This window comes from Bradyrhizobium zhengyangense (genome assembly GCF_022012555.1).
Lineage (GTDB): Bacteria > Pseudomonadota > Alphaproteobacteria > Rhizobiales > Xanthobacteraceae > Bradyrhizobium > Bradyrhizobium zhengyangense.
Genome location: NZ_JAKLTZ010000012.1, coordinates 56,359 through 166,894 on the forward strand (window position 1 = coordinate 56,359; position 110,536 = coordinate 166,894).

General features: G+C 64.1%; 117 protein-coding genes, 3 pseudogenes and 1 riboswitch (2 of these 121 running past the window's edge). Of the genes and pseudogenes, 56 read left to right on the top strand and 64 right to left on the bottom strand.

Features of this window, described 5'->3' with window-relative positions; genetic code table 11:
- The 5 genes from L6639_RS32235 to L6639_RS32255 all read right to left on the bottom strand — a co-directional run.
- On the bottom strand, positions 1-34 hold the start of the coding sequence (locus tag L6639_RS32235) for a hypothetical protein (RefSeq protein ID WP_237865643.1). 263 nt of this gene lie to the left of the window's left edge; 34 of the gene's 297 nt are visible here — the first part of the coding sequence; the start codon lies at positions 32-34; its stop codon lies off the left edge, out of view.
- A gap of 121 nt (positions 35-155) precedes the next feature.
- Positions 156-710 carry an inner membrane-spanning protein YciB gene (locus L6639_RS32240; RefSeq protein ID WP_237865644.1) on the bottom strand — a complete coding sequence of 185 codons (555 nt, stop codon included), beginning with the start codon at positions 708-710 and terminating at the stop codon, positions 156-158.
- A 13-nt stretch (positions 711-723) separates the two neighbouring features.
- The gene (locus L6639_RS32245; RefSeq protein WP_237865645.1) at positions 724-1,296 is read right to left on the bottom strand and encodes a hypothetical protein; all 573 of its coding nucleotides are present in this window, start codon (positions 1,294-1,296) and stop codon (positions 724-726) included.
- 75 nt (positions 1,297-1,371) lie between these two features.
- Positions 1,372-1,854: an MAPEG family protein gene (locus L6639_RS32250; protein WP_237865646.1), complete on the bottom strand. Its 483-nt coding sequence runs from the start codon at positions 1,852-1,854 to the stop codon at positions 1,372-1,374.
- Positions 1,855-1,896: 42 nt separating this feature from the next.
- Positions 1,897-3,294 (bottom strand): carotenoid oxygenase family protein, encoded by a 1,398-nt coding sequence (locus L6639_RS32255; RefSeq protein WP_237865647.1) that lies wholly within the window; start codon positions 3,292-3,294, stop codon positions 1,897-1,899.
- Between the two features lie 106 nt (positions 3,295-3,400).
- Between L6639_RS32255 and L6639_RS32260 the strand changes: the two genes are divergently transcribed.
- Positions 3,401-4,129, top strand: a complete 729-nt coding sequence (locus L6639_RS32260) for a TetR/AcrR family transcriptional regulator (RefSeq protein WP_237865648.1) — start codon at positions 3,401-3,403, stop codon at positions 4,127-4,129.
- A 167-nt stretch (positions 4,130-4,296) separates the two neighbouring features.
- Positions 4,297-4,863: an SET domain-containing protein gene (locus tag L6639_RS32265; protein ID WP_237865649.1), complete on the top strand. Its 567-nt coding sequence runs from the start codon at positions 4,297-4,299 to the stop codon at positions 4,861-4,863.
- A gap of 178 nt (positions 4,864-5,041) precedes the next feature.
- Here the strand turns inward: L6639_RS32265 and L6639_RS32270 are convergent, their stop codons facing one another.
- Positions 5,042-5,440 carry a hypothetical protein gene (locus L6639_RS32270; RefSeq protein ID WP_237865650.1) on the bottom strand — a complete coding sequence of 133 codons (399 nt, stop codon included), beginning with the start codon at positions 5,438-5,440 and terminating at the stop codon, positions 5,042-5,044.
- Positions 5,441-5,481: 41 nt separating this feature from the next.
- The gene (locus tag L6639_RS32275; RefSeq protein WP_237865791.1) at positions 5,482-5,712 is read right to left on the bottom strand and encodes a hypothetical protein; all 231 of its coding nucleotides are present in this window, start codon (positions 5,710-5,712) and stop codon (positions 5,482-5,484) included.
- A 101-nt stretch (positions 5,713-5,813) separates the two neighbouring features.
- Between L6639_RS32275 and L6639_RS32280 the strand changes: the two genes are divergently transcribed.
- Together L6639_RS32280 and L6639_RS32285 are read left to right on the top strand one after the other, a co-directional pair.
- Positions 5,814-6,635 (top strand): helix-turn-helix domain-containing protein, encoded by an 822-nt coding sequence (locus L6639_RS32280; protein ID WP_237865651.1) that lies wholly within the window; start codon positions 5,814-5,816, stop codon positions 6,633-6,635.
- A gap of 79 nt (positions 6,636-6,714) precedes the next feature.
- Complete coding sequence (locus L6639_RS32285; RefSeq protein WP_237865652.1) at positions 6,715-7,380, top strand: DsbA family oxidoreductase; 666 nt, start codon at positions 6,715-6,717, stop codon at positions 7,378-7,380.
- On the opposite strand, the gene L6639_RS32290 is transcribed toward L6639_RS32285, so the two are convergent.
- The 6 genes from L6639_RS32290 to L6639_RS32315 all read right to left on the bottom strand — a co-directional run bounded on the left by L6639_RS32290 (position 7,358) and on the right by L6639_RS32315 (position 12,585).
- A complete protein-coding gene (locus L6639_RS32290; protein ID WP_237865653.1) occupies positions 7,358-8,551 on the bottom strand; it encodes a GNAT family N-acetyltransferase in 1,194 nt (397 codons plus the stop codon). The two genes, L6639_RS32285 and L6639_RS32290, sit on opposite strands and share 23 nt — an antisense overlap.
- Positions 8,552-8,656: 105 nt before the next feature.
- A complete protein-coding gene (locus L6639_RS32295; RefSeq protein ID WP_237865654.1) occupies positions 8,657-9,145 on the bottom strand; it encodes a DUF6789 family protein in 489 nt (162 codons plus the stop codon).
- A 19-nt stretch (positions 9,146-9,164) separates the two neighbouring features.
- A complete protein-coding gene (gene ccoG / locus L6639_RS32300) occupies positions 9,165-10,604 on the bottom strand; it encodes a cytochrome c oxidase accessory protein CcoG (protein ID WP_237865655.1) in 1,440 nt (479 codons plus the stop codon).
- Between the two features lie 36 nt (positions 10,605-10,640).
- Complete coding sequence (locus L6639_RS32305; RefSeq protein ID WP_237865656.1) at positions 10,641-10,844, bottom strand: YgaP family membrane protein; 204 nt, start codon at positions 10,842-10,844, stop codon at positions 10,641-10,643.
- 17 nt (positions 10,845-10,861) lie between these two features.
- Positions 10,862-11,302, bottom strand: a complete 441-nt coding sequence (gene trxC / locus L6639_RS32310; RefSeq protein ID WP_237865657.1) for a thioredoxin TrxC — start codon at positions 11,300-11,302, stop codon at positions 10,862-10,864.
- The gene (locus tag L6639_RS32315) at positions 11,299-12,585 is read right to left on the bottom strand and encodes an NAD(P)/FAD-dependent oxidoreductase (RefSeq protein ID WP_237865658.1); all 1,287 of its coding nucleotides are present in this window, start codon (positions 12,583-12,585) and stop codon (positions 11,299-11,301) included. The genes trxC and L6639_RS32315 overlap by 4 nt, the downstream gene beginning before the upstream one ends.
- A gap of 94 nt (positions 12,586-12,679) precedes the next feature.
- On the opposite strand from L6639_RS32315, the gene L6639_RS32320 reads away from it, so the two are divergent.
- The 4 genes from L6639_RS32320 (at position 12,680) to L6639_RS32335 (ending at position 17,717) form a co-directional block, all read left to right on the top strand.
- On the top strand, positions 12,680-13,000 hold the full coding sequence (locus L6639_RS32320) for an ArsR/SmtB family transcription factor (RefSeq protein ID WP_237865659.1): 321 nt from the start codon (positions 12,680-12,682) through the stop codon (positions 12,998-13,000).
- 124 nt (positions 13,001-13,124) lie between these two features.
- Complete coding sequence (locus tag L6639_RS32325) at positions 13,125-14,129, top strand: efflux RND transporter periplasmic adaptor subunit (protein ID WP_237865792.1); 1,005 nt, start codon at positions 13,125-13,127, stop codon at positions 14,127-14,129.
- Positions 14,126-17,350: an efflux RND transporter permease subunit gene (locus tag L6639_RS32330; RefSeq protein ID WP_237865660.1), complete on the top strand. Its 3,225-nt coding sequence runs from the start codon at positions 14,126-14,128 to the stop codon at positions 17,348-17,350. Before L6639_RS32325 ends, L6639_RS32330 begins: the two co-directional genes overlap by 4 nt.
- 10 nt (positions 17,351-17,360) lie before the next feature.
- Positions 17,361-17,717, top strand: coding sequence for a carboxymuconolactone decarboxylase family protein (locus L6639_RS32335; RefSeq protein ID WP_237865661.1), 357 nt, complete (start codon positions 17,361-17,363; stop codon positions 17,715-17,717).
- A gap of 57 nt (positions 17,718-17,774) precedes the next feature.
- Here L6639_RS32335 and L6639_RS32340 read toward each other — a convergent pair whose 3' ends face one another.
- Entirely contained in the window at positions 17,775-18,107 is a 333-nt protein-coding gene (locus L6639_RS32340) for a hypothetical protein (RefSeq protein ID WP_237865662.1), read from the bottom strand.
- Between the two features lie 113 nt (positions 18,108-18,220).
- Complete coding sequence (locus L6639_RS32345; protein ID WP_237865663.1) at positions 18,221-18,625, bottom strand: hypothetical protein; 405 nt, start codon at positions 18,623-18,625, stop codon at positions 18,221-18,223.
- Between the two features lie 153 nt (positions 18,626-18,778).
- Between L6639_RS32345 and L6639_RS32350 the strand changes: the two are divergent.
- Both L6639_RS32350 and L6639_RS32355 read left to right on the top strand, forming a co-directional pair.
- Positions 18,779-19,010: pseudogene (locus tag L6639_RS32350) on the top strand (hypothetical protein).
- Positions 19,010-20,155: pseudogene (locus L6639_RS32355) on the top strand (outer membrane protein assembly factor BamB family protein). The pseudogenes L6639_RS32350 and L6639_RS32355 overlap by 1 nt, the downstream one beginning before the upstream one ends.
- Positions 20,156-20,199: 44 nt before the next feature.
- On the opposite strand, the gene L6639_RS32360 reads toward L6639_RS32355, so the two are convergent.
- Positions 20,200-20,442 (bottom strand): PilZ domain-containing protein, encoded by a 243-nt coding sequence (locus L6639_RS32360; RefSeq protein WP_237865664.1) that lies wholly within the window; start codon positions 20,440-20,442, stop codon positions 20,200-20,202.
- 184 nt (positions 20,443-20,626) lie between these two features.
- On the opposite strand from L6639_RS32360, the gene L6639_RS32365 reads away from it, so the two are divergent.
- On the top strand, positions 20,627-20,920 hold the full coding sequence (locus L6639_RS32365; protein ID WP_237865665.1) for an HdeA family protein: 294 nt from the start codon (positions 20,627-20,629) through the stop codon (positions 20,918-20,920).
- A gap of 137 nt (positions 20,921-21,057) precedes the next feature.
- Here L6639_RS32365 and L6639_RS32370 read toward each other — a convergent pair whose 3' ends face one another.
- A complete protein-coding gene (locus L6639_RS32370) occupies positions 21,058-21,522 on the bottom strand; it encodes a PaaI family thioesterase (RefSeq protein WP_237865666.1) in 465 nt (154 codons plus the stop codon).
- A gap of 348 nt (positions 21,523-21,870) precedes the next feature.
- Between L6639_RS32370 and L6639_RS32375 the strand changes: the two genes are divergently transcribed.
- On the top strand, positions 21,871-22,167 hold the full coding sequence (locus L6639_RS32375; protein ID WP_237865667.1) for a hypothetical protein: 297 nt from the start codon (positions 21,871-21,873) through the stop codon (positions 22,165-22,167).
- Between the two features lie 97 nt (positions 22,168-22,264).
- Positions 22,265-22,519, top strand: a complete 255-nt coding sequence (locus L6639_RS32380; RefSeq protein WP_237865668.1) for a hypothetical protein — start codon at positions 22,265-22,267, stop codon at positions 22,517-22,519.
- A 29-nt stretch (positions 22,520-22,548) separates the two neighbouring features.
- Here the strand turns inward: L6639_RS32380 and L6639_RS32385 are convergent, their stop codons facing one another.
- Entirely contained in the window at positions 22,549-22,737 is a 189-nt protein-coding gene (locus L6639_RS32385) for a hypothetical protein (protein ID WP_148751438.1), read from the bottom strand.
- Between the two features lie 499 nt (positions 22,738-23,236).
- Here L6639_RS32385 and L6639_RS32390 point away from each other — a divergent pair, with 499 nt between their 5' ends.
- Positions 23,237-23,497, top strand: coding sequence for a hypothetical protein (locus tag L6639_RS32390; protein ID WP_237865669.1), 261 nt, complete (start codon positions 23,237-23,239; stop codon positions 23,495-23,497).
- A gap of 663 nt (positions 23,498-24,160) precedes the next feature.
- On the opposite strand, the gene L6639_RS32395 is transcribed toward L6639_RS32390, so the two are convergent.
- Entirely contained in the window at positions 24,161-24,328 is a 168-nt protein-coding gene (locus L6639_RS32395; protein ID WP_237865670.1) for a hypothetical protein, read from the bottom strand.
- A gap of 236 nt (positions 24,329-24,564) precedes the next feature.
- Between L6639_RS32395 and L6639_RS32400 the strand changes: the two genes are divergently transcribed.
- The 4 genes from L6639_RS32400 to L6639_RS32415 all read left to right on the top strand — a co-directional run bounded on the left by L6639_RS32400 (position 24,565) and on the right by L6639_RS32415 (position 27,925).
- Positions 24,565-24,744 carry a hypothetical protein gene (locus tag L6639_RS32400; RefSeq protein WP_237865671.1) on the top strand — a complete coding sequence of 60 codons (180 nt, stop codon included), beginning with the start codon at positions 24,565-24,567 and terminating at the stop codon, positions 24,742-24,744.
- A gap of 715 nt (positions 24,745-25,459) precedes the next feature.
- Positions 25,460-26,548, top strand: coding sequence for a recombinase RecA (gene recA, locus L6639_RS32405; RefSeq protein WP_237865672.1), 1,089 nt, complete (start codon positions 25,460-25,462; stop codon positions 26,546-26,548).
- A gap of 362 nt (positions 26,549-26,910) precedes the next feature.
- Positions 26,911-27,210 (top strand): hypothetical protein, encoded by a 300-nt coding sequence (locus L6639_RS32410; protein ID WP_237865673.1) that lies wholly within the window; start codon positions 26,911-26,913, stop codon positions 27,208-27,210.
- Between the two features lie 82 nt (positions 27,211-27,292).
- Positions 27,293-27,925: a hypothetical protein gene (locus L6639_RS32415; protein WP_237865674.1), complete on the top strand. Its 633-nt coding sequence runs from the start codon at positions 27,293-27,295 to the stop codon at positions 27,923-27,925.
- Between the two features lie 107 nt (positions 27,926-28,032).
- Here L6639_RS32415 and gcvP read toward each other — a convergent pair whose 3' ends face one another.
- The 3 genes from gcvP to gcvT are packed head-to-tail and all read right to left on the bottom strand — an operon-like array spanning position 28,033 to position 32,444.
- Positions 28,033-30,900, bottom strand: a complete 2,868-nt coding sequence (gcvP, locus tag L6639_RS32420; protein WP_237865675.1) for an aminomethyl-transferring glycine dehydrogenase — start codon at positions 30,898-30,900, stop codon at positions 28,033-28,035.
- 17 nt (positions 30,901-30,917) lie between these two features.
- A complete protein-coding gene (gcvH, locus tag L6639_RS32425; protein WP_237865676.1) occupies positions 30,918-31,286 on the bottom strand; it encodes a glycine cleavage system protein GcvH in 369 nt (122 codons plus the stop codon).
- A 9-nt stretch (positions 31,287-31,295) separates the two neighbouring features.
- The gene (gcvT, locus tag L6639_RS32430) at positions 31,296-32,444 is read right to left on the bottom strand and encodes a glycine cleavage system aminomethyltransferase GcvT (protein ID WP_237865793.1); all 1,149 of its coding nucleotides are present in this window, start codon (positions 32,442-32,444) and stop codon (positions 31,296-31,298) included.
- A gap of 146 nt (positions 32,445-32,590) precedes the next feature.
- Positions 32,591-32,681: riboswitch (glycine riboswitch) on the bottom strand.
- A gap of 234 nt (positions 32,682-32,915) precedes the next feature.
- On the opposite strand from gcvT, the gene alaS reads away from it, so the two are divergent.
- Positions 32,916-35,594 carry an alanine--tRNA ligase gene (gene alaS, locus L6639_RS32435; protein WP_237865677.1) on the top strand — a complete coding sequence of 893 codons (2,679 nt, stop codon included), beginning with the start codon at positions 32,916-32,918 and terminating at the stop codon, positions 35,592-35,594.
- A 5-nt stretch (positions 35,595-35,599) separates the two neighbouring features.
- A complete protein-coding gene (locus L6639_RS32440; protein WP_237865678.1) occupies positions 35,600-36,826 on the top strand; it encodes a cyclic nucleotide-gated ion channel in 1,227 nt (408 codons plus the stop codon).
- Between the two features lie 4 nt (positions 36,827-36,830).
- Here L6639_RS32440 and L6639_RS32445 read toward each other — a convergent pair whose 3' ends face one another.
- The 3 genes from L6639_RS32445 to L6639_RS32455 all read right to left on the bottom strand — a co-directional run bounded on the left by L6639_RS32445 (position 36,831) and on the right by L6639_RS32455 (position 40,581).
- Positions 36,831-37,331: a DUF3455 domain-containing protein gene (locus L6639_RS32445; protein ID WP_237865679.1), complete on the bottom strand. Its 501-nt coding sequence runs from the start codon at positions 37,329-37,331 to the stop codon at positions 36,831-36,833.
- 103 nt (positions 37,332-37,434) lie between these two features.
- Complete coding sequence (locus tag L6639_RS32450; protein ID WP_237865680.1) at positions 37,435-38,649, bottom strand: NADP-dependent isocitrate dehydrogenase; 1,215 nt, start codon at positions 38,647-38,649, stop codon at positions 37,435-37,437.
- A 204-nt stretch (positions 38,650-38,853) separates the two neighbouring features.
- Positions 38,854-40,581, bottom strand: a complete 1,728-nt coding sequence (locus L6639_RS32455; protein ID WP_237865681.1) for an alpha/beta hydrolase family protein — start codon at positions 40,579-40,581, stop codon at positions 38,854-38,856.
- 300 nt (positions 40,582-40,881) lie between these two features.
- On the opposite strand from L6639_RS32455, the gene L6639_RS32460 reads away from it, so the two are divergent.
- Entirely contained in the window at positions 40,882-42,081 is a 1,200-nt protein-coding gene (locus L6639_RS32460; protein WP_237865682.1) for a TrmJ/YjtD family RNA methyltransferase, read from the top strand.
- A gap of 289 nt (positions 42,082-42,370) precedes the next feature.
- A complete protein-coding gene (locus L6639_RS32465) occupies positions 42,371-44,113 on the top strand; it encodes a serine hydrolase (RefSeq protein WP_237865683.1) in 1,743 nt (580 codons plus the stop codon).
- Between the two features lie 49 nt (positions 44,114-44,162).
- Here the strand turns inward: L6639_RS32465 and L6639_RS32470 are convergent, their stop codons facing one another.
- Positions 44,163-44,546: a nuclear transport factor 2 family protein gene (locus L6639_RS32470; RefSeq protein ID WP_237865684.1), complete on the bottom strand. Its 384-nt coding sequence runs from the start codon at positions 44,544-44,546 to the stop codon at positions 44,163-44,165.
- A 70-nt stretch (positions 44,547-44,616) separates the two neighbouring features.
- Positions 44,617-45,369, bottom strand: a complete 753-nt coding sequence (locus tag L6639_RS32475; protein WP_237865685.1) for an SDR family NAD(P)-dependent oxidoreductase — start codon at positions 45,367-45,369, stop codon at positions 44,617-44,619.
- Between the two features lie 114 nt (positions 45,370-45,483).
- Here L6639_RS32475 and L6639_RS32480 point away from each other — a divergent pair, with 114 nt between their 5' ends.
- Positions 45,484-46,377 carry a LysR family transcriptional regulator gene (locus L6639_RS32480; protein WP_237865686.1) on the top strand — a complete coding sequence of 298 codons (894 nt, stop codon included), beginning with the start codon at positions 45,484-45,486 and terminating at the stop codon, positions 46,375-46,377.
- A 2-nt stretch (positions 46,378-46,379) separates the two neighbouring features.
- Here L6639_RS32480 and L6639_RS32485 read toward each other — a convergent pair whose 3' ends face one another.
- Genes L6639_RS32485 through mddA form a run of 4 tightly spaced genes read right to left on the bottom strand, consistent with a single transcriptional unit; the run spans position 46,380 to position 49,554 of the window.
- Positions 46,380-47,132, bottom strand: coding sequence for a PaaI family thioesterase (locus L6639_RS32485; protein ID WP_237865687.1), 753 nt, complete (start codon positions 47,130-47,132; stop codon positions 46,380-46,382).
- 33 nt (positions 47,133-47,165) lie between these two features.
- Entirely contained in the window at positions 47,166-48,155 is a 990-nt protein-coding gene (locus tag L6639_RS32490; RefSeq protein WP_237865688.1) for an NADPH:quinone oxidoreductase family protein, read from the bottom strand.
- On the bottom strand, positions 48,152-48,790 hold the full coding sequence (locus tag L6639_RS32495; RefSeq protein WP_237865689.1) for a helix-turn-helix transcriptional regulator: 639 nt from the start codon (positions 48,788-48,790) through the stop codon (positions 48,152-48,154). The genes L6639_RS32490 and L6639_RS32495 overlap by 4 nt, the downstream gene beginning before the upstream one ends.
- A complete protein-coding gene (gene mddA, locus L6639_RS32500; protein WP_237865690.1) occupies positions 48,787-49,554 on the bottom strand; it encodes a methanethiol S-methyltransferase in 768 nt (255 codons plus the stop codon). The genes L6639_RS32495 and mddA overlap by 4 nt, the downstream gene beginning before the upstream one ends.
- 136 nt (positions 49,555-49,690) lie before the next feature.
- On the opposite strand from mddA, the gene L6639_RS32505 reads away from it, so the two are divergent.
- Both L6639_RS32505 and cynS read left to right on the top strand, forming a co-directional pair.
- A complete protein-coding gene (locus L6639_RS32505; RefSeq protein ID WP_237865691.1) occupies positions 49,691-51,235 on the top strand; it encodes a bifunctional AfsR/SARP family transcriptional regulator/alpha/beta hydrolase in 1,545 nt (514 codons plus the stop codon).
- A 73-nt stretch (positions 51,236-51,308) separates the two neighbouring features.
- Positions 51,309-51,791, top strand: coding sequence for a cyanase (gene cynS / locus L6639_RS32510; RefSeq protein WP_237865692.1), 483 nt, complete (start codon positions 51,309-51,311; stop codon positions 51,789-51,791).
- Between the two features lie 51 nt (positions 51,792-51,842).
- On the opposite strand, the gene purB is transcribed toward cynS, so the two are convergent.
- Together purB and L6639_RS32520 are read right to left on the bottom strand one after the other, a co-directional pair.
- Positions 51,843-53,273 (bottom strand): adenylosuccinate lyase, encoded by a 1,431-nt coding sequence (gene purB, locus L6639_RS32515; protein WP_237865693.1) that lies wholly within the window; start codon positions 53,271-53,273, stop codon positions 51,843-51,845.
- Between the two features lie 94 nt (positions 53,274-53,367).
- Complete coding sequence (locus L6639_RS32520) at positions 53,368-53,691, bottom strand: DUF1476 domain-containing protein (protein WP_237865694.1); 324 nt, start codon at positions 53,689-53,691, stop codon at positions 53,368-53,370.
- 320 nt (positions 53,692-54,011) lie between these two features.
- On the opposite strand from L6639_RS32520, the gene purC reads away from it, so the two are divergent.
- From purC to purQ, 3 genes are all read left to right on the top strand, one after another.
- On the top strand, positions 54,012-54,779 hold the full coding sequence (purC, locus tag L6639_RS32525; protein ID WP_172782948.1) for a phosphoribosylaminoimidazolesuccinocarboxamide synthase: 768 nt from the start codon (positions 54,012-54,014) through the stop codon (positions 54,777-54,779).
- A gap of 13 nt (positions 54,780-54,792) precedes the next feature.
- Positions 54,793-55,032 carry a phosphoribosylformylglycinamidine synthase subunit PurS gene (purS, locus tag L6639_RS32530; protein WP_015685059.1) on the top strand — a complete coding sequence of 80 codons (240 nt, stop codon included), beginning with the start codon at positions 54,793-54,795 and terminating at the stop codon, positions 55,030-55,032.
- 181 nt (positions 55,033-55,213) lie between these two features.
- Complete coding sequence (gene purQ, locus L6639_RS32535; protein ID WP_237865695.1) at positions 55,214-55,915, top strand: phosphoribosylformylglycinamidine synthase subunit PurQ; 702 nt, start codon at positions 55,214-55,216, stop codon at positions 55,913-55,915.
- Here purQ and L6639_RS32540 read toward each other — a convergent pair.
- Entirely contained in the window at positions 55,887-56,870 is a 984-nt protein-coding gene (locus L6639_RS32540) for a DMT family transporter (protein WP_237865696.1), read from the bottom strand. The genes purQ and L6639_RS32540 overlap by 29 nt on opposite strands.
- A 75-nt stretch (positions 56,871-56,945) precedes the next feature.
- Positions 56,946-57,425: a PaaI family thioesterase gene (locus L6639_RS32545; RefSeq protein ID WP_237865697.1), complete on the bottom strand. Its 480-nt coding sequence runs from the start codon at positions 57,423-57,425 to the stop codon at positions 56,946-56,948.
- A gap of 183 nt (positions 57,426-57,608) precedes the next feature.
- Here L6639_RS32545 and purL point away from each other — a divergent pair, with 183 nt between their 5' ends.
- On the top strand, positions 57,609-59,819 hold the full coding sequence (gene purL, locus L6639_RS32550) for a phosphoribosylformylglycinamidine synthase subunit PurL (RefSeq protein WP_237865698.1): 2,211 nt from the start codon (positions 57,609-57,611) through the stop codon (positions 59,817-59,819).
- A gap of 59 nt (positions 59,820-59,878) precedes the next feature.
- Here the strand turns inward: purL and L6639_RS32555 are convergent, their stop codons facing one another.
- Positions 59,879-61,069, bottom strand: a complete 1,191-nt coding sequence (locus L6639_RS32555) for an acyltransferase family protein (protein WP_237865699.1) — start codon at positions 61,067-61,069, stop codon at positions 59,879-59,881.
- 184 nt (positions 61,070-61,253) lie between these two features.
- Between L6639_RS32555 and L6639_RS32560 the strand changes: the two genes are divergently transcribed.
- On the top strand, positions 61,254-61,427 hold the full coding sequence (locus tag L6639_RS32560; RefSeq protein WP_083514194.1) for a DUF1328 domain-containing protein: 174 nt from the start codon (positions 61,254-61,256) through the stop codon (positions 61,425-61,427).
- A gap of 122 nt (positions 61,428-61,549) precedes the next feature.
- Here the strand turns inward: L6639_RS32560 and L6639_RS32565 are convergent, their stop codons facing one another.
- Entirely contained in the window at positions 61,550-61,909 is a 360-nt protein-coding gene (locus tag L6639_RS32565; protein ID WP_237865700.1) for a DUF427 domain-containing protein, read from the bottom strand.
- 210 nt (positions 61,910-62,119) lie between these two features.
- Here L6639_RS32565 and L6639_RS32570 point away from each other — a divergent pair, with 210 nt between their 5' ends.
- Together L6639_RS32570 and L6639_RS32575 are read left to right on the top strand one after the other, a co-directional pair.
- Positions 62,120-62,356: a BolA/IbaG family iron-sulfur metabolism protein gene (locus L6639_RS32570; RefSeq protein WP_057747323.1), complete on the top strand. Its 237-nt coding sequence runs from the start codon at positions 62,120-62,122 to the stop codon at positions 62,354-62,356.
- 39 nt (positions 62,357-62,395) lie between these two features.
- The gene (locus L6639_RS32575; protein WP_237865701.1) at positions 62,396-63,589 is read left to right on the top strand and encodes a low temperature requirement protein A; all 1,194 of its coding nucleotides are present in this window, start codon (positions 62,396-62,398) and stop codon (positions 63,587-63,589) included.
- 13 nt (positions 63,590-63,602) lie between these two features.
- Here L6639_RS32575 and egtD read toward each other — a convergent pair whose 3' ends face one another.
- Positions 63,603-64,574 carry an L-histidine N(alpha)-methyltransferase gene (egtD, locus tag L6639_RS32580; protein ID WP_237865702.1) on the bottom strand — a complete coding sequence of 324 codons (972 nt, stop codon included), beginning with the start codon at positions 64,572-64,574 and terminating at the stop codon, positions 63,603-63,605.
- A 48-nt stretch (positions 64,575-64,622) separates the two neighbouring features.
- Positions 64,623-65,921: an ergothioneine biosynthesis protein EgtB gene (egtB, locus tag L6639_RS32585; protein WP_237865794.1), complete on the bottom strand. Its 1,299-nt coding sequence runs from the start codon at positions 65,919-65,921 to the stop codon at positions 64,623-64,625.
- 240 nt (positions 65,922-66,161) lie between these two features.
- On the opposite strand from egtB, the gene grxD reads away from it, so the two are divergent.
- The 4 genes from grxD to L6639_RS32605 are packed head-to-tail and all read left to right on the top strand — an operon-like array spanning position 66,162 to position 69,639.
- Positions 66,162-66,488 (top strand): Grx4 family monothiol glutaredoxin, encoded by a 327-nt coding sequence (grxD, locus tag L6639_RS32590; RefSeq protein ID WP_128926634.1) that lies wholly within the window; start codon positions 66,162-66,164, stop codon positions 66,486-66,488.
- A 3-nt stretch (positions 66,489-66,491) separates the two neighbouring features.
- Positions 66,492-67,043, top strand: coding sequence for an O-acetyl-ADP-ribose deacetylase (locus tag L6639_RS32595; RefSeq protein WP_237865703.1), 552 nt, complete (start codon positions 66,492-66,494; stop codon positions 67,041-67,043).
- 45 nt (positions 67,044-67,088) lie between these two features.
- A complete protein-coding gene (locus L6639_RS32600) occupies positions 67,089-68,375 on the top strand; it encodes a serine hydrolase domain-containing protein (protein WP_237865704.1) in 1,287 nt (428 codons plus the stop codon).
- Between the two features lies 1 nt (position 68,376).
- Complete coding sequence (locus L6639_RS32605) at positions 68,377-69,639, top strand: serine hydrolase domain-containing protein (RefSeq protein WP_237865795.1); 1,263 nt, start codon at positions 68,377-68,379, stop codon at positions 69,637-69,639.
- Here L6639_RS32605 and L6639_RS32610 read toward each other — a convergent pair whose 3' ends face one another.
- The 5 genes from L6639_RS32610 to murI all read right to left on the bottom strand — a co-directional run bounded on the left by L6639_RS32610 (position 69,640) and on the right by murI (position 74,183).
- Positions 69,640-70,707, bottom strand: a complete 1,068-nt coding sequence (locus tag L6639_RS32610; protein ID WP_237865705.1) for a threonine aldolase family protein — start codon at positions 70,705-70,707, stop codon at positions 69,640-69,642.
- An 89-nt stretch (positions 70,708-70,796) separates the two neighbouring features.
- Positions 70,797-71,414 carry a 30S ribosomal protein S4 gene (gene rpsD / locus L6639_RS32615; RefSeq protein ID WP_237865706.1) on the bottom strand — a complete coding sequence of 206 codons (618 nt, stop codon included), beginning with the start codon at positions 71,412-71,414 and terminating at the stop codon, positions 70,797-70,799.
- Between the two features lie 199 nt (positions 71,415-71,613).
- Positions 71,614-72,381, bottom strand: coding sequence for an acyltransferase (locus tag L6639_RS32620; protein ID WP_237865707.1), 768 nt, complete (start codon positions 72,379-72,381; stop codon positions 71,614-71,616).
- A 168-nt stretch (positions 72,382-72,549) separates the two neighbouring features.
- Positions 72,550-73,323 (bottom strand): HpcH/HpaI aldolase family protein, encoded by a 774-nt coding sequence (locus tag L6639_RS32625; protein WP_237865708.1) that lies wholly within the window; start codon positions 73,321-73,323, stop codon positions 72,550-72,552.
- 62 nt (positions 73,324-73,385) lie between these two features.
- A complete protein-coding gene (gene murI / locus L6639_RS32630; RefSeq protein WP_237865709.1) occupies positions 73,386-74,183 on the bottom strand; it encodes a glutamate racemase in 798 nt (265 codons plus the stop codon).
- Between the two features lie 167 nt (positions 74,184-74,350).
- Between murI and L6639_RS32635 the strand changes: the two are divergent.
- Positions 74,351-74,900 (top strand): annotated as a pseudogene (locus L6639_RS32635) (cytochrome b).
- A gap of 150 nt (positions 74,901-75,050) precedes the next feature.
- Positions 75,051-75,692 (top strand): glutathione S-transferase family protein, encoded by a 642-nt coding sequence (locus L6639_RS32640; protein WP_237865710.1) that lies wholly within the window; start codon positions 75,051-75,053, stop codon positions 75,690-75,692.
- A gap of 8 nt (positions 75,693-75,700) precedes the next feature.
- Here the strand turns inward: L6639_RS32640 and L6639_RS32645 are convergent, their stop codons facing one another.
- Positions 75,701-76,507, bottom strand: coding sequence for a Crp/Fnr family transcriptional regulator (locus L6639_RS32645; protein WP_237865711.1), 807 nt, complete (start codon positions 76,505-76,507; stop codon positions 75,701-75,703).
- Positions 76,508-76,760: 253 nt separating this feature from the next.
- The gene (locus L6639_RS32650) at positions 76,761-77,855 is read right to left on the bottom strand and encodes a SecDF P1 head subdomain-containing protein (protein ID WP_237865712.1); all 1,095 of its coding nucleotides are present in this window, start codon (positions 77,853-77,855) and stop codon (positions 76,761-76,763) included.
- Positions 77,856-78,104: 249 nt separating this feature from the next.
- On the opposite strand from L6639_RS32650, the gene L6639_RS32655 reads away from it, so the two are divergent.
- Positions 78,105-80,012: an acyl-CoA synthetase gene (locus tag L6639_RS32655; RefSeq protein ID WP_237865713.1), complete on the top strand. Its 1,908-nt coding sequence runs from the start codon at positions 78,105-78,107 to the stop codon at positions 80,010-80,012.
- Between the two features lie 24 nt (positions 80,013-80,036).
- Here L6639_RS32655 and L6639_RS32660 read toward each other — a convergent pair whose 3' ends face one another.
- Complete coding sequence (locus tag L6639_RS32660) at positions 80,037-81,206, bottom strand: M20 aminoacylase family protein (protein WP_237865714.1); 1,170 nt, start codon at positions 81,204-81,206, stop codon at positions 80,037-80,039.
- Between the two features lie 660 nt (positions 81,207-81,866).
- On the opposite strand from L6639_RS32660, the gene L6639_RS32665 reads away from it, so the two are divergent.
- Entirely contained in the window at positions 81,867-82,451 is a 585-nt protein-coding gene (locus L6639_RS32665) for a TetR/AcrR family transcriptional regulator (RefSeq protein ID WP_237865715.1), read from the top strand.
- An 8-nt stretch (positions 82,452-82,459) separates the two neighbouring features.
- On the opposite strand, the gene L6639_RS32670 is transcribed toward L6639_RS32665, so the two are convergent.
- The 3 genes from L6639_RS32670 to L6639_RS32680 all read right to left on the bottom strand — a co-directional run bounded on the left by L6639_RS32670 (position 82,460) and on the right by L6639_RS32680 (position 84,900).
- Complete coding sequence (locus L6639_RS32670; protein WP_237865716.1) at positions 82,460-82,768, bottom strand: hypothetical protein; 309 nt, start codon at positions 82,766-82,768, stop codon at positions 82,460-82,462.
- A 106-nt stretch (positions 82,769-82,874) separates the two neighbouring features.
- On the bottom strand, positions 82,875-83,525 hold the full coding sequence (locus L6639_RS32675; RefSeq protein WP_237865717.1) for a response regulator: 651 nt from the start codon (positions 83,523-83,525) through the stop codon (positions 82,875-82,877).
- Positions 83,526-83,532: 7 nt separating this feature from the next.
- Complete coding sequence (locus L6639_RS32680) at positions 83,533-84,900, bottom strand: sensor histidine kinase (RefSeq protein WP_237865718.1); 1,368 nt, start codon at positions 84,898-84,900, stop codon at positions 83,533-83,535.
- A 198-nt stretch (positions 84,901-85,098) separates the two neighbouring features.
- Between L6639_RS32680 and L6639_RS32685 the strand changes: the two genes are divergently transcribed.
- The 5 genes from L6639_RS32685 to L6639_RS32705 all read left to right on the top strand — a co-directional run bounded on the left by L6639_RS32685 (position 85,099) and on the right by L6639_RS32705 (position 89,463).
- Positions 85,099-85,884 (top strand): MotA/TolQ/ExbB proton channel family protein, encoded by a 786-nt coding sequence (locus L6639_RS32685; RefSeq protein WP_237865719.1) that lies wholly within the window; start codon positions 85,099-85,101, stop codon positions 85,882-85,884.
- On the top strand, positions 85,881-86,567 hold the full coding sequence (locus L6639_RS32690; protein ID WP_237865720.1) for a hypothetical protein: 687 nt from the start codon (positions 85,881-85,883) through the stop codon (positions 86,565-86,567). The genes L6639_RS32685 and L6639_RS32690 overlap by 4 nt, the downstream gene beginning before the upstream one ends.
- Positions 86,560-87,165, top strand: a complete 606-nt coding sequence (locus L6639_RS32695) for a hypothetical protein (protein WP_237865721.1) — start codon at positions 86,560-86,562, stop codon at positions 87,163-87,165. The genes L6639_RS32690 and L6639_RS32695 overlap by 8 nt, the downstream gene beginning before the upstream one ends.
- A 117-nt stretch (positions 87,166-87,282) precedes the next feature.
- Positions 87,283-88,023: a metallophosphoesterase family protein gene (locus L6639_RS32700; RefSeq protein WP_237865722.1), complete on the top strand. Its 741-nt coding sequence runs from the start codon at positions 87,283-87,285 to the stop codon at positions 88,021-88,023.
- 6 nt (positions 88,024-88,029) lie between these two features.
- Positions 88,030-89,463, top strand: coding sequence for a bifunctional serine/threonine-protein kinase/universal stress protein (locus tag L6639_RS32705; protein WP_237865723.1), 1,434 nt, complete (start codon positions 88,030-88,032; stop codon positions 89,461-89,463).
- 6 nt (positions 89,464-89,469) lie between these two features.
- Here L6639_RS32705 and L6639_RS32710 read toward each other — a convergent pair whose 3' ends face one another.
- From L6639_RS32710 to rpe, 4 genes are all read right to left on the bottom strand, one after another.
- Complete coding sequence (locus tag L6639_RS32710) at positions 89,470-89,661, bottom strand: hypothetical protein (RefSeq protein WP_237865724.1); 192 nt, start codon at positions 89,659-89,661, stop codon at positions 89,470-89,472.
- Positions 89,662-89,683: 22 nt separating this feature from the next.
- On the bottom strand, positions 89,684-89,863 hold the full coding sequence (locus tag L6639_RS32715; protein ID WP_237865725.1) for a hypothetical protein: 180 nt from the start codon (positions 89,861-89,863) through the stop codon (positions 89,684-89,686).
- A gap of 4 nt (positions 89,864-89,867) precedes the next feature.
- The gene (locus tag L6639_RS32720; protein ID WP_237865726.1) at positions 89,868-90,008 is read right to left on the bottom strand and encodes a hypothetical protein; all 141 of its coding nucleotides are present in this window, start codon (positions 90,006-90,008) and stop codon (positions 89,868-89,870) included.
- Positions 90,009-90,167: 159 nt separating this feature from the next.
- Positions 90,168-90,869 (bottom strand): ribulose-phosphate 3-epimerase, encoded by a 702-nt coding sequence (rpe, locus tag L6639_RS32725; protein WP_237865727.1) that lies wholly within the window; start codon positions 90,867-90,869, stop codon positions 90,168-90,170.
- A gap of 251 nt (positions 90,870-91,120) precedes the next feature.
- On the opposite strand from rpe, the gene L6639_RS32730 reads away from it, so the two are divergent.
- On the top strand, positions 91,121-91,936 hold the full coding sequence (locus tag L6639_RS32730; RefSeq protein WP_237865728.1) for an EF-hand domain-containing protein: 816 nt from the start codon (positions 91,121-91,123) through the stop codon (positions 91,934-91,936).
- A 16-nt stretch (positions 91,937-91,952) separates the two neighbouring features.
- Here L6639_RS32730 and L6639_RS32735 read toward each other — a convergent pair whose 3' ends face one another.
- Together L6639_RS32735 and L6639_RS32740 are read right to left on the bottom strand one after the other, a co-directional pair.
- Positions 91,953-92,948 carry a P1 family peptidase gene (locus tag L6639_RS32735; protein WP_237865729.1) on the bottom strand — a complete coding sequence of 332 codons (996 nt, stop codon included), beginning with the start codon at positions 92,946-92,948 and terminating at the stop codon, positions 91,953-91,955.
- Between the two features lie 57 nt (positions 92,949-93,005).
- Positions 93,006-95,810, bottom strand: coding sequence for a PAS domain S-box protein (locus L6639_RS32740; RefSeq protein ID WP_237865730.1), 2,805 nt, complete (start codon positions 95,808-95,810; stop codon positions 93,006-93,008).
- 253 nt (positions 95,811-96,063) lie between these two features.
- On the opposite strand from L6639_RS32740, the gene L6639_RS32745 reads away from it, so the two are divergent.
- Positions 96,064-96,450, top strand: a complete 387-nt coding sequence (locus L6639_RS32745; RefSeq protein ID WP_237865731.1) for a response regulator — start codon at positions 96,064-96,066, stop codon at positions 96,448-96,450.
- Positions 96,451-96,524: 74 nt separating this feature from the next.
- Here the strand turns inward: L6639_RS32745 and L6639_RS32750 are convergent, their stop codons facing one another.
- The 5 genes from L6639_RS32750 to L6639_RS32770 form a co-directional block, all read right to left on the bottom strand.
- Complete coding sequence (locus L6639_RS32750) at positions 96,525-97,643, bottom strand: branched-chain amino acid ABC transporter substrate-binding protein (RefSeq protein WP_237865732.1); 1,119 nt, start codon at positions 97,641-97,643, stop codon at positions 96,525-96,527.
- A 150-nt stretch (positions 97,644-97,793) separates the two neighbouring features.
- Positions 97,794-98,534, bottom strand: a complete 741-nt coding sequence (locus L6639_RS32755; protein ID WP_237865733.1) for an ABC transporter ATP-binding protein — start codon at positions 98,532-98,534, stop codon at positions 97,794-97,796.
- The gene (locus L6639_RS32760; RefSeq protein WP_237865734.1) at positions 98,531-99,364 is read right to left on the bottom strand and encodes an ABC transporter ATP-binding protein; all 834 of its coding nucleotides are present in this window, start codon (positions 99,362-99,364) and stop codon (positions 98,531-98,533) included. Before L6639_RS32760 ends, L6639_RS32755 begins: the two co-directional genes overlap by 4 nt.
- Positions 99,361-100,686, bottom strand: coding sequence for a high-affinity branched-chain amino acid ABC transporter permease LivM (livM, locus tag L6639_RS32765; RefSeq protein ID WP_271604688.1), 1,326 nt, complete (start codon positions 100,684-100,686; stop codon positions 99,361-99,363). The genes L6639_RS32760 and livM overlap by 4 nt, the downstream gene beginning before the upstream one ends.
- 12 nt (positions 100,687-100,698) lie before the next feature.
- The gene (locus L6639_RS32770) at positions 100,699-101,616 is read right to left on the bottom strand and encodes an ABC transporter permease subunit (RefSeq protein ID WP_237865735.1); all 918 of its coding nucleotides are present in this window, start codon (positions 101,614-101,616) and stop codon (positions 100,699-100,701) included.
- 279 nt (positions 101,617-101,895) lie between these two features.
- On the opposite strand from L6639_RS32770, the gene L6639_RS32775 reads away from it, so the two are divergent.
- Positions 101,896-102,087 (top strand): hypothetical protein, encoded by a 192-nt coding sequence (locus tag L6639_RS32775; protein ID WP_237865736.1) that lies wholly within the window; start codon positions 101,896-101,898, stop codon positions 102,085-102,087.
- A gap of 264 nt (positions 102,088-102,351) precedes the next feature.
- Entirely contained in the window at positions 102,352-102,882 is a 531-nt protein-coding gene (locus tag L6639_RS32780; RefSeq protein WP_237865737.1) for a hypothetical protein, read from the top strand.
- Here L6639_RS32780 and L6639_RS32785 read toward each other — a convergent pair.
- From L6639_RS32785 to L6639_RS32795, 3 genes are all read right to left on the bottom strand, one after another.
- Entirely contained in the window at positions 102,844-103,236 is a 393-nt protein-coding gene (locus L6639_RS32785) for a carboxymuconolactone decarboxylase family protein (protein WP_237865738.1), read from the bottom strand. The two genes, L6639_RS32780 and L6639_RS32785, sit on opposite strands and share 39 nt — an antisense overlap.
- Before the next feature lie 108 nt (positions 103,237-103,344).
- Positions 103,345-104,127 carry a 3-oxoadipate enol-lactonase gene (pcaD, locus tag L6639_RS32790; RefSeq protein ID WP_237865739.1) on the bottom strand — a complete coding sequence of 261 codons (783 nt, stop codon included), beginning with the start codon at positions 104,125-104,127 and terminating at the stop codon, positions 103,345-103,347.
- Between the two features lie 20 nt (positions 104,128-104,147).
- The gene (locus L6639_RS32795) at positions 104,148-105,503 is read right to left on the bottom strand and encodes a 3-carboxy-cis,cis-muconate cycloisomerase (RefSeq protein ID WP_237865740.1); all 1,356 of its coding nucleotides are present in this window, start codon (positions 105,501-105,503) and stop codon (positions 104,148-104,150) included.
- Positions 105,504-105,674: 171 nt separating this feature from the next.
- On the opposite strand from L6639_RS32795, the gene L6639_RS32800 reads away from it, so the two are divergent.
- From L6639_RS32800 to L6639_RS32830, 7 genes are all read left to right on the top strand, one after another.
- Positions 105,675-106,121 carry an SRPBCC family protein gene (locus L6639_RS32800; RefSeq protein ID WP_237865741.1) on the top strand — a complete coding sequence of 149 codons (447 nt, stop codon included), beginning with the start codon at positions 105,675-105,677 and terminating at the stop codon, positions 106,119-106,121.
- Positions 106,122-106,260: 139 nt separating this feature from the next.
- A complete protein-coding gene (locus tag L6639_RS32805; protein ID WP_237865742.1) occupies positions 106,261-106,746 on the top strand; it encodes a (2Fe-2S)-binding protein in 486 nt (161 codons plus the stop codon).
- Positions 106,747-106,774: 28 nt separating this feature from the next.
- Complete coding sequence (locus tag L6639_RS32810; protein WP_237865743.1) at positions 106,775-107,581, top strand: FAD binding domain-containing protein; 807 nt, start codon at positions 106,775-106,777, stop codon at positions 107,579-107,581.
- Positions 107,582-107,641: 60 nt separating this feature from the next.
- Positions 107,642-108,550 (top strand): AAA family ATPase, encoded by a 909-nt coding sequence (locus tag L6639_RS32815; RefSeq protein ID WP_237865744.1) that lies wholly within the window; start codon positions 107,642-107,644, stop codon positions 108,548-108,550.
- Between the two features lie 146 nt (positions 108,551-108,696).
- The gene (locus L6639_RS32820) at positions 108,697-109,899 is read left to right on the top strand and encodes a vWA domain-containing protein (RefSeq protein ID WP_237865745.1); all 1,203 of its coding nucleotides are present in this window, start codon (positions 108,697-108,699) and stop codon (positions 109,897-109,899) included.
- Between the two features lie 13 nt (positions 109,900-109,912).
- Positions 109,913-110,236 carry an XdhC family protein gene (locus L6639_RS32825; protein ID WP_008564652.1) on the top strand — a complete coding sequence of 108 codons (324 nt, stop codon included), beginning with the start codon at positions 109,913-109,915 and terminating at the stop codon, positions 110,234-110,236.
- 2 nt (positions 110,237-110,238) lie between these two features.
- Positions 110,239-110,536, top strand: the 5' portion of a protein-coding gene (locus tag L6639_RS32830; RefSeq protein WP_237865746.1) for an XdhC family protein. It continues 404 nt past the right edge of the window; the window shows 298 of its 702 coding nt (coding positions 1-298); the start codon lies at positions 110,239-110,241; the stop codon falls past the right edge of the window.

Sequence of the window (110,536 nt, forward strand, 5' to 3'; positions counted from 1 at the left end):
TCATGGTCAAATTCCAATTGCCGTCAACGGCCATTCGCGTCTCCCGAACATTGTCCCGGCGGGTTGCGACGATCCGCAACCAGTCCTGGGGCGAGGCTATAGCGCAACTTGAGGCCGCTGCCTAACGCGGCCATTTAACGCGTCTTTGGCGGCAGTCAGGCGCGCGCGGCGGCGCGCCGGCGGCTGGTGACGACGAGTCTGAACACCACGTACTGCACGGCAAAAGCGAGGGCCTTGGCGCCGCCCGCGACGGCGGAGATGTAGAACGCCCACAGCTTCAGATCGCCGGTGGCGGCGACTGCGATCGTACCGGCACCGAGCACGAACATCAGTGCGGCCCAGGCATAGCCCGCAGCGGTGACATATTCCGGCGCCGTCTCGACCACCATCGGCGGCATGTAGCGCAGCATCCAGCCGCGCTTGAGCATGATCGCGCCGATCGCGAAATGCGCGATCGCAGGCTTGGCCAGCATGAAACGGGGATCGTTGGTCAGCAGCGTCACCGTCCCAAGCACGATGACGAGCGCGACGCTCGCATAGGTCATGTAGCCGAGCTTGTGCCCCTTGACGCGGGCATAGATCACCTGCGCGAGCGCACCCGCTATCGCCACCGACGTCGCGAGGATGACGTTGTCGGTCGCCAGATAGATCACCAGGAAGACGATGGCCGAGAGGAAGTCGGAGGCGAGGCGGGCGAATACGTCCTTCATTGTCGGTCCTGTCTCACTGTGCTTCCGGCAGCGCGCCATCAGGCGCACCATACTTGATCTGGCGATATTCGGGATACCATTTGGTGAAATAGATCGCGCTGTTGCGGGCGGCGAAGGCGACCGCGAGGCCCGACCAGACCGGCAGACCAGGGAAGTAGAGTAGCACGATGTTGGCGGCCATCATCAGCAGGGCGGCGACGGTCCATGCCGCGGTGATGATGTAGTTGGCGGTGAGGAAGCCGGGCATTGCCGCGGTCTCGGCCGGAACGGACTCGATCGCGTATTGCAGCGTGAAGGGCCGGCGCGCCAGCATCGAGCCGAGCGAGATGACGAAGATGCCGATATCAACCGAGAGTTTGACGCCGAGCGTGCTGAGCGTGGGGTGCAGCGCGAGGAAGAGGCCGATGCCCGCGAACAGGATCGCCGAGCCCGCGGCGAGAATCTTCACCGAGCGGCCGCGTGCAACATCGATCGCGATCGTCGCGATACAGATCGCGGATCCCGCGAACACGCTGACCGTCGCCGACGTCATGAACATCAGGAAGGTGTAAACGCCGTAGGGGGCAAGGATCAGGAAGATCGTCATGGTCGCCTCGGTCGCACTAATCTTTACGATGTCAAGATCGATAGTTCAGTACCGCCGCCGGGTCAAGCGAAATCTTTACAGTGTCAAAATGACGTGAATGACCTGTAAAAATTCAATTGTTGCAACGGCTTGATCCGATATCTCGCCGGCCATGGCGGCCCAGGGCAGGCGCGACAGGATGGTCAGCGCGCAGGACACCAGAAGGCCGATGGTCAGGACAATGCCGCCGACGCGGCAGATCGTGAATCGGAGCGAGCCCGGCGTCGCATACATGCCGAGCGGATGCAGCAGCCGCGACAGCAGGAGCGCGCCCATCAGCAGGTGAATGCGCAAGGGCGATGCGCCCGACATCTCCAGAAGCGCCACCATCAGCGCGATGATCGGGACGTATTCCATGAAGTTGCCATGGGCCCGGATCGCACTGCGCAGGTTCTCGTTGCCGCCGTCGCTGAAGGGCGCCTTGCTGCTTCGTCGCAGCCGGATGACCTGCAACGCGAGCGCGACGTAGATCAGCGCGAGGATGGCGAGGTAGTTCGCCGTGATCGCGGGGACGTGCATGTGAAGCCTCCCTGATGACATCAGCGAAGGAGCAGGGGAGAGCTACTGCGCTCCCACCCAATTGCCGTGGAAGCCGTCAGGCACGCGATGGCCGAGCTGCACCAGCGCGGCGGGGCCGGCTTCGATGTCGGTGGCGTTGAACACGGCGAGGTCGCTGCGGTTCTCCCGCGCGCGCCAGACCACCGCCAGCAGCCAGCCATCGCCCTCTGCGGCATCTTTCGATCGCTCGACGAAGACAGGCTCGGAGATCGTGTCGCCTGCCGGCAGCAGATACTGGCCGAGCCGCTTTCCCGTGCCGTCGACATGAACGATGCCTGACAACGCGCCGAACATCGGCAGCCGCGGATTGGCGCAGGCGTACCAGCCGTGACGGCTCTTCAGGCCGGCGCGGCGATCGTCGATGCGCGGGAATTCGCCGGTGAGATCGTCCAGATAAGTCTGCTGGAAGCGGTCGGTATTGCCGGAGAGGTCGAAGGTCCAGCGGCAGTGACGGGCGCGCGATTTCTCCGGATCGGTCGGCCGGCCGTCGGGATGCGGAAACAGCGGGGCTTGCTCGAACTGCATGACGTCGGCGATGATGCGGTCGCCGTCCTCCCAGGCATTCATGACGTGGAAGACGTAGCAGGCCTCAGCGCGGAACCAGACGATGTCCTTTGCCGTGCCGTTGCGCTTCATCACGCCGACATAGGCACCTTTCTCGGGCTCCCAGGCATAGGGCGGCTTGCCGCTCATCGCGCGCTCCATGCTGCCGGTGAGGGGGAGGATGGGAAACAGCACGTGATTTTCGGTGACGATGAAGTCGTGCACCATGCTGGCATAGGGCGTTTCGAAACGCTCGAAGCGCGTCACCTTGCCGCCCGCATCGATCGATCCGTAGGAGAGGACAGGCGTCAGAGGGCCCGCCGCATTGTAGCCGAAGAACACTAGCTCGCCCGTAACAGGATCGACCTTCGGATGCGCGGTGAAGGCACCGACGATGCGGCTCTGGTAATCGCAATAGCCGCGCGTTGCCAGCGTGCCCGGCTCGATCTCGGTCGGCAGATGTCCTTCCTCGAGCGCGAGCAGCTTGCCGGCATGAAAGACGATGTTGGTGTTGGCGACGCCGCCGTCGGTCAGGTTCGTGGGCGCATCCGGCAGCTTGCGTCCGAAGCCGCCGAACAGCGCGCGGCCTGCATCGTGCTCGGCGAGCCATTTTGGGGTCCGGACCCAGCGATTGCGGTAGGAGGCGCGTCCCTCTTCGAGATGAAAGGCGTGCAGCATGCCGTCGCCGACGAACCAGTGCGCGCCGGGCGAATCGAATTGTGGATTGGGGCCATTGCGATAGAGCGTGCCGTTCAGCTCGCGCGGCAATTCGCCGACGATCTTGAGGAAAGGCGCGTCCGCCTCGAACGGGATCGGCGCAATATTGTTGCGGCGCTCGGCGATGGCGTCCTGCTGCACGGCATAAGCCTCCCTATCTTTACATCGTAAAGATTGCATAGGACCATGCGCGGCTTTCGTCAAGTGAAATCTTTACACTGTCAATATTGCGTCATATAGCTTGCAAATGGCCAGAACCGACACCAAAGGCGTAACGGCGCGAAGCCCGCGCCCCCCGAAAAAGACATCGCCGGCGTCACGCGCGGCGCGCCGCCCCGCAATTGCGAAGACCGAGACGCCCTATCACCACGGTGCCTTGCGCGAGGCGCTGCTCCGGGCGGCCGAACGGGTGCTGGAGCGCGATGGGCTCGCCGGCCTGACGCTGCGCGCGGTGGCGCGCGAGGCGGGCGTCTCGCATGCCGCACCGACGCATCATTTCGGCGATCTCACGGGCCTCGTCAGCGAGCTTGCCGCGATCGGCTTCCGCCAGTTCAACGCAGCGATGGCCTCGGCTTGCGATACGGCCACCTCGCCTTTGGATCGGGCACTGGCGCGGCCAAAAGCCTATGTCGCCTATGCCCAGGCCCATCCCGGCATGTACGGCCTCATGTTCCGCACCGAGCGGCTCGACTATTCTAGGCCGTCGTTGCATGAAGCCGCGGAATCCTCCTTTGCCGGGCTTGCCAATGCCATCAGCGCGATGCGGCAGGAGCCGATCAGCGGCAACGCGCTGACCATCGAGCAGGGCGCCGCGATCGCGCGGGCCTGGTCGATGGTGCACGGCTTCACCATGCTGCTGCTGGACGGACGGCTCGAGGATATCTTGGAGCGGCTGCCCGCGGGCACGACTGCGGAGCAGCTTCTGGAAGCGATCCTGAAGTCGACGGTAGCAGCCAGGATGCCAACAAGCACCTGACCGGACGAAACGATCGATGCCGAGGAACTCAGGGCCTTGCACATTCTTCACTGTGGGCAAGCAGCAAACGCAGTCTCGATAGGCCTGACAGCGGCGCGGAATCGTTCTAGAAGAGCGGCTTCGCTCGGGCTCAAGCAGCCTGGTCCGCGTCCTCGTTACACTTGATCATGCCAGCCATCGCTCCCCGCAAAGCCTACCGCGTCGGCCGTTCCAAGACCGGACTTGGCCTCTTCGCCACCATGCCGATCAAGAAGGGCACAAGGATCATCCGTTATTTCGGGCCGATCCTGGACTGCCGGATTCCTGGGCAGGACGAGATCGAGAACAAATATCTGTTCGAGCTCAACGGCCGCTGGACCATCGACGGTTCGGTGCGCAAGAACCTTGCCCGCTATATCAACCACTCGTGCCGGCCCAACGCCGAATCCGACGTGCGCCCGCGCGAGCGCAAAGTGTTCATCCGCGCCATCAGGAACATCGAGCCTGGCGACGAGATCAACTACGATTACGGCACCGACTATTTTAAGGCTTATTTGAAGCCGATCGGCTGCAAGTGCCCCTCCTGCGAAGCCAAGCGCAAGAAGCAGCGGGCCGAGGCCCGTGCCGAACGCGCCAAGGTGAAGGCGCGCGCGGAACGCAAAGCCCAGAAGGCCGGCGCGAAAACCACCGCGGCAAAAAAGAAGAAGCTGAACGGCAAGCACTTTGCCGGCAAGGTCGGCCGCGCGAAGGCGTAGTTCCCGCTCGACGGCCGCCGGCTTTCACGTCAGTCTCCTGATTGGTCGTCAGGCTGCTAGGCGCTTCGCTTCGGTCGCACCGACGTTGTGGAGAACGCGGACACCTCACTCACGTCTCGTGCCCCCGGCTCTGCGCCGCAACGCGAGAGCGTTGCAGCGCGTCCGGGACGCAAGAGCTTCACGCCGCCACCGCTCTCCCGCTCTTCCGCAGGCCCACATACTGCAACTCGGCGAACACGCCGGTCGCGATCGCCTGCGCCACGATCATGAGCTCGCCGGCGAGCTTCGGTGACACCGCGCCCGAGAACAGCAGCGCGATGCTGCCGACCGTCCAGGCGGCGTTGCCGACCACGACCAGCAGCACCAGCGGCCTCAGTACCGCGGTGCGCGAGGCGAGCCAGCCGACCAGCGCGGTGTAGGCGATCAGGAACAAGCCGGTTTCACGCAGCAGCGCCTCGGGCAGATTGAACAGGGTGGCGAATGCAGCTGCACCAAAAGTCAAACCGAGCGCGGAAACGCCGCTGAAGACCGCGTCGGCGAGCAGGGCACGGCGCAGGAAGGTGGATGCGTCGATCATTAGAGGTCTCCATGGTTGAGTTGGGTAGGCTCGAAGGGAACTCAATGCTTCCAGCGCCACCAGGCGCGGAGCAGGCGGGCGAGCCGGGACGGGCAGAGGCTCCTGCCGACGCTGTGCTCGAAGGCGGTGACATGTGCGACGACATAGTCGCCGGTCGAATGCACCAGCGGCTCCGGCATGTTGAGGCTGCGCGCCAGCATCCGGGTCGCGAGCGTCATGGCCCAGGGAAGAAGGTGGTCTGCAAGGGTACGGTAGAGCAGCAGCGCGATCATGGTCATTCTCCTGTGCTCGGGAAGATGCGCTGGTCGGGTGCCCAATTCGATTACCTCGCGGGTAATGGAAGGGGTGAAATACGCATGATAGGTTTTGGACCATGAACGCACATGCATCCACGGCACGCGCCGAACCCAGCCAGCCGATCCATATCGGCGATCATTTGCGCGAGTGGCGGCAGCGCCGCCGCATGAGCCAGCTCGACCTCGCCGGCGAGGCGGAGATTTCGGCGCGGCATCTGAGTTTCGTCGAGACCGGCCGCGCCGCGCCCTCGCGCGACATGGTGCTGCGGCTCGCCGAGCGCCTCGATGTGCCCTTGCGCGAACGCAACGTGTTGCTGGTTGCGGCGGGCTTTGCGCCGGCCTTTCCGCAGCGCGCGCTGGAGGATCCCGCCTTGAAATCAGCCCGCCAGGCGATCGACCTCGTCCTCAGGGCGCATGAGCCCAATCCGGCGCTGGCCTATGACCGGCACTGGAACCTAGTCTCCGCCAACCGCATGGTGGCGCCGCTGCTCGCCGGCGTTCCGGAGCGGCTGCTGGCGCAGCCGCTCAACGTGCTCCGGCTCGCGTTTCATCCCGAGGGACTGGCGCCCCGCACGGTCAATCTCGCGGAATGGTGCGCGCATCTGCTCGAGCGTTTGCACCGGCAATGCGAGCTGACCGCCGATCCCGAGCTCATCAAGCTCTATCACGACCTCAAGAGCTATCCCGTTCCGGCGCGATCGGGCCCGCTGTCGAGCGACAATGTCGCGATTCCCTTCAAGCTGCGCCAGGACGGAGAGATACTAAGTTTCTTCTCCACCACCATGGTGTTCGGCACGCCTGTCGACATCACGCTGTCGGAGCTGGCGCTGGAGACGTTCTTTCCGGCGGACGAGCGCACGGCTGAGCGGCTCAGACAGATGGCCGCAGCCATGGCCTAGCGCAAGCGTCCAGTCCTCTTGCCTCGGGGCGGGTTCGGCTTATCTTGGAGCAAACCCGCACCGCCAGAAGGAGGCGCTCATGAGCACCCTCAAACTGCTCCAGATCGACGTGGTCTCCGACGTGGTGTGCCCCTGGTGCTATATCGGCAAGCACCGGATCGAGAGCGCGCTCGCGCTTGTGCCCGACGTTCCGGTCAAGCTGAACTTCCGTCCGTTCTTCCTCAATCCCTGGGTGCCGCGCGAGGGCATCAGCCGCGAGGATTATCTCACCACCAAATTCGGCTCGGTCGAGGCCTATAAGGGCATTGCGGGGCGCGTCGTCGCGGCGGCAAGCGAAGAGGGCCTCGTCTACAAGCCCGAACTGGTCGCACGCCAACCTAACACGACCGACTGCCATCGCCTGATCCTCTGGGCTGACGCGATCGGCAAGGCGCCCGAGATGAAGCAGCGCCTGATGGAGCTGTATTTCCGCGACGGTGGCGACCTCACCGATGTGAACGTCCTGGTCCAGGCCGCCGCCGATGTCGGGCTCGATGCCGACGACGTGCGCAAGCGCCTCGCCACCGATGAGGACGTCGCGCGGGTATCGGCCGATGCGCAGGAGGCCGCCGACAAGGGCATCTCCGGCGTGCCGACCTATGTCTTCGCCCAGAAATATGCCGTTTCCGGCGCGCAGGATCCGAACCTGCTCGCCCGCGCCATCCGTCAGGTGTCGGCGGAGATCAACGCGCAGGCGGCGGAGTAGCCTCGGTCTGTTTGCGGAGCAGGTCGATCGCGTGGCGCGCGGCCTTGCGCGCGTAGCCACGTGCGATGAGCGCCGCGTGGATGAGCGCCACCATTGGATCATGTCGTCGTAGCGGGATCAGCACGTCACCAATCGCAAAGCGGTTGCGCCAGATCGGGTTGATCATGGGGTGGTCGGCGCTCGCGGTGGAATCCGCACTCGCGATGGTGGGATCGGCGCAGAGATGGCGCGTCAGATCGAGCGTGAGCTGCACGCCCGGTGAATATTTCGCGAAGCGCTCGTCGATGCCGAGCTTGAAGAAGAACGCGCGATCCTGGTGGCGCAGCACGATGCCGGCCGCCACCGGCGTCGTGCCGGCGCGCAAGCTGACGATCTCGCATTGCGCGGTCTCGGCAAGCGCAGGGACGGCGCGGCGGATGAAGGTCGCGTCGCCTGCGTCCTGAAGCAGCGCGGTGCCGCGCTTGCCCTTCCAGCCGCTAGCCTCGAGCTGCAGGAAAGTTTCAAGCGCAGGCTTGATCTCATCGACCTTGCGCGCGACCTCGAAGCTGATCGCGCCATGCTCCGCCAGGCGATGACGCTGCCGGCGGAGCTCCTTGAGCTTCTTGGCACCGAGCGCCTCGTGCAGCAGCCTGTCGCCATCCTGTGTCGCATCGAGGCTGGCGCGGACATAGGAGCCGAGCACGCGCGGCCTCAGGCCGATACGGCCGAGCGCTTCCTTGAGCGAGCCCATCGCGGCACCATCAAGCGCGACGTCGCGTAGAACCAGCGCATGCGCGCCAGCTTCGCGCGCCCGCTGCAGCAGGCGTGTCGCCGCCTCGGGCGAGGCGTCGCGGTCGATCAGCGGACTGCACAGCGTGCCATAGGGATGCGCGCTCACCAATGCGGGCAGGGGGATCTTCCAGGCTTGCGAGAGCGAGACCACCGGCATCAGCCCGATCAGTCGCGCCGAGGAGCCAGCGCAGACGAACAGGGCCGAAGCTCCGATGCGGTCGCGCGCGGTTGCGCTGACAGCGAGCTCCCAGGCGGGCAAATAATAGCCGTTCGGCTCGGCCGCCCGCTGCGCCAGCGCGCGCCATTGGCCGGGATCGATGGCTGCGAGCGGGACGAGCGCGGGCGTTGCATCCCGTGCCGATGCCGGATTGATCGCAGCCTGATGCGCGATATCGACCACGTCCCGTCGTCCCCGTTCACGCTGGCATCAGCCGGCGTTAGGGGCATGCTTAGCGCAAAGATTGGAAGATACCGTTGGGATGCGCGTTCAATTCGAGCGGTAGTGTTAACCGTTCGTTGACCACAGGCGGCGCGGCTCGGAGTGCAGCATGGAGAAGGCGATGCCCATAAACACGCTGTAGGCGAGCACCATCGCTAGAGAGAAGGCCGCGGGAAGTGCGCCGAGCTCCAGGCGCGCCGCGAACGGTCCTCTTCCCAGAATCGGAAAGTAGAGTAATCCCATCGCGATCCAGCCAATTATGCCGAAGACGAATCCCTTCACGATCGCGTTATGGCCGGGCAGCAGGTGGTAGGTGGACCGGAAAAGGATGCCGAGCACGAAAGTGCCATTAACGAAGGACATGGCCCAGGGCACGGTCGGGTGGACGGCGCCGCCGAGCCAATCGCTCAGGCCATGCTGAAGGTCCCGGTAGGGGTGAAAAGTCGGAAGCCAGTGCATCCAGCGCTTCAAGAACATGACAGTGCTGTGGGCGGCGTTGCCACACAGGCCGGCCGCGATGGATTTCCAGGCTTTATGGGCTCCTATCTGATGCATGGCCCTTTCGCTAAGTCCATCATCGATCGGCCGGTACAAAATGGTCGCGGGCGGTCTCGGTCTGTCCGCTCGCAATATCGGTCGACCGGATCTCGACATTGACGGCCGATTTCGGCAATTGCCCTGGAGGAACCTGCACCGACATCCTGATCTCTCGGGTCTGGTCCTGCCCGACCTCGACGATCAGCCTGCCGTCTGGCTGGCGCTCGATGCCGGCGATGCGCGCGGTCGCATCCGGCAAACCCGAGACCTCGATCGCGAATGATCGCGCCATGCCTTTGTTGAGGAGGCGAACGGTGTAGTCGTTGCGTACCCCACCATCGGCGAGCTGTACAAACAGCGGATTGCGCTCGTGCAGGACATTGATGCTCATCGTGCTGCGTGTCGCAAGGGTATAAAGCATGACGCTCCCGACGAGGCCGATGGCCGCGACATAAATCAGCGTGCGCGCGCGGATCAGGCGGTAGATCGGCGCCTTGCCGTCGCGGCGGCGCTGCATGTTGATGTCGGTGTCGTAGCCGATCAGGCCCGTGGGCCGGCCGATCTCGCGCATCACGTTGTCGCAGGCGTCGATGCACAGGCCGCACTGGATGCAGCCGAGCTGGATGCCGTGGCGGATATCGACGCCGGTCGGGCAGACATTGATGCATTGATGGCAATCGACGCAGTCGCCGGCGAGATCGCCATGGGCGCGGGCAGCGTCGGCCTTTTTCACCGACATGCGCGGCTCGCCGCGGTCGCGACGATAGGTGACGTTGAGGGCCCACTCGTCGGTCAGCGCCGCCTGGATGCGCGGCCAGGGGCACATGTAGATGCAGACCTGCTCGCGGGCGTGGCCGGCGAAGAGGTAGGTCGTTGCGGTCAGGATGCCGATCCAGAGATAGGCGACGAGGGGAGCCTGGAAGGTGGCGAGGTCCTTCACCAGCGTCGGCGCGTCGGCGAAATACAGGACCCACGCACCGCCGGTCCACCAGGCGATCATGATCCAGAGAAAGTGCTTCAGCGCGACCTTCCGGACGTGAGCGAGTGTCCAGTATCGCTTGTCGCCCTGCATGCGCTCGCGCCGGTCGCCCTCGACCCAGCGCTCGACGGCGTAGAACAGGTCGGTCCACACCGTCTGCGGGCACATGTAGCCGCACCATAGCCGGCCGGCGACGGCGTTCATCAGGAACAGCGTCATTGCCGCGATGATGAGGAGGCCGGTGAAATAATAGACCTCCTGTGGCCACAGTTCGATGAAGAAGAAATAGAAGCGGCGATGAGGAAGGTCGACCAGCACGGCCTGGTCAGGCAGGCCGGGTCCGCGATTCCAGCGTACGAACGGCAACAGATAATAAGTTCCGAGCGTAACGCAGAGGATCGCCCATTTGATGCGGCGGAACGGGCCGCGCACCGACTGCGGATAGACCTTCTTGCGCTTCTCGTAGAGAGGCCCCTCGATGAAGGTGTCGTCAGTCATGGCAAATCCCCCGCATCACTGGCTGATCGGCGTGTCTTACGAGAAGGCGCAGCCGCCCCGCAGGCCGAGCTTCTTGAAGACCATCGCGGCCGGGCAGAAGCCGGTGAACGAGGCCTGGATCATGTTGAGACCGGCGAAGGCCGTCAGCAGGTACCAGTACGCATTCACATAGGTTCCCAGTGCGAGCCCGAGCAGGACGACGCATCCGGCGAAGGCAAGAACGGCTTTATCGACATTCATGGCATGCTCCCTTGTTACTATCTGGTCAGATTGGCTTCGGTCCACGCGACGATGCCGCGTGTATCCATGGCCCCGGAATGGCGGGCGATCTCACGGCCGCCACGCATCAGCAGCAGCGTCGGGATGCCGCTGATGTTAAGCCGCGACGACAGCGCCGGTGCGCTGTCCGAATTCAGCTTCAACAGCCGGACACCAGGCTCAAGCGCCTGAGCCGCGCGCTCGAACATCGGCGCCATCGCGCGGCACGGTCCGCACCACGGCGCCCAGACGTCGACCAACACTGGAATGTCGCTGCCGGCGACATGGCGACCAAAGGTCGCTTCATTCACTTCGATTGGGTGACCGGTGAAGATCGGCTGGTGACAGGCGCCGCAACGCGCTCCTTCCGGCGCGCGCTCGACGGGCAGGCGGTTGATGCGCCCGCAATGTCCACAGACGATCTGGCGTGTCGTGCTCATGTGCCCGTTCGAACCTCCTTGATCTTGGCGATGTTCAGTCTGTCGAGCAGGAAGCGCTCGTAGAAAGGCTCGCTCTCGCCGCGCCGCATCTTGCGGAGGAAGTATTTCTCGAAGGCGACCTTGGCGTAGTGCACCCACTCGCCCTTGGACGACCAATTGACGTTGCGTGGCGGAATTTGCGGCTGCGCGAGGAAGGCGACGCCGGAATCGCCGAAGTCGGCGAGGCAGATCGCATTCCAGGTCGGCTGCGCGGTCGGTGTCTTGCCGCGAAGCAGGGCGCCGATGTTCATCGCTGTCGCCGTCACCATGGATTCGATCATGAAGCCGGTCTTTGGGACGCCGACCGGCACCGGTGTCGCGCCGACGGGCGCAATCGCGACGCAGACACCGACCGCGAAAACATTGGGGAAGGTTGGGTTCTGCTGATGTTTGTCGACGATGACGAAGCCGCGCGGGTTGGTCAGCTTCTCGATGCCGCGGACAGCCTCGACGCCGCGAAAGGCCGGCAGCATCATCGAATAGGCAAAAGGCAGATCGTGCGCCTTGTGTGTCGTGCCGTTGTCTGCCAGTTCCTCCACCGACATCAAGCCGGAACTGACGCTGTCGACACGTGCGTTCGTGATCCACTTGATATGCTTCTCGCGCATCTCGCTTTCGAGAAGACCCTTGGTGTCGCCGACGCCGTCGAGACCGAGATGCCCGATATAAGGCTCCGAGGTGACGAACGTCATCGGCACCCGGTCGCGCAGCTTTCGCCGGCGCAGCTCGGTTTCGAGAATGAACAGGAATTCGTAGGCCGGTCCGAAACAGGAAGCGCCCTGGACCGCGCCGATCACGACAGGCCCGGGGTTTGCGGCTAGGATTTCGAACGCTTCCTTCGCGCGCGCCGCATGGTCGACATGGCAGATGGACTGCGTATAGCCCTGAGGCCCAAGCCCCGGAATTTCGTCGAAGGCGAGTTCGGGGCCGGTCGCGACGACCAGATAGTCGTAGTCGATGGACGATCCGTCGCTGAGCTCGACTCGGTTTTCGGTGGGATGGACTCGCTTGGCGCCTTGCGTCAGCAGGCGAACGCCCTTGCGCGACATGATGCCGGCAAGATCAATCTCAATCTCGTCGCGCTTGCGCCAGCCGACCGCGACCCATGGATTCGAGGGTACGAAGTGATAGACCGCGCCCTGCGCGACCAGGGTCAGGCGATCACCGCTTCTCAACTGGGGCAGCAATTCATAGGCCATCAGTGTTCCGCTCAGACCGGCTCCGACTACGACAACTTCCGCCATGGGTTCCTCCGTTGGATCAGGCTGCCCCACCGGTTGAGCTCCGGCTGTCCTGCAGCGCTTGACTATATATTCGTATTATCGTATATACGCAAGTATGAAAATAGATAGCGAGATCATGGAGCGCGCCGCCGATCAGGCGAGCGAATTGTTGAAGGCGCTCTCCAACCGTCACCGCCTCCTCATCATCTGCCAGCTGATCGACGGCGAGCGATCGGTCGGCGAGTTGGCGGAGTTCCTGAATCTGCGGGACTCCACGGTCTCCCAGCATCTGGCGCTCCTTCGTAAGGATGGCCTGGTGTCCTCGAGGCGGGATGCGCAGACGATCTTCTATTCGATCGCCAGCGAGCCGGCGCGCGAAATCCTGAAGACGCTCTACCAAGTGTTCTGCGCGCCGAAGCCCGCAAGGACGAAATGAAATCTAGGAAATGGCGGACGGGCGCGCCTTGCGCGAGATCAACGCGCCTGCCTTCGATGTCGATGAAATGAGAAGGACACCGCAGCGCGGTGTGAGCAAGCCGATGACGACAGGGACCCGTCCCATGCAATATTTGGCGCAATGTCTTGTGCTTCTGGCTGCGCTGGTGGCGATCGACGCGGCGCCGGGATACGCCGCGGCTGCGGGAACGCTCACCGTTGCGCAGCAGCCGGTCACCGACGAGAAGGCGGTCTTCGCCACAGTCGAGAGCATCAGCGTGGTCCCCGCACGCAGTCGCATCGGCGGAACCGTCGTCCAACTCTCGGTGCGCGAGGGTGATCGCGTCGCCGCCGGCCAGGCCATTGCCACGATTGGCGACGAAAAGCTCGTGCTGCAGATGAAGTCGCTCGACGCGCAGATCGAGGCGCTCCAGGCGCAGGCAAACCAGGCGCAGCTCGATTTCACCCGAACGGAGGGGCTGGTCGAGCGCGGCATCCTGCCGCGCGTCAAGCTCGATGAGCAGCGCACAGCGCTCAATGTCGCCGACAATGGCTTGCGCGCCAAGACCGCAGAGCGTGCCGTGATCAACGAACAGCTCAATCAGGGCCAGGTTCTCGCGCCGGCGGACGGGCGCGTGCTCAAGCGGCTGATCACGGTGGGGTCGGTCGTGCTGGCGGGCGATCCGATCGTGACCGTGGCCCAGCAGAACTTCAAGCTGCGGCTGCGCGTGCCGGAACGACACGCGCGCTTCCTGAAGGCCGGCGACAAGGTGCGCGTCGACGGTGCCGAGCTCGCTGGCGAGGCTTCGAAATGGGGCGTGATCGACCTCGTCTACCCGCAGATCGAGGAGGGGCGCGTTATCGCGGACGCGACCGTCGAGGGCTTAGGCGAATATTTCGTCGGCGACCGCCTGCGGGTCTGGATTTCCGGCGGCACGCGGCCGGCTTTCGTCGTCCCATCGAGCTATGTGACGACCCGGTTCGGTATCGACTATGTTCGGCTCCGGAAGGGTGACGACACGATCGACGTGCCGGTGCAGCGCGGCCGCGACATGCCGACGCCGGCACTCCCCGACGGGCTAGAGATTCTGTCCGGCATTCGGACCGGCGATCAGTTGGTGCAACAGTGAATCTCGGACTTTCAGGACGGTTGACCAGGGCGACGATCGCATCGCCGCTGACGCCCTTGTTCCTGCTCGCGTCGCTCGTTGTCGGGCTGATCGCCGTCGTGGTCATCCCGCGCGAGGAGGAACCGCAGATCAGCGTTCCCATGGTGGATATCCGCATCAACGCCGACGGCTTGCATGGACCGGATGCAGTGGAGCTTGTGACAAAGCCGCTGGAATCGATCGTCAAGGGTATCGACGGCGTCGAGCACGTCTACAGCCAGACCGAGGACGACCGCGTGATGGTCACCGCGCGCTTCCTCGTCGGCACCAAATTCGAGGACGCTATCCTGCGGGTGCATGAGAAGATCCGCGCCAATCTCGATCGGATTCCCGTCGGCATTTCCGAGCCACTGATCGTTGGCAGGGGCATCAATGATGTTGCCGTGACGGTGCTGACGCTATCTCCCAAGCCGGAAGCAGCCAGTCGCTGGACCGAGAAGGATCTTTATGAACTCGCCGACAAGCTGCGCGCAGAGCTGATGAAGGTCGACGATATCGGCTTGACCTACATCTCCGGCGGCGCAGCGCAACAAATCCGGGTCGAGCCCGATCCCGAGAAGCTGTCGCTGTTCGGCATCACGCTGCAGCAGCTTGTGGCCAAGGTGAAGGACGCCAACCGCTCATTCCTGGCAGGGCAGGTCAGAGATGCGGGTATCGTGCGGAGCGTCGCGGCCGGCCAGACGCTGTCCGGCGTCCCCGACATCGGATTGCTGCTCATCACGACCCGTGACGGCCGACCGGTCTACGTCAAGGACGTTGCCTCTGTCGTCGTCGGTCCGAGCACCATCGAACATCGGGTCTGGACGGACACGCGGGACGCTGGGGGGCAGTGGGCGCGTACGCCGGCGGTCAGCCTGGCGCTCGCCAAGCGCGCCGGTGCCAATGCGGTCGTCGTGTCCGAGAATATTGCCAAGCGCCTCGACGGACTAAAGGCCCGCCTGATCCCCGATGATGTTCAGGTGACGGTGACGCGCGATTACGGTGAGACGGCGAACGAGAAGGCCAACGAGTTGTTGTTCCATCTCGGCCTCGCGACGGTCTCGATCGTCGTCCTGATTGCGATCGCGATCGGTTGGCGCGAGGCTCTGGTGACTCTCGTCGTGATCCCGACGACGATCCTGCTCACGATGTTCGCCGCCAACCTGATGGGCTACACCATCAATCGCGTCAGCCTGTTCGCGCTGATCTTCTCGATCGGCATTCTCGTCGACGACGCCATCGTCGTTGTCGAGAACATCGCGCGGCACTGGGGCATGCGCGACGGAAGGCCGCGTTTGCAGGCGACCATCGAGGCGGTGGCGGAAGTCGGCAATCCAACCATCGTCGCCACGTTGACGGTGGTCGCCGCGCTGTTGCCGATGCTGTTCGTGTCGGGCCTGATGGGTCCCTATATGGCACCGATCCCGGCCAATGCCTCGGCAGCCATGTTGTTCTCCTTCTTCGTCGCGATGGTCGTGGCGCCATGGCTGATGCTCAAGCTCGCGCCAGAAGGCGATATTGCGTCGACGCACGCAATCCACGACGAAGGCCGGCTCGGTCGAATCTACAGGCGCTTCGCCACGCCAATCGTGCGGAGCAAGCGGTCGGCCTGGATATTTCTGCTCGGCGTCGGCATCGCGACGCTGTTGTCAATGATACTCTTCGCGACGAAGTCCGTGACGGTCAAGCTTCTGCCGTTCGACAACAAATCCGAGATCGCGGTCGTCGTCGACCTGCCGGAAGGAGCGAGCCTGGAAACGACTGAGCGCACCCTGTTCGGTGCGGCCGAGATCGCGCGGCAATTGCCAGAGGTCACCTCGCTTCAATCCTACGCCGGCACGCCGGCTCCCTTCAACTTCAACGGCCTGGTGCGGCATTACTACTTGCGGGAAAGACCCGAGCTCGGCGAAGTACAGGTCAACCTGACAGCGCGCGGCGAGCGCAAGCGCGCGAGCCACGAGATCGCGCTCGAGCTGCGCGAGAAGCTGAAGGCGCTCGATCCTCCCAAGGGTACCAGCGTCAAGGTGGTCGAAGTACCGCCCGGGCCGCCCGTGCTTTCGACGCTGCTTGCTGAGGTCTATGGTCCCGATGCGGCCACGCGCCGCGCAGTCACTGCGGAGCTCAAGAAGGTTTTCGCGGAAGTGCCGTTCATCGTCGATGTCGACGATTCCATCGGTGAGAAACGGCCACGGCTGCGACTCTCGATCGACCAGGACCGGCTCGAATTCTTCGGCGTCGAGCAACGCGACGTCTACGACACGATCCAGGCGTTGTTCGGCGGCATTTCGATCGGCTATTCGCATCGCGGCGAGGACCGCAACCCGATCGAGATTGCAGTGCGTCTCGGGAAGAGCGACCTGGTCTGGGACGAGGCGTTGGCCTCCACGCCCGTGCCGGCCAATACGTTGCCCGGTAGCAAGACGGTGGTCGAACTCGGTCAAGTCGTGAAGGCGACCATGGAAGAGGGCTCACCGACGATCTTCCGCCGTGACGGCCGCTTCGCCGACATGGTGATGGCCGAGCTTGCCGGGCGCTTCGAGGCTCCGCTCTACGGTATGCTCGCGGTGGCCGATCGTGTGGATGCCCATGACTGGGGCGTGCTGCCAAAGCCAGCGATCGCCCTGCATGGTCAACCGTCTGACGAGTCGCGGCCGACGCTGCTGTGGGACGGCGAATGGGAAATCACCTGGGTGACCTTCCGCGACATGGGGGCAGCGTTCGGCGCGGCGATCCTCGGCATCTACGTGCTGGTCGTTGCCCAGTTCAGGAGTTTTCGGCTGCCGCTCGTGATCCTGACGCCGATCCCGCTAACGCTGATCGGCATCCTGATCGGGCATTGGCTGTTGGGCGCGCCGTTCACCGCGACCTCGATGATCGGATTCATTGCGCTGGCGGGTATCATCGTGCGCAACTCGATCCTGCTGGTCGATTTCATCAGGCATAGCGGGGGAGACGGCAAGTCGCTCCGCGAGGTGGTGCTGGAGGCCGGCGCAGTCCGTTTCAAGCCAATCCTGCTCACCGCCCTTGCGGCCATGATCGGCGCCGCGACGATCCTGCTCGATCCGATCTTTCAGGGATTGGCGATCTCGCTTCTGTTCGGGCTCGCGTCGTCAACGCTGCTCACCGTTCTGGTGATACCCGCGATCTACATCGCCCTGCGCGCGCCGCGCGAGGCGACTTCGACCATAGCCAAACCGAGCTAGCGAGGGTCCGATGGACAAGAACTACGTCGATATCACCAAGAGTATCTCTGCCAATCTGAGAAAGCTGCGCGATGACATTCCCGACACGATGAAGGGATTTGCCGTACTCGCCCAGGCGGCCACGCGTGACGGCGTGCTGGACAAGAAGACCAAGGAGCTGATTGCGCTCGCGCTCGGCGTTGCCGCGCATTGCGACGGCTGCATCGGCTTTCATATCGAGGCGCTGGTCAAGCTCGCTGCGACACGCGAAGAGGTCGAGGAAGCGCTTGGCATGGCCGTCTATATGGGCGGCGGGCCATCGCTGATGTATGCCGCGGATGCGATCGCGGCCTACGAGCAGTTCCGACAGCAGGCGGTCGCCGCCTGACGCATACGAACGGGACCGGGCGAGTCGTCTCGTCCGGTCCCGTCCACACTGTCTGGACTACCAGCGGTCGTCGCCGACACCGACGCCCACGCTCACGCCGGGCGCGCGAATGCCGACGCCGGCGCGGGGACCATCGTCCCAGTCACGACGATAAGTGCGGCGCTCGTAATAGCGCTCGCGTGGCATCGCATTATAGGAATCGCGCACGATCACGCGCGCACCGCCATGCGTGCGATAGCAATTGCCGGCGTCATCGCAGACGAGCCGCACTTCCTGCATGAGATCGGGGCTGGCGTATTCGCTGGTCGTGTAGAGATCCGCAGCCTTCGCGCCGCTTCCCGCTGCGAGAGCGCCGACACCGGCCAGCAGTGCAATCGTGAACAACCTCATCCTGTCCTCCTCCGAAACTGCCCTCGGCGGTAACAAGAATGGGAGGCCGCGATCGTTCCGGCTGAATTACAGGTTTTTCCCGGAACCGAATTGTTGTGTGGCCCGGTGCTTCGCTAGATCGGCTGGTAGGCTTCCGACCCGCAGATGTCATCTGCTTCCGCGCGCCGCCGGTCGATGACCTTTCCGCCCGATATCGTGACGACGTAGGTCTGGGTGCCCAGTGCCGAGCCGGTGGCGGAGGTGAGTTGTGCGCGGACACAGGCCGTCCAGCCCGATCCGCGGACCTCGTGATGGGGCAGGGCGACCTGTACCTCGCGCGGATAGGATGTGTTGAGAAAGACCACATCAATCTGCTCGCGGACCACGCGCTTGACATCCGGCGGCGGTTCGGGCGGCGGCTGTTCGGCCTCCTTGATGCGCATGAACTCTGGCACCGGCGCGCGGCTGTCAGCAAAGCCGCACGCACCGAGCGCGAGCCCGCAGGCCAGCAGCGCCACATGAGCAACAATCCGCAACATTCGTGAAGGTCCCCCCGCGGGCCAACAGATAGGCGCGAATTCGTCGGGACGAAGTCCTGCCCGATCAACATTTGCTGAAGGGCTGGCACTCGCCGCGTTGGCTATTATCGGACTGTAGGCTGGTTTGTACCCCAGATGAGGGGGATCGCGCCAATGAGGATTTTGATCATGGCGGCCTTGGTGCTGGCGCTGATGGCTGCTTCGGCGCAGGCGCAGATGGGCGGCGGCCGGCGCCATTCCAATGAAGCGGCGAGAAGGCCGATAACAAGCCCAAGGTCGACGAGAATGCCTACAAGGCCGCGCTCGAGCGCATTCCACAGTCCAAGGAAAAGTATGACCCCTGGAGCGGGCGCGTCCGAGCGAACCCGTCAAGAAGTCGAAATAGTGAGGCGGGTGGTGGCGGGGCGGTTGCGCTATCTGATCGGCCTCGTCCTGATCCTTGCGGTTCGGCCATGTCTCGCCTGGGAGAGTTGGGGTGGCGATCCCGGCGGTTCGCGCTTTTCGCCCTTGCGCGAGACCGCCAATGTCGGCCAACTCGTCCGCGCCTTAGAATTCCACACCGGCGATATCGCGGCGCGACCGCCTGAAGTGATGCGGCGAACCAAGTTCGAGGCGACGCTCCTGTTCGTCGAGGACAGTCTGATCTTCTGCGCGCCCTTCAATGAGGTGATCGCCCTCGGTCCCGGCACAGGCGTGCAATAGTGGCGCTATGATCCGAAGATCGGCATCAGCCAGCGTCCAGCCAATCGCTATGTCTGCCGCGGTGTCACCCACTGGGCCGACGATTCTGCGCCAGAGGGATCTGCCAACTGGGGCAGCGCTGCGTTTGATCCGGTCAACTAGATTCTCTACGCCAACACGAGCCGTGCCGTTCATCTCATCAAGCTGATCCCGCGCGCGGAGGCCGCCGGATTCAGTCCGCCGCCTGATCATGATTTCGGCCAGCAAAAAGGCGCGCCCTTTGCGATGTCGCGTGCGGTGGTGACGTCGCCGTTTGGGTTGCTCTGCAACAAGCCGCCGTGGGGAGAGATGGTCGCGGTCGACGTGAAGGCCGGCAAGATTGTCTGGCGTTCGACCGTCGGCACCACCGAGGATTTGGCGCCGCTCGGCATGCTGCTGCGGTTCGGCGCGCCGCTGGTCAACGGGCTCGCGGTGACTGCAGCTGGCCTTGTTTTCACTGGCGCGATGGACCCCTATCTGTGTGCCTTCGATGCGCGCAGCGGATGCGAGCTGTGGCAGGGACGGCTGCCGGTGCCCGGCGTTGCCAATCCCATGACCTATGTCTGGAAGGGCGAGCAATATGTCGCGATTGGCGCCGGCGGCCATTCCGAAGCCGGTACCTCGATCGGCGACAGCCTCGTGGCGTTTCGTCTGGCGCGTCCGGGCGAGGCGCCGTCATTGCGGTCGCGCACGATCGATCGCCCTGGCGGGCGATTTTTTTCGGGATCGTTGGCGACCGCGCTCGCGATCGTCACGCTGGCGATCGTGGCTTTGCGCTGGCGTCGACGGCGCCGTATCCGATCAACGTGATGTTTGCGTGCGTATTGTGCGAACGGTCATTCACATCGTGCGCGCTATTGCATGAAGGCGAGGCCGACGCGCCTGTCGTTTCGCCACACCGCGCGGCAATTCCGCACGAAATTGTCGCATGAAATCGACAGCGTGAACGCGTGCGGCAATAAACCAGGGTTTTCAAGGTCGATCGCGGCACCGCTGTCCGAGATGTTGCGCACCGTGCAAGCCACTCCGCTGCCTTCAAAGGTGACCGTACCACCCTTGAAAACCCGGTGACGTTGAGTTGCACGCTTCTCGATCATCCGCGTTAATCCAAAACGATGATTGTGAAATAGCGCATAGAAATTGCGTTGATATGAATTCAATACTGGCGCTACTTGCACAACGCTTCAGACTTCGTTTACGACGTTGAGGCGGCAAGTCACTTCCCGCCGAGTTTTGCCCCAGGCCTTTCTTTTATGGCGTTATGCGCCGATGGAGATTCCGATGAAGACCACGCTTTCGCTTTTGTTCGCCGCAGCGCTCTCGCTGACATCGATGCCCGCCCACGCTGTCAAGTGGGATCTCTCGACCATGACCTGCAAGCAGTTCCTCGAGAGCGGCGAGGACAACATCGGGGTCGTGCTGACCTGGATGGACGGCTGGTACAAGGGTGACGAGGACAACGCGATCATCGACACCGACGTGTTCATCGAGAACGCCAAGAAGTTCGGTGCCTATTGCGGAAAGAATCCGACCGTCAGCGTCGTCACCGCGGCTGACGAAATTCTCGGCAAGTAGTTCTTGAAGCGAGCTGGCCGAGGCAAGATTGCGATCTCACCTCGGCCTCTCGCTTCGACATCTCGCTTCGACATCACTGTCACCGAGAGCCGCCGTACGCTTCGCGCTCATGCGGCTCTCTTCGTTTCGGATGATGCTCAGCCCGGCAGCATCGCGAACGCGCTCGACACCATCGCAACCTGCTTGTTGTCGGTGGCGGATAGCAGGGTGACGCGGCCGAAGCTCATGGTACGTCCGAGCCGCACTACGCGCGCATCAGCCAGCACGTCCGAGGAGGCGACCGCGCGCATGAAATGCGTGGTCTGGTCCACCGTCGTCATCGGACGATAGCCTCTGTTGGCCGCGAGATTCGCGATCACCATCGCGGTGTCGGCCAGCGCCATCAAGGCCTGGCCGCAGACAACGCCACCGTTGCGGCACAGCTTCTCCGAGAACGGCATGCGGAGCAGCGCGCCGGGCTGCCAGTCCGGCGCATCCGCTGGCGGCGTGTGCTCGATGCGCTCGACGGAGAGGTTGAGATCCTGGACCCAGGGCGCAAAGACCTCGCCGAGGATGCGTCTGGCCTCGGCGATGCCGAACTCGGCTTCTGGCTGTGATGGCATTGCGGTCGTTCCCTCCTGTGTTGCCGGATGTTTCGTCCACTCTGCGCGCTTGGGCGCGGTAAAGTCACTGCGGCGGTCGGCTTGAAAATGCCTGACTTCGCCCGATATGATGCCATGCTTGGGAGCGGGTGGACGATGTTGCGTCGATGTGTCCTGATATTCTGCCTGGCCGCGCTTGGTCTGGCACTGAACGGCTGCACCAAGTGCGGCCCGATTTGGGACGACTGGCTCCATGGGCCGAAATCGTGCAGATCGGATCGGCTCTAGCGGGTTGAAGCGGCGCTCGGAGCTGCGAAGACGGGCAGGGTGTGGTATCCGCCCCTTCGATCCATGATCAAGGAGTGAGTGATGAAGCTTTTCCGTATGGTGGCGGTGCTGGCGCTGGTGGTTGGACCGGCCTTCGCGCAGGACGCGCCCCATATCAATCTGATGGCCGATGGCCCCTCCAAGACCGATGACGAAAAGGCCGCGGATGCCGCGCGCGACAAGGCCTACAAGGAAACGCTGAGGAAGATTCCGGATGCCAAGGCGTCCAGCGATCCCTGGGGCGGAATGCGCGCCGACCCGCCGAAGCAACCCGCACCGAAGGCCGCGGCCGCTACCGGTGCACCCAAGAAGCCCAAGGCCGGAACGGCCGCCAATTGATCTTGGCGCCAACGGCGGGCTGGCCGTCCGGCGGGACTCCCGTTCGCCGGATACGGATCCTACATTCCTTCGCAGTGTTGCGTTGAGGAGCCAGGATATGGCGGATCGCCCGCGGGACCTCGCCGAGCGGATGGCGCGCCGGCGCAAACCGGCGGCCGGCTCGGGCGACCCGGCCGGCGACGGCTATCTGCGCGAGAAGTTCACCCTGCCGCGCGACGCGGCACGGGCAAAGGCGAAGGCCTTTTTCGCGCGCTATCCGAAGGCCGGTTACATGAGCGAGGTCGAGACTTGGCGCGAATTGCCCGGCGGCGAGATCGAATTCACCATGCGGCGGTTGCCCAGCGCGGACTAGTCGTCCCGGTTGTGGCCAACCCGATCGGTTCAGGCCGTCTTCCGCCCGATGGCCTTCAGTTCCCGGTCGATGCGCAGTTGCACCCGACGGATGGCCAGGAGGTCGATCTTCGTCTCGGTCTTGCCCGTCTTGGTTTCGTCGCCAATCCGGAACTGCCATTGCCAGACACCCGGGATCGCCGTCTTTGCAACCGTGAACTCTACGCCCCTGTGATTCATGGTCACCTCCACGATTCACCCATCCATGTCCGCAAACATGTTGGGCGTGAGAATATTCCGCCGACAAGCGAAATTTGCCGTTAAGTCGAGGAAAATTCACGAAAATCCCGAAAGCGCGCGCAGTTCGAAGCATGCGAAATCAGATTCCGAAAGTCGGGGCCGATGATCGCGTTGCAGGCACGGCGGAACCGTGTCCCGGCCGGGTGCCCGCGTACCAGGGCCGATATCGGCCCTACAGCCAGGAACTCTGTTCACGGCAGGAGAACCACGGAAAAAGACGCCGAATTGGCGGCGAATCCGCGGTTCCATCGCGGGCGAGCCAAGGCGGTCGCGGAACCGCCGCGGCCGGCCCCGTGAGAACTTTCTTGTGCACAATGTGTAAGTCTACGACCTTCGCAGCAAATGCGCACGCGCCTCACATTTCCACTTTTGCGTGCGCTGCGATTATGATCTGGTGAGTCTGGACGACCGGGACCCGCGTGTCGTGCAAGAGGAAGACGTGATCTGGCTCAGACATCTCGCTCAGCGTTGGGGTGCAAGACATCTCCCCTTGGTCTGTCCGCAATGCCAGCAGCCGGCTTCTTCGGATGTGTACAAGCGTGGACGCTTCAAGCTCGGTGACGAGAACCTCGTCTGCGAGCAGTGTGGCGGGACCAGCGTCGTCACCTTCTGGCGTTTCGAAGGCCTGGCAAGCCATGACGATCGCACCCCCGCCAAGGACAGGCGTGGCTGGCAAACGCACCGCGCCGACGTCGCCTGAAGCGCGCGCGACATGGACTCACATGCAAAAAAAACCCGCCAGGGGAGAGCCGGGCGGGCAGAAGGTTATTGGAGGCTGAGGTGCTGGGCTGCAACACCATAGCCGAATGACCGTAGCCCGCTCAGCTTACGACAGCCTGACATCCCCGAGCACAGTCGAATTCCACACACCGAACTTCCGCCATGAGCCGGCACCGCAACGCGTCCGCCAAAAACGAAGACCCCGCTCGGGCCGAGCGGGGTCGACTGGGTATGGGGGCCCGGTGTTGGTCCACCGGGCAAACCGACGCTAGAGCATTCGGCTTACAGTTGCCTCACGCGAGGCTTGCGCGAACCTTGCGATCGGACCCGCGCGTCCCAATTCAGACATCTCCGCGCACAACTTCAGACACAAGCGTTGGCGACACTCTCCGCGCACGGCGAAGCCATGGGGGATACGTGGCGCGCCGATAGCGGGGTGGCATCATGGACAAGGTTGAGCGGTCATTCGCCGCCGCGACGGCGGCTGGCTTCGTGGTGTTGGTGATCGGCATCGTGCTGCTGGCGCTGATGTAGCGAGGCCCGGCCGGGACGCGTCGCCAGAACTGGCGAAAACAACCCCCATGCACAGTAGGCCGCGGCCTGTCTCGTCTTGGCCGTTGCTTGGCCGCTTCTTGGCCTTTCCTCAGTGCACCCTGATCTCGTCCAGGGGCAGATGGAGATCGGCGGCGCGTTCCTCGCGGTCCTTCTTGCGGAACTCGCTTTCCCTGCGCTCGAACTTCAGCATCTCCTCGAGCGCGGTCTCGAGCAGTGGGTTGCGCCTGCTCGCATCGCGGTGCGCATCTTCCGTCATGATCCGATCCCCAACTGTCGCGGCGCCGTTCTCAAGGAAAGCCCGCGGCCACGGAAAAGTTCTGTGCCGAAGGATTGCGGACGGCAGAACCGCGCTGCGTCCTTGATGAGCATCATCCTCGGGTGCGGAGGCGTGACCTCACATTTTGCGGAGGGGCAGGAGCGTCTCATTGCTTCCATGCTATCGTATCGCGTCGCCTCGGCGACGATCATGGAGATGGTCATCGGAGACGGTTCATGGGCTTCTGGCTTTTTATCATCATCTCGCTTGGATCGATCCCGCTCGCAGGCGCGATGGCGCGCGAGCGCAACAGGTCGTCGCGGGTGTGGCTTTTGGTTGCCGTCGCGGTCGGGCCCTTGGCGCCTCTGCTGCTGTTGATTCTCGGGGATGCGAAGCGCCCGGCCGCCGTCAATTGAGGGAGGGTCAGGGCGCAACGACGTGTAGAACGACTGCCGCCGCGATGCACAGGCCAATGGAGATGGCCGCTCCATAACGGGCATAAGGCCAAGCCCCGCCCGTGACGAACACGAGGCCGGCAGAGGTGACTACCTTCAGCGCGTTCATGACCATGCGCCCAGTATGGGTCGCGTCTCGCCTTGGGAACACTCACAAATCCGAAACCGGGAATTCCCAGCGGTCAAAATCGCCTCAAATCTGGTGCTGTCCTCATTCGAACAGTCATTCGGGAAATCAGGACACTCGAAGTTCCGGTAGTGGAACACCGCATTTTCCCGGACTCCACATCCTCAGCGTTCTCGGTAGAAATACGTGGGCCGGGGCTGGCATTTTATCCCGAACAATTATTGCAACCGGCAAGGGGCTACCGCGAGGTGGCCCCTTTCGATTCCGACACCCGCAGAGGCGGATTGATCTGGTCGTTTGGGCTGGCGCTTTTGCCAACCGCAATTCCGGCCGTGAACAGGAAGGCATTGCCCAAGATTTAACTTCGGATACCCGGGGTCAAATACGGGCAGGCCCCAGATTCAGGTACTGGCCGACAGGCCAGCGCCCAGATTCACAAAAGAACATATTGCGAACTGAGAACAAATAGTGTACGGTATTTTTATCGACGACCCGCCGCGCCAATCGTTTGTCCCACACGCGAATCCTCGCCATAAGGAGCACGACCCAATGTCCACCACTGCCCTGCGTATCGTCGAAGGATCCTCCATGGACAAGAGTAAAGCTCTGGCTGCCGCGCTCTCCCAGATCGAGCGTCAGTTCGGCAAGGGCTCGGTGATGAAGCTCGGCAAGAACGACCGGTCCATGGACATCGAGGCGGTGTCGTCAGGCTCGCTCGGGCTGGATATCGCACTTGGCATCGGCGGCCTTCCGAAGGGGCGTATCGTCGAGATCTACGGTCCGGAATCCTCGGGCAAGACGACGCTGGCGCTGCACACGGTGGCGGAAGCCCAGAAGAAGGGCGGCATCTGCGCCTTCATCGACGCCGAGCACGCGCTCGACCCGGTCTATGCCCGCAAGCTGGGGGTCAACATCGACGAGCTGCTGATCTCCCAGCCTGACACCGGCGAGCAGGCGCTGGAAATCTGCGACACGCTGGTGCGCTCGGGTGCGGTGGACGTGCTGGTGATCGATTCGGTCGCGGCGCTGGTGCCGAAGGCCGAACTCGAGGGCGAGATGGGCGATGCGCTGCCGGGCCTGCAGGCCCGTCTGATGAGCCAGGCGCTGCGCAAGCTGACGGCCTCGATCAACAAGTCCAACACCATGGTGATCTTCATCAACCAGATCCGCATGAAGATCGGTGTGATGTACGGCTCGCCCGAGACCACGACCGGCGGCAACGCGCTGAAATTCTATGCCTCCGTCCGCCTCGACATCCGCCGCATCGGCGCGATCAAGGAGCGCGACGAAGTGGTTGGCAACACCACCCGCGTCAAGGTGGTGAAGAACAAGCTGGCGCCGCCGTTCAAGCAGGTCGAGTTCGACATCATGTACGGCGAAGGCGTCTCCAAGATGGGCGAGATTCTCGACCTCGGCGTCAAGGCCGGCCTCGTGGAAAAATCCGGTGCCTGGTTCTCCTATGACAGCCAGCGTCTCGGTCAGGGCCGCGAAAACTCGAAAGCGTTTTTGAAGGCCAACCCCGACATCACCGCCAAGATCGAGACCGCGATCCGCCAGAACTCCGGCCTGATCGCCGAGCAGATCCTGGCCGGCACGCCCGAGCGCGACGCCGACGGCGAAGAGCCGACGGACGAGTAAGCCTTAGACCGAAAAGTTTTCGCGAGGAGCGGGCGCTGAGGACGTTGAGTTGCCGACGTCGTCAGTGCCCGTTTCGTTTTGTGATGTAGCGGTCGGATGGTGCGATGAAGCGTCTGATCTTGACCAGTTCGGCAGGCCTTTGCCTCATGTTGGCAGATCGTGCCGACGTCGTGATTCCGTTCTTCTTCCGTTTTGCATGGGGACCACTACCGTCTCCAGGCGTTCTCGCCAACGAACCACCGTGGCGCTGGGACTCGCAACGCCGCATGTTGGTCGCGCCGACTTAATGTGCATTGCTCGAGGTTCTAAGTATCGATTTTGAGAGGCGATTGCGTCTCGTTTTGGAGTAGGTCACGGGGGCCATGAAACGCGTCATCCTGACCAGTCCGTCCGGCGTCGGTCTCACCTACGCGGATCGCGCGGACATGGTCGTCCCGCTGATCTTTCGATTTGTCTGGGGCCCGCTGCCTACGTCGCACCACCTTGGGGAGTACCTCACAGGAGGCTATTTCAGAGGCGACCCGGAAGTACGTTGGTCCGACCTTGTCGCGCGGTCGCCCAAGAGCGGTCTCGCGCACAAGGAGCTCGGACTGGTCTGGTTCTGCGAGGCCTATGGCGTCGAAGAGATCGAGCTGTGGTTTGATCCCAGCCCGAGCAATTAATTGCAACTGATCTGGATCCTCGACTATCTCCGTTCCGAGCCCTGCGGCCGAGCGTACAAAGCTGCGACTGGTCGATTTCGATTTGCTCGGAGCAGACGCCGACAGGCTTCGCGATCACACCATCCGGCAATTGGACATCGCAGAGCCCGACTTCGAGGACGCCCGTATCGCCTGGGAGGCCTACCGTGCGCCAACGCCGGAGCTCTGTTTCGGGTTGCTCAATCGGGAGTTTCCCACGCTCCCCTTCCTGAAGCCGGCGATGGAAGAATTGTTGGCAGAGCTGCCGTCTCCAGGCACCGGGCTGGGCGCGACGGAAACGCAACTGCTCGATTTAATCGCGAAGGGGCACAATCGCACCAAGGAGCTATTTGAGCCGGGCGGGCTGCTCGACACGCGCGTATTCGACCAGTGGGAGCTCGGTCCGTTGCTTGAAGGGCTCGCCTCTGACCCGATGCCAGCGATTGCCGGTCTCGATCCGAAACTTGCAACCCTCCCACGGCACGATGCGAGAGGTCGCAATGCCGCCTATCGCCGAAGCCGGCTGTCGCTGACGGAGTTTGGTCGCGCGGTTCTGGATGGCCGGGAGGATTTTCGCCGTCACAACCCGATCAGGCGCTGGTGGGGCGGCACGCTTCTGACCAACGAGCGGCTATGGCGGTGGGATCGCGAAAGCCGAAGTTTTGGTTGCGCCTTAGAGGCGCATTCAAGACCGTAGCGTCGGGTGGGCAAAGGCGCGCAAGCGCCGTGCCCACCATACTTCAACAATCTAGAGGTCGTGGGCACGCTCCGCTTTGCCGACCCTTGAGAGACCTACGCCGCATCTTACTCCGCAGCTTCCGCGTAATCGCTCACCGGCGGGCAGGAGCACACGAGGTTGCGGTCGCCATAGACGTTGTCGACGCGGCCGACGGGGCACCAATATTTGTCGGTGCGCGAGACGCCATCGGGGAAGCAGCCCTCGCTGCGGGCGTAGGCGCGCTTCCAATCGTCGTCTGCGATGTCGTGCACGGTGTGCGGGGCGTGACGCAGCGGCGATGCCTCGATCTTGAAGCGGCCGGCCTCGACCTCGGCGATTTCTTTCCGGATCGCGATCATGGCATCGCAGAAGCGATCCAACTCCGCCTTCGATTCCGACTCGGTTGGCTCGATCATCAGCGTGCCCGGCACCGGGAAGCTCATGGTGGGCGCATGGAAGCCGTAATCGATCAGGCGCTTTGCGATGTCGTCGACGGTGACGCCCGAGGTCGTCTTCAACGGACGGGGATCGACGATGCACTCATGCGCGACGCGGCCCTTCTCGTTCTTGTAAAGCACCGGGAAATGCGCATCGAGGCGCGCGGCGATGTAATTGGCATTGAGGATCGCGATCTCGGTGGCGCGCTTCAATCCTTCGCCGCCCATCATCAGGATGTAGATGTAGGAGATCGTGAGGATCGAGGCTGAGCCGAACGGCGCGGCTGAAACCGGACCCACGGGTGCGTCAGCCTGAGTTGCGGGATGACCGGGCAGGAACGGCGCCAGATGCGCCTTCACGCCGATCGGGCCCATGCCGGGGCCGCCGCCGCCATGCGGGATGCAGAAGGTCTTGTGCAGGTTGAGATGGCTGACATCGGCGCCGTAATCGCCAGGCCTGCTGAGGCCGACCTGTGCGTTGAGGTTGGCGCCGTCGAGATACACCTGGCCGCCATGGCCGTGGACGATGTCGCAGATCTCCTTGATATGCTCCTCGAACACACCATGGGTCGAGGGATAGGTGATCATCACAGCGGCAAGATCGTTCGAATGCTGTTCCGCCTTGGCACGGAGATCGTTGACGTCGACGTCGCCATTCTTCTCGCAGGCGACCACCACCACGTCCATGCCGACCATCGCGGCCGAGGCCGGGTTGGTGCCGTGGGCAGAGGAGGGGATCAGGCAGATCTTGCGGTGGCTCTCTCCACGCGCCGCGTGATAGGCGCGGATCGCGAGCAGGCCCGCATATTCGCCTTGCGCGCCCGAATTCGGCTGCAGCGAGATCGCGTCATAACCGGTGATGTCGCACAGCCATTTTTCCAGCCGCGCGAACAGCGCGTGATAGCCGGCGGCCTGCTCGCGCGGGGCGAACGGGTGAAGGTTGCCGAATTCCGGCCAGGTCAGCGACATCATCTCGGTGGTCGCGTTCAGCTTCATCGTGCAGGAGCCCAGCGGGATCATGGCGCGGTCGAGCGCGAGGTCGCGATCACTGAGCTTGCGCATGTAGCGCAGCATCTCGGTCTCCGAGCGATGCGCGTGGAACACCGGATGGGTGAGGAACGTCGTGGTGCGCTTCAGATCGTCCGGCAGCGCCTCGCGCGTGGTGGCATCTAACTCGGCGTAGGCAAGCGTGCCGCCGAAGGCGCGCCAGACGGCTTCGACCGTCGCCGGCGTCGTGGTCTCGTCGAGCGCGATGCGCAAGCTCGCGTCACCAACACCGAGATTGATCTTCTCGGCAGCTGCGCGCGCGACGATCTCAGTGCGCTTGGCGCCCGCATCGACGCTGAGCGTGTCGAAGAAGGTATCGCTATCAGGCGCAAAACCGAGCTTGCGCAAGCCCGCGGCAAGCACCGCGGTGCGGCGATGGACAGTACGCGCGATCTGCGTGAGGCCCTCGGGGCCGTGATAGGTCGCATACATCGCGGCGATCACGGCGAGCAGCACCTGCGCGGTGCAGATGTTGGAGGTCGCCTTCTCGCGGCGGATGTGCTGCTCGCGGGTCTGCAGCGCGAGGCGATAGGCGGGGGCACCGCGGGAATCCACGGAGAGGCCGACGATGCGGCCGGGCAGCGAGCGCTTCAGCGCATCGCGCACCGCCATATAGGCCGCGTGCGGTCCGCCATAACCCATCGGCACGCCAAAGCGCTGCGCCGAACCAACAGCGATGTCGGCACCGAGCTCGCCGGGCGAAGCAATCAGCGTCAGCGCCAGCAGATCGGCCGCAACGATCGCAAGCGCGCCCTTGGCCTTCAGCGCCGCGATCGCGGGCCGGAGGTCGCGCAAGGCGCCGGAAGTTCCAGGATATTGCAGCAGCGCACCGAGCACGTCCGCCTTGTCGAGATCGGTGAGCGGATCGCCGACGACCAGAGTCCAGCCGAGCGGCTCGGCGCGGGTGCGCATCACAGCCAACGTCTGCGGATGCACGTCCTTGTCGACGAAGAAGGCCTTTGCTTCGACCTTCGAATGCCGCTCGGCGAGCGCCATGGCTTCGGCCGCCGCGGTCGCCTCGTCAAGCAGCGAGGCGTTGGCGACGTCGAGCCCGGTGAGATCGCAGATCATGGTCTGGAAATTGAACAGCGCTTCCAGCCGGCCCTGGCTGATCTCGGGCTGGTAGGGCGTGTAGGCCGTGTACCAGGCCGGGTTCTCCAGGATATTGCGCTGGATCACCGCGGGCAAAATCGTGCCGGAATAGCCTTGGCCGATCAGCGAGGTGAAGACCTGGTTCTGCCGTGCGAGCTCGGCCATATGCGCGATCGCCTCGGTCTCGCTCAGCGGCTTGCCGAGATCGAGCGGGGCGGCCTGCCGGATCGAACTGGGGAGCGTTTCCGCCATCAGCGCGTCGACGCTTTTGGCGCCGACCGTCTCTAACATTGCGGTGACATCGCGCGCGGAGGGGCCGATGTGGCGGCGAGCGAAATTGGCGGCGGTCTCGCCGCTGGATTTACGGTGCGCGGTCATCGCTTGCTCCATCGTCTTTAAGCCGTATGTGCCTTGTAGGCGGCTTCATCCATAAGGCCGCCAAGCTCGCTCTTGTCGGCAATTTTCATCTTGAAGAACCAGGCTTTGCTTTGCGCGTCCGAGTTCACCAGTGCGGGCTCGGCGGCGAGCGCGTCGTTGGTTTCGAGCACTTCGCCCGAGATCGGTGCGTAGACGTCGGAGGCGGCCTTGACCGATTCCACGACGGCGGCGGCTTCCGCCTTCTTCAAGGTACGGCCGACCTTGGGCAATTCGACGAACACGACGTCGCCGAGCTGCGACTGCGCGTAATCGGTTATGCCGACGGTGGCGACATCGCCGTCGATCGCGAGCCATTCATGGTCGGAGGTGTACAGCGTCGTGGTCATTTTCGATCCTCAGCGTTTGTAGGTGTTTTTCACGAAGGGCATGGCGGCGACGGTGAGCGGCAGACGTTGCCCGCGCACCTCGGCGAAGAGTTTTGTGCCGAATGCGCTTAAGGCAGTGGGCACGTAGCCCATCGCAACAGGCGCATTCAGGCTGGGGCCGAAGCCGCCTGAAGTGACCTTTCCGATTGCCTCGCCGCCTTCGCTATCTGCAAACAGCAATGCGCCCTCGCGCACCGGCGCGCGGCCCTCGGCACGCAGGCCGACGCGGCGGCGGGACGCGCCGTGATCGAAATGCGCGAGGATCTTTTCAGCCCCGGGACATCCGCCGGCGCGGGCGCCGCCGGTGCGGCGGCTCTTCTGCACCGACCATTCCAGCGCGGCTTCGACCGGCGTGGTCTCGGTGTCGATATCGTGGCCGTAGAGGCAGAGCCCGGCCTCGAGCCGCAGGCTGTCGCGGGCGCCAAGGCCGACCGGCATCACATCCGGATTTTCGAGCAGCATCTTCGCCAGACGTTCGGCGTCGGCCGCCGGGACAGAAATCTCAAAACCGTCCTCGCCGGTGTAGCCCGAGCGCGAGACCAAGCACTTGATGCCGGCGACCTCATGCGCGCCCGCATCCATGAACTTCATGGTGGGCGCCGCTGCACATAATTTCGCCAGCGCCGACTCCGCCTTTGGGCCCTGCAGCGCAATCAGCGCCCGATCGGCAAGCGAATCGATGATGCAGGTGTCCGAGAGATTCGCGCGCAGATGCGCCTCGTCCTCGGCCTTGCAGGCGGCGTTGACGACCAGGAACAGGTGGTCGCCGAAATTGGCGACCATGAGATCGTCGAGGATGCCGCCGGCTTCATTGGTGAACTGGGCGTAGCGCTGGCGGCCCGGTGCGATCGCCACGATGTCCTGCGGCACCAACCGCTCCAGCGCGCGGGCGGCATCCTCGACCTTGCCGGACTTCGGCAGGACGCGGATCTGGCCCATATGGGAGACGTCGAACAGGCCGGCGGAGGTGCGGGTATGGAGGTGCTCTTTCAGCACGCCGGCGGGGTACTGCACGGGCATGTCATAGCCCGCGAACGGCACCATCTTGCCGCCAAGAGACACATGCAGGTCGTAAAGGGGGGTACGTTCCAGGGAGTCTTTGTCATCACGCACGGACATCACAGGGGCCCTCGGCGGTTCCCCGGGGATGATTCCCCGAGACAAACCAGTCGAAGCCCCATCTGTCGCTGTGCCTGAGAGTATTATCCCGTCGGCGGACACTATCCGGGTCTTAAGCCCGTCAGCGCCTCTTTCCAGATGTCGTCAAAGCCACGCGGTCCTTTTGCCTGAGAGTTTCCGGGGCGGTTGCTCCTTCGGCGCCGGCTAGCTGATGCCGGTCTCTCCCGACGTGGCCGTACGATACAGATGGGTACAGACCACAGGCCAGCCAAGCCTGTCAACGCAGGGATTGCGGCTTTCAACGGGATTGCTGGGGGATGACGCGACTGCGGCAACCCTCTGATCTGCTTGCACAGTTTCTGGACAGCGAAGCTGGCCTTGTCTAAAAGCGCTTTGGCCCGCAGATATCAGCCCAAATCGACAGGTTTGGATGGCAAATTGGCGGGTCCAAGCACACCCGATTGGATGAACATGAGCGGCGTCAACGAGATCAGGTCGACCTTTCTGAACTTCTTTGCCGAGAACGGCCACGAGATCGTGTCGTCCTCGCCATTGGTGCCGCGCAACGATCCGACGTTGATGTTCACCAATGCCGGCATGGTGCAGTTCAAGAACGTCTTCACCGGCGTCGAGAAGCGGCCTTACCAGCGCGCGACCACCTCGCAGAAATGCGTGCGCGCCGGCGGCAAGCACAACGATCTCGACAATGTCGGCTACACCGCGCGCCATCTCACCTTCTTCGAGATGCTCGGCAACTTCTCGTTCGGCGACTATTTCAAGGAGCGCGCGATCGAGCTCGCCTGGAAGCTCATCACCAAGGATTTCGGGCTGAAGAAGGACAAGCTGCTCGTCACTGTCTACCACACCGACGACGAGGCGCACGGGCTCTGGAAGAAGATCGCCGGCTTCTCCGACGACCGCATCATCCGCATCCCGACCTCGGACAATTTCTGGGCGATGGGCGACACCGGTCCGTGCGGTCCGTGCTCGGAAATCTTCATCGATCGCGGCGACCACATCTGGGGTGGCCCTCCCGGCTCTCCGGAAGAAGACGGTGACCGCTTCCTCGAATTCTGGAATCTCGTGTTCATGCAATATGAGCAGGTGACGAAGGAGGAGCGCGTGGATCTGCCGCGTCCTTCGATCGACACCGGCATGGGCCTCGAGCGCATGGCTTGCATCATGCAGGGCGTCGACAGCGTGTTCGAGACCGACTTGTTTCGTCATTTGATCGATGCGACGTCGTCGGCGCTCGGCGCCGGGCCGAACGAGCAAACGGTTGCCTCGTTCCGCGTCATCGCCGATCATCTGCGCTCCTCGGCCTTCCTCGTCTCTGACGGCGTGCTGCCTTCGAACGAAGGCCGCGGCTATGTGCTGCGCCGGATCATGCGCCGCGCGATGCGCCATGCGCAGCTGCTCGGCGCCAAGGAGCCGCTGATGCATCGCCTGGTCTGGGCGCTGGTCCGCGAGATGGGCCAGGCCTATCCCGATTTGATGCGCGCGGAAAACCTGATCGAGGAAACGCTGCGGCTGGAAGAGACCCGCTTCCGCAAGACGCTTTCGCGCGGCCTCGCCATCCTCGACGAGAAGAGCGCGTCCTTGAAGAAAGGCGACATGTTCGATGGCGACGTCGCCTTCACGCTGTACGATACCTACGGCTTCCCGCTTGACCTGACCCAGGACGCGCTGAAGTCGCGCGGCATCGGCGTGGATCAAGCGTCGTTCACGGATGCGATGGAGCGTCAGAAGGCCAAGGCGCGCGAGTCCTGGAAGGGATCGGGCGAAGCGGCGAGCGAGGCGATCTGGTTCCCGCTGCGCGAGAAGCTCGGTGCGACCGAATTCCTGGGCTATGAGACCGAGAGCGCCGAAGGCGTGGTCTCGGCCTTGGTAAAGGACGGCGCTGAAGTCGCCAGCCTGAAGGCCGGCGATACCGGCGCGCTGCTGCTGAACCAGACGCCGTTCTACGCGGAATCCGGCGGCCAGGTCGGCGACACCGGCGTGCTCACGGGTGAGGGCGGCATCAAGTTCCGCGTCACCGACACGCAGAAAAAGCTCGGCGATTTCTTCGTGCATGTCGGCACCGTCGAGAGCGGCGAGCTGAAGGTCGGCACGGCGCTGCAGCTCGAGGTGGACCATTCGCGGCGCTCGTCGATCCGTGCGCATCACTCGGCGACGCATCTCATTCACGAGGCGCTGCGCCAGGTGCTCGGCGATCACATTGCCCAGCGCGGCTCGATGGTCGCGCCGGATCGCCTGCGCTTCGACTTCGTGCATCCGAAACCGATCACGGCGGAGGAGCTTGCCCGCGTCGAGGACATCGCCAACGACGTGGTGCTGGAGAACGACGAGGTCACCACCCGCGTGATGGGTGTCGATGAAGCACGTGAGGCTGGGGCGCGCGCCCTGTTCGGCGAGAAGTACGGCGACGAGGTTCGTGTCGTCTCGATGGGCAAGACCGCGCGCGAGCGCGGCGCCAATGCGCTCGGCTGGTCGGTCGAGCTCTGCGGCGGGACGCATGTGCGGCGCACCGGCGATATCGGCCTGATCACGCTGACCGGCGAGAGCGCGGTGGCCTCCGGCGTCCGCCGTATCGAGGCGCTGACCGGCAATTTCGCGCGCCGGCATGCCAACGAGACCATGGCGCTGGCGAAGACCGCGGCGAACGAGCTGCGCACCTCGCTCGACGACGTCCCGGCGCGCATCACCGCGCTGATGGAGGAGCGCAAGAAGCTCGAGCGCGAGCTCTCCGACGCCCGCAAGAAGCTGGCGATGGGCGGCGGCGCGTCCGCCGGTGGCGGCGCAGCTGCTGGCGTGCGCGAGGTCGGCGGCGTCAAGCTGATGGCGCGTGCGGTCGAGGGCATCGAGATGAAGGATCTCAAGAGCCTCGCGGACGAGGCTAAGAAGCAGATCGGCTCCGGCGTGGTCGCCATCATCGGCGTCACCGAGGACGGCAAGGCGGGCGTCGTGGTCGGCGTCACCGCGGACCTGACCGCGCGCTTCAACGCCGTGAACCTCGTGCGCGTCGCATCCGAAGCGCTCGGCGGCAAGGGCGGCGGCGGCCGGCCCGACATGGCGCAGGCCGGCGGCCCCGATGGCGCCAAGGCGTCCGAGGCGCTGGCGGCGATCGAGAAAGCGATGGGGGCTGCGTAATCGCCATGCGCCTCGTTCCGCGAGGACGTGGGCTTCGCGATCCGAACTTAAGGGATCGCCTCTACGAATTGCTGGAGCACGATCCGCTGGCCTATTCGGCCGGATCGCGCTTCATCCAGATCATCATCGGCGTCATCGTGCTGAACGTGACCGCGATGGTTCTGGCCTCGGTGCCGGATCTCGACGCGCAATTCGGGACGCTGTTCTCGGCGATCACGATCCTGTCCGTGATCGTGTTCGCGCTGGAATATGCGGCACGGCTGTGGACGGTGGCGGGCCACACGCCGCGCAAGGGCTCGGCGCTCGCCGACCGGCTCGGCTACGCCTTCTCGGCGCTCGGCATCATCGACCTCATGGCATTCCTGCCGGCTGCGATCGTGCTGACCACGGGGCGCCACGCGACGCTCGCAGCCCTCGGCGTGCTGCCGTTCTTCAAGCTGATCCGCTACTCGCCGGCGATGCGCTCGCTGCTGGCGGCTGTGCATGCCGAGCGGCGGGCGCTGATCGGCTGCGTCGTCATCCTGATCGGCGTGGTGCTGACCTTCGCCTCGCTGCTCTACGCCATCGAGCGCGACGTGCAGCCGGACAAGCTCGGCACCATCCCGCAGGCGATGTGGTGGGCGATCGTGACGCTCGGCACCGTCGGCTATGGAGACGTCGTGCCGGTGACGGCGCTCGGAAAATTTGTCTCGGTGTTCGCGATCATCTCAGGTTTTGCCATGATCGCGCTGCCGGTCGCCATCATCTCGACCGCGTTTGCCGAAGAGGTGAAGCGGCGCGACTTCGTCGTGACCTGGGGCATGCTGGCCCGGGTGCCGCTGTTCTCGCATCTGGCGGCCGCGGAGATCGCCGACATCATGCGGCTCTTGCGCGCACGCACCGTCGAGCAGGGCGAGATTTTGGTGCGGCGAGGGGATCCCGCCTCGTCGATGTATTTCATCACCGCAGGCGAGGTCGAGATCGCGCTGCCGAGCCAGCATGTGCTGCTCACCGACGGCACCTTCTTCGGCGAGATCGCGCTGCTACACAAGACAAAACGCAGCGGCACGGTGACGGCGACGCGCAAGACGCGCCTCTTGGTGCTCGACGCGCAGGATTTTCACGCCCTGATCGCGCGCATGCCCATGCTTGCCGCCCATGTCCACCAGACAGCGAAAGCGCGGCTGGAAGAGACCGGCGATCTCGCCGCAGCCGAGCTCGCGCAGGCCGAGCGCGACGGCGGCGACCGCTGAGCGATCAGCCCTTTTTCAGGAAGACGTATTCAGCCGAGTAGGGCGCGCTTCTGAACTCGCCGGCCTTGTCGCAGGCCCCGTCTAGCTTGCCGCCATGGGTGTTGATGCGCTGGACGGTGGTCACAGGCGTCAACACGCCGCTGCCGCGGCGGGAGGCAACCTCGAGCTTCAGCAAGGGGATATCGGCAGCCGTTGCGCCCGGTGCGTTGCCGATGGCCTTGCCGACCACGGCGCTGCCGTCGGCATGCTCCCAGTTCGGCCCGGCATAGTGACGGCCGATGGTCTTGCCCTCGGAGAGCAGCGTCGCGATCGGCTCGCGGAAGGCCCAGGCGAGCTTGCCGTCGGCACCGGCCTTGCACTCGTAGACCTGCGCGCCCTCGGCGTGGACGCTGAGGACCGTGGTCTCGCCCGATGCGGCGATGGCGTCGGGAAGCTCCGCAGCCCCTGCTGGTCCAATCATGGCCGCAAGTGACAACAGGCAGGGGACGGCAAACTTGACGAACATAGTCTATCTCCGCAAAGGGCTCTCAAAAAACGAATGGGCCGCGCCTGCGCGCGGCCCATCATGATGTTTAACCCCGACCGGGCGAAAATAATGCGCGGGCGAATTACGCCGCGAGCGCCTTCACGAGATTGTCAGCGACCTTGTCGAGGAAGCCTGTGGTCGAGAGCCAGCGCTGGTCGGCACCGACCAGGAGCGCGAGGTCCTTGGTCATGTAGCCCTCTTCGACGGTGTCGACGCAGACCTTCTCCAGCGTGCTTGCGAACTTCGCTAGCTCGGCATTGTTGTCGAGCTTGGCGCGGTGCGACAGGCCACGGGTCCAGGCGAAGATCGACGCGATCGAGTTGGTCGAGGTCTCCTTGCCCTTCTGGTGCTCGCGGTAGTGACGGGTCACGGTGCCGTGGGCGGCTTCCGCTTCGACGGTCTTGCCGTCCGGGGTGAGTAGCACCGAGGTCATCAGGCCGAGCGAGCCGTAGCCCTGCGCGACCGTATCGGACTGCACGTCGCCGTCGTAGTTCTTACAGGCCCAGACATAGCCGCCGGACCATTTCAGCGCCGAGGCGACCATGTCGTCGATCAGGCGGTGCTCGTAGGTCAGGCCCTTTGCCTCGAATTCCTTCTTGAACTCGCGGTCGTAGATGTCCTGGAAGATGTCCTTGAAGCGGCCGTCATAGACCTTCAGAATCGTGTTCTTGGTCGACAGATAGACCGGGTAGTTGCGCAGCAGGCCGTAGTTCAGTGAAGCGCGGGCGAAGTCGATGATGGAGTCGTCGAGATTGTACATCTCCATGGCCACGCCGGCGCCCGGAGCCTTGAACACTTCCTTCTCGATCACGGTGCCGTCCTCGCCGACGAACTTCATCGACAGGGTGCCCTTGCCGGGGAACTTGAAGTCGGTCGCGCGGTACTGGTCACCATAGGCGTGGCGGCCGATGATGATCGGCTTGGTCCAGCCGGGAACCAGGCGCGGCACATTCTTGCAGATGATCGGCTCGCGGAAGATCACGCCGCCGAGGATGTTGCGGATGGTGCCGTTCGGCGACTTCCACATCTGCTTGAGGTTGAACTCCTTCACCCGGGCTTCATCAGGGGTGATGGTGGCGCACTTGACGCCGACGCCGACCTTCTTGATCGCCTCGGCGGCGTCGATGGTCACCTGATCGTTGGTGTGGTCGCGGTACTCCATGCCCAGGTCGAAATACTGCAGCTCGACATCCAGGAACGGGTTGATCAGCTTGTCCTTGATGTACTGCCAGATGATCCGGGTCATCTCGTCGCCATCGAGTTCGACGACGGGATTGGATACCTTGATTTTTGCCATGATCGGAGAAGCCTTCTTGGGAACTGGTGGTGGAAATCTCCCGCGCTATAGCACCGCCCGGGGGCGGGCGGAAGCGGAGCGGTTATGCACTTTCAGCCCATCTTTTCGCCGAGATCAGTCATTCCGGCGAGGCCGGAATGACTGATGCAGCACCTTGTTTGGGCACCCATCCCGCACGCGATCCGGGGCCCTTCCGGAGCGCCTCTAAAAGGCAGCCTGGGTGGCCGTGCCTGCTACGATGTACCAGGTCACGAACAGGCCCGAGATCAGGGCGCCCGGCAGGCTCGATCCGGTCCGTCGCCAGGTGAAGGTCGCGATCACGGCGACGATGGCGAGCAGCGGCACGAACTGGATGGCGACGATGGTCGAGAGCGGCACGAAGCCGGGGTCGGGCAGCGGGTTGAACAGCTTCCCGGTCAGCCAGAGCGTGCCGTATTGCAGGGCCAGCAGCACGATGAAGCCGAACGTGAGCGCCAGGATATTGGTCAGATAAAGCGCGAGCCGCGGCGCCTCCATGGTCGAGAAATTCCGGTGCAGCACGTGCAGTGCCACGACGAAAAATGCCGTGAACGGAGCGAGGTAAATCAGGAAGATCAGAACCTGCTTCGGGTTCATCAGCTTCAGCGCGATGATCCAGAAGCGGAAGTCGATCTTGAAGGCGAGGTCGGTGAGCCACAGCGCGGCATAACCAACCGCGACCGAGACGACAGCGATCACGAGCGACTGGCCGAGCAGCCCGGCCCGGCTCTTGCGCTTCGGGGCGAAGCCCATCAGCGCCAGTGTGATCAGGCCGTTGATGATGGCCCAGACCAGGATCTGGTTGGTGATGCCCTGCGGCAGGAATGCTGACGGCGTCACGAAGGTACCGCCGAGCGCAAAGGCCGGGTAATAGGTCAGCGCCGGGATGAAGGCGGACAGGATGAACGCCGTGGTCCAGCGCCGGCCCGCGGCGGCCTGATGGGGCGGCATGCTGCCGTCGGGGACGGCGGGCAGGCGCAGGCGGGAGAACATCGGCGCCTCCAGCAGGCCGTCGAAGGTGCCGATCAACAGCACGACGAAACCGACGAGCGCGATCAACGTGCCGAACTCCTTGCGGAACCAGATCTGGTCGTCGGCCGGCCGGGGCGTGCCGCCTTGCAACGTCTTGGCGAACCAGTCGAGGCTGTAGCCGATCGCTTCATGCGAAATGTGCTCGGCCGGGTGCGTGATAGCAGGCGTGTACAACACCCGGGCGGTGCCGGCCGCCGGATCGCCATAGACCTTGCCTGGCTCGACCGGCCCCTGCGTGCCGAACATCGCCCACAGCTTCGGGCTCTTGGTGACATCGCGGGCAAGGTCGACGCCCCACATCAAAGTGGAGAATTCCTCGTACTGGGCGAACACGAGCGCCACATTGCGCGGCCAGCTCGTAGTGCCGTCCGCAGCGAAAGGTTTGCCGGTCGAGGAGCCTTCCAGCACCATCGACTTGTAATCATCAGGCATCGCGGCTGCCGCGGCCAGGACCGTCCAGCCACCCATGGAGTGGCCCTCGAGGCCAATATTCGCCTTGTCGACCATGTCGAGGCTTCGGAGATAGGCGAGGCCGTCGGGGCCGCCAAAACCGTTGGCGAAGGCGGGTGGGTCGCTATAGCCATGGCCGGTCTGGTCCAGCGCCAGCACGACATAGCCGCGACGGGCGAATTCGATGGCGAAGCCGTCCTGGGTCTCGCGCGAATTGATGTAGCCGTGGACGGCGAGGATGCCGGGTGCCGGGGTCTTCGCGGTGGCATTCGCGGGGATGTAGAGCAGCGCACTCATGGTGTTGCCCTTGGCGCCCTTGAACCTGACATCCTGGATCCGGACGCCGCCGGCGGTTTGCGTCAGATGGGCGATGAGGCCGCCCACCACGATCAGGACCAGTCCCAGAAGCGCCAATTTCCATCGGCTCAGCATCGCCATCCCCCCACTCAATTGTTGCTTCAGCTCAGGCCTTTCGGCTTCGCTTTGGTTGTGGTTGATAGCCATATCCGAAAGCAAAGCGCGCGCAAGCCGGGCGGCGAAATCGTCCCCAATTGAGGTGCGATTGCGGTTTCGCAAACGCCGCTAACCCTGTTATCTCGGCTTAAGAAATTGCGCCGCACGGAAGGCGGCACGACTGCGTGGATGAGGGCTTGGATCAGCGTCTTCGGACTGGAGTTCAACCTCCTTCGGAAGCTGAACGAGACGAACGCTGAACCAGAAAGTGAACTGAGAATGTCCGGCACCGACAAGACCAAGGCAGGGCTCGCCCTCGACGGCCCGATCGTGATCCTGGTCGAGCCGCAGCTCGGGGAAAACATCGGCATGGCCGCGCGCGCCATGGGCAATTTTGCCTTGAGCGCTTTGCGCATCGTCAATCCGCGCGACGGCTGGCCGAACATCGCCGCGCAGCGGGCCGCCGCCGGGGCCGACCACATTCTGGACAAGGTCGAACTCTTCGACACGGTCGAGCAGGCGGTCGCCGATCTCGACCTGTTGTTCGCCACCACCGCGCGCCCGCATGACCAGGCCAAGCCGGTGGTGGGGCCGGAAGCCGCAGCCAGCGAGATCGCCGGGCATGTGGCGACCGGCGGCAAGGCCGGCATCCTATTCGGGCGCGAGCGCTGGGGACTGACCAATGAGGAGGTCGGACTCTCCAACCGCATCATCACCTTCCCGGTCAATCCGGGCTTTGCCTCACTCAACCTCGCCCAGGCCGTGCTGCTGGTCGGCTACGAATGGTTCAAGCAGGCGACGGCGGGCGAGCTGCCGCACGCCATGCCTGAACGTTCCGAGCGCGCCTCGCAGCACCAGATGCAGGCCTTCTTCGACAACCTCATCCGCGAGCTCGACCGCGTCGAATTTTTGCGCCCGGCCGAGAAGCGCGACACCATGCTGGTCAACCTGCGCAACATTTTCAGCCGGATGGAGCCGACCAAGCAGGACATGCACACCCTCCATGGAGTCGTCATGGCGATCGCGGAGGGACGCAAGGGCCCGGCAAAGGGCGGCGTGCTCGACGGCGAGCAAGCCACGCGCCTGCGTGCGCTGCTGGCCGAGCATGGGCAGGCCGGCGGCACGCCCGACAGCGGCTCGACCGTGCGCGGCCTCGCGCGCCTGCTCCGCCGCAACCCGACAGATGCCGAACGCCTGCTCTGGCAGGCGCTCACGCGCGACCGCCGCTTCGCCGGTGGGTTCAAGCGCCAGACCCCGGTGGGGCGGCACATCCCGGACTTCGTCTCGTTCCCGCATCGGATCGCGATCGAGCTGGTCAACCCGGGCGAGGGCGAGACCATCGCTGCCGACCGCGCGTCAAGGCGGGCATGGCTGGAGGCGCGCGATTATCGCGTGCTGGAGATCCGGGCCGCGGATGTGGAGCGGGATCTGGAGGCGGAGTTGGTGCGGCTGCAGGGGATGGTGGAGCAGAGCGCGTAGGTCTCGTCACGCACAGGTCTCGTAGGGTGAGCAAAGCGAAACGTCCCACCATTGCCCCGCGCGAAGCCGAGATAGAAGTCGTGGGCACGCTTGCGCTTTGCCCACCCGAGACCTCGCTTGTAGCGAGGGTTACGATCCGCGCCGCCGTAGCTCGAAGCGCAAAGGCGGAAGCGGTGACCCATGTCGCTTCGCCCTCGGCTTGCAATCGGTGGATTGTCAATGCTACGATTTGTAACATTGCGGGTCGTCATCCAGCGGTTGTGGCGGCGAACGGAAGAAAGAGCGTGCCATGTCCAGCCGATCTGCCCGAAGCGACACGACCATCACAGCCCTCATCCCCGAGCTCGACGCGCTGGCTGCGGAGGTGATGGCGGAGTGGCAGGTGCCGGCCACGACGCTCGCCGTCGTGCAAAACGGCGAGACGGTCTTGCTCAGGGCGTGGGGCCAGCGCGACGTCGAGACCGGGCTGCCCGCGACGCCAGAGACGCAATTCCTGATCTGCTCGATCACCAAAACGTTCACCGCCACGGCGTTGGCGCTGCTGGTGGACGAGGGACGGCTCGACTGGACCAAACCTGTCCGCGACAGCATTCCCGAATTCCGCCTGCATGACGCGATCGCGACCGATCGAGTCACCGTGCGCGACCTGCTCAGCCATCACTCCGGCCTGCCTCGCCACGACTGGATATGGATTCCAGCCGATCTCTCGCGCGGCGAGATGATGAGCGCGCTGCGTCACCTCGAGCCGGCCCGGGACATCCGCACCGAGTTTCAATACAACAATCTCGCCTACAACGTCGCCGGCCTTGTCGTCGAGCGCATCAGCGGTCAGAGCTATGAGGATTTCGTCCGCACCCGGCTGACCGATAAACTGCGAATGTCGGTCGGCTTTTCAGCAGAGGAGTACGCCGCTGCCGCTGACGCCGCCGTTCCCTATCTGGTGGAACGCGGCGACGTGCGCTCGCGCAGCAAGTTCTTCCCCATCACCACGACGGGCGCCGGCGCCATCGTCACCTCGGTTGCCGCCCTCGCCAACTGGATGAAATTCCTGTTGGCCGAGGGCGAATTTGCCGGCGAACGCCTGCTGTCGTCTACGCTGATCCGGGAGATGCAATCGCCGCGCGTCTTCTCAGGCGCTGCGGAGTGGCAGGAGTTCGGCCATTCGCACTACGGGCTGGGCTTCAACAACACCGCCTACCGCGGCGAGCGCGTGGTCGGACACTCCGGCGGCTGGCTCGGCTGGAGCACGCTGATGCGCCTCATCCCGGCGCGAAACACCGGCATCGCCGTCTTCACCAACACCGGCGGCAATCCGGTGCACAGCATCCTGATCAACCGCATTCACGATCATCTCGCCGGCAACGAACCGGTGTCGTGGCTGGACCGCCTGCGCGACATGCGCCGCAAAGCGCTGGCGCAGCAGAAAAGCGACGATGCGGCGAAGCCGACGGCGCGCAAGCTGAATACGAATCCCAGCCATGATCTCGCGGATTTTTGCGGCGCCTATGAGCACCCGGCCTATGGCCGGGTTGTCATCACACAAGACGGCGACAGCCTGCATTGGGCCTGGCGCCGCACGAAGGCGAAGCTCGCACACCGGCACTACGATTCGTTCCAGTTGCCTTACGTGTTGGGAGACCTCAATCCGGACGATCTCGTGATCACCTTTGCGACCGACCGCGACGGCAGCATTGCGAGTCTCTCGGCCCAGCTCGAGGTGCTGGTGCCGGACATCGTCTTCACGCGCGCCGCCGCGGGCGAATGCATTGACCCCGCGTTCCGGTCGGCCTGCGTCGGCGAATATATTCGCGGCGACCAGACCCACGTCGTCACAGAGGATGCCGAGGGCGAGCTTACGCTGAAAATTCCGTTCGTGCCGCTCTACCGTTTGCGGCCTTATCAGGGCGCGACGTTCAGCATCGTCCAGCTCGACGGCTACCGCACCGAATTCCGCCGCGGCCCGTCCGGCGCGATCGAGGAACTCGTTTATCATCAGCCGAACGGCACCTTCATTGCGAAGCGCAAACTGTAGGGTGATTGGTCAGCTAGCCGAAGGCGCAATCCACCCCGCGTATGCGCCGTCACTTCCCTGGCGGATCGAGGAACACATATAGCGCAGCGATCCTGTCGTTCTCCACGATGATGACGTCCCAGCCGGTGTAATCAGGGGCTTCGCCGCGCGGACCTGATGACCAGGCCAGCCGTCCGGCGTTGTGAAGCGCCTGCGGCTCGCCAATCGGCGTGTAGACGAAGTGGGGATGCGTGGCCCGCAGATCGCCGGCGAACTTGTCGATCGCGTCGCGGCCGACAATGACACCTGGCGGGACATACAGGGCGGCGTTCTCGGTCCAGAGTTCGTCGATTGCGGCACGGCGGCGCTTCGCGTCGCCCTCGCCGAAAACCTCCTGAAGGTTGCGGTGAAGCAGCTCGTGGATGCGATCGGTCGATGTGTTGGTTCGGGTCATTGGTTGTCTCCAAACTGCATTGGTCTTGTAGGGTGGGCAAAGCGATAGCGTGCCCACCCAACGAACTGCGTCAGATCTGAACGAGACCGCCATCGACGAAGAGCTCGATGCCGTTGACGAAGCTTGCATCATCGGAGGCGAGGAACAGCACGGCCTTGGCGATCTCCTCGGGCTGGCCGACCCGACCGGCCGGGATGAGCGCGGCGAGTTGGGTCTTGGTGCCCTCCGCTTGCTCACCGCCGCCGAACAGATGATTCAGTCCGTGCGTCTCGGTGACGCCGGGGCTGACTGCGTTGACGCGGATGTGCCGGTCCTTCAGATCGAGGATCCAGTTGCGTGCGAAGTTGCGCACGGCGGCCTTTGTCGCGGAATAGACGCTGAAGGCCGGCGTGCCGGAGACGCTGGTGGTCGACGCGTTCAACACGATGGACGCGCCGTCGCGGAGCAGGGGCAGCGCCTTCTGCACCGTGAACAGTACGCCCTTCACGTTGGTGTCGAACGTGCGCTGGTAGTGCTCCTCGGTAATCGCGCCGAGCGGCGCGAACTCGCCGCCGCCGGCATTGGCGAAGATCACGTCGATCTGCTGGTGCTTCTTCTGAACGGCGTCGTAGAGCCGGTCGATGTCGGCGAGATTGGCCATGTCGCCCTGCACGCCGGTGACTCGACCGCCGATCGATTTCATCGCCGCCTCGAGCGCATCCTTGCGACGGCCGGTGATGAACACCGAGGCACCCTCGGCTGCGAAGGCCTTGGCGGTGGCGAGGCCGATACCGCTGGTGCCGCCGGTTACCACCACGACCTTGTTGTTGAACCTATCCGTCATCGTCCGTCTCCGTTGGAAGCTGCGGCGAAAGTGCCGTTGCCCGACGTAGATGTATTCAGAACGATGATGCGAGTAGTCGCCTGATATGGTACTTAGCGTTCCATGAGAAGAACGATGAAGGCCGATTTGAACGACTTCGCCTATTTTGCCGAGGTGGTGGGCCATGGCGGGTTCGCGGCTGCGGGGCGGGCCTTGCGGGAGCCCAAGTCAAAGCTCAGCCGGCGGATTGCCGGGCTGGAGGAGCGCCTGGGCTTGCGCCTGATCGAGCGATCGAGCCGGCGTTTCCGCGTGACCGAGGTGGGGCAAGCCTTTTACGAGCGCTGCCGCGCGATCCTTGCTGAAGCCGAGCAGGCCGAGGCGCTGGTGACGCAGGCGCAGGCCGAACCTCACGGCCGCGTTCGTTTCAGCTGCCCGACCGGCATGGTTGCGGAGATCTCCGCGCTGATCTCGAGCTTCCTGATCCGCTATCCCAAGGTGCGTCTGCAACTCGTCGCCATCGACCGGCCTATCGACCTGATCGAGGAGCGGATCGATGTGGCCTTGCGCGTGCGGTCCGAGCTCACGGGCGATGCAGCGCTCACGATGCGGTCGCTCGGCACGTCCAGGCGCATCCTTGTCGCGAGCCCCCAGCTGGCGAGCCGGTTGCGCACGCTGGATGATCTGGCCGTGCTTCCGACACTGGCAACGTCAGATGACGACACGTTGGTCGAATGGCATCTGCAGACCGACGATGGGCAGGCCCGCATTCACAAGCACGAACCGCGCATGGGCTGCGGCGACTTTGGCGCGGTGCGCGATGCAGCGGTTGCGGGCCTCGGTGTCGCGCTACTGCCCGATCATCTCTGCCGGGACGCGCTGGAGCAAGGCAGGCTCGTTCATGTGGTGTCGGAATGGCGCGGTCATCGCGGCATGGTGCATCTCGTGTTCACCACTCGACGCGGCCTGCCTCGCGCCGTTCGCGCGCTGATCGATCATCTCGCGGCGGGATTTTCCAAGACGTTGGTGTAGCGTCACCCGCGTCCGAGCTGCACGTCGCGTTCGACGGCAATCCATGTGGTGCGGGCCACCGCCAGCAACCTCCCGGCCTCATCATGCAGCGCGGCCTCCGCCATGCGCTTGCGGCCGTCGCGGCCGGTCGGCCAGGCGGTGATGATGCAGCGGTCGCCGGCACGCGGGCGGGATTCGATGCGCGCTGACATTCGTCCCAGCAGGAGCGGCGTCTTGTCGACGGCGTTGCTTTGCGGATCGCAATTGCAGGCGAAGCCGGTGGGACAATCGAGCGCCGACCAGAGAAATTCTGAGGCGACGAGGCCGTCGTCGGCGGTCAAGTTCTGATCGGGAATCCAGCTCGCCGCGAGAACGGGAGGCTGCGCACGAAGTCCGAGCGGTCCGGCGAAGATGCGCAGGCCGTCTCCCTTGGCCCTCGCGGGGCCGCAGACGAAGCAGGTCGGTAGCGGATGCTCGTGCGGTTTGACGGGCGTCAGCAATTCGGCGGCGCAGGCTTCGTCGAATCTGGCTGTTTCCAGCCGCGGAAGCTCGACGCTCACCGCGCGACCGGTCGCGACAACCTTGATGCCGTCGCGAAGCTCCCATGTACGGTCATCGGTCGCGATCGCACCGAGGGGCGTATCCAGGGGAGGCGGCGCGCGCAGCGTCACCTCGGCAGCCCCGGGAATGTGCTGGGCCAGCCGGCCGCAAACATAACCGCCGTTGCCGGAGTTCGGCGGGCCGCAGAAGCGCTTGTCGATGACGATCTCGGTCAAGTTTTCTTCCTGTCTTGAAGTTCCGCGCGCACTCTATCGGATCCTGAGCACAATTCTTCCCTGAACCGTGCGGTTCGCTACCGCGCGCATGGCTTCGCTGGCGTCCTCCAAAGGGAGGACGCGGTCGATATGCGGGCGGATGTGTCCCTCGGCCAGCCATTGCATCAGCGTGTCGTTCATGCGCGCGGCCTCAACGGAAAACTTTTCGGCCCAGGCGCCGACGAAGACGCCGAGGATGGCGTAGTTCTTGAGGAGCGGCAGGTTCATCGGGATCGAGGGTATCGTGCCGCTGGTGAAGCCGATCGGCATGAGACGGCCGCCCCAGTTCATCAGCCGGGCCATCTGCTCGAGGATCGCACCGCCGACGTTGTCGAATCCGATATCGATGCCCTGATCGGTGCCTTGGCCCGATGTGATGGACTTGATCCGCTCACGCAGATCCTCGCTACGATAGTTGACCACCTCGCTGGCGCCGTAGCGGCGCACCAGCGTGGCCTTGTCGTCAGAGCCGACGCCGGCGATGACGTTCAGGCCCAGATGACGGCTGAGATCGACTGCGGCGAGACCGACACCGCCGGCGGCGCCCGTGATCAACACGGTCTCGCCGCGTTGCGCCCGCGCGCGCTCGACCAGCGCATAATGGGCGGTGCCGTAGACATGCAGCACGGTTGCTGCCGCGTCAAAGGCAACGCCGTCAGGCAGATGCACGGCCTTCGATTCCTTGGCGACCATCCGTTCGGCGTAGCCGCCGGTCCAGCTGCTGCAGGCCACGCGATCGCCGGGCGCGAATCGCGTGACCTTGTCGCCGACAGCGACGACAACACCTGAGGCTTCCGTGCCGGGCACGAAGGGCAAGGGTGGCCGCATCTGGTAGAGGCCCGAGACCAGCAACTGGTCCATGAAGCTGACGGAGGCCGCATGGACGTCGATCAGGATCTCGTCGCCCGTCGGCTTCGGCTCGGCGATCTCACCGAGCCGCAAATCCTGCGGACCGGTGAAGGAGCTGCACAGCACGGCCCTCATCGCACATCTCCCATGTCGCGGAGCGGCGTCGCATATCCCGCGACGAGCTTGACGAAATCGGCCTGCCGCGCTGCGCCGGTCTTTTCAAACAGGCGATTGACGTGCGTCCGGATCGTCGTGTTGGCAACGCCGAATGCCGCGGCCACTTCCGGAACGCCGCCGAGCTCGACGATCGCGAGCAGCACGCGCAATTCGGTCGGCGTCAGCCTGAAGGCCTTGCCGATCACCTCGGATCGGGGCGGGACCATCAGCGCGACCTTGCGAACGAACAGGGCCGCGACGGCGGCGTAGGCTGCGCCCGCACGTCGCCGCGCGCCGGAGGCCAACGGCAGGGCATGTGCGACATAGCGCTGCCCATCGCTCCCCGTCATCGGCACGGCTACGCCGCCGGCGTCGAGGGCGGACGTGAAGGCGTGCCGCAGCGCGTGGTTGACGACGGGATCGCAGGCCGCGAGCTGTCCGCGCGCCTCGTGCAGGATGTCACGCGCGTCGAGGAGAGCTTGGCCGGCCGTATTGGTGTGAATGAGCCGCCCGTCCACGTCGAGGAGATAGACACCGACGTCGAGCCCGTCGAGCGTATCGGCGAATGTGGCGGCCTCTGCAGACATGTTAGGGATCGGAAACATCGCGTTCATCGCGGCGCTCCTTTCGTCTGGCGGCGCGCGAACAGGCGCGGCAGCAGCATGGGAACGCGGCGGCGATAGTCCTGGTAAGTCGCGCCGAACTCGGCGATCAGATCCCGCTCCTCGAACTGAAGCGCGACCAGGATGTAGGCGGTGTTTGCGAGCGCGAACAGGAGATGGCCAAGAGTCATCACGGGCGTGGCCCAGAATGCGAGCAGGAAGCCGAGCATGATCGGATGCCGTACGATCTTGTAGAGCAGGGGCGTTCGGAACGATTGACCTGGTATCTTGGCTCCACGCCACGCGACGAACGCCTGGCGCACGCCGAACAGATCGAAATGATCGATCATGTGAGTGGATGCGAATGCGATCAGCCAGCCGAGCCAATGCACTGATGTCAGCAGGAAAGCCGCAGGTCCGTCAGTCCGCCAGATCACAGTCGGGATCGGACGCCACTGCCAGAACAACAGAATGAGGATCAGGCTCGACAGCAGCACATAGGTGCTGCGCTGGCAGGCCGGGGCAAGGAATTGGGCCGACCATCGTTTGAACGCCGGGCGTGCCATGACGCTGTGCTGGACGGCAAACAGACCCATCAGCAACAGGTTGAGGATGATGGCTTCGTTCAAGGTCGCCGTGCTGCCGACATCGATCGACTTGTCGATTGAATTGGGCACGACATAATTGCCGACGAAACCGAGCGCATAGAGAAATGAGACCGTGAACAGGGCGTAACTCACGAGCGCGTAGAGCAGGATCAGAAGGCGCGAGACCATGTTTTTTCCTATTGTGCCAGACACGGCGGTGCCGCATGCAGGAGCCTAGATCGCCCGCTGGCGAAGGGGCTCGATCTGGTTCGATGGCTACCGCTCGACCGTCCCCTGTGCGTCCCCCGAGCGGAGGAAGGATTCCATGACGGCTTTCTCGCTTGGGACGTTCGGGTTCCCCGAGGTCCATGCCGATGGCCGCCCGATCAAGCTGGCCCTGCGCAAGGGGCTTGCGCTGCTGGTCTACCTTGCGGAGGCCAAGGGCGCCGTCAGCCGGGACGTCATGGCCACGTGGCTGTGGCCCGAGGCCGACCGCGAGACCGGGCTGGCGCGCTTGCGGCGGCTGCTTCATCGCATCGAGCTCGCGCTCGGCGAGCCGGTTTTCGAGACCGACCGTACCAGCATGCGTTGGTCCCCGGCGGTCGCGCTCACGGTTGACTCGCATCAGTTCGAGACCGCCTGCGACCGTGCTGCGTTTGAAGAGGCCTGCCAGATCTATCGCGGCGACTTCCTCGCTGGCTTCTCGCCGGAGGACTCTCCCGAGTTTGACGATTGGGCGTTCTTTCGTCGCGAGGCGCTACGGGGACGGCTTGTGCATGCACTCGAGCGTCTGGTGCAGGACAAGAATGCGGCCGGCGACCATTTCGCCGCGACCGCGTATGCGGGGCGTCTCGTCCAGCTCGATCCGCTCAGCGAAGTCTATGGCCGGCATCTGATCCGCAGCCTGCTGCTGTCAGGCGATCGCAGCGCGGCGGAACGGCACCATGCGGCGCTGACGCAGCGGCTGCGTGATGAGCTCGGCGTCGTGCCGGAAGCCGAGACCGAAGCGCTGATGAGCCCTGCTGCTACAGCGCAGGCGGTGCCGACGACGCGCTACGTCAAGGGCTCGGGCGTGCATCTGGCGTATCAGACTTACGGCAGTGGCGCGCTCGACATCCTCGTCATGCCCGGCTTCGTCTCGCATGTGGAGCGCGTCTGGGAGCATCCTGCAAGCCGGACGTTCCTGGCGTCATTGATGAAGCTTGGGCGCCTCATCGTGTTTGATCGTCGCGGCATCGGATTGTCAGATCGGGTCGGAGCGGCCCCCGGCATCGACGTCACGGCAGAGGATATCGGCACCGTGCTGCGCGCGGCGGAGTCGCGCCGCGTCGTGCTGTTCGGCGCCTCTGAATGCGGTCCAGCCTGCGTCAAGTTTGCTGTCGATCAGCCCAGCCGCGTCGCCGGGCTTATTCTGTTCGGCGCGCTGGCCAAGGGGTGCTGGGCGGAGGACTATCCGCACGCGCTGCGCGCCAGCCAGTACGATGCCTGGCGCAGGCAACTCGTCGCGCAATGGGGCGGACCGGTCGGGATCGAAGCCTTTGCGCCGAGCCTTGCAGGTGATCCGCAGGCGCGCGCCTGGTGGGCGGGGCTATTGCGCGCGGCGTCTAGTCCCGGCGGCATCTCGGCGGTGCTGGAAGCGTTTCGGGATGCGGACGTGCGGCACCTGCTGCCGCAAATCACCGTGCCGACGCTGGTGCTGCACCGGCAGGGCGACAAGGCCGTGCGCATCGCGGCAGGCCGTGACGTGGCGAGCCGGATTCCCGGTGCGCAGTTCGTCGAGCTCGACGGTCACGATCACTGGTTCTTTGCCGGCGATCACCGGCCGGTGCTGGAGGCGGTCAGGCGGTTTACGGAAACTTTGCAGCCATAAGCCTCATTTATTGGCACGTTTCGTGCCTCCGAAAGCGGCAGGCCCATCACATGCCTGACCAACGGAGACCTGCATGAAACGCGAAGACCTCACCGAAAAGCTGCTCGACATCAAGCGCGAGAAGGGCTGGAGCTGGAAACACATCTGCGAAAAAATCGGCGGCTATTCCGAGGTGCTGATAACAGGCGCGATCCTCGGCCAGATGAAGCTGACGAAGCCGCAGGCCGCCAACGCCGCCGAGCTGTTCGGCTTGTCGAAAGCCGAGACCGCGATGCTGAATGAGACGCCGATGCGCGGCATGCCGATGCCGCCGACCGACCCCCTGATCTATCGCTTCTACGAACTGGTGATGGTCAACGGTCCGGCCTGGAAGGCGCTGATCGAGGAGGAATATGGCGACGGCATCATGTCGGCGATCGATTTCGACATGGTGATGGAGCGTTTGCCCAACCCGAAGGGCGATCGCGTCAAGATCACGATGTCAGGCAAATTCCTGCCGTACAAATATTACGGCGCTAGCGGCAACGTGCCGGAATACGGCTTCAAGGAGGGCTAAGAGGCGAATGGCGAGTAGCGAACCGTTCGCTACTCGCACGTCGCTATTCGCTTACAGGATCGCGCCCGGCGTGTATTTGGCCGCCTCGGGCTTCGCCCTGGCCAGCGCGTCGACCTGCTCGGCGAAATAATCGACCTGGGCGCCGGCGTCGCCGGAATTGGCGCGGCCGTGCTCGAGCACTTGGCTCAGCTCGGCTTCGCTGAGGCCGAGGCGCTGGTCGGCGGCGAGGCGCTTGAGCAGATCGTTCTGCACGATCTTGCCGGTGCGCAGGTCTCTGATGGCGGCGACCGCATGCTCCTTGATCGCTTCATGCGCGCCTTCGCGGCCCGCACCCTTCTTCACCGCCTCCATCATCACCGTGGTGGTGAGCAGGAAGGGCAGATAGCGGTTGAGCTCGGTCGCGACGACGGCGTCAAATATTTCCATCTGGTCGAGAACCGAGAGCAGGGTCTCGAGCAGGCCATCCATGGCGAGGAAGGCGTCGGGCAGCATGACGCGGCGCACGACGGAGCAGGAGACGTCGCCCTCGTTCCACTGATCGCCGGCAAGGCCAGCGGCCATCGCGAGATAACCCTTCAACACCACATGCAGGCCGTTGATGCGCTCGCAGGAGCGGCTGTTCATCTTGTGCGGCATCGCGGACGAGCCGACCTGGCCCTTGGCAAAGCCTTCGCTGGCGAGTTCGTGGCCCGCCATCAGCCGCAGCGTCTTGGCGAAATTGCCGGGACCGCTGGCGAGCTCGGTGAGCACGCTGACGGCGCGGAAGTCGAGGCTGCGCGGATAGACCTGGCCGACCGCATCGAAGCTCTTGGGCAGGCCGAGATGGACGAGAATGCGCTGTTCGAGCGCGCGTGCCTTGCCGGCATCGCCGTTGAACAGGGTGATCTGGTCGAGCCGCGTGCCGACCGCGCCCTTCAGGCCGCGCGCGGGATAGCTGTCGAGCACGCTGACGAGGCTCTGGTGCGACACCAGCATCTCCTCCCCGAACATGGCGATGCGCTTGCCGAGCGTCGTGACCTGCGCGGCCACATTGTGCGTGCGCGCCGTGAACGGCATGTCGCGCAATTGCTTGGCGTGCTTGGCAAAGCGAATGAGCGCGGCGATGCTCTTGGTCTCGATCAGCTGGAGGCCGCGATAGACCTGCAACTGCTCCACGTTCTCGGTGAGGTCGCGGCTGGTCATGCCCTTGTGCAGGTGCTCGTGACCGGCGAGGTCACAGAACTCCTCGATTCTCGCCTTGACGTCGTGGCGGGTGATGCGCTCGCGCCGCATGATGGAGTCGAGGTCAACCCGGTCCTTGACGCGCTCGTAAGCCTCGATCACGCCATCGGGCACCGGGATACCGAGATCGCGCTGGCCTTTCAGCACGGCGATCCAGTAGTCGCGTTCGAGGCGGACCTTGCCTTCGCCGCTCCAGATGGCGCGCATGGCAGGCGAGGCGTAACGTTGGGCGAGGACGTTGGAGATGTGATCCTGAGACATGCCGCCCATTTGGCATTGCCGGGGGCTGGCTGCAAGCCCGGGAGGCGGGCGGCTCACGGGCCTTCCATGGCCCATCCGCCGCGCGCTGTTGGGATTACTTGCCGCCCTTCACCTCGGCCGCCGCGACCGCAATCAGCTCGCTCATCTTGGCCCGAATCGTCGGCTCGGTGACGGCCACGTTCCTGGCGGCGAAATCGGCCATGACCTTGCGCAGGACGTCGCCATCGCCGGCCTCCTCGAAATCGGCTGCGACCACCTCCCTGGCATAGGCGGTGGCGGCTTCGCCCGTGATTCCGAGCTTTTCGGCCGCCCACAGCCCCAGCAGACGGTTACGGCGGGCCTCCGCCCTGAACTTCTGCTCCTCGTCGAGGGCAAACTTCTTCTCAAAGCCTTCTTCGCGCTTGTTGAATTCGCTCATGCGTCTTCCGATTCCTCAGGGCTATGGACGTGGGCCCTCCTCGTTGCGAGGGCCCCTCTGCATGCCTAGATAAAGGGCATGATCGGCGAAACAACGAGCCGTAAAGCCGCAGGCAAGGCGGTATAAGTCAGCGTCGGATGGGCCGGATCGATTGTGCTGGGACAGCCAATCGGATAGGTTGCCTGAAGGCTTGGTTCCCGTTCTGTTTCCGAGAGTTATAGACGGGTTCCGGGCCGTTCACGGCAGCTCCGCTGTGGGTCGTAACCTGGTAACCGGAGCACACCAAATACATGGATTTCAACAAAACACGGTACATCCCAATGAGCCGTCGGCGTCGCATTTATGAAGGCAAGGCAAAGGTTCTTTACGAAGGTCCGGAGCCCGGTACCCTGATCCAGCACTTCAAGGACGACGCTACCGCGTTCAATGCCAAAAAGCATCAGGTGATCGAGGGCAAGGGTGTCCTCAATAACCGGATCTCGGAGTACCTGTTTCAGCACCTCAACGACATCGGGGTGCCGACCCACTTCATCCGTCGGCTCAACATGCGCGAGCAGTTGATTCGCGAGGTCGAGATCGTGCCGCTCGAAGTGGTGGTGCGGAACGTTGCCGCCGGCTCGCTGTCGCAGCGCCTCGGCATCGAGGAGGGGACCCAGCTGCCCCGTTCGATCATCGAATTCTACTACAAGAACGACCAGCTCAACGACCCCATGGTGTCGGAAGAGCACATCACCGCGTTCGGCTGGGCGACGCCCCAGGAGATCGACGACATCATGGCACTCGCCATCCGCGTCAACGATTTCCTCACCGGCCTCTTCCTCGGCATCGGCATCCGCCTCGTCGACTTCAAGATGGAATGCGGCCGGCTGTTCGAGAACGAGATGATGCGCATCATCGTCGCCGACGAGATCTCGCCGGACAGCTGCCGTCTCTGGGACATCAAGTCGAACGAGAAGCTCGACAAGGATCGTTTCCGCAGGGACCTCGGTGGACTGCTCGAGGCCTATACCGAAGTCGCAAAGCGCCTCGGCATCCTCATGGAGAACGAGCGTCCGCAGGGCACGGGTCCCGTGCTGGTGAAGAGCTAAGAGGAATATCGACGTGAAGGCACGTGTGACCGTTACCCTGAAGACCGGTATCCTCGATCCGCAAGGCAAGGCCATCGAAGGCGCGCTGAAATCGCTCGGCGTCGACGGCGTCGCCAGCGTCCGCCAGGGCAAGGTGTTCGACATCGAGCTCGCCGGCGCCGACAAGGCCAAGGCGGAAGCCGCGCTGAAGGACGCCGCCGACAAGCTGCTCGCCAACACCGTGATCGAGAACTATCGGGTCGAACTGCTTTGACGGATCGGGTCACTAAGCAAGAGCTTCTTGATCTTGCTCTGATGATCCTACGCGACGTTGAGAAGGTCGTATCTTCAATCGACCAACACCTGCTTGAAATGCGGGCCTGCGGGCAAGAAATGTCGGCGCAAAGACAACTCTTGCCTGAGGCTTCGCAGGATTTTTCGAAGGTCCCTCTCCAATGAAAGCCGCCATCCTCGTCTTCCCCGGAATCAATCGCGAGCGCGACATGGCGCGTGCGTTGAAACTCATCTCGGGCCACGAGCCCCAGATGGTGTGGCACGCCGAGACCTCGCTGCCTGCTGGCACTGATCTCGTGGTTGTGCCCGGCGGTTTCTCTTACGGCGATTATCTTCGCTGTGGTGCGATTGCGGCGCGGGCGCCTGTGATGGATGCGGTGCGCGACTATGCGGCCAAGGGCGGCCTCGTGCTCGGCGTCTGCAATGGTTTCCAGATCCTCTGCGAGTCCGGTCTTTTGCCCGGCGTGCTGATGCGCAATGCGCGGCTGAAGTTCATCTGCAAGGACGTGCATCTGCGCGTCGAGCGTTCCGACACGCCGTTTACCCGCGGCTACAATGCCGGCCAGGTCATTCGCGTGCCGGTCGCCCATGGCGAGGGCAATTACGAGGCGGATGAAGAGACCATCAAGCGGGTCGAAGGCGAGGGACGTGTGCTCTATCGCTATTGCTCGGCTGATGGCGTGGTCGACGAGGCCAACAACATCAACGGCGCGGCACATTCGATCGCCGGTCTCGTCAACGACAAGGGCAACGTGCTCGGCATGATGCCGCACCCGGAAAACCACGTCGAAGACATCATGGGCTGCACCGACGGCCGCGGCCTGTTTGCAGGCCTTACCGCGCATCTCGACCAGGCGGCGTAAGCCGCTTCAGCCGTTCCGCCGGCACCGTCATGGCGGCAACGCCCGCCATCACCAGCATCACGCCCAGCGCCAGGTTTGCCGGTACGCTCTCGCCGAGCAGCAGCACCGACAGCGCGACTCCGATCGGGATGCGCAGATACCCCTGCGCATTCGTGGTCAGCGTGCCGAGCCGACCGAGGCACATGTAGAACAGCATCAAGCCGAGTGCGCTGGAGACGATGCCCATGACGATGGTGGCAAGGATTGCGGTTGCTGTCGGATGCAGCGTCCAGGGCTGGTCGACGATCAGTGACGGTGGCAGCAGCACGAGACCGCCGAATAGCAGCGAGCCGGCCGCCACCACCATCGGGTCGTAATCGGACAGCCTGAGGCCGAAGATCGTCGCGCAGGCAAAGGAGATGGTGGCGAGCAGGATCGCAATCTCGGCAATGATGTCGCTGCCGAAGCCGTGCAGCGCGTCGAGACCGATGATGGCGACGGTGCCGGCAAGACCCAGGATCGCGCCCACGAGCTTCAGCAGCGTTGCCGGTTCATGCCGCGTGATCAGTGAGGTGATCAGGAATGCGAAGATCGGTGTCGTCGAGGCCAGCACCACCGTGTTGGACGCCGGGACATATTGCTGCGACCAGGTGATGACCAGAAATGGAAAGGTCGAGTTGATCAACTGCTGCGTCGCAAACAGCTTCCAGGCCTTGAGGTCGGTCGGGACCCTGACGCCGCGTACCCACAGGATCGCAAACAGGAAGGCGGCCGCGATCAGCGAGCGCACCGAGATGAAGGTGATGGGCGGAATCGTGGGAAGCGCCAGCTTGGCCAGCGGGTAGGTCGAGCTCCAGCAGCAGGCGAGCGCGAACAGCAGCGCGTAATCGCGCCAGGTGCGCGCGCCGGTGGAGGGGTTGGACGGCGATGACAATGTTGCGGCCGCTATGTGGCCCGGCGACGTGCTCTTCGGCACCTTGCGATAGCTCCCCGCGCAGCAGCGCTTCCAACAAAGTCTGGGCGAGGGGGCGCGAAAAGGGAAGCTGTCGAGCTATGCGTTTGCCTGTAGTGCCGGCTTCCGCTTCACCCGCTTGATCGTTCCGGAGAAGGTGAACAGCGGCCGGCCGGCAGACGCCAGCTTGCCCCGCAGGAAGATCAGCGAGCCGCCGGCGCGGGAGACCTCGCCTGTGCATTCGACCAGCTGGCCCTCGCGGGCGGCATCGAGGAAATCGCAGGCGAAATTGGTGGTCACGGCCGGGCCGTCCAGCTCGTGGGTGGCGATCGCGAACAGGCAATAATCGGCGAAGGCCATGAAGCAGCCGCCATGGACGTTCCCGGAGCCGTTCAGATGCTTCTTCTCGACCCGGAAGGCGCAGCGGACGCTGCCGTCGTCCTCGATCTTGTGCCAGAACGGGCCGATATGGCTCTCAAAACTGTCGCGAATCCAGGTCCGCCAACCCCTGAACTCGCCCTCGGTGGCGACATGCAGGTCGGGGCGGCGGGTGGAGGGGACTTTGGTCAATTCGTGCAAGGAAATGGGCCTTCAATTACGGGTCTTTAGCCCTTAAATCCGATCCGTCGGCGCCTTGCAATTCCCGTTCCCGCCGACCCACCTTGCAAAACGTGGGACAGCGGGAAAATGCGCCATAAAGGGCTTTTCGAAGCCGTCCGATCTTCCTAAGAACGGCAAAACGCCGCCGAAAGCTCCGAATCCATGAAGAACGAACCCAAGATCACCCCCGAGCTGGTTGCCGCCCACGGGCTCAAGCCCGACGAGTACGAGCGCATCCTGAAGCTGATCGGACGGGAGCCGACCTTCACCGAGCTCGGCATCTTCTCGGCGATGTGGAACGAGCACTGCTCGTACAAATCCTCGCGCATCCATCTGCGCGGCCTGCCGACCAAGGCGCCCTGGGTGATCCAGGGCCCCGGCGAGAATGCCGGCGTGATCGACATCGGCGATGGCCAGGCCGTGGTCTTCAAGATGGAGAGCCACAACCACCCGAGCTACATCGAGCCCTATCAGGGTGCGACCACCGGCGTCGGCGGAATCCTGCGCGACGTCTTCACCATGGGCGCGCGCCCGATTGCCTGCCTCAATGCGCTGAGCTTCGGCGCGCCCGAGCACGCCAGGACCCGGCATCTCGTGTCGGGCGTGGTTGCCGGCGTCGGCGGCTACGGAAATTCCTTCGGCGTGCCGACGGTCGGCGGCCAGGTGCGCTTCCACACCCGCTATGACGGCAACATCCTCGTCAACGCGATGGCGGTGGGCCTCGCCGATGCCGACAAGATCTTCTATGCGGCGGCCTCCGGCGTGAACATGCCGATCGTCTATCTCGGCTCCAAGACGGGCCGCGACGGCATCCATGGCGCCTCGATGGCCTCGGCCGAGTTCGACGACAAGTCCGAGGAGAAGCGTCCGACCGTGCAGGTCGGCGATCCCTTCGCTGAAAAGCTGCTGCTCGAAGCCTGCCTAGAGATCATGGAGAAGGGCTGCGTCATCGCGATCCAGGACATGGGCGCGGCGGGCCTGACCTGCTCGGCGGTGGAGATGGGCGCCAAGGGCGATCTCGGCGTCGATCTCGATCTCGACGCGGTGCCGACCCGCGAGATGGGCATGAGCGCCTACGAGATGATGCTCTCGGAAAGCCAGGAGCGCATGCTCATGGTGCTCAAGCCTGAGAAGGAAAAGGAGGCCGAGGCCATCTTCAAAAAGTGGGGCCTCGACTTCGCCGTGGTCGGCTACACCACGCCGAGCAAGCGTTTCGTCGTCAAGCATGGCGGCGACGTCATGGCCGATCTGCCGATCAAGGAGCTCGGCGACGAGGCGCCGCTCTATGACCGCCCGCATGTGCCGTCAGCTGCACTGCCGGTCGTGCATGCCCGCGAGGTCCCGGCGCCGATGGCGCTCGGCGCGGCGCTCGAGAAGCTGATCGGCACGCCCGACATGTGCAGCAAGCGCTGGGTTTGGGAGCAGTACGACCACGTCATTCTCGGCAACACCATGCAGCGCCCCGGCGGCGATGCCGCCGTGGTGCGCGTGCAGGACGGGCCGAAGGGCCTTGCGCTGACTGTCGACGTCACGCCGCGCTATTGCGAGGCCGATCCGTTCGAGGGCGGCAAGCAGGCGGTGGCGGAAGCCTGGCGCAACATTACCGCGGTCGGCGGCAAACCGCTCGCGATCACCGACAATCTCAACTTCGGCAATCCTGAGCGGCCCGAGATCATGGGCCAGTTCGTCGGCTGCCTGAAGGGCATCTCGGAAGCCTGCCGCACGCTCGACTTCCCGGTCGTCTCAGGCAACGTCTCCCTCTACAACGAGACCAACGGCCGCGCGATCCTGCCGACGCCATCGATCGGCGGCGTCGGCCTGCTCGACGATTTCACCAAGTCGGCCTCGCTCGCCTTCAAGGCCGAGGGCGAGGCGATCCTGCTGGTCGGCGAGACCCATGGCTGGCTCGGCCAGTCCGTGTACCTGCGCGACATCTGCGGTCGCGAGGAAGGTGCGCCGCCGCCGGTCGACCTTACCGCCGAGAAGCGCAACGGTGACTGCGTGCGCGGCATGATCCATGCGGGCACCGCAACCGCGGTGCACGATCTTTCCGACGGCGGCCTCCTGATCGCGCTTGCCGAAATGGCGATGGCGAGCGGCATTGGCGCAAAGCTGCTGGCGGCCCCGACCTCGCTGGTCTCGCAGGCCTATTGGTTCGGCGAGGACCAGGCGCGGTACCTCGTCACCGTGCCGGAAACCGAAGCCGGCCGTGTGCTGGCCAAGATGCGCGGCTGCGAGGTGCCTTGCGTGCGTATCGGCACCACCGGTGGCGATGCGATCGCGATCGCAGGAGAGGCGCCTGTCACGATCGATGCACTGCGCAAGTCGTTCGAGCGCTGGCTGCCGGAGTACATGGGCGGCAAGGCGGCGTAAGGCTGCATCTTCAGACCCTTAGCCTGGATTGCGCTGCGCTCGATCCGGGCTACAGGCGGCTACAATACCCGCGTCGCGCCGGGAATCGTCCGCAAGGCGGCTGTTACGCCCCAGCTGAAAATCACCGTCAGCACGAACACAGTCAAAGCCTTCGCAACTGCAGGCAAGTTGTAGTCGAACAGCCAGTATTGCAGCCACAACGTGATCGGGTAGTGCACCAGGAACATGCCGAAGGCGGCGGACTGCATCGGATCGAGCAGCATCGCTGAGCCTGACTGCCTGAACCGCTGGAAGAAGGCCAGGATCAGAAACATGATGGCCACGCTGAAGACGGTGACGTTGAGCGCGTAAATTCCTTCATACCAGTTCGGCAGCGGCGACGGATTCCCGAGTATCTCCCGCTTGATGAAGATCAGCACCCACAACAGGCAATACGGAACGATCGCCAGGACCAGCCACTCCCAGCTCACTTTCGCCATTCTGCCCTCAGCCGAGAGCAGTCCGCGATCCATGTTCGCAACGCCAATGCCGGCGCCGAAAAAGAAGTAGGTCGCGTAGAGCAACACGCGTCCGTGCTGGACCGAAAAAGGTCCGAACTCGAACCAGCTGCTAGGTCCGAAATACATCAGCCCGGGGACATAGAACGCGGCGCTGACGGCCAGCATGACCGCGAAGAATTCCGCGGGTCGGCGCCGTCCGCGCACCGACAGGCGGTTGATCGGGTCGAGCAGGTTGGGCCGCAGCCGGTACAGGAGGCATGCGATCAGGTCGAAGGCGAACAAGACCCAGAGGAACCAGATCGGCCCTGATGGCCACGGGCCTTTCGTGATCGTGGTCCACCAGAACTGTGAAAAGCCGATCTCGGGATCATTCCGCAGCGAGATGGCGTAATAGGCGATTGGAATGACCGTGAATGCGCAAACCACGAACGGGATGCCGAGCCGACGGATGCGGTCTTCCAAATAGCTCGCCGCTCCCTTGCGAGCGATTCCAGACCACGCGAACAGCCCCGACAGGAAGAAGAACATCGCCATGAAGAAGCTGTCGGTGGCGAGCACGATCATGTCGAAGCCGAAGAAGAACTTCGGGTCGGTATGACCGAAATAGGTGTAAGGGATAACCGCATGGTGCAGCAGCACCACCAGCGTCAGGAAGGTGCGAGCGCGATCGAGCGATAAATTGCGCGTCTTGGTCTTCGGCTCGGCATACGTCTCTGCGCCCATCGTCGCAGAAGTTGACATCGTCATCATGGCCGCCCCAGTCGCGTTTCCGTCCCGGCCGGACCTGTGCCGCCGGGACCCCGATTCAGCAAGCGCAGTTTGCGCCGCGACATTCTTCCATCGTGCCTTAGGAACCAGTTCCGCGCAACGCGGTTAGCGTTCCCGAAACGGTGAGCGGCCGCCGACTGCGGCCGCCAATGTTGCGGAGCTGGCGATGACGATCCTGAAATGGGCCCTGATATTCCTGCTGATCTCGATCGTGGCCGGTGTGCTCGGCTTCACCGGCATCTCGGCCGCCTCCGCCGACATCGCCCGTTTCCTGTTCTACGTCTTCGTCGTGATCTTCCTGGTGCTCTTGATCCTCGGGCTCACGGTATTCAGGGCGTAGCGCGACCCGTCCTTCCGGGATGGTGCGTTAGCACCAGACCCGGAATCTCGAGATTCCACGATGCGCAATTGCGCACCCGTGGTTCGCGTCTGCGACGCGCCCCGGAATGACGTCACCTCCAACTACCCCACTTCCTCGATCTTCACCTTGTCCGGATAGAAGGCGAGATGGCCTGAGATCTCCGTCATCGCCGGGAAGGGCGTCTCGTAGGTCCAGATCGCGTTGTCGAGCGTCTTGCCGTCGGCCTTGATGCTGTAATAGCTGGCGTCGCCCTTGTAAGGGCAGTGGGTGGTGCGCTCGGTGCGTTCCAGCAACGTCATGTTGGCGTCTTCTCGCGGCAGATATTGCACCGCCGGATATCTGGCCTCTTTCAAGGTCAGCGCCTTGGTGCTTTCGGCGATCACGATGTCGCCCGCCGTCACGCGGACGCGGCGGGGATTTTGGGTGATGGTGATGGGGTGGTCGGGGCCTGGAAGCTTCATGATTTCACGCCTTTTCGATCAATCTGCCGCGCGCGGCACTTTGTCGTGCCTTTATCCTGATGGGATCAGGGATATAGTGCCTGAAGGCGTGACGTAGAAGGCCGTTCACGCTAAGTTTGGCGCTGCCGGTCCCGGGGACCCCGGCAAACGATTCGACGCCAAGTCTGTTAGTCGACAAGTCTGTCAGCCGACACAAGGAGTAAGACCCGAATGCCCATGGACGCCCACGATATCGAGGCGATGATCAAGGCAGCGATCCCCGATGCCGAAGTGACCATCCGTGACCTCGCCGGCGATGGCGACCACTATGCCGCGACCGTGATCTCGGAATCTTTCCGCGGCAAGTCCCGCGTCCAGCAGCACCAGATCGTCTATCGGTCCCTGCAGGGCCAGATGGGCGGTGTGCTGCACGCGCTGGCGCTGCAAACCGGCGTACCAAGTGCTTGAATAGATTGCACCTGACCTGATCGCGCGACGGGGACGCTGATGGCTGCGGACAATCCGCGCGGCGCGATGTTTCGCGTCATCGTGCCGAACCAGCCCAGCCGCGTCACCAATGCCGAGCTGTTCTTCGACCTCGTCTTCGTCTTCGCCGTCACGCAAATCTCGCACACGCTGCTGAACCACTTCACGCCCCAAGGCGCGGTCGAGGTTACGCTGCTGTTCCTGGCGGTGTGGTGGGTGTGGGTTTACACGGCCTGGGTCACCAACTGGCTCAATCCCGACCTGACGCCGGTTCGCATCCTGATCTTCCTGATGATGCTGGGCGGCCTCGTGCTGTCGACGACGATCCCGACGGCGTTCGATGGCCGCGGACTCTGGTTTGCGATCGCCTATGCGGCCATGCAGGTTGGACGCACCGCGTTCTGGCTGTTCGCGACCCCGCGCCATCGCACCGCCGTGCGGCACAATGCGATCCGCATTCTGGTCTGGCTCTGCGGCTCCGCGGTCTTCTGGATCCTCGGCGGTCTCGCCCATGGCGAGGAGAGGCTGTGGTTCTGGATCGTGGCGCTCGGAATCGAATACGTCTCGCCCGCGGTCCGCTTCTGGGTCCCGAAGCTCGGCTTTTCGTCGGTCGAGGCCTGGGCCGTCGAGGGCGGCCACATGGCCGAGCGCTGCGCCGGCTTCATCATCATCGCACTCGGCGAAGCCGTCGTCGTCAACGGCGCGACCTTCGCCGAGCTGAACTGGAGCGCGGACAACATTCTGGCTTTCGGCGCGTGCCTCGTCGGGAGCATCGCGATGTGGTGGGTCTATTTCCACAAGGGCGCTGAAGCCGGCTCCGAGGTGATCTCGAAAGCGGCCGAATCCGGCCGGCTGGCGCGGCTCGCCTACACCTATCTGCACATGCCGATCGTCGCCGGCATCATCCTGACCGCGGTCTCGGACGAGTTGGTGCTGAAGCACCCAACCGGGCATTCCGATGTCCGCACCATCGTCAGCACGATCGGCGGTCCCTTGGTGTTCCTGGTCGGAACCATCCTGTTCAAGCACTCGATCCGCGGCTTCCTCCAGCTCTCCCACGGAATCGGAATCATCGCGCTCGCGGCGCTGTGGTGGTTCGCCGCAGACCTCCCGCCGCTCTGGCTGACGGTCGCGACGAGCCTGATCATGATCGTCGTCGCGGTGTGGGAGTCGGTGTCGCTCGGATCGAAGCCGGAAGAGACTAGGGAGCGTTGAGGCGCCGGAGCCATTACTCCGCCGCCTCCAGCGCGTGCACCGAGAACATCTTCGCTGCATCCGTCCAGCTCTCGCGCACGCGCCAGCCGGCGCCCTGTGCCAAGGCAGCAAAACGCTCAAGGCTGTATTTGTAGCTGTTTTCGGTGTGAATGCTCTCGCCCGGCCGGAACGAGAAGCTGGTGCCGAGCAGGCGCACGGTCTGGCTCTTGCGGCTGATCAGATGCATCTCGATGCGGTGCCGATCGTGATTGTAGATCGCACCATGGGTGAAGGCGGAGAGGTCGAAATTGCCGCCGAGCTCGCGGTTGATCCGCACCAGCACATTGAGATTGAACCGCGCGGTGACGCCGGCGGCATCGTTATAGGCGGCGTGGAGCAGGCGCTCCTCTTTCTCGAGGTCGGCGCCGATGATCATCTGCGCGCCCTTGCCCAGGATCTGGCGGGCGCTCCTCAGGAACGCCTGCGCTTCATGGGGCTCGAAATTGCCGATGGTCGAGCCCGGGAAGAAGCCGACCTTCGGCATCGATGCAACCGCCCTGGGCAGCTCGAACGGCGTGGTGAAGTCGGCGGCCACCGGATGGATGCCGAGCGAGGGGAAGTCGCGCTTGAGCCCATTGGCCTGGGCTTGCAGGAAATCGCCGGAAATATCGACCGGGACATAGGCTGCGAATCTGGACTGGTTCAGGAGCAGGCGGACCTTCGTGGTGGCGCCTGCGCCGAATTCCACCAGTGCGGCATTTTCAGGGATGATCCTTGCGATCTCGCTGCCGCGCTCCTTCAGGATCGATAGCTCGGTGCGCGTCGGATAATATTCCGGCAATCGCGTGATCGCCTCGAACAGCTCAGATCCTGTTGCGTCGTAAAAATACTTCGGCGACAGCTTTTTCGGCTGCTGCGAGAGGTGCTCGATCGCCTCGCGGGCGAACGCGGTCGTCTGCTCGTCGGGAAGATGGGCTTCGGCCAAAGCGCTGGCGTGCACATTCATGATATTCTCCTGAACGCGCTGTCCGGCGCGTATTTCCTCGGATGAGAACTAGAAATAGTCGGCTAGCCGCAACCCCGTGAACTGCCAGCGGTGATGCGGATAGAAGAAGTTGCGATATGTGACGCGGCTGTGACCGTCGGGTGTCGCCAGCGAGGAGCCACGCAGCACCAGCTGGTTGACCATGAACTTGCCGTTGTATTCGCCGAGCGCGCCTTCGACGGCGCGGTAGCCGGGGTAGGGGGAATACGACGAACGCGTCCATTGCCAGACGATGCCGAAGGCGTCGTTGAGCTGCTTGGTGCGCGCCGCGACCTCCCATTCCATCTCGGTCGGCAGATGCTTTCCGGCCCAGCGCGCAAACGCATCGGCCTCGTAATAGCTGATGTGGCAGACCGGCGCGTCGGGATCGACCGGCTTGACGCCGGCAAGCGTCATCACATGCCACTGCCCGTCGATCTCGCGCCAATGGCCCGGAGCCTGCCAGTCTTCCTTGCTGGCCGCGGCGAAGCCATCCATCAGCCACAACGTCGCATGCCGATAGCCGCCGTCACGCATGAAGGCGAGCCATTCGCTGTTGGTGACGAGATTGCGCGCGATTCTGACCGGACCGACGAGCGCACGATGCGCGGGCTTCTCGTTGTCGAAATGAAAGGTGTCGTCGACATGGCCGACGGTGTGAATGCCTTCGTTGAGCGTCAGCCAGTCCTCGCCTGCGCGCGTCGCGGCCGGAAAGCGCCACTCCTTGTCGTAAGCCGGATAGACGGGGTTCTGCGCGAAGGCGTGCAGGATGTCGGTGTACATCAACTCCTGATGCTGCTGCTCATGGTTCAGCCCGACCTCGACCAGCGGCGCGATTTCGCGGAGCTTGTCGTCGCCGGCCGCGCGGAAGAATTTGACGACGGCGGCATCGACATGGCTGCGATAGGCGCCGACCTCGGTGGCGCTGGGCCGCGTGATGTCGCCGCGATGATTGCGGGCGTGGCGGGGGCCGGCGCTGACGTAATAGGAATTGAACAGGAAGGCGAAGTCGGGGTGGAAGGGGCGGTAGCTAGGGGCGTGCTCGCCGAGCAGAAACTGCTCCCAGAACCAGGTGGTATGGGCCCGATGCCATTTCGCCGGGCTCGCGTCCGGCATGGACTGGATCTGCTGGTCCTCGGGCGACAGCGGCGCGGCCCGCCGCTCAGTCTCGGTACGGACGGCCAGAAACGCACTCTCCAGCGCCTGTGCGAGGCCGCCAGAGGCGGCCGATGGTGACGAAAGCGGCTGATCGGCCATAGCGGAGGCTTGTTTCGTCACGTTTTTCTCCAGACAGGACAAGAGAACGTTGTTGGCGAGACCGGGTTCCAAAACCAAGGTTCGTCCTAGATAGGCGCTCCGTTACGGTATGAAAGTCCTCCCCGGTGATGATATTCGTGTCATCATGCAATGGCGCCGGGGCCGCCCGGACCTGATATCCGGGGACCATTCGCCGCCATTTTACTTTGGATGCACAACGGTTTGGGCTACATATATAGGCAGGTATCGGGTTAAATCGGCTGAGCCGGCCCGGATTGATAGGTGAGGGCTCTGCCCCAGAAGGACACGGATATGAGCATCGCGGAATTCATCGACAACGAAGTGAAGTCGAACGACGTGGTTCTGTTCATGAAGGGGACGCCGCAATTTCCGCAGTGCGGTTTCTCCGGCCAGGTCGTGCAGATCCTCGACCACGTCGGCGTCGGCTATAAGGGCCTCAACGTGCTCGAATCCGCCGAGCTCCGTAACGGTATCAAGGAATATTCGAACTGGCCGACGATCCCGCAGCTTTATGTGAAGGGCGAGTTCATCGGCGGCTGCGACATCGTGCGCGAGATGTTCCAGGCCGGCGAATTGCAGCAGCTCTTCTCCGAGAAGGGCGTCGTCGTCGCGGCTTGATCCGTGACAGTGCTGACGCGTCGGATCGGCGGCGTGCAGCTCGAAATCATCGTCGCTGACATCACCAGCCTCGGCGTTGACGCCATCGTCAACGCCGCCAACTCATCTCTTCTTGGTGGAGGCGGCGTCGACGGTGCGATCCATCGCGCGGCCGGGCCCGATCTGGTCGCCGAATGCCGCATGCTCCACGGCTGCAAGACGGGCGATGCGAAGATCACCAAAGGCTACCGCCTCAAGGCCGCGCACGTGATCCACACCGTTGGACCGGTCTGGAACGGCGGTACGCAGGGTGAGGACGATCTGCTCACCTCCTGCTATCGTCGCTCGATGGAACTGTGCGGGAAGCACAAGCTGTCCTCGGTGGCATTCCCCGCGATTTCGACCGGTATTTTCCGCTTTCCTGGCGGGCGGGCCGCGAAGATTGCGATCGATACGACCATTGAAGCCTTGCCGGCCGCGCCATTGGTGGGCCAAGTCATATTCTGTTGTTTTTCGGAGACGAGCGCCGCGCTCCACACGGACGTTTTGGCACGGCACGGCAGCCCTTGTGCCTGACAACGCGGTCAGTACACTCCACCAGCCATGTTCCGGGGAGGGGATATGATTTCACATTTTGCACGATTTGCGTTGGTCTGCGGCGCGCTTGTCTCGCTTGGCGCAATGTCCCTTGCGCGCGCGGAGGGCACCTACGAGATCCCGGCCGGCGCGCATTTCAATCCGGACAAGCTCGCCAAGGTGACCGAGTTCTTCAAGAACGAGGTCGCGACCGGCAAGATCGCCGGCGCGACCGTGCTGATCCAGCAGCACGGCAAGCCTGTCTATCACGAAGCCTTCGGCGTCCAGGACGTGGTCAGCAAGGCGCCGATCACCGACAAGACGATCTTCCGCCTGTCGTCGCTAACCAAAACGATCACCTCCGTTGTGGCGATGCAACTGATCCAGGACGGAAAGTTCAAGCTCGACGATCCCGTTTCGAAATACATTCCCTCCTTCGCAAATGTGAAGGTCGGTGAGGAAAAGAAGGCCGAGGACGGCACCAAGACGCTCGAGCTGGTACCGCTGGCCCGGCCCATCACCATTCTCGATTTGATGCGCCATACCTCCGGGATCACCTACGGCTTCTACGGCGACAGTCTGGTTCGCAAGGCCTATCGCGACGCCAACATCTACGCGGGCGAATTCGATCTCGCCGAGTTCGCCGAGCGGATCGCCAAGCTGCCGCTGCACAACCAACCCGGCGCGCTCTGGCAGTACGGCCATTCCACCGACATTCTGGCGCGGATCATGGAGATCGTGTCCGGAAAGACATTGTTCGAAATCGAGAAGGAAAAGCTGCTCGATCCGCTCGGTATGACCGATACAGGCTTCTTCGTTACCGAACCGGAGAGACTGAAACGGCTCGCCCAGCCGCTGCCGAACGACAGCGATTTCCGGGTCGGCCGCCAGTACAGGACTGAGGTTCGCCAGAAGTGGGAATCCGCCAGCGGCGGCATGGTTTCGACCATGGCCGATTATGAGCGCTTTGCGCAGATGCTGCTCAACGGCGGCAGTCTCGACGGCAAGACCATTCTCAAACCCGAAACGTTCAAGCTGATGGCGACCGACCAGATCGGCCCGGGCTCCGGCGTTGAGCGGGACTACTTCTATTTTCCCGGTGACGGTTTTGGCATGGGACTTGGGTTTGCCGTGCGTACCGATCCCGGTAATGCCAAACCGCCGCCTCCCGGCGATCTCGGGGAATTGAAGTGGGACGGCGCCAGCGGTTGCTATTTGGTGATCGACCGCAAGCAGGACATGTTCTTCGTGCTGCTGGAGCAGACCCCGACCGAGCGGCAGCGCGTCCAACGGACATTGAAGCAACTGGTCTATGAAGCCATGGAGAACTGACATATTCGGGCGCCGCGCGCTCCTCGCGGCGCTCGTTCTCTTGTTCGGTGTGGTCGGTGCGCAAGCAGGCTCTGAGGGCCGCGCGCACAGCTTCTCGACCGAGGGCCTCGCCAAAGTCTCCGACTACATCAGGAACGAGATCGCGACCGGCAGGATTCCCGGCGCGATCCTCCTGCTTCAGCAGCACGGCAAGCCGGTCTATTACGAGAATTTCGGCGTCCGTGACGTCGCGACCGAGATCTCGATGAGCGCGGACACGATCTTCCGGCTCTATTCGATGTCGAAGCCGGTCACGTCGGTCCTGGCGATGATGCTGGTCGAGGAAGGCAAGCTCGCCCTCGACGAGCCCGTCTCGAAATACATTCCGGCCTTTGCGGGCATGAAGGTCGGCGTCGAGAAGAAAGCCGAGGACGACAGGGTCTCGCTCGAGCTGGAGCCGCTCAATCGTCCTGTGACGATCGAGGATTTGATGCGCCATACCTCCGGGATTCCTTACGGCTATTATGGCGGAGACCTGGTGAACAAGCTCTATGCCGACGCCGGTCTGTTCGACAACAAGGCTTTGAACAATGCCGAACTGGTGGCGAAGATCGCCACGCTGCCGCTCGCCGAACAGCCCGGCACGATCTGGGACTACGGCCTCTCGATCGACGTGCTCGGCCGCATCATCGAGGTGATATCCGGGAAATCGCTGTTCGCGTTCGCGAAGGAGCGATTGCTTGATCCGCTCGGGATGAAGGACACCGCGTTCTATGTCGCCGATCCCGCCAAGTGGCCGCGCATTGCCGAGCCGATGCCGGAGGATCGCGCGCTCAGCCCGATGGCCAAGGTGCGCGATATCAGGAAACCGCTGCGGTGGGAGTCGGGCGGCGGCGGCCTCGTCGGCACCGTCGGCGACTATGCGCGCTTCTCGCAGATGCTGCTCAACGGCGGCACGCTCGATGGCCGGCGCTATCTCAAGCCGGAAACCATCGCCTTGATGGCGTCGGACCATGTCGGTCCAGCAACCCATGTCGAGCGTGACAAGAACTTTTATCCGGGCGCGACCAGCGGATACGGCCTCGGCTTCGCGGTGCGCATATCGGTTCCGGCGGGCACGTCATGGCCGCTTGGCGAATATCGCTGGGACGGCGTCGGCGGCACCTTCTTCTTCATCGATCCCGAAGACGATCTGTTCGGGATCTTCATGGTGCAGACGCCGTCGCAGCGCGGTCGGATTCAACTGGGGTTGAAGACGCTGATTTATCAGGCGATGGGACGCTGATTACGCCCCGCGCACGATCTCTCTGACATAGCCGATGGTCTCCTCGACCTGGGCAGCATTGACGTCGAGATGGGTGCAGGCGCGGATGCGGCCGTCCATTATCGCGAGCGTCACGCCGCGCTGGCGCAAGGCCGCGACCATCTTGTCGCCGGGCACGCCGGCGCCGTCGGGCTTGAAGAACACGAGGTTGGTCTCGGGCTCCTGCACCTCGATGCCTGCGATCTGCGACAGGCCGCGGGCGAGCGCGCGCGCATTGGCGTGGTCGTCGGCAAGGCGCTCGACATGATGGTCGAGCGCATAGATGCAGGCGGCCGCGCAGATTCCGGCCTGCCGCATCGAGCCGCCGAGGCGCTGCTTCCACTGCCAGACCGCATCGATGAAGGCACGGGTGCCGGCGAGCACGCCGCCGATCGGTGCGCCCAGGCCCTTGGAGAAGTCGATCCAGGCCGAATCCCAGCCCGCGGTCATGTCGCGCGGCGAGATGCCGCTTGCGACCGTCGCGTTCAGCAGGCGCGCGCCGTCCATATGCGTGACGAGGCCATGTTGTTTGGCGATCGCGACGATCTCGTCGAGCGCGGCCTTCTTCCAGATCGTGCCGCCGCCGATATTGGCGGTCTGCTCGACGCTGACGACGGTCTGTGGCGGCTGGTAGCGCGTGCGCGGATGCAGCGCATTCCGGAACGTATCCGGCGTGAACTGGCCGTCGGGCCCCTTGAGCTGCGTCACCTGGAAGCCGCCGATCGCGGCATGCGCACCGCCTTCGCGGGCGATGATGTGCGCGGTCTCGTGCGCGAGAATCTCGTCGCCGGGACGGCAATGCACCAGCGTCGCGGTGACGTTGCACATCGTGCCCGACGGCATGTAGACCGCGGCTTCCTTGCCCATCAGCGCGGCAACGCGCTCGCACAGCGCATTCACGGTCGGATCATCGCCGACCTGCTCGTCGCCCACTTCGGCCCGCGCCATCGCCTCGCGCATCGCAGCCGTCGGTTTGGTCTGCGTGTCCGAGAGCAGATTGATGCGCACCGGCGGCGCCTTGGGATCGATGGGGGGAGGGGTGTAGAGCATGCGACGGCTCCTCAAAGCATTGCGGCCACTGAAGTGTGGCTCTTAAGCAAAAAGGCCCCGGCGAACCGGGGCCTTTCGATATTCAGATCTTAGCGCGAATAGAATTCGACGACCAGATGGGGCTCCATCTGCACCGGGAACGGCACGTCGGAGAGGCCGGGGATGCGCACATACTTGGCGGTCATCTTGCCGTGGTCGACTTCGAGATAGTCGGGGGTGTCACGCTCGGGGAGCTGGCTGGCTTCGAGAACGTGGGCGAGCTGCTTGGAGGCTTCCTTGACCTCGACGACGTCGCCGACCTTGACCTGGTAGCTCGAGATGTTGACCTTGCGGCCGTTCACCTTGACGTGGCCGTGGTTGATGAACTGGCGGGCCGCGAAGATCGTCGAGACGAACTTGGCGCGGTACACGACCGCGTCGAGACGACGCTCCAGCAGGCCGATCAGGTTCTCGCCGGTGTCACCCTTGAGGCGGCTGGCCTCGACGTAAATGCCATGGAACTGACGCTCGCTGATGTTGGCGTAGTAGCCCTTCAGCTTCTGCTTGGCGCGCAGCTGCACGCCGAAGTCCGAGAGCTTGCCCTTGCGGCGCTGGCCGTGCTGGCCGGGGCCGTATTCGCGGCGGTTCACGGGGCTCTTCGGGCGGCCCCAGATGTTCTGGCCCATACGGCGATCGATCTTGTACTTCGCCTCACTGCGCTTAGTCATCGCGTCCTCTTCGGTTGCATGGTTTGAGGAAACGCGCCCTCCTGTGTGACGGGGAAATCCCGGCACCGACAGGTCCGATCCCCAAAGCTTAAGGGACTGGACCACGGGTCGCGAAACGCTTCGCGGGCCGAAATCGGCCCGCGAGCAGGTGGCTTTTAGGGGAGTTTGGGGTTCGCTGTCAATGCGAATGGCCCCGGAATCAGGTCCCGACGGCCCGGATCGGCTTGGCGCCGGCCGAGCGCAATTCGGCAGCAATTTCAGTGTTCAGGACCTGTTCCAGCCGGGTCAGGACCCGAGCGATGGGGGCAGCGTCCGTGACCCGGTGGTCCCAGCGGATCACGACATGGATGGTTTGGCCCGGCTCGACAAGGCCGTAGCTGACGATGAACGGGCCGGGCGTGATGGGGTGGAGCTCGCCGCCGCCATAGGCGGCCACCGAGCTCACTGCGAAGCTGCCGAACCAATTACCGCGCTGCCGGCCGAAATTCAGGCCCACCGCCCAGAACAGGCGCCGCAGCGGCAGCGGTAACCGGGTGACCCGCATGACCTTGCGGAACATGGGGACGTCCGCGACTGCGGCCGTTTTGGCGCGCCGGATCTCCATATCGACCGCGGCCAGCGCCATCGCCTCCGGGGCTGCGATCCGCTGCGGCATGACGCATTCCTCGCCATTCTCGAGCCGAGCGATCGCCACCGACGCAACGCTATTGGGGAGCTCGTAGAGCGTCGGCCAGGGCCATTTGGCGTAGACGGTGCGCAGCACCGGCTCATCTTTTGCCACCAGGGCAAACGCCTTGACGAGCATGGCTGCCCAGCCGGCCGGCGCCATTGCGCCAGCGCGGGCCTCCAACAGGGGGCGGATATTGAGCGAACGGGAGAGTGACACGAAGGGCACGCCCATCGAGGCGTGCATCAGGTCGATAATCAGGCGACGCGGCAGGGAAATGTTCTTGGGTTGACCGCGCATCGTTCTTTCGGTTCCGGCGGACTCAGATATGGGACTGACGGCGAGGGGCTCCCGCTCGCCGCCTGCTCTAGCACGCCGCGCCCTCCGAAGGCGAGAATGAGCATTTATTGAGCATTGTTCCGCCTGGGGCGACCGCTCTCCAGGGGGCTCGGCAAAGCGGCAGGCGGTTCAGCGCCTGATCCCGTCGAATGCCGCCGTGATGCCGCGCTGGAACAGCGACCAGTCGAACCCGAGCGCGATCGCGCGGTAGCCGCGGTCAATGAGCTGGTTGGCCTGGTCGGCGGTGCGCGCCACGCCGCCGATCGGCACGCCGCTTTTGAGAATCCCGGCCTCGGCCCGTGCGATCAGCGCCAGCAATTCCGGATCGTCCATCCGGCCGCGCTTGTTGATGGACGTGGCGAGATCGCCGGGGCCGATGACGGCAACGTCGATGCCCGGGGTCGCCATGATCTCGTCGATGCGGTTGACGGCATCGACATGTTCGATGGTGATCATGCAGATCATCTCATCGTCGGCCGATGCCATGTAGTCAGGCATCGACTGGCCCCAGCGGAACGGCGCGTGGAACGGTCCCCAGAGCCGGTCGCCGCGCGGCGGATAGCGCACGCTGCGCACCGCTTTCTCGGCATCGTCCCGATTGGTGATCATCGGAAAGTTGATGCCGAAGGCGCCGATATCCATCGGTGCTTTTGCAAGCCACGGCTCGTTCGCAGCGATCCGTACCAGGGGCGTGCACGGCGTGCCTGTGGTGGCGGCGATCATCGCATGCGCTTCGGTGAGCCCGATCGGCCCGTGCTCGAGATCGACGATGATCCAGTCCAGCGAGCGCGCCATGATCTGCACGGTCTGCACACTCGGGATCGTCGCGATCGCGCCGAAGGCGGGGCGCCCCTCGCTCCACAGCTGGCGGAGGCGATTGAGTGGCTTTGCGGGGACCGACATGGGATGACCTTGCGCGAGATGACGATGCGCGAAGCCTAGCAGTGCGCCGTGTCCGCGAAAAGTCAGGCGACTGCGCGCCCGCCGAAGAATGGCGTCAGCGTGGCGGAAAGGCCATGCACGCGGTTCGATGTGAAAATCATCTCGGCGCCTGATAGCGCGATGCTGCTGCTCGGCGCACCCAGCAGGTCGGAAACGCGGCGAGCGATCGCCGGCGCCGGGTCGATCCAGTCCACCGGCCAGGGCGCGAGCTTCTTCATCCGGTCGAGCAGCAGCGGATAATGCGTGCAGGCAAGCACCACCGTGTCGGTGCGTGCGCCTGCGTCCGCGGCATCGCCGACGAAACAGGGGGTGAGCTCAGTGAGGATGTCGCCGTCGCTGATCGCCTGGCCGCTGAGTTCACGCTCCGCAAGCGAGGCCAGCTCGGGCGAGCCGACCAGCGTGACCTCGCAGCCTTGCGCGAAATCGCGGATCAGCGCCTTGGTGTATTCGCGCTTCACCGTGCCCTTGGTGCCGAGCACAGAGACCCGGCGGGTCTTCGAGCGGGCGCAGGCCGGCTTGATCGCCGGCACCGTGCCGACGAAGGGCACGGAATAAGCGGCCCGCAAATGCGATAGGACCAGGGTAGAGGCCGTATTGCAGGCGATGACAACGAGATCAGGATCATGGGTGCCGAGCAGCTCCCCCATCAACGGCACGACGCGGGCGATGATTTCGTCCTCGCTGTGATGTCCGTAGGGGAAGAAGGCGTCGTCGGCGACGTAGGTATAATGCGCATCCGGGCGCGCGGCCACGACCTCACGCAGCACGGTGAGGCCGCCAAGACCGGAATCGAATACCAGGATCGTCGGGGAATTGGTCACGTCGCTACCCTAAGACCTCATGGTTACCATTCGGTTTTTGGGGCGGTTTTGCGGCGGGGGCGGCCTGCGCCCAGTTTGGAGCGATTCAATTTCGTGTTTGCCGCCTGTTCCCGCTATCAGCCGTGCTGCGCTGCGGTTGGGACATCCGCATATTTTCGGGAGCTGGCATGATCAGAAACACGGAAGACGGCTGGGGGAGCGTTGCCCGGTGGTTTCACTGGGGCTTGGCGCTGGCGATCATCGGCATGATCGGCTTCGGCTGGTGGATGAATCACATCCCGGCGCGGGCCGACAAGTTCTACTACCGCTCGATCCATGCCGATATCGGCTATGTGATCCTGCTGCTCACCGTGCTGCGCCTCGCCTGGCGCGCCATCAACCCGACGCCGGCGCTGCCGACGAAGTCCTTGCGCTGGCAGAGGATCGCGGCCCGCGCCAGCCACGGCGCGCTCTATCTCGTGGTGATCCTGGTCGCGATGCTGGGCTGGGCGCACTCGGGAGCGCTCGCCCAACTACTCCGACTTCTTTGGCCTGTTCAACGTGCCGCAATTTACCTCTCCGGACAAAGCGGCAGCCGGCGCCTATGAGGATCGGCATATCCTCTTTGCCTATGTGCTGCTGGCGCTGATTGTGATCCACGTCATCGCCGCCCTCTGGCATCACTTCATCCGCCGCGACCGCGTCGTGGCGCGCATGGTGACGGACGAGGCGCGGTAGAGGACGCTCTCTCCGCATCGTCATTGCGAGCGCAGCGAAGCAATCCAGAGTCTTTTCCGCGGGGGCAGTCTGGATTGCTTCGCTGCGCTCGCAATGACGGGTTAGGATGCAGCGACGCCACTGGTCCAGCTTCGCCCGTAAGGAGACACTATGCTCACCGTCTATCATCTCGGCAAATCGCAATCCGAACGCATCGTCTGGCTCTGCGAGGAGCTCGGGATTCCCTATGAGCTGAAGCGCTATGCGCGCGATTCCGTCACCATGTTGGCCCCGCCGGACTACAAGGCGTTGCATCCGATCGGTGCTGCGCCCGTCATCGCCGACGGCGATCTGGTGCTGGCCGAATCAGGCGCCATCGTCGACTACATCATTGCCAAATACGGCAATCGCCGGCTCGTGCTCCGCACTGACGATCCCGACTTCGCGCAATTCCTCTACTGGTTTCACTTCGCCAACGGCACCTTGCAGGCCGGCATGGGCCGGCTGATGCTGCTGAACCGGCTCAAGCTCACGGACGACAATCCGCTGCTGGTTGCCATCAGGGCGCGCGTCGACCGTGCCTTCGACCTTGTCGATGCGCGTGTACGTGATGCCGAATATCTGGCAGGCAGCGCCTTCACCACGGCCGATATCATGACCGTCTTCACGCTCACCACGATGCGCTATTTCCAGCCCTATGATCTCCAGCGCTGTCCGAACGTGGTCAAATATCTCGGCCGCGTCAGTGCGCGTCCGGCCTACCGTCGCGCGATGGAGAAGGGCGATCCGGGCATGGCGCTGCTGCTCAGCTGAGCGGACGATCAGGCGATCTTGTTCGTGGTCGCCGACCGCGCTGCCGCCAGCTGCTTCTGCAGGCGATCGATGTTCTGCAGCAGGCGCTGGCTGGTCAGCACCAGGAAATAATAGCCGAACTGCGGGTCCTGGAAGTAGATCTCGAGTAGGCGGTCATAGGTGATCGTGAGCACCTGGCCGTCTTCGATGCATTCGATCGTTCCGGTGCGGCGGTTGTCGGGCGTGAGGAAACCGAGCTCCCCCATCAGCGCCCCGGGCCCGATCTCGACGCCGATCTCCTTGACCAGGAACTTGCCGGTGACGGTGAGGAGCATCTCCTGGGCCGAATCGCCAAGTTTGAACAGGGTGTCGCCGCGGCGATATTTGCGCTCGGTCATGAACGGCTTGAGCCACTCGATCGACATGTCGCCTTCGGCGGCATGGCGCGCCTTCTTGACCAGCTTGAGCATCTGCCGCAGCCGAAGTGCGTTGATCGGAAGCATCAAGAGATAGAGCAGGAACGTCGAGACGTTGGCGGAGAGCGCGCCGAAGATGGCGAAGAACGCGCAGCCGATCATGTTGGCGACGCGCAAGGGCACCATCGTCCGCATCAGGAGAGTGGCGACGAAGAAGCCGGCGCCGATCGTAGCGAACAAATTGGCCAGCGTGATGTTGTGGACGAAGATCTCCAGCAGCCGGTTGAAGATCGCGTCCCAGGTGACGTTGTTGGGGTCAAGGCCCATCTGGACCAGGATCTTCGCGATCCTGAGATTGTCCGTGGCCGCATCGAGAATGCGGTCAAGGATCGAGGAGATGTCTGCGCTGCCGGACGGCATGGTACTATCCCTGCGTAAGGCCTTCAGTCCTGGGCGGTAGGCTCGACACGTATAGCCGAAATCGAATGACGACCGCTTGAATGAAACCTTCGGTCGCCGTTCCGCAACAGGCAAATTTTAGCCCGAACCGTCGTTTCGGCAATTGCCCGTTCGTTGCGCGCATGGTCTCCGGCCGCCCCGTGATTCGGGGGACGGCCGGTGGACTTCAGCGTCCGGAAGTGGCGCTCCGCGCCAAAAAGGTCAGCCGGTGGGCCTACGGCTTGACGGCAGGCTGGATGACCTGCTGCTCGACGAAGGTCAGGTGCCCGGGCAGCGAACCGGCACGCAGCTGCATGGCGATACTGTTGGCCTCCTCCAGGGTGAAATTGCCCGAGATCTGGACCGAGCCGCCGGTAATGGGCTCGCGGATCACGGGGGCCGAGATCACCGTGTCGTCGAGCGCGATGGCGATGGGCTTGCCGATATTCTCTTCAGTGAGATGGGCGAAACGTCGCGTGCCGCGTCCGTTGAAGCGGAAGGAGACGACCGGATCCTTCGTGCCGGGCGCGAAGCTAGGCGCCGCATCGCTGACATCCTCCCCGTCGAGCGCGCTCTCCTTGGCGACCAGGTAGGGCCGCTTGTCCTTGAACCCGAGCAAGACTTCCGTGCCCTCGGGCGGCTTTCCGGATTGCGCCAGCTCTGCTGGCATCGAAACATCGACCTGGCGGAGGCTGACCTTGACCCTCCGGGCGAAGATCGCGGTGACGCGCTCGGGATCGGTGACGCCGGGCAGGAAGATGCGAATACGATCAGGCCCGTCAGGGACGGCGCTGACAAGTTTGATGCCAGCATCCTTGAGACGCTGCTCGATCATCGCGATGGAATCGCCGACCAGCTCGGTCAGCCGTGCCTTGGATGCTGCATCGGTCGGCGCGAGCCGGACAGCTCCGTCGCCGCCATCGGTCACGGAAACTGCGTGCGACGGCACGCCTTCCGCGGCTGCGGCGAGCTTGCGCGCGAGCTGATCGCGTGCCTTGGCGTCGGCGATCTTCACATCGACGCCGCCGTCGCGGATCGCAAGATTGGAGAAGGCGATATGGCCGTCGTGCAAGACCTTGTAGACGTCGTCGCGCAGGTCCGTGACCACGCTGTCGCGCAAGCCCTCGCTGTCGACCTTGTAGATGATGCGTGATCCGCCCAACTTCTCCATCTTGTCGCCGACGAAGGCCGCGATCTTGGCGCGCATCTTGTCGAACTGGTCATCGGCGAGTGCGGCGCGCGGCAGGACGATCGCCGACGCGGAGATCACCGACGTCATGGCGAACGCAAGGATCAGTCCTCTGGTGCGGTCCCGCCGGGGTGTAGTCATGATCACCTCACGTCTTGCGGCAGGACGCTGGCAGATGAGCCCAATGCCAGTTCTTGGTACCCGGATCGGGCGGAGAGGTTCAAAAGCCCGTCGGGCGAGGTTTATCGCCGCAGCCGGTAGGCAATGGACGAACGCCAAATCATCCATCATTCTGGTTCCGCTCGGCCGGCCAATCGGCCGAGGCCCCCGCCGCACCAAATGTCAAAAGACAGGCGGCGAGGGACTGGATCTGAGGGAGGACGGAATTCCATGGCGGGCATTCACGCGCTCGATCGGCTCATCGGCAATGAGTATCCGGGGCTTTTGACGGACGAGGAGGTCCGGGCCTTCGAGCAGGTCCCGTACGCCGACCGGGTCGCGGCCGAGAGCACCTATGACGCCATCAGGCTTGGGGCCGCGCGCAACCCCGACGGCGCGGTGATCCAGTTTCTGCAAAATGCCGATCCCGCCGACACGCCTGTTGTGGTCACCTATCGTGACTTCATTGCGCGCGTCACGCAGGCGGCCAACATGTTTCACGCGCTCGGCGCCGAGAAGGGAGACGTCATCTCGTTCATGTTGCCGCTGCTGCCCGATGCCTTCGTGACGCTGTTCGGGGCCGAGGCCGCCGGCATCGCCAATCCCGTCAACCCGCTGCTCGAGCCGCATCAGATTGCGGAGATCCTGGAAGCGGCGAGCACGAAGATCCTGGTGGCGCTCGGGCCGATGCCGGGCACCGACATCTGGCAGAAGGTCGAGCAGATCCGCCCCTCACTCAGGCACCTAAAGGCGATCGTGCAGGTGGCTGGTGGCGGCGATCCTGAGAAGGGCATCTTCGCGTTCAACGATCTGATCAAGCAGCAGCCGGCGGACCGGCTTGTCAGCGGGCGCAAGATTCTCGGCAGCGACATCGCGGCCTATTTCCATACCGGCGGCACGACCGGCACGCCAAAGCTTGTGCGGCATACCCACACCAACCAAGTCTATCAGGCCTGGGCGCTCAACCTGCTGCTGAAGGCGAAGCCCGGCGCGAACATGCTGTTCGGCATGCCGCTGTTTCATGTCGGCGGCTCGCTGACGCAGGTCCTGGCGACACTGTCTGCCGGCGGCTCGTTGGTCGTGCTGTCGCCGAGCGGCTGGCGCAATCCGAACGCTGTGAAGAACATCTGGGGCCTGGTCGAGCGCTTCAAGGTCGAGGCATTATCGAGCGTGCCGACGGTGCTTGCCGCAACGCTCGCGGTGCCGCCGGGCCATGCCGATATCTCAAGCCTGAAATACGCTGCCGGCGGTGGCTCCGCGATTCCGGTTGCCGTCGGCTCGGCGATCCAGGACAAGCTCAAGCTGCCGGTGGTCGAGGTCTACGGCATGACCGAGACCTCGAGCGTGCATACGCTGGCTTATCCTTCACGTCCGATCCGGCTCGGCTCGGTCGGTCTTCCCATGCCTTACGCACGCGTGCGCATCGTGCAACTGGATGCCGACGGCAATCTGATCCGCGACTGCAAGGTGGACGAGATCGGCGTCGTCATCATGGCCGGGCCCGGCGTGTTCGGCGGCTATCTCAATGATGCCCACAACAAGGGTGCCTTCGTCGACAAGGTCTGGGTCAATTCCGGCGATCTCGGCCGGTTGGACGCCGATGGCTATCTCTGGATCACCGGTCGCGCCAAGGACCTCGTGATCCGCGGTGGCCACAACATCGATCCGGCCCCGATCGAGGAGATCATGTTCCGCCATCCAGCCGTGGGGTTTGCCGCGGTGGTCGGCCAGCCCGACGCTTACGCCGGCGAGCTGCCGGTCGGCTATGTCCAGTTGAAGCCCGGCGCGTCAGTCGAGCCGGGCGAGCTCGAAGCGTGGGTGCGTGAGCGCACGCCGGAGCGCGCCGCCGTGCCGGTGCAAGTCATCCCGATCGACCCGATGCCGGTGACCGGCGTCGGCAAGGTCTTCAAGCCACAGCTGCGCTGGGATGCGGCGCAGCGCGTGTTCACCAAGGTGCTGATGCCGCTCACCGAGCGCGGCATCGACTGCAAGGTGAAGGTCGGCGCTCATGGCAGCCACGGCTCGATCGCGACCGTGACACTTGCGGGCTTGCCGGCCGACCAGCGTGAGGCCGTCGCTGGCGAGGTGCATACGCTACTCGCGCCGTTCGTGATGCGGCACGAGGTGGTGCAGGCCTAGCGTCGCACCCACTCCGCAGTCGCGTTACGCCGGCATCGCGGTCTCAATCAAGCGCACCCAGAACGAAGCGCCGTGGCCGAGGATGTTGTCGTTGAAGACGTAGGCCGGGTGGTGGCATGCCGGGCTGTCGCCCATGCCCACCAGCACCATTGCGCCGGGGCGCTCTTGCAGCATGAAGGAAAAATCCTCCGCCCCCATCATCGGGACAATGCGGTCGTTGACGCGCTCGGCGCCGACGATGTCACGGGCGACGTCGGCGGCGACGCCGGCTTCGCGCGCATGGTTCAAGGTCACCGGATACATGCGCGTGTATTTCGTCTCCGCCGAGCCGCCATAGGCCCGGGCGACGCTGTCGGCGACTTCGCCGATCCGGCGCTCGACGAGATCGCGTACCTCGGGATCGAGCGTGCGCACGGTGCCGCTGAGCTCGGCGGTCTCCGGGATGATGTTGAAGGCGGTGCCGGCGTGGAATTGCGTGATCGAGACCACCGCCGACTGCAGTGGATTGACGTTGCGCGCGACGATCGATTGCAGCGCGCCCACGATCTGCGAGCCGATCAGAACGCTGTCGATCGCCTGGTGCGGCGTGGCGCCGGCATGGCCGCCCTTGCCGCGGACGGTGATCTGGATGTTGTCGGAGGAGGCGAGCAGCGGGCCCGCCGTGGTTGCGAAATGGCCTTCGGCGAGACCCGGCATGTTGTGCATGCCGTAGACCTGGTCGATGTTCCAGCGCGTCATCAGCCCGTCCTCGACCATGGCCTTGCCGCCGCCGCCGCCTTCCTCGGCGGGCTGGAAGATCACGACCGCGGTGCCGTCGAAATTGCGCGTCTCGGCGAGGTACTTTGCCGCGCCGAGCAGCATCGCGGTGTGGCCGTCATGACCGCAGGCGTGCATCTTGCCCGGGATCTTCGAGACGTAGGGCACATCGGCGGTTTCCATGATTGGCAGCGCGTCCATGTCGGCGCGCAGGCCGATCGCCTTGCCGGAGGTGGACTTGCGGCCACGGATGACGCCGACGACCCCGGTGCGGCCGATGCCCGTTACCACCTCGTCGCAGCCGAATTCCCGCAATTTGTCGGCGACGATGCCGGCCGTGCGGTGGACTTCGTAAAGCAGCTCCGGGTTCTCGTGGAAGTCATGGCGCCAGGCGGCCATTTCATCGGAGAGGGCGGCGATGCGGTTGACGATGGGCATGGGTTTGCGTCCGTTTCTTCTTCGTGGGGCGGGTTAGCGTCGCGTAACCCACCGGCTGGTGTGGCGGCGGATCATCTGGCGGTTCCAAGCGGCGGGCGGCGGCCTAAGCGTGTGGCGCCGGCCAAAATGCTTTGTACGCCGTGATTTGGCAGAGGGGGAGGGCGAAACAAGCGGTGCGGCAAGCAGGTAGGGAATGAGGGGATGATTGGGGCTGAATAGGTATCATGGTCCGCGAGGACGCGGGCCACCTCGGCCCAGAGACTGTGAGCGGCCACCAGCAAACATTAACTGTCAGTCACGGATCTTTGACTGACAGATATTGAAATCTGTCAGCGAGACGTGTATATCCGTTCTTGGACGCTCCGATTGGGCGTCTGGCGGCATCCCGGAAGCCCGACGTCCCAGCAAATGGGGATCGAGGGTCGAAATTGAACAACGGGGACCGCCAATGATTGGAGACTTACGACAATGACGACCGAAATCATCAATCTCACCGGGACGATTGGGCATTGGCTCAATTTGCTGGTTGCGCGCCAGATCGCGGCGCAGGCTGCAAAACTGCCTCATTAAGGCGAGAGCTTTCCGAACCGACCGGTATGGGCGCTTCGGTAAGCATCCATCGCCGGGTAACTGGACCCTAAACGGGAACATGGTGCTGGCATGAACGAAGCCGTTGTTTTGACGCCGGAGCGGATTCTCGAAGTGACCGAGGACGTGTTGCGGCGCTACGGACTTGCCAAGGCCACTGTGGTCGATGTTGCCCGTGCGCTCGATGTGAGCCACGGCAGCGTCTATCGCCACTTCCCGAGCAAGGCCTCGCTACGCGAGGCTGTCGCCAAACGCTGGCTCGACCGCATTGATGCGCCGCTTCTGGCGATCGCGAACGAGCAGGGCCCCGCGCCCGACAGGCTCGATCGCTGGCTGCGCACCCTGTTCGCGGCCAAGCGCTCGCGCGTGCTCGACGACCCCGAGATGTTTGACACCTATCTGACGCTGGCGCGCGAAGCCTGCGCCGCCGTCAAGTGCCACAAGGACACCATGATCGACCAGATCGCGGCGATCCTGACTGACGGCGTGAAGCAGGGCGAGTTCGCGGCGACCGACGTTAAAACGACGGCGCGCGCGCTGTTCGACGCGACCTGCCGCTTCCATCATCCGGCCCATGCCGACGAGTGGAAGGATGCCGAGCTGCCTGCGCGCGTGGACGCGACCCTTGCGCTGCTGCTGCGCGGTTTGAAGGGTTAGATTCCGGCTTAGCTGACCCGTTTGCCCTGAAGCATAGCGCCGTCGCGAAGCGAGCGCGCCGGCGAACTGTGTTTTCGCGGCTGAAAGGCGCCGTCGGACGACGGCACGACCGGCGGACTCTCCGGATAGACAGAGATCGCAATCTCGACGTCGTCCTTCGATCGCTTTCGAAGCCGCTCGAATGTGAGTTCCTGATCCAGCGTCGGGCAGCGGAAGTGGACGACTGCGGTATCCGGCAGGCGGCAGAGCTCGTCGATGAGATCGCCGACTGTGATGATGGGGGGATGCGCGACTGCCTTGTGATGAATCTTACTCATGACCCTCTACTCCTTCACTCTGCTAACAGGAACGGAATAGCCTCTGTTCCAATCCGCTCGGCAGATTGAGAAATTTCATGTCATTCGGAAAACGGCAGCGCTGTTGCTAAATCCGCGTCAGCCCGCAAGCCGCGGCCAGCCGCACCAGTTGTGCGTCCGTGCGCGCGCCGGTCTTGGTCTTGATCAGATAGTGATAATTCTGCACCGTCTTGACGCTGAGATTGAGCTGCGCCGCGATCTCCTCGGTCGTGGCGCCCCCGGCGAACTGGCGCAGAATCTCGATCTCGCGCTCGCCCAATTGATCCAGCACCGATCCCGCCGACAGGCTGTCCTCTGCGAGCACATGTGCGATGTCGTCGCTCATGGCCCGCTCGCCGCGCGCGACGCTTCGGATCGCGTTGACGACAGCGGAAGGCGCGCTGCTCTTGGTGACGAAGCCGGAGGCGCCGGCATTGAAGGCGGCTTTCACCAGCACGGCCTCGTTGTGCATGGTGAAGACGAGGATGCGCGCCCGCGGGTTGCGCGCGCGGATGTTGCGGATCGCCTCGAGCCCTGAGGCGCCCGGCATCGAGATGTCCATCACCACGACATCGGGCTCATGAACCTTGAAGGCGCTGTAGGCATCTGCCGCGTTGTCGGCCTCCGCCACGACATGGAGATCGCCCTGGCTCTCCAGCACGCGCCTGTAGCCCTGGCGGACGATCGGATGGTCGTCGACCAGGAGCACGGAGACGCCTGTGGTTGCGACCTCGCTCATGACAGCCTCACGCAGCAAGCGGAATCGTCGCGGCGACGCTGAGGCCACGCCTTGCAGGCAGGATCGACAGCGAGCCGCCGGCCGCCGTGACGCGCTCGCGGATGCCGGTGAGGCCGAAGCCGGCGGAGCGTGCCACGCGGGCCGCATCGCCGCCGCCGTCGTCCTCGACACGGATCAGCAGCACGCCGTCCTCGCCTGCGCATCGTTCGACATGCAACGAGATCTCGCGCGCCGCACCATGGCGTAGCGCATTGGTCAGGCATTCCTGGGCGACGCGATAGGCAGTGGTGGCAGCCGGGCCGCTGATGTCGGTGAGGTCGCCCTTGAGGTCGAGCTGGATCGTTGGCTGCGTCGTACTCTGCGAGCGCCAGCTGTCGACGAGGTTGACGAGGCTCGCCCCGAGCCCGAGCTCCTCGGGCAGCGGATTGCGCAGGCGCTTCAGCGCATCGCGCAGCGAGGCCATCAGATGATGCGTGGCCTGCGAGATCATGCGTGCATCCTGCGCGATGCCATTATCGGTCTGCCGCGCGCTCGCGGTCTCGATCGTGTTGGCGAAAGCCAGGATCGCCGAAAGATTCTGCCCGAACTCGTCATGCAGCTCGCGGGCAAGCGCGCGTCGCTCATCGTCGCGGATCTCGATCAGGCGCCGTGTCAGCGCGGCGCGCTGCTCGGTGGCCTCCTCGAGCCGGCTGCCGAGCGCGTCGACGGCGCCGCCGATCATGGCGAGCTCCATGGAGCGGAAGCGCGGCAGCTTGGTGCGATACTGGCCGCGCGCCATGCGTTGCAGGGCGGTCACGATGGTGCGTGCCGGCGCCAGCGTGTGCGCGATCGCAAGCGAGGCGAGCAGCGCGATCGCCGCCGCCATCAAAAGCGCAACGTCTGTTACGTTGAGAACGTATTCCCAGGCGAGCGAGATTGAGGCGGCTTGGTCGGGTGTCGCAACCACCGTTCCGGCGGCTGCGGCTCGGGGGCTGATGGGGCGCACCACCTCGGCATGGCTGCCGAGGAAGGTCGGAACGATGGCGGCGAACCAGCGCGGCGGGGTCCGGCCGATCCCTTGGCTCTGGCCGCAGAGCGGTTTTTCGAATGCGGTGGCCGGCTGGAACTCGACGCAGACACCGGGTGCAATCAACTTCACCGTCTCAACTGTGCGCCATTCCGGAACCGGCACGAGATGCTCACGAATCCTGCTGCTGCGCAGCAACAGCTCGTGCCAGTACAGGCCCTGGAGCGCCTGCGCGACCCGCTGCGCGGACGCCGCGGTCGCCCGGTCGACGCTGCGATAGGCATCGAAGGTAGCCCATATGGTTGCCGCGCCCAGGCACAGCGCAACGATGAGAAGCAGACGGGCGACAAGCTGAAGCACGAGGCGCATGCGATCACCCCAAAGTTTGATAAGCTCAGCCTAACAACGCCGCCGCGCCTTGCCAATTGCAGGGTTCGGACCGGATGGCAGCTCGGGCAAATTTCCCAAGCCGGATTGGGCATGGGTCTTTGGACCCGAAGCGGCGGCTTTGATCTAATCGGGTGGAGACGTCGCAGGCCAATCCCTGCAAGTCAGGAGCGATGCAGCATGAGTTCGATGACGATTGGACCGATCGCGGCCGCGGCTGCCGACCCATCCGAGCGCAGCGCGCTGCTGTTCTGGATGATCTTCACGGGGCTCTCGATCTTCGCCGCGGTGCTGCTGTGGCGCTTCGGCCTGATCCATCTGATGCTGACCTCGGACCGGACGTACATTTCGAGCGTGATCGCGGCACTCTATCTCGTTACCTGCGGCCACTGCTTCCTGCGCACGCGGGCGATTGCCCGTGAAGGTGCCGCCGCCCGGCGCTGCCGCGCGGTGCTGGCGGCGCCAGATGGCGGCAAGGTGCTCGATGCGCGCGCCACCGCGCTGCCGCACGGGCTGGTGCGCGACCACATCGAAAGCCTGGTGACGAAGGCCGCGGCGCAGGATTACCGCCCGGTCGACCAGACGCTGCTGCTGCGGACGCTCGCCGACCGCCTGCGCGGCTCCAACGGGTTCGGCGCCTTCGTCTCCGACACGCTGATGAAGCTCGGCCTGCTCGGCACCATCATCGGCTTCATCATCATGCTGGCGCCGATCGCCGGGCTGGACGCCGCCGACAAGGTCGCGATGCGTTCCTCGATGGGGCTGATGAGCGACGGCATGGCGGTCGCGATGTACACGACGCTCGCGGGCCTCGTCGGCTCCATCCTGGTTCGCATCCAGTACTACATGCTCGATGCCGCGACCCAGCGGGTGTTCTCGGATGCAGTGGTGCTGACAGAGACCTATGTGACGCCGGTTCTCGAGCGCAGGGGATCCGAAATCAAGGGCGCTGGAACGCCGTCATGATGGATGATTTCGGCCTCTATCCGCGCGAGGAGCCGTTCGATCCCCTGGGCGTGATGCTGTTCAAGGCGCTCCAGGTGGTCGCCTTCCTGTTCTTCCTCGCGCTGCTGGCGGTCTCGCCCGATGCCAAGGAGGGCAAGATCGACTCCAAAGCCGAGTTCATGATCACACTGGACTGGCCGGACAATCATCCCGACGATCTCGACCTGTTCGTGCAGGATCCCGCCGGTAACATCGCCTGGTATCGCCACCGCGAGGCCGGCTTCCTCACGCTCGATCGCGACGACCGCGGCGGGGCCAATGACTTCATCATGGTCAACGGCAAGAAGATCGCTTCCCCCATCCGCGAGGAAATCGTCACGCTGCGCGGCATCGTCCCCGGCGAATACACCGTCAACGTCTCGCACTTTGTCGCCACGACCGGCGAGCCCGTGACGGCCAATGTGAAGGTGCAGAAGCTCAACCCGACCGCGCAGGTGGTCTTCGACAACAAGTTCACGCTCGACCACACCGGTGACGAGAAGACCGCGGTGCGATTCCGGCTCGATGCCGAGGGCAAGGTCATCGATGTAAGCCAGCGGCCGAAATCGCTGATGGAGACCTTTCGCAGCACCTGGCGCAACGGAGCCGATCTCGACCCGAGGACCGGTGTGAGCAAGAACGCTACGAGGATCCGCCGTGATTAATTTGCAGGCGGTCATCCTTTCGCTATCCGTAGCCTATGCGGTGATCGGGGCGCTGCTGTTGGTCGTGCTGGTCTATGCGCGGCTGCACTGGTCACTGAAGGCGATCGCCGTCGTCGTGACCAGCGCGTTCTATGTCGTGAGCTTCACGGAAATGCGTGGGTTGCTCGGCTGGGCCAGCAGCGAGCGGCTGCCGACCGCCTTCAAGCTGCTCAAGGCGCGGATCGTCGAGCCGCATTCGCTGGAGGGCGATCCCGGGTCGATCTATCTGTGGGTCGAGGAACTCGACGAAGATCATCGTCCGAGTGGCATTCCGCGGGCCTTCCGCGTTCCCTACAACGACACCCTGGCCGACAAGACCCATGCGGCGGAGAACGAGATTGCGGCGGGCCATCCGCAAGGCGGGCGCGCGGCGGACTTTGGCGGCGGCGAGGGCAGCCTGATCGACATGGTCCGGGAATATGTGACGCCCAAGGTCATCCTTGAGACCAGCGGCGGCGATTCCTCGACCGGTGAGTTCAATGCCCCACCGGCCGGCGCGCAGGGAGCGGTGTTTACACCCCTGCCGCCGCCCCGGATGCCGCCCAAGGACGAGCAATAGGCCCTTCACCATCGCGGCCGCCTGGCGCTGGTCAACTGCCTTGCGCTGGCGCATCTTGTTGACCTCCCTCAAATTGGCTTTATCGGCTTCCAATAAGATTATGAGGGTGGAGGGTGTGTGCTTCTCGCTGTCTTTTCGGATATCCACGGCAACCGGCAGGCGTTCGAGGCGTGCCTTAAGGTGGCCCGCGCGAAGGGCACGGAGCGGTTCATCCTGCTCGGTGATTTTGTCGGTTATGGCGCCGACCCGGAATGGGTCGTCGACACCGCCATGGATCTGGTCACCCGTGGCGCCGTCGCCGTGCGCGGCAACCATGACGAAGCCGTCAACACGACCTCCGAGAACATGAATAACGAGGCGCAGATCGCGATCGAGTGGACTCGCGGGCGGCTTGACGCAGCACAGCGGCGGTTCCTGGCCGAACTGCCGATGCTGGTGGAGGACAGCGACCGCCTGTTCGTGCATTCGGAAGCTTCGAGCCCCAAGCGGTGGCATTACGTCCGCTCGACCGCGGATGCCGCCAAGAGCCTGATCGCAACGCCGGCCCATGTCACTTTCTGCGGCCACATTCATCGGCCCGCGCTCTATTCGATGTCGGTGACGGCGAAGATGACGAGCTTCGTGCCCAAGACCGATGTGCCGGTGCAGCTGCTGCGCGGCCGGCAATGGCTCGCCGTGCTCGGCTCGGTCGGCCAGCCGCGCGATGGCGATCCCTCCGCGTCCTTCGTGCTGTTCGACACGGACTCGTGCCAGATCACCTATTGCCGCGTGCCCTATGACATTGCGAGCGCGGCAAACAAGATCCGCGAGAACGGCCTGCCGCCCTGGCTCGCCGATCGGCTGTCGCAGGGGCGCTAGAGGCCGATGCCCAAATCCCAGGTCAAGTCCGGCGCGGAGGTCGACGGCTATACGATCGGCGAATGCGTCCATGCCGGCGGCATGGCGACGCTATGGACGGTCACCCATCCCGGCATCGATGGCCCGCTGCTGATGAAGGTCCCGCGAGCCTCGGAAGGCGAGGATCCCGCCGCGATCGTCTCCTTCGAGATGGAGATGATGATCCTGCCGCGACTCGCCGGTCCGCACGTGCCGCACTGCTATGGCACCGGCGATTTCGCTCGCCAGGCCTATGCCGTGATCGAGCGCATTCCCGGAACCACGCTGTACAAGCGGCTGCCCGATCTGCCGCTGCCTTACGAGGAGGCGCGGCTGCTGGTTGCCAAGATCGCGGCTGCACTCGCCGATCTGCACCGGCAGAACGTCATCCATCACGATATCAAGCCGAGCAGCGTCATGTTCCGCGAGAGCGGCGAGGCGGTGCTGATCGATTACGGCCTGTCGCATCACGATCATCTGCCCGACCTGCTGCAGGCGGAGTTCCGTCTGCCTTACGGCACCGCGCCATACATGGCACCGGAGCGGCTGCTGGGCGTGCGTGACGATCCGCGCAGCGATCTGTTCTCTCTCGGCGTGCTGCTGTACTTCTTCACGACTGGCGAGCGTCCGTTCGGCGAAGGCGAGACGCTGCGCGCGATGCGACGGAGACTGTGGCGCGATCCGCATCCGCCGCGAAGCTTGCGGGCCGACTATCCGCCCTGGCTCCAGGAGGTGGTGCTGCGGTGTCTCGAGATCGAGCCGGTCCGGCGCTATCCGACCGCAACGCAGCTCGCCTTCGATCTCGCGCACCCAACACAGGTCAGGCTGACCGCGCGTTCGGAGCGGATGAAGCGCGATCCCTGGAGCGTGGCATGGCGGCGCCGTTTCAACCAGGATGCCACGCAGCCACGGGCGAAGCCGGATGTTGCCGAGCAGATCGCCTCAAGCCCGATCCTTGCAGTCGCGCTCGACACGGTAGAAGGTGAGCCGGAGTTGAATGAGGCGCTACGCGTCACCACGGAGCGCATTCTCGCCACGCTGCCGTCAGCGCGGCTCGCCTGCATCAATGTGCTGAAGCTCAACCGCATCGCCATCGACAAGACGCTGGACGAGCAGGGCTCCAACAAGCATATCGACCGCCTGGTCGCGCTCAGGCATTGGGCCACGCCCCTGAAGCTCGACGAGAGCCGGCTGTCGGTTCACGTGCTGGAGGCGGTCGATCCCGCTACGGCACTGCTGGAATTCGCCGAGATCAACCAGGTCGACCAATTCATCATCGGCGCCCGGCAGAGCTCATTCAGGCGCACGCTGCTTGGCAGCATCTCGGCCAAGGTGGCGGCGGAAGCGACCTGCACCGTCACCGTGGTGCGGCCGCCGCGGATGGCTATTGCCAAACCGGACGCCGGCGTGGTGTGGGGCTAGGAAAGTTCAGGCCGCGTGGGCGGTGTGGACCGAACGCTTGCGGCGGATCGGCCAAGAGAACTGAGGGCCGGGCTCGCCGTGATCCGGACTGCCGCCGAAGTACTGGATGATCTCGCGGCAGGGCTCGCAGTTGAAGAGGTTACGCGACGCGGACGCCTTGGTCATTTCCTTCAGGCAGTTCGGGCAATGCGGTTTCATTGGCTTAGTCCAGTATGAAATTTCAATGCCGGCGCGGTGACCGGAACGGGACGTCCAGGTCGGCCGTCTCGGCGCCCGGATCGTCGCGCATCTCGCCTTCGGAGCGTTCGAGCCGACCGAAGAAATAGTCGAGGTTCGGATGCGGGCGCCGCGGGATGCGACACCTGCGTTTCGGCTGACGCTTCACGAGGGCGATCTGCATGGTGTCAGCCCGGATAGCGGTTGCGACCGATGATGCGGGTCGAACGTGCCGGGACCTGGACCGGTCCGGCCGATGGGCCGAACACAACGAACGCACAAAAACCGATCCACAACGCCACGCCAGTCCAAACCAGGGTCGTCGTCATGATGTGCTCCTGTCAAATCAGGCAGGAATCACTAGCGGTGATTTGCGCGAATCAGGGAAGCCCGGAGGAGTACGGGTCGTGGTTGCAATTTTAGGCATTGCGCGTCGCAACACCCGTAAGAACCGCAGATTTGCGGGCGTTCGCGTCGCTCTGAGAGCTTCAGATTGCTTCGCCGCGGGCCCCGAGCGCCGCGTTGCGGATCGCTGCAATATTGTTCTTGTAGGCGTCCTGCGTGCCGCCCTTGAACACGGAGGTGCCGGCGACGAACGCATTGGCGCCGGCAGCTGCGAGCGCGCCGGCGACATCGGGGCCGACGCCGCCATCGACCTCGATATCGATCGGACGCCCCGCCGTCATCGCGCGGATGTCGCGGATCTTGCCGATCGCGGAGGGAATGAAGGCTTGACCGCCGAACCCGGGATTGACCGACATCACCAGCACGAGATCGACGAGATCAAGCACGTATTCGAGCACGCTGATCGGCGTGCCCGGATTGAGCGAGACGCCGGCCTTCTTGCCGAGTGCGCGGATGGCCTGGAGCGAGCGGTGCAAATGCGGACCCGCCTCGGCATGCACGGTGATGTGGTCGCAGCCGGCCTTGGCGAAGGCCTCGAGATAGGGATCGCAGGGCGAGATCATCAGATGCGCATCGAACACCTTCTTGGTGTGCGGGCGCATCGCCTTGATGACGTCAGGGCCGTAGGAGATGTTGGGGACGAAGTGACCGTCCATCACATCGAGATGGAGCCAGTCGGCGCCGGCCGCATCCACCGCGCGGACCTCCTCGCCGAGCTTCGAGAAATCCGAGGCCAGAATCGAGGGCGCGATGGCCAGGGGGCGGTGGGCGAAAGCTTGGGTCATGGCGCTGTTTCCCGGGCGGCAGGGGCGAATGGCCTCGCCTAACATGGGCCTCACAGCCGGGCAATGCAGGGGCGGTCAGCTTCCTGTGGGCGGAAAATTCTGCCGCCGCCGGCATGAATTGCCGATGTTCCCGCACTCCGCAAAGCGCCGCCGTGCCGGATTTCATTGAGCTTTTTTCGCTGGCACGACGCTTGCTGACCTTAATGGCCGGAACATTGGCCGCGGCATGCCGCATGGGTTGGAGTTGTGCAATGTTGTTCGCGCTTGGCGCCGTCTCGACTGCGCTTGATGCCATTCAATCGCTGACGAGCTCGAAATCGTCCTCGACGCAGCAGACCGGCTCGTCGCAAGGCGCGACCAATCCGTTCGCGATCGACAGCAGCAACAGCATCAGCAGTTCAACCAGCAGCGCGGCTCCGTCGGTGAATGCGGGCTACTATCCGCAGATCTCCCCGGAGACGATGAATGCGCTGTTCGCCGCGCAAAGCCAGTCGAATTCATCGACCAGCTCAGCATCGTCGAGCGCGACATCCTCGGCCCCGATGAGCCGTGATGACGCGCTGAAGGATCTGTTCTCGAAGCTGGACGCCAATGGCGATGGCCAGATCAGCAAGTCCGAGTTCGAGAACGCGCTCGGCGCCGGGGGCACCAATCTGGCGCAGGCCGACGACGTGTTCTCCAAGCTCGATACCAATTCGGACGGCAGCGTCAGCCTCGACGAGATGTCGAAGGCGCTGAAGGGCGCCGGCGGCCATCATGGTGGTCACCACCACGCGCACGCGGCGAGCGGCTCGGGCGACGCGTCGGGCAGCGGTTCGGATTCCTCCTCGTCGTCGTCGAGCGGCGGGTCGACCTCGACCACCACGACCGCCGCCGACGGCTCGACCACCACCACCGTCACCTATGCCGACGGTTTCAAGATGACGACGACAGTGCCGGGCGCCTCCAACTCGTCGAACGGCTCGGGCGGCGGCAGTTCGCCCTATGACTGGTTCGGCCAGATGATGCAGCGCCAGGCCCAGACCGCAGCGGGTTCTGCGGCTTCGTCGATGTCGATGAGCGTGTAAGGCGCTCTCCGAGATCCTAGCCAAACCGATCCTTCCACGCCGGCTGCGCACCCGGGAACGGCAGCGCGGTTGCGCTGTAGACGCCGCGGGCGATCGCGCGGGCGACCACGTTGGCGGCGACCATGCCGAGCTCGGTGAGGCCGACGATCGGATCGATCGGCTTTGCGCATGTCGCGGCGGCGAACAGCACGTCACCATCGGTCGGGGCATGCACCGGATAGATCGCACGCGCAAAGCCGGTGTGCGCGATCATCGCCAGCCGTTTGGCCTGGGGCTTGCTCAGCACCGCATCGGTGACGACGACGCCAATCGTGGTGTTCTCGCGCTCGGTTGCGGCAGGACCACCCTTGATGCGCATCTTGAGCATGTCGTCGGTGAATTTGTCGGGCAGTCCGCGGCCGCCGAACTCGCCGCCAACCTCGAACGGCGCCGCCCAGAACCAGGGTCCGTCGCCGACGGTGGCGCTGCCGACCGCATTGACGGCGATGAGCGCCGCGACCTTGACGCCGCTGCTGGTGACTGCGGATGCCGAGCCGAGCCCGCCCTTGAACGTCGCTGTGGTGGCCCCCAGGCCCGCGCCGGCGCTGCCGAGCGCAAATTCGCGCCCGGCTGAGGCGGCCGCGGCATAGCCGAGATCGCGATAGGGCGCGAAGCGGCCCCATGCCTTGTCGCCGCCGTTGAGCAGATCGAACAGGATCGCGCCGGGCACGATCGGGATCAGGGCCTCGCGGACGCGGAAGCCGCGGCCCTGCTCGGCAAGCCAGGCCTGGATGCCGCCGCCGGTCTCGATGCCGAAGGCAGAGCCGCCCGACAGCGCAATCGCGTCGACGCGCTCGACCGTATTGGCGAGGCCAAGCAGCGCGTCCTCGCGCGTGCCGGGGCCGCCGCCGCGGATGTCGATCGCCGCAACCGCGGGCTCGTCGAACACGATTGCCGTTGCGCCCGACGCAAGCTCTGCGTCATCGGCATGGCCGACGCGGACGCCGGCGATATCGGTGAGGAGGTTTTTCAAGGACGGCACTCCATGCGGCTGGCACGGTCTCAGCGATAGCGCACGCGCGCGGCGCGCTCAACTCGCCAGCGCCGTCCTGAGCATCTTGGCGAGCTCCGACTTGCGATAGGGCTTGGCCAGCAGCAGCACGCCGGAATCCAGTCGGCCATGATGGACGATGGCGTTTTCGGTGTAGCCCGAGGTGAACAGCGTCTTCAGCTCCGGTCGCCGCCGTGCCGCCTCGTCGGCGAGCTGGCGGCCGTTCATGTTGCCGGGCATGATGACGTCGGTGAACAGCAGATCGATGCCCTTGTCGGCATCGATGATGACGAGGGCTTCGGCGGCGTTGGCCGCCTCGAGCGCGGCATAGCCGAGGCTCTTGATCTGGGTCACGACATACTGCCGCACCAGCGCGTCGTCCTCGACGATCAGGATCTTCTCGTCGCCGCCGGTGACCGGCACGTTCTGGAGCTGTTCGTACTCGGTCTCCTGGACGCCGCTGGATCGCGGCAGGTAGATCTTCACGCTCGTGCCGTGGCCTTCCTCGCTGTAGATCTTGATGTGGCCGCCCGACTGCTTGACGAAGCCGAACACCATGCTGAGGCCAAGGCCCGTGCCCTTGCCGACCTCCTTGGTGGTGAAGAACGGATCGAACACCCGTTCGAGCAGCCCGGCCGGAATGCCCGAGCCGGTGTCGCTGACCGCGATCATCACGTAATTGCCGGCGACGACATCGGGATTCATGCTGGCATAGCCGTCGTCGAGGAAGATGTTGCGGGTCTCCAGCACCAGCGTGCCGCCGTTGGGCATGGCGTCGCGCGCGTTCAGAGCGAGATTGAGGATCGCCGTCGAAAGCTGGCTCGGATCGATCAGTGCCGGCCAGGCATCTTCGGTGAGTTGCGGCATGATCGTGATCTGCTCGCCGAGCGTCGGATGCAGGAGCTTTGCGGCCTCCAGCACCAGCGCATTGACATCGATCTCGCGCGGCTGGAGCGGCTGTTTGCGGGCGAAGGCGAGCAGATGCTTGGTCAGCTGCGCGCCGCGCTCGGCGGCGTCGTCGATCAGCTTGGTGATGGCAGCAAGCTCTGGCCGGTCGGCGACCGCGTCCGCCAAAATACCGATCGTGCCGGTGATGACGGTGAGCACGTTGTTGAAATCGTGGGCGACGCCGCCGGTCAGCTGGCCGATGGAATCCATCTTCTGCGCCTGCCGGAACTGGGCTTCGGCGGCTTGCTTTTCGGTCAGGTCGCGGCCGATGAAGAAATGACGCTTCACCGGCTCCGACCAGTTTCCAACCCAGTTCAGCGAGACTTCGTGACCGTCATAGTGGTAATAGCGCGCCTCGAAGCTGCGCTTGGTCTGACCGCGCCGCGCGGCACGCATCTCTTCGCGCGTCCTGTCCAGGTCGTCAGGGTGGATGAAATCGATCGCGCTGTGCCCGATCATGTCTTCCGGGCTCAGGCCGAGGATATCCTTCACGCTCGGGCTGACCTGGATGAAATTGCCGTAGCCGTCCGTGACCAGGATCAGGTCCTGTGATGTCTCGAAAATACGCTCGCGTTCCTCGATCTCGCGGCGCAGCTTCTCGCGCGATTGCTTTTCCTCGGTGATGTCGTGGGCGATCTTGGAGGCGCCGATGATCTCGCCATTGTCCGATCGCAGCGGCGAGACGGTCAGGACGACGTCGATCTGCCGGCCGTCCTTGCGGATGCGGACCGTCTCGTGCTGGGCGATCGACTCGTTGCTGCTGATACGGTTGAGAAGACCCCTGGCTTCAGCCTTCCGATCCTCAGGCACCACGAGATAGATTGATTGACCGACGGCTTCAGTGGCCGAATAGCCGAACAGGCGCTCGGCAGCCCTGTTCCAGCCCGTGATGCGGCCGTCGAGCGACTCGGTGATGATGGCGTCGTTGGAGGATTCGACCACGGCGCCGTAGAGCGCGAGGCGCTTGCCGTAATAGTCGCGGTCGAACGCCGATTGCTCGCGCAGCCGGCCGACGAGGCCCATGGTGCTCGCCTGGAGGCGGACATTCTCGATCAAGAGCACGGCGAGCACGAAGCTCGCGGCGAACAGGCCGTAGATGCGGCCGGCGTAGAAGCCGAGGTCGTAGCGGGCGATGTTGACGATGGCCGACAGCGCGATGTCAAACAGCCAGGCGCACATCGTGACCATCAGCCAGACGTCGATCACGGTATGCGGCTTGCGGAACCACAGCGTGATCAGCGCCGCGAAGCTCAACGACCAGATAAAGGACACGACGCCGATCATGGTTGCGGTGTAGCGGCCGTCCCTTAGCAAGACCGGCAACAGGTCGTGCCGCGCGGTGACGGTCCAGGCGATGACGATCATCGCGACAATGACGGCGAGCACGGTGAGCACGATCGACCGCTGCGTCTGTCCCTCGATCTTGTTGCCACCGTTGCCGTCCTTCAGCCAGCCATAGGCCAACACGAAGAGCGGGAATCCGGCGTGCCAGATCATGTAGAGCCAGACCGTGGTCTGGGTGCCGGCGCCCAGCAAACCCGTCGGCGAGAACAGTCCGGGGAAGGTGAGGGCGTGCGTCACCGCCGCCGCTGCGGTGAACAGATACCCTGCCGACAGCAGCAGCAACGCGCGGCTGCGCAGGACCGCGAATTGCGACAGCAGCAGAACCGCGGTAATGATGTCGCTGACGGCGAGCGCCGACTGGTAGCTGGCCACGAAGGCCGGCACCTCGATCAAGGGAGTCCCCGCGAAGGGGACAGCCAGCGCGAACAGGATCGCGGAGATTCCGACGATCGCCAGCGCTGCGGTGCGATCGCTCTGCGCCGCCGGCAAGGTCGAAAGGAATGTGCTTCGGTCGTTTCTGGCGTGCACGTTGACCTCTCGCAGGGGCAGCATGGGTAGTCCACGTGACTTCATTGGCCGGCTGCCTTGGCGTGTCGGCCTTGGCCTCCATGGTAACCCGCTCTGGGCGCGTGTCCCGAGGGGATACGCCTACGACTCAACCGAGGGTTACAGCTTACTTAACTGGGACAGGGAATCGGAATAGGGAATCGGTAAGGTTGGCTTTACTGGACGGACCCATACTGCCTTGCCGTACGTCGCCGTTTGAATTGAACCAATTAATGATACGAATCCGGGAGTTGTTCCCATGCCCCGTGTCCTTGTTGTGGATGACCAGAAGGACGTCCGCGCCATGGTCTCGATTGTCCTTCGGGTCAACCATTATGACGTGGTTGAAGCCGAGAGTGGTGTGGCCGGCCTCAAGGCCTTTGGCGAAGAGGTTTTCGACGCGGCCATTGTCGACATTTTCCTGAGTGACACCAGCGGTATCGAGGTCATGGCCGCCATCCGGGAACGGGTTCCCGGATTTCCGATTGTGGCGGTGTCAGGCATGACGACACTGGATTTCATCGGTGAGGCGCCTGGCCTCGATGGCGTGGTCTGCCTGCAAAAGCCGTTTCGGCCGAACGATCTGCTGCAAGCGCTTCGGAAGGCGCAGGCAGCTGCGGGCGGCGAGCTGTCTGCAGCCGTCTGACCGGCTTGCAAAAAAAACGCCCCGGCGGACCGGGGCGCTGACGTCGATCTGGTTAAAAGGTCAGGCGCCCTGTCTCAGGTGCCGTTGGCATTGAGTTCGGCGTAGCCGCCCTTGGCGTCCCACTTGTAGACGACATAGTCGATCTGCTTGATGTCGCCCTTGGCGTCATATTCGAGCGGACCAAGCACCGTATCCCACTTGCCGGCCTTGATAGTCTCCATGACCTTCTTGGCGTCGGTGGTGCCGGCTTTCTTGACGGCCTGAGACCAGACCTGCATCGCGGCATAGGTGTAGAGCGTGTAACCTTCCGGATCGATGCCCTTGGCCTTGAAGGCCTCAACGATCTTCTTCGCGCTCGGCTTGTTGCGCGGATCGGGACCGAAGGTGAACAGCGTGCCTTCGCCGGCCGGGCCCGTGATCGAGGCGTATTCCTTGTCGGCCAGCGCGTCGCCCGACATCAGGACCGTCTTCATGCCCTGGTCGCGCATCTGGCGCAGGATCAGGCCTGCCTCCTGGTGATAGCCGCCGACATAGACGAGGTCGATGTTCTCCTTCTTCAGGCGCGAGACGATCGCGTTGAAGTCCTTGTCGCCCTTGTTGTAGGACTCGTAGAGCTTCTCGGTGACGCCGGCCTTGTTGAGCGCCTTCTTGGTCTCATCCGCCAGACCCTTGCCGTAGGTGGTCTTGTCGTTGAGAATCGCGATGTTCTTGCCCTTGAAGTTCTTCGCGATGTACTGCGCGGCGATCAGGCCCTGTTGATCGTCTCGGCCGCAGACGCGCGCCACGTTCCAGAGCTTGCGCTCGGTGAACAGCGGGTTCGTCGAGGCGGGCGTGATCTGGAGGACATTACCGTCGGCATAAGCTTCCGAAGCCGGGATCGACGACGACGAGCAGAAGTGGCCCGCGACGAACGGGATCTTCGCACCCGCGATCTTTTCGGCAACCGAGCGGGCCTGCTTGGGATCGCAGGCATCGTCCTCGGCATCGAGCACCAGCTTCTTGCCGGCAACGCCGCCGGCGGCATTGAGGTCGGCAATCGCCAGGTCGGCGCCGTTCTTCATCTGGCGGCCGAAGGCGGATTCGGTGCCGGTCATCGGGCCCGCGACTGCGATGGTGAGGTCGTCTGCGAACGCCGCCGTTGACAGCGCAACGGAAGCGCCGAGTGCCAGACCGATGAGTTTCAGTGATTTCATGAGATACCTCGCGGGTGATCGTCTGTGGGAGTTGCCGGGCAAGCCCGGTTCAAACCGGCGCCATTCTTCAATGAATTGTTCGAGAAGTCACCGGCAAAATACGGGCATTTGCAAAGATATCTCGCCGTATTCGGCCGCACGCGAGGGCTGTCAGGCGTGCCGGCCGCCTTCCAGGTAGGCCGCGCGAATCTCAGGGCGCTGCAGCAACTCGGCGCCGGTCCCGGCCAGCGTGATCAGGCCGTTGACCATGACATAGCCGCGGTGGGCGAGTTTCAGTGCATGGTTGGCGTTCTGCTCGACAATGAGAACGGTCAGGCCGTCCTGGCGGTTCAGGGTACGGATCGCATCGAAGATCTGCCGCGCGATGAGGGGCGCGAGCCCCAGCGAGGGTTCATCGAGCAGCAGAAGGCGCGGGCGGCTCATCAGCGCCCGGCCGATCGCCAGCATCTGCTGCTCGCCGCCCGACAGGGTTCCGCCGCGCTGCATGACGCGTTCCTTCAACCGTGGGAACAGCGCGAACACGCGCTCCAGGGTGCTTTCCCGCTCCGCCGCGGTGGAATCGGTGACGTCGGCGCCCATCTGGAGGTTTTCCGCGACGCTCATGCGCGGGAAGATGCGGCGGCCCTCCGGCGACTGAGCGATACGCAAATGCGCGATCTGATGGGTCGGGACAGAGGAAATGTCCCTGCCGTCGAACAGGATCTGGCCGGCGCGGGCGCGCGGCTTGCCGAAGATCGTCATCATCAGCGTCGACTTTCCGGCGCCGTTGGCGCCGATCAGCGCGACGATCTCGCCGGCATTGATCTCGACATCGACGCCCTTCAAAGCCTCGATCTTGCCGTAGGCGGCGCGCAGGCCGCGGATCGCGAGCAGGGGAGTGGCAGCCGTCACGATCCGCTCTCCATCACGGCCGCAGCCTCTTCCTCGTCGGTGCCAAGATAGGCGGCGATCACCTTCGGGTCGTCGCGCACCTCCCGCGGCGTGCCTTCCGCGATCTTCACGCCATGGTCCATCACCACGATGTGGTCCGATATCTCCATCACCACCGACATATCGTGCTCGATGAGCAGGATCGAGGTGCCGAGCTCGCCGCGGATCGACCGCAGCAGCTCGCTCAGCGATGCACTCTCGCGTGCATTGAGGCCGGCGGCGGGTTCGTCCAGGCAGAGCAGCGCGGGCTCAGTGCACATCGCGCGCGCGATCTCGAGCCGGCGCTGGTCGCCATAGGCGAGGTTGCCTGCGGCATCGTCGGCGCGGTCGAGCAGATTGATCCGTTTGAGCCAGTCGGTCGCGAGCGCGATCGCGCGCTTTTCGGCGTCGCGATAGGTGGGGACGCCGATCAGGCCGAGAAACGTAAAGCCTGATGCGCGCATCAAGGCGTTGTGCTGTGCCACCATCAGGTTCTCGAGCGCCGTCATGCCGGGAAAGAGGCGGATGTTCTGGAAGGTTCGGGCGACCTTGGCCTGCTTGGCGATGCGGAAGTCGTTCAGCCGCTCCAGCGCGGTCTGCCTGCCGTCGTCATGATTGAGACGAATGGCGCCGCCGGTCGGCTTATAGAAGCCGGTGATGCAGTTGAAGACAGTGGTCTTGCCAGCGCCGTTCGGTCCGATCAGCGCGGTGATCTTCCCCCGTTCGGCTGCAAACGACAGGTCCTGCACGGCGACGATGCCGCCGAACCGCATGGTGAGCCGGTCGACGCTGAGAATTGGTTCGCCGCTCACCCGTGGCCCTCCTTGACGAGGTCGGAGGAGATCGCCTGCGCCTTGGTCAGATACACGGTCGGCGCGCGATGGCCGATGATTCCGCGCGGTCGCCAGATCATGATGAGCACCATCGCCATGCCGAACACCAGCATGCGGTAGGTCTCGAGGCCGCGGAACAGCTCGAAGCCGCCGATCATGGTGAGGGCGGCGAGCGCGACACCGAGCTGCGAGCCCATGCCGCCGAGCACGACGATGGCAAGCACCAGCGCCGATTCCTGGAAGGTGAAGGATTCCGGGCTGATGAAGCCCTGGCGTGTTGCGAAGAACGCACCGGCAAAGCCACCAAACATCGCGCCGGTCGCGAACGCCGTGAGCTTGGTGGTCGTGGTGTTGATGCCGAGCGCGCGGCAGGCCACCTCGTCCTCGCGCAGCGCTTCCCAGGCGCGGCCGATCGGCAGGCGGCGCAGGCGGATCGTCACCCAGTTGGTGAGCAGCGCCAGCGCCAGGATCAGGTAGAACAGGAATATGATGCGATGGGTCGGCGAGTACTCGATGCCGAGCTTGGCGGCGAGCCCGTCATCACTGTTGTCGAGCGGAATGCCGAACAAGGTGGGGCGGGGAATACCGGAGACACCGTTGGGGCCGCCGGTCAGTGATTGCCAGTTGAGGATGACCAGCCGGATGATCTCGCCGAAAGCGAGGGTCACGATGGCGAGATAGTCGCCGCGCAACCGCAGCACCGGAAAGCCGAGCATGACCCCCCAGATCGCGGCGAGCATGCCGGCGAGCGGAAGGCAAACCCAGAACGACCAGCCGAAATTCGTGGCGAGCAGCGCATAGGAATAGGCACCCACGGCGTAGAAGGCGACATAGCCGAGGTCGAGCAGGCCGGCGAGCCCGACCACGACGTTCAGGCCCCAGCCGAGCATCACGTAGGTGAGCACGAGGATGCCGAGGTCGAGGATATAGCGCTGATTGTAGAAGATGACAGGAACGAGCAGGGTGAAGACGAGCAGGGCCGGACCCAGGAAGCGGCCCGCCAGTGACAGGCTGCGCTGGATCGGCGCTGGCACGAGCTTTTCCGCGCCGGTCGGTCCGATCCATTGCCGCAGCAGCTCAATGACGATGGAGCCGCCGAACACGAGGCCGACGATGGAGGCGAGGTCGCCGAAGCGCGTCCACCAGGTCAGCTGCCCGTCGGGGCCGGCCTCGGTGCGGATGCCGATCATCAGCGAGAACAGCACCAGCGCAACGCATGCGCTGAGGAAAGCTTTTTTCAGGATGAACGGAATGCCCACCGTGCGGCCGGCCTGCGTGGTTTCGGTTGAAAGGGCTGTCACGCGAGGGGCCCGTCAGACTTTTTCGACTTCCGGCCGGCCAAGCAGACCGGTCGGCATGAAGATCAGGACGATGATCAGGATCGAGAAGGCGGCGACGTCCTTGTACTCCACCGAGAAATAGGCCGACCAGAGGGTCTCGATCAGGCCGATCGCGAGCCCGCCCAGCACCGCGCCGGGCAGCGAGCCGATGCCGCCCAGCACGGCCGCTGTGAACGCCTTGATCCCTGCAACGAAGCCCATGAAGAAATCGACCTGGCCGTAATAGAGCAGGTACATCATGCCCGCGACGGAGGCGAGCGCCGCGCCGATCACGAAAGTCATGGAAATGGTTCGATCGACGTCGACGCCGAGCAGCGCCGCCATGGTCTGGTCCTGCTCGCAGGCCCGCATGTCGCGGCCGAGCCGTGTCCGCGAGACAAGCCAGGTGAACATGGCCAGCAGCACGATGGTGACCAGCACGACCATGATCTGCATGTTGGAGAGCTGCACCGCAAACCCCTCGGGACCTTCATGCAGCGTGTAGCCGCCCGTGATGATCGGCGGGACCGGCTTGACGCGGGCGCCCTGCGCGACTTGCGAATAGTTCGTCAGCACGAAGGACATGCCGATCGCCGACAGCATCGGTGCGAGCCGGAAGGAGTGCCGCAGCGGCCGATAGGCGATGCGCTCGACTGTCCAGCCATAGAGTGCGGTGACCGCCATCGCGACCAGCAGGACGAGCAGCAAGATCAGTGGGATCGCAGTCAGACCGAGCGACACCAGGAGCAGGAAGGAGATCAGCGCGATGAAGCCGCCGATCATGAAGATGTCGCCATGGGCGAAATTGATCATGCCGACGATGCCGTAGACCATCGTGTAGCCGATCGCGATCAGACCGTAGATGGAGCCGAGCACGAGGCCGTTGATGAGCTGCTGGGCGAAATAATCCATAGGCTGCCGTTACCAAACCTGACGTTGAAAGGGAGCTCTCGAGAGAGTGCGTACGTTTCTTCTCGGGCCCGGCAGCCCCGTCTTCTTCCCGTTTTGTAACAGGAGGGAACTGGCGGCCGCAACTGGTGATGCCTTGGCATAAAGGCTTGTACAGAGCTGATTTCGGTTTCGGATGTCAGCTCCCGGTTCCGCACCTGCGAGGAACCGGGTTCCGCGGAGCAACCAAAAACGTCGCCGGCAGTTGTCTCCGACTGACGTCCAACAAGGGAGTTTCCCCCAATGACGAAGCAGCAGAACCAGAATCCGGGCCAGCAGAACCAGAGCCCCGGCCAGCAGCGCCCGAGCCAGCAACCAGGGCAGCAGCAGGGCGGCGGCCAGAAACCCGGACAGCAGCAGCAGAACGATCCGATGCGCCAAGGCGACAAGCCCGGCCAGCAGCAGGGCGGCAAGCAGGACAACAGACTGGATTGAACGTCCAGGGAGTAGCGTCGCGTGGCCCCGCCGAAAGGCGGGGCCTTATTCTTTGGAAGGTGCTGGTCATTCCGGGGCGATGCAAAGCATCGAACCCGGAATCTCGAAATTTCGGGTTCGGCTCTACGAGCCGCCCCGGAACGACGAGCTTATCCACACGCCGATTAAGGTAAACAAAGGGTTTAAATTGCCGCCGCAGTCCGGTGCGAGTTAGCTCCCGGCAAAGCCTTACCTCGAAGGCATGTAGACGAAGCGGGAAGCGGCATGTTCAGAAATTGGCGGATCGGCTCGGTCAACGGCGCGCTGCTGGCAGCTTATTTCATCCCGGCCTGGACGGTGGTCGCCTTCAACATCGTAGTGGCGCCGGTGCACGGTCTCTACGAGCGGCCGAGCGTCGCGGTGGCGCTGTTCCTCAGCGACCAGCTGCAGATGTCTGGCGTAAGCACGGTGCGCGCTGCCTGGCTGCTGGCGCTCGGACGGCTGACCGTGGTGGCGTTCTTTGCGATCTGTCTTGCGCTTCTGGCCATTCCGCGCACCCGCAGGAGCGGGGCCAGCGACGAGGCGCTCGGCATCGCGCTCGCGATCGGCAGCCTGATCTCGTTCGCGAGCATGATCATGGCCTCCAAGGTCCACGAGATGGCCGCCCTTCGGTTGCACGCCACGGAGCTGTTGCTGCTGCTTGGCGCCGCGATCGTGCTGCTGATCGAGCGGCCGGCGCCAGCGCCGAAGACGGTTGCCGTTCCGGATGCCGCGCCGCTAGCCTTTGATAAGGCCGAGCTCCTGCACAATCGCTGAGGCTTCCTTGACGGCGTGGTTCGCCGCCGGGACGCCGCAATAGATTGCCTGCTGCAGCAGGATCTCCTTGATGTCGTCGGCGGTGAAGCCGCCCTCGGCCAGCGCCGCGCGCACGTGCAGGCGGAATTCATCCCATTGTCCGAGCGCGACCATGGTGCCGATGACCAGCACGCGCCGCGTCCGCTCGTCGAAATGCGGCCGCGTCCAGATCTCGCCCCAGGCATAGCGCGTGATCATGTCCTGGAAATCGGTATTGAAGGAGTTGCGGTTCGCGATCGATTTGTCGACCCAGGCATTGCCAAGCACCTTGCGGCGTACGGTCATGCCGGCATCGCGGCGCTTCTGGTCGTCCATTGTGCTTCTCCGGATCAGTCATTCCGGGGCGATGCGAAGCATCGAACCCGGAATCTTGAGATTCCGGGTTCGCCTCTTCGAGGCGCCCCGGAATGACGGTGATTACGACTAACGCTGCGTCAAGAATCCCACCACCGCGTCGGTGAACGCGTGCGGCTGCTCGACATTGGAAATGTGGGCGGCGTCGATGATGGTCATGCTGGCGCCGGGAATGCTCGAGCGGATCATCTCGCCCGCCGAGATCGGGGTTGCCTGATCGTGGCGGCCGGCGATCACCAGCGTCGGGCTCTTGATCTTGGGCAGCAGAGCGCGCTGGTCGAGCGTCGACAGTGCCTCGCAGCAGGCGAGATAGCCCTCGACCGGGGTGGCGACCAGCATCGCCTTCATCCTGGCAGTGATCTCGGGCTCGCGCTCGCGGAAATCCTGCGTCAGCCAGCCGGCGATCACGCCGTCGGCGACCGACGCGATGCCGCCCTTCTTCACGGCGTCGATGCGCTCCAGCCATCTGGTCGGCTCGGCATAGTAGCAGGAGGTGTTGGCGAGGATGAGCTTGCCGAATCTTTCAGGCGCATTGGCGCCGAGCCATTGCCCGACCATGCCGCCCATCGACAGGCCGCACCAATGCACCTTCTCGATGTTGAGGTCGTCGAGGATCGCGAGCACGTCGCGGCCGAAGCGCTCCATTGTGTAGGGGGCGGGCGGCACGTTGGACTTGCCGTGGCCGCGGCGGTCGTAGCGGATGACGCGGAACACTTGCGTCAGCGCCTTCATCTGCGGCTCCCACATCTGCAGCGTACAGCCGAGCGAGTTCGAGAGCATCAAGGTCGGCCCGCCGTCGCGGCCCTCGACGGAGACGTTGATCAGGCAACCGTCGGCATCGATCATCGGCATTGCGGCGTCTCCGTTCAGCTTTATTCACGGTCAAGGTTGTCGAGCAGGCGATCGATCAAGGCCTGTGACGCACCTTGATAGGCCATCGGCTCGAATAATTCCGCAATTTTCTCCGGCGTCAGATGCGCGGTGACCTGCGAATCGGCGGAGAGGATGTCGCGCAAGTGCTTCTTCTCGGCGACCGCGCGCTTGCTCGCGACTTCGATGAGATGATGCGCGTCGCTCTTGCCGATCTTGTCGGCCAGCGCAAAGGTGACGGCCTCCGCCATGATCAGCCCATGCGTCGTATCGAGATTGCTGCGCATGCGCGCCGCATCGACGTCGAGGCCTTCGGCGATGTCGACGATCGCAGCGAGCGCGCCTGATGTGACCAGCATCAATTGCGGCAGCGTCGGCCATTCCGCATGCCAGGGCCCGGCGCTGCGCTCGTGGTCCTGCACTTGTGCTGCAAGGATCGTAGCGGTGAGCTGCGGGGCCATGGTCGCGCAGCCGAGCGCGCTCGCGGCGGCAACAGGGTTGCGTTTGTGCGGCATGGTCGAGGAGCCGCCGCGGCCTTCGCCGGCCGGCTCGAAGGCTTCGCCGACATCGGTCTGCATCATCAGCGAGACGTCGCGGGCGATCTTGCCGCAACTGCCGGCGAGGATCGCGAAGCTCGATGCCGCTTCCGCGATACGGTCGCGATGGGTGTGCCAGGGCGCCTCGGGGAGCGGCAGGTTCAACTCCTGCGCCAGCCGTTCGGCGACCGAGAGCCCTTTGTCCCCGAGCGCTGCGAGCGTGCCGGCGGCGCCGCCGAATTGGAGCGCGAGGCCCTCGCGGCGGAGCCGCCGCAGGCGGCAGCGCGCACGGGCAAGGCTTGAGGCATATTCAGCGGCCTTCAGGCCGAACGGCATCGGCAGAGCGTGCTGGAGCCAGGTCCGCGCCACCATCGCCGTGTTGCGGTGGGCGCGCGCGAGCGCGGCAAAGCCCTTGATGGCGCGGCTGAGGTCGGCATCCAGCGCGTCGATGGCAGCGCGCAAGCTCAGCATGGTCGCGGTATCGATGACGTCCTGGCTGGTCGCGCCCCAATGCACGTAGCGCGCGGCTTCAGCGTCGGCTTTGCCGACATTGGCGGTCAGCAGCTTGACCAGGGGGATCGCGAGATTGCCCGACCGGGTCGCGGCCTCGGCCAGCGCGGTCATGTCGAAGGTCTCGGCCTTGCAGGCCGCTTCGATCGGGCCCACTGCCGACGCGGGAATCACACCGGTCGCGGCCTCGGCCCGGGCCAGGGCTGCCTCGAAATCGAGCATGTTCTGCAGCGTGGACCGGTCGTCGCAAACGGCGCGCATGGCTGCGCTCGACAGCATCGGCGCAAGCAGGGGGGAGAGAGCTGTGGTCATGTTGCGCCGGACCTAATCACCATGATCAGGCTCTGCCAATCCCCCGACTATCAGGACAAGACCTTTTGCAGGTGCGAATATGCATTGCACGTGACCAGGGGCCACCCTTTTCTTTGCGGCCTCCGTGCGTTACTTGAGCATCCCACCTTTTGCGATCCCCGGAGGCACCCCATGGCCATGACAATGAACGGCGAAGTCCAGCTTGCGGCGCCGCGCGAGGCCGTCTGGGAGAAGCTCAACGATCCCGCGGTGCTGAAGGCCTGCATCCCCGGCTGCGAGGAGCTGGAGAAGACCGAGGACGGCGGCTTTCGCGCCACCGCGAAAATGAAGGTTGGTCCGGTTTCGGCGCGCTTCAAGGGCAAGGTGATGCTTTCGGATCTCGACCCGCCGAACGGCTACAAGATCTCAGGCGAAGGCGAGGGCGGAGTGGCTGGCTTTGCCAAGGGCGGCGCCGCGGTGAAGCTTGCCGAGAAGGATGGCGGCACGCTGCTCTCCTATGACGTCGAGGCGCAGATCGGCGGCAAGTTGGCGCAGCTCGGGCAGCGGCTGATCAACGGCACCGCCAAGAAGCTGGCGGACGAATTTTTCGCGAATTTCGTCAAGGCGGTACAGGGCTGACGGCTCTGGCTTTTCGTCATGGCACCTTGTGCTTGGGGCAATGTTGCCCCCGGCCATAATGGCCCATATGATGGGTTGGAATAATTATAAGAAAGAACCGCTTCGACGGGACCCGTCGGGGCGCTGACAGAGAGTGCTTATGGCAAAAATCTCCCTCATCGTGAACGGCAATCCTGTTACCGGCAATGTCGACCCGCGGACGCTTCTGGTGCAGTTCCTGCGCGAGAATCTGCGGCTGACGGGCACCCATGTCGGCTGCGACACCTCGCAGTGCGGCGCCTGCGTCGTGCATCTCGACGGCAAGGCCGTGAAGTCCTGCACCACGCTGGCCGTGATGGCCGACGGCCACGAGGTCAAGACCATCGAGGGATTGGCCGCCGATGGCGCGCCGCTACATCCGATGCAGGAGGCCTTCCGCGAGCACCATGGCCTGCAATGCGGCTTCTGCACGCCGGGCATGATCATGACCGCGATCGACATCGTGCATCGCAAGGGCAACGAGCTCGACGACCATACCATCCGGGAAGAACTGGAAGGCAATCTCTGCCGTTGCACCGGCTACCAGAACATCGTCGCCTCGATCGCCGCCGGCGCCAAGGCGATGGCGAAATCCGATCTCGCGTAACCGCGCCCTCCGCGATCAGGACACACTCATGTACGAATTCAAATACCACCGCCCCGGGACCGTCCGGCAGGCCGCGAATCTCCTGGTGAAGAACGAAGACGCCAAGGTGATCGCCGGCGGTCACACGCTGATTCCCGTCATGAAGCAGCGGCTCGCAAGCCCGCCGCATCTGGTCGACCTCTCCCATATCGAGGGGCTGAATACGATCGAGATGAAGGGCCGTTCGCTGGTGATCGGCGCCACCGCCAAACACGCCGAGGTCGCGACCTCCGCCATTGTCGGTGAGGCCATTCCGGCACTTGCCAATCTCGCCAGCCAGATCGGCGATCCCGCGGTGCGTCACAAGGGCACGATCGGCGGCTCGCTCGCCAACAACGATCCGACTGCGGACTATCCGGCCGCCGTGCTCGCGCTCGGCGCCACCATCGTCACCAACAAGCGCCGCCTCAAGGCCGAGGAGTTTTTCCAGGGCCTGTTCTCGACCGCGCTGGAAGCCGACGAGATCATCACCAAGGTGATGTTCCCGCTGCCGAAGAAGGCCGCCTATATCAAGTTCCGCAACCAGGCTTCGCGTTACGCGCTGGTCGGCGTGTTCGTGGCGCGGCGTCCGTCGGACGTGCGCGTCGCCGTCACCGGCGCCGGCTCGGACGGCGTGTTCCGCGTCGAGGCCTATGAGGAAGCGCTGAAGAAGCGGTTCTCGTCCAAGGTGCTCGAAGGCATCGACGTGCCGGCGGAAGGGCTGAACAGCGATATCCACGGCAGCGCCGAATACCGCGCGCATCTGATCGGCGTGCTGACACGGCGCGCCGTCGACGCCGCCAATGCCAAGGAGTGAGTGATTCTCACGCCTCGGCCAAACTTGTCCCGTTGAGGGCGTAGCGAGACTGGCTTTTTCATGACTTCAGCGACCCTGCCGGCATCGGTCGATGCGATGCTCGAACTGTTGACCTCGCGCGGCTATCTGGCCGAGCGGTCGCTGGCGACGGTGACGTACCTCTCGCTGCGCATGGGCCGGCCGCTGTTCCTGGAAGGCGAGGCCGGCGTCGGCAAGACCGAGATCGCGAAGGTGCTCTCGGCGGCGCTGGGGCGGAAGCTGATCCGCCTGCAGTGCTACGAGGGCCTCGACGTCTCCTCCGCGGTCTATGAGTGGAATAGCGCCGCGCAGATGATCGCGATCCGGATGGCGGAAGCCGCCGGCGACACCGATCGTGATCAGCTCTCGAGCGACATTTTTGCCGACCGCTACATGATCAAGCGGCCGCTGCTCCAGGCACTGGAGCCTGACGTCGCAGGACCGCCGGTGCTGCTGATCGACGAGCTCGATCGCGCCGACGAGGCCTTCGAGGCCTATCTGCTGGAAATTCTCAGCGACTTCCAGGTGACGATCCCCGAATTCGGCACTGTGAAGGCGCCGCATCCGCCGATCGTCATCATCACTTCCAACCGCACCCGCGAGATCCACGATGCGCTGAAGCGGCGCTGTCTCTATCATTGGGTCGACTATCCCGCCGCCGAGCGCGAGCTGGCGATCGTCAAGACGCGCGTGCCCGGCATCTCGGCCAAGCTCTCGCAGCAGGTCGTGCGCTTCGTGCAGGCGCTGCGCAACCAGGATTTCTACAAGTCGCCTGGCGTCGCCGAAACCATCGACTGGGCCACCGCCTTGTCCGAGCTCGATGCCCGCTCGCTGACCCCGCAAGTGGTCGGCGACACGCTCGGCGCTCTGCTCAAATACCAGGACGACATCACGCGGATGCAGGGCGACACCCTGCAGAAGGTGCTGAAGGAAGCGACGAGCGAGAATTGACGCGCGTGCGTCATAACGAACCCGTCATTCCGGGGCGCGCGTCAGCGCGAACCCGGAATCCATCGAGCGGCATGGATTAAGGATGAATGGATTCCGGGCTCGCGCCAAGGGGCGCGCCCCGGAATGACGGCTGAGAGTGTGGACGCATGGCCATCAACCACCTTGCCCCGGAGCAAACCGAGCAGTTCGCCGACAACATCGTCGGCTTTGCCCGGGCGTTGCGTGCGGCCGGCATGCCGGTCGGCCCCGGCGCGGTGATCGATGCCATGAGCGCGCTGCAGGTGATCGACATCGGCAACCGGGCCGACGTCTTCACCACGCTGGAGGCGATCTTCGTCAAGCGCCATGAGCATGCGCTGATCTTCAAGCAGGCTTTCAACCTGTTCTTCCGTGCCTCGGAAGAATGGAAGCACCTGCTGGATTCGGTGCCGCTGCCGGAGCAGGCCAAGAAGAAGCCGCAGGCCGGCTCGCGCCGCGTGCAGGAGGCGATGTCGCAGCCGCGGATGACGGAGACGCCGCAGCACCAGGAGCAGGATTTGCGCCTGTCGGTTTCCGACAAGGAGATCCTTCAGAAGAAGGACTTTGCGCAGATGAGCGCCGCCGAGATCGCAGAGGCGCTCCGCGCCATCGAGAGGATGCGGCTGCCGCAGGCGGAATTGCTGACGCGCCGCTACCTGCCCGACCCGCGCGGCTTGCGGCTCGACATGCGCCGCACGCTGCGGGCCTCGTTGCGCACCGGCGGCGACATTATCGACATCCATCGCCTCGGGCGGATCGAGAAGCCGGCCCCGATCGTGGCGCTGCTCGACATTTCCGGCTCGATGAGCGAGTACACCCGCCTGTTCCTGCATTTCCTCCATGCCATCGGCGATGCGCGTAAGCGCGTCTCGGTGTTTCTGTTCGGCACCCGGCTCACCAATGTGACGCGCGCGTTACGCCAGCGCGATCCGGACGAGGCGCTGGCGAGCTGCTCGGCGGCGGTCGAGGATTGGGCCGGCGGCACGAGGATCTCGGCCTCGCTGCACAACTTCAACAAATTGTGGGCGCGGCGGGTGCTGAGTCAGGGCGCCATCGTGCTGCTGATCTCCGACGGGCTGGAGCGGGAGGCCGATTCCAGGCTCGCCTTCGAGATGGACCGGCTGCACCGGTCCTGCCGGCGGCTGATCTGGCTGAACCCGCTGCTCCGGTTTGGCGGCTTCGAGGCCAAGGCCCAGGGCATCAAAATGATGCTCCCGCACGTTGACGAATTCCGCCCGGTACATAATTTGAGTTCGATCCAGGAGCTGATCACCACGCTCTCCCGGCCGCTGCCGCCGCATCACCGCAGCCTGATCCGCTCCGCAGCCTGAGAGGCAAAAGCCCATGCTCGATCGCGACGAGGATATTCTGAAGGCGGCGGAGGACTGGCAGAAGGCCGGCCGTGGTGTCGCGCTGGCAACCGTTGTCGAGACTTGGGGCTCGGCCCCGCGCCCGGCGGGCTCGAGCCTCGTTATCAACGACGAGGGCACCTTCCTGGGCTCGGTCTCCGGCGGCTGCGTCGAGGGTGCCGTGGTTACCGAGGCCATGGACGTGATCGAGAGCGGCAAACCCAAGATGCTGGAGTTCGGCGTCGCCGACGAGACCGCCTGGAATGTCGGTCTGTCCTGCGGCGGCACCATCCGCGTCTTCGTCGAGAAGGTCGGCTGACCGTGAAGCTCGCAATCCTGCATGAACTCAATGCCGAGCGCGCCGCGCGCCGGCCGGTGATTTTGGTGACCGACACCGAGAGCGGCGAGCAGCGCCTGGTGAAGGCTGCCGATTTCGCCAAGGATCCGCTGCGCGCGGAATTGGACAAACAGCTCCGCATGGGCAAGAGCGCCAATGTCGAGGCCGGCGGCAAGAAGCTGTTCTTCAACGTCTACGCGCCAACCGCAAAGCTCGTCATTGTCGGCGCGGTCCATATCAGCCAGGCCCTGGCGCCGCTGGCGCGTTCTCTCGGCTATGACG

Excerpts from the sequence above, each read along its gene's own strand:
- L6639_RS32520 (WP_237865694.1), bottom strand. The coding sequence starts at position 53,691 with ATGAGCGAATTCAACAAGCGCGAAGAAGGCTTTGAGAAGAAGTTTGCC.
- L6639_RS32505 (WP_237865691.1), top strand. The coding sequence starts at position 49,691 with ATGACGGCTTTCTCGCTTGGGACGTTCGGGTTCCCCGAGGTCCATGCC.
- L6639_RS32265 (WP_237865649.1), top strand. The coding sequence starts at position 4,297 with ATGCCAGCCATCGCTCCCCGCAAAGCCTACCGCGTCGGCCGTTCCAAG.
- L6639_RS32295 (WP_237865654.1), bottom strand. The coding sequence starts at position 9,145 with ATGCATCAGATAGGAGCCCATAAAGCCTGGAAATCCATCGCGGCCGGC.
- trxC (WP_237865657.1), bottom strand. The coding sequence starts at position 11,302 with ATGAGCACGACACGCCAGATCGTCTGTGGACATTGCGGGCGCATCAAC.
- L6639_RS32455 (WP_237865681.1), bottom strand. The coding sequence starts at position 40,581 with ATGCTGAGCCGATGGAAATTGGCGCTTCTGGGACTGGTCCTGATCGTG.
- ccoG (WP_237865655.1), bottom strand. The coding sequence starts at position 10,604 with ATGACTGACGACACCTTCATCGAGGGGCCTCTCTACGAGAAGCGCAAG.
- grxD (WP_128926634.1), top strand. The coding sequence starts at position 66,162 with ATGAGCATCGCGGAATTCATCGACAACGAAGTGAAGTCGAACGACGTG.
- rpe (WP_237865727.1), bottom strand. The coding sequence starts at position 90,869 with ATGACCCAAGCTTTCGCCCACCGCCCCCTGGCCATCGCGCCCTCGATT.
- L6639_RS32380 (WP_237865668.1), top strand. The coding sequence starts at position 22,265 with ATGGCGGATCGCCCGCGGGACCTCGCCGAGCGGATGGCGCGCCGGCGC.
- L6639_RS32460 (WP_237865682.1), top strand. The coding sequence starts at position 40,882 with ATGTCCGGCACCGACAAGACCAAGGCAGGGCTCGCCCTCGACGGCCCG.
- L6639_RS32705 (WP_237865723.1), top strand. The coding sequence starts at position 88,030 with ATGCCCAAATCCCAGGTCAAGTCCGGCGCGGAGGTCGACGGCTATACG.
- L6639_RS32320 (WP_237865659.1), top strand. The coding sequence starts at position 12,680 with ATGAAAATAGATAGCGAGATCATGGAGCGCGCCGCCGATCAGGCGAGC.
- gcvT (WP_237865793.1), bottom strand. The coding sequence starts at position 32,444 with ATGTCCGTGCGTGATGACAAAGACTCCCTGGAACGTACCCCCCTTTAC.
- L6639_RS32565 (WP_237865700.1), bottom strand. The coding sequence starts at position 61,909 with ATGAAGCTTCCAGGCCCCGACCACCCCATCACCATCACCCAAAATCCC.
- L6639_RS32275 (WP_237865791.1), bottom strand. The coding sequence starts at position 5,712 with ATGATCGCGCTGCTGCTCTACCGTACCCTTGCAGACCACCTTCTTCCC.
- L6639_RS32470 (WP_237865684.1), bottom strand. The coding sequence starts at position 44,546 with ATGACCCGAACCAACACATCGACCGATCGCATCCACGAGCTGCTTCAC.
- L6639_RS32660 (WP_237865714.1), bottom strand. The coding sequence starts at position 81,206 with ATGCCCATCGTCAACCGCATCGCCGCCCTCTCCGATGAAATGGCCGCC.
- L6639_RS32670 (WP_237865716.1), bottom strand. The coding sequence starts at position 82,768 with ATGAGTAAGATTCATCACAAGGCAGTCGCGCATCCCCCCATCATCACA.
- L6639_RS32740 (WP_237865730.1), bottom strand. The coding sequence starts at position 95,810 with ATGCTGCCCCTGCGAGAGGTCAACGTGCACGCCAGAAACGACCGAAGC.
- purC (WP_172782948.1), top strand. The coding sequence starts at position 54,012 with ATGAGCCGTCGGCGTCGCATTTATGAAGGCAAGGCAAAGGTTCTTTAC.
- L6639_RS32825 (WP_008564652.1), top strand. The coding sequence starts at position 109,913 with ATGCTCGATCGCGACGAGGATATTCTGAAGGCGGCGGAGGACTGGCAG.
- L6639_RS32685 (WP_237865719.1), top strand. The coding sequence starts at position 85,099 with ATGAGTTCGATGACGATTGGACCGATCGCGGCCGCGGCTGCCGACCCA.
- L6639_RS32245 (WP_237865645.1), bottom strand. The coding sequence starts at position 1,296 with ATGACGATCTTCCTGATCCTTGCCCCCTACGGCGTTTACACCTTCCTG.
- L6639_RS32370 (WP_237865666.1), bottom strand. The coding sequence starts at position 21,522 with ATGCCATCACAGCCAGAAGCCGAGTTCGGCATCGCCGAGGCCAGACGC.
- L6639_RS32730 (WP_237865728.1), top strand. The coding sequence starts at position 91,121 with ATGTTGTTCGCGCTTGGCGCCGTCTCGACTGCGCTTGATGCCATTCAA.
- L6639_RS32770 (WP_237865735.1), bottom strand. The coding sequence starts at position 101,616 with ATGGATTATTTCGCCCAGCAGCTCATCAACGGCCTCGTGCTCGGCTCC.
- L6639_RS32400 (WP_237865671.1), top strand. The coding sequence starts at position 24,565 with ATGGGCTTCTGGCTTTTTATCATCATCTCGCTTGGATCGATCCCGCTC.
- recA (WP_237865672.1), top strand. The coding sequence starts at position 25,460 with ATGTCCACCACTGCCCTGCGTATCGTCGAAGGATCCTCCATGGACAAG.
- L6639_RS32445 (WP_237865679.1), bottom strand. The coding sequence starts at position 37,331 with ATGTTCGTCAAGTTTGCCGTCCCCTGCCTGTTGTCACTTGCGGCCATG.
- rpsD (WP_237865706.1), bottom strand. The coding sequence starts at position 71,414 with ATGACTAAGCGCAGTGAGGCGAAGTACAAGATCGATCGCCGTATGGGC.
- purB (WP_237865693.1), bottom strand. The coding sequence starts at position 53,273 with ATGTCTCAGGATCACATCTCCAACGTCCTCGCCCAACGTTACGCCTCG.
- L6639_RS32720 (WP_237865726.1), bottom strand. The coding sequence starts at position 90,008 with ATGACGACGACCCTGGTTTGGACTGGCGTGGCGTTGTGGATCGGTTTT.
- L6639_RS32285 (WP_237865652.1), top strand. The coding sequence starts at position 6,715 with ATGAGCACCCTCAAACTGCTCCAGATCGACGTGGTCTCCGACGTGGTG.
- L6639_RS32360 (WP_237865664.1), bottom strand. The coding sequence starts at position 20,442 with ATGATCGAGAAGCGTGCAACTCAACGTCACCGGGTTTTCAAGGGTGGT.
- L6639_RS32240 (WP_237865644.1), bottom strand. The coding sequence starts at position 710 with ATGAAGGACGTATTCGCCCGCCTCGCCTCCGACTTCCTCTCGGCCATC.
- L6639_RS32480 (WP_237865686.1), top strand. The coding sequence starts at position 45,484 with ATGAAGGCCGATTTGAACGACTTCGCCTATTTTGCCGAGGTGGTGGGC.
- L6639_RS32575 (WP_237865701.1), top strand. The coding sequence starts at position 62,396 with ATGGCTGCGGACAATCCGCGCGGCGCGATGTTTCGCGTCATCGTGCCG.
- L6639_RS32555 (WP_237865699.1), bottom strand. The coding sequence starts at position 61,069 with ATGATGACGATGTCAACTTCTGCGACGATGGGCGCAGAGACGTATGCC.
- L6639_RS32815 (WP_237865744.1), top strand. The coding sequence starts at position 107,642 with ATGACTTCAGCGACCCTGCCGGCATCGGTCGATGCGATGCTCGAACTG.
- L6639_RS32345 (WP_237865663.1), bottom strand. The coding sequence starts at position 18,625 with ATGTTGCGGATTGTTGCTCATGTGGCGCTGCTGGCCTGCGGGCTCGCG.
- L6639_RS32410 (WP_237865673.1), top strand. The coding sequence starts at position 26,911 with ATGAAACGCGTCATCCTGACCAGTCCGTCCGGCGTCGGTCTCACCTAC.
- L6639_RS32315 (WP_237865658.1), bottom strand. The coding sequence starts at position 12,585 with ATGGCGGAAGTTGTCGTAGTCGGAGCCGGTCTGAGCGGAACACTGATG.
- L6639_RS32260 (WP_237865648.1), top strand. The coding sequence starts at position 3,401 with ATGGCCAGAACCGACACCAAAGGCGTAACGGCGCGAAGCCCGCGCCCC.
- L6639_RS32710 (WP_237865724.1), bottom strand. The coding sequence starts at position 89,661 with ATGAAACCGCATTGCCCGAACTGCCTGAAGGAAATGACCAAGGCGTCC.
- gcvH (WP_237865676.1), bottom strand. The coding sequence starts at position 31,286 with ATGACCACGACGCTGTACACCTCCGACCATGAATGGCTCGCGATCGAC.
- L6639_RS32600 (WP_237865704.1), top strand. The coding sequence starts at position 67,089 with ATGATTTCACATTTTGCACGATTTGCGTTGGTCTGCGGCGCGCTTGTC.
- L6639_RS32270 (WP_237865650.1), bottom strand. The coding sequence starts at position 5,440 with ATGATCGACGCATCCACCTTCCTGCGCCGTGCCCTGCTCGCCGACGCG.
- L6639_RS32340 (WP_237865662.1), bottom strand. The coding sequence starts at position 18,107 with ATGAGGTTGTTCACGATTGCACTGCTGGCCGGTGTCGGCGCTCTCGCA.
- L6639_RS32495 (WP_237865689.1), bottom strand. The coding sequence starts at position 48,790 with ATGAACGCGATGTTTCCGATCCCTAACATGTCTGCAGAGGCCGCCACA.
- L6639_RS32795 (WP_237865740.1), bottom strand. The coding sequence starts at position 105,503 with ATGACCACAGCTCTCTCCCCCCTGCTTGCGCCGATGCTGTCGAGCGCA.
- L6639_RS32620 (WP_237865707.1), bottom strand. The coding sequence starts at position 72,381 with ATGCGCGGTCAACCCAAGAACATTTCCCTGCCGCGTCGCCTGATTATC.
- cynS (WP_237865692.1), top strand. The coding sequence starts at position 51,309 with ATGAAACGCGAAGACCTCACCGAAAAGCTGCTCGACATCAAGCGCGAG.
- L6639_RS32675 (WP_237865717.1), bottom strand. The coding sequence starts at position 83,525 with ATGAGCGAGGTCGCAACCACAGGCGTCTCCGTGCTCCTGGTCGACGAC.
- L6639_RS32250 (WP_237865646.1), bottom strand. The coding sequence starts at position 1,854 with ATGCACGTCCCCGCGATCACGGCGAACTACCTCGCCATCCTCGCGCTG.
- L6639_RS32665 (WP_237865715.1), top strand. The coding sequence starts at position 81,867 with ATGAACGAAGCCGTTGTTTTGACGCCGGAGCGGATTCTCGAAGTGACC.
- mddA (WP_237865690.1), bottom strand. The coding sequence starts at position 49,554 with ATGGTCTCGCGCCTTCTGATCCTGCTCTACGCGCTCGTGAGTTACGCC.
- L6639_RS32650 (WP_237865712.1), bottom strand. The coding sequence starts at position 77,855 with ATGACTACACCCCGGCGGGACCGCACCAGAGGACTGATCCTTGCGTTC.
- L6639_RS32625 (WP_237865708.1), bottom strand. The coding sequence starts at position 73,323 with ATGTCGGTCCCCGCAAAGCCACTCAATCGCCTCCGCCAGCTGTGGAGC.
- L6639_RS32745 (WP_237865731.1), top strand. The coding sequence starts at position 96,064 with ATGCCCCGTGTCCTTGTTGTGGATGACCAGAAGGACGTCCGCGCCATG.
- L6639_RS32560 (WP_083514194.1), top strand. The coding sequence starts at position 61,254 with ATGACGATCCTGAAATGGGCCCTGATATTCCTGCTGATCTCGATCGTG.
- L6639_RS32490 (WP_237865688.1), bottom strand. The coding sequence starts at position 48,155 with ATGAGGGCCGTGCTGTGCAGCTCCTTCACCGGTCCGCAGGATTTGCGG.
- L6639_RS32375 (WP_237865667.1), top strand. The coding sequence starts at position 21,871 with ATGAAGCTTTTCCGTATGGTGGCGGTGCTGGCGCTGGTGGTTGGACCG.
- L6639_RS32335 (WP_237865661.1), top strand. The coding sequence starts at position 17,361 with ATGGACAAGAACTACGTCGATATCACCAAGAGTATCTCTGCCAATCTG.
- purL (WP_237865698.1), top strand. The coding sequence starts at position 57,609 with ATGAAGAACGAACCCAAGATCACCCCCGAGCTGGTTGCCGCCCACGGG.
- L6639_RS32640 (WP_237865710.1), top strand. The coding sequence starts at position 75,051 with ATGCTCACCGTCTATCATCTCGGCAAATCGCAATCCGAACGCATCGTC.
- gcvP (WP_237865675.1), bottom strand. The coding sequence starts at position 30,900 with ATGACCGCGCACCGTAAATCCAGCGGCGAGACCGCCGCCAATTTCGCT.
- L6639_RS32280 (WP_237865651.1), top strand. The coding sequence starts at position 5,814 with ATGAACGCACATGCATCCACGGCACGCGCCGAACCCAGCCAGCCGATC.
- L6639_RS32810 (WP_237865743.1), top strand. The coding sequence starts at position 106,775 with ATGTACGAATTCAAATACCACCGCCCCGGGACCGTCCGGCAGGCCGCG.
- pcaD (WP_237865739.1), bottom strand. The coding sequence starts at position 104,127 with ATGCCGATGATCGATGCCGACGGTTGCCTGATCAACGTCTCCGTCGAG.
- L6639_RS32820 (WP_237865745.1), top strand. The coding sequence starts at position 108,697 with ATGGCCATCAACCACCTTGCCCCGGAGCAAACCGAGCAGTTCGCCGAC.
- L6639_RS32610 (WP_237865705.1), bottom strand. The coding sequence starts at position 70,707 with ATGCTCTACACCCCTCCCCCCATCGATCCCAAGGCGCCGCCGGTGCGC.
- egtD (WP_237865702.1), bottom strand. The coding sequence starts at position 64,574 with ATGAATGTGCACGCCAGCGCTTTGGCCGAAGCCCATCTTCCCGACGAG.
- L6639_RS32385 (WP_148751438.1), bottom strand. The coding sequence starts at position 22,737 with ATGAATCACAGGGGCGTAGAGTTCACGGTTGCAAAGACGGCGATCCCG.
- L6639_RS32440 (WP_237865678.1), top strand. The coding sequence starts at position 35,600 with ATGCGCCTCGTTCCGCGAGGACGTGGGCTTCGCGATCCGAACTTAAGG.
- L6639_RS32450 (WP_237865680.1), bottom strand. The coding sequence starts at position 38,649 with ATGGCAAAAATCAAGGTATCCAATCCCGTCGTCGAACTCGATGGCGAC.
- L6639_RS32305 (WP_237865656.1), bottom strand. The coding sequence starts at position 10,844 with ATGAATGTCGATAAAGCCGTTCTTGCCTTCGCCGGATGCGTCGTCCTG.
- L6639_RS32780 (WP_237865737.1), top strand. The coding sequence starts at position 102,352 with ATGTTCAGAAATTGGCGGATCGGCTCGGTCAACGGCGCGCTGCTGGCA.
- L6639_RS32775 (WP_237865736.1), top strand. The coding sequence starts at position 101,896 with ATGACGAAGCAGCAGAACCAGAATCCGGGCCAGCAGAACCAGAGCCCC.
- L6639_RS32805 (WP_237865742.1), top strand. The coding sequence starts at position 106,261 with ATGGCAAAAATCTCCCTCATCGTGAACGGCAATCCTGTTACCGGCAAT.
- L6639_RS32715 (WP_237865725.1), bottom strand. The coding sequence starts at position 89,863 with ATGCAGATCGCCCTCGTGAAGCGTCAGCCGAAACGCAGGTGTCGCATC.
- L6639_RS32475 (WP_237865685.1), bottom strand. The coding sequence starts at position 45,369 with ATGACGGATAGGTTCAACAACAAGGTCGTGGTGGTAACCGGCGGCACC.
- L6639_RS32690 (WP_237865720.1), top strand. The coding sequence starts at position 85,881 with ATGATGGATGATTTCGGCCTCTATCCGCGCGAGGAGCCGTTCGATCCC.
- L6639_RS32325 (WP_237865792.1), top strand. The coding sequence starts at position 13,125 with ATGCAATATTTGGCGCAATGTCTTGTGCTTCTGGCTGCGCTGGTGGCG.
- L6639_RS32645 (WP_237865711.1), bottom strand. The coding sequence starts at position 76,507 with ATGCCGTCCGGCAGCGCAGACATCTCCTCGATCCTTGACCGCATTCTC.
- L6639_RS32395 (WP_237865670.1), bottom strand. The coding sequence starts at position 24,328 with ATGACGGAAGATGCGCACCGCGATGCGAGCAGGCGCAACCCACTGCTC.
- L6639_RS32570 (WP_057747323.1), top strand. The coding sequence starts at position 62,120 with ATGCCCATGGACGCCCACGATATCGAGGCGATGATCAAGGCAGCGATC.
- L6639_RS32800 (WP_237865741.1), top strand. The coding sequence starts at position 105,675 with ATGGCCATGACAATGAACGGCGAAGTCCAGCTTGCGGCGCCGCGCGAG.
- L6639_RS32750 (WP_237865732.1), bottom strand. The coding sequence starts at position 97,643 with ATGAAATCACTGAAACTCATCGGTCTGGCACTCGGCGCTTCCGTTGCG.
- L6639_RS32655 (WP_237865713.1), top strand. The coding sequence starts at position 78,105 with ATGGCGGGCATTCACGCGCTCGATCGGCTCATCGGCAATGAGTATCCG.
- purQ (WP_237865695.1), top strand. The coding sequence starts at position 55,214 with ATGAAAGCCGCCATCCTCGTCTTCCCCGGAATCAATCGCGAGCGCGAC.
- L6639_RS32785 (WP_237865738.1), bottom strand. The coding sequence starts at position 103,236 with ATGGACGACCAGAAGCGCCGCGATGCCGGCATGACCGTACGCCGCAAG.
- L6639_RS32465 (WP_237865683.1), top strand. The coding sequence starts at position 42,371 with ATGTCCAGCCGATCTGCCCGAAGCGACACGACCATCACAGCCCTCATC.
- L6639_RS32365 (WP_237865665.1), top strand. The coding sequence starts at position 20,627 with ATGAAGACCACGCTTTCGCTTTTGTTCGCCGCAGCGCTCTCGCTGACA.
- alaS (WP_237865677.1), top strand. The coding sequence starts at position 32,916 with ATGAGCGGCGTCAACGAGATCAGGTCGACCTTTCTGAACTTCTTTGCC.
- L6639_RS32680 (WP_237865718.1), bottom strand. The coding sequence starts at position 84,900 with ATGCGCCTCGTGCTTCAGCTTGTCGCCCGTCTGCTTCTCATCGTTGCG.